Origin of the sequence: Glaciecola sp. 33A, from assembly GCF_002836745.1 — a bacterium.
Taxonomy (GTDB): Bacteria; Pseudomonadota; Gammaproteobacteria; order Enterobacterales; family Alteromonadaceae; genus Glaciecola.
Genome location: NZ_PJAR01000041.1, coordinates 1 through 115,343, shown reverse-complemented (window position 1 = coordinate 115,343; position 115,343 = coordinate 1). Strand labels below are relative to the sequence as shown.

At 41.4% G+C, this 115,343-nt stretch carries 112 protein-coding genes and 2 pseudogenes (1 of these 114 running past the window's edge); 39 read left to right on the top strand and 75 right to left on the bottom strand.

The annotated features are described in order from the left end of the window. On the top strand, positions 1-262 hold the 3' end of the coding sequence (locus tag CXF81_RS12130; RefSeq protein WP_101181611.1) for an ABC transporter permease. 512 nt of this gene lie to the left of the window's left edge; 262 of the gene's 774 nt are visible here — the last part of the coding sequence; the start codon falls outside the window, past its left edge; it ends in the stop codon at positions 260-262. A gap of 19 nt (positions 263-281) precedes the next feature. Here the strand turns inward: CXF81_RS12130 and CXF81_RS20345 are convergent, their stop codons facing one another. After that, positions 282-500: a hypothetical protein gene (locus tag CXF81_RS20345; protein WP_232771917.1), complete on the bottom strand. Its 219-nt coding sequence runs from the start codon at positions 498-500 to the stop codon at positions 282-284. Here CXF81_RS20345 and CXF81_RS12125 point away from each other — a divergent pair. Together CXF81_RS12125 and CXF81_RS12120 are read left to right on the top strand one after the other, a co-directional pair. After that, positions 394-1,536: an iron-containing alcohol dehydrogenase gene (locus CXF81_RS12125; RefSeq protein WP_232771916.1), complete on the top strand. Its 1,143-nt coding sequence runs from the start codon at positions 394-396 to the stop codon at positions 1,534-1,536. The genes CXF81_RS20345 and CXF81_RS12125 overlap by 107 nt on opposite strands. Beyond that, complete coding sequence (locus tag CXF81_RS12120; RefSeq protein WP_101181609.1) at positions 1,529-1,957, top strand: thioesterase family protein; 429 nt, start codon at positions 1,529-1,531, stop codon at positions 1,955-1,957. Before CXF81_RS12125 ends, CXF81_RS12120 begins: the two co-directional genes overlap by 8 nt. Here CXF81_RS12120 and tmpT read toward each other — a convergent pair. The 3 genes from tmpT to CXF81_RS12105 form a co-directional block, all read right to left on the bottom strand. Then, positions 1,937-2,581, bottom strand: coding sequence for a thiopurine S-methyltransferase (tmpT, locus tag CXF81_RS12115; RefSeq protein WP_101181608.1), 645 nt, complete (start codon positions 2,579-2,581; stop codon positions 1,937-1,939). The genes CXF81_RS12120 and tmpT overlap by 21 nt on opposite strands. A gap of 76 nt (positions 2,582-2,657) precedes the next feature. Further along, positions 2,658-3,263, bottom strand: coding sequence for an ACP phosphodiesterase (locus CXF81_RS12110; protein ID WP_101181607.1), 606 nt, complete (start codon positions 3,261-3,263; stop codon positions 2,658-2,660). Between the two features lie 59 nt (positions 3,264-3,322). Then, positions 3,323-3,613 carry a DUF1294 domain-containing protein gene (locus CXF81_RS12105; RefSeq protein ID WP_232771906.1) on the bottom strand — a complete coding sequence of 97 codons (291 nt, stop codon included), beginning with the start codon at positions 3,611-3,613 and terminating at the stop codon, positions 3,323-3,325. Positions 3,614-3,667: 54 nt separating this feature from the next. On the opposite strand from CXF81_RS12105, the gene CXF81_RS12100 reads away from it, so the two are divergent. Together CXF81_RS12100 and CXF81_RS12095 are read left to right on the top strand one after the other, a co-directional pair. After that, positions 3,668-4,504 carry a phytanoyl-CoA dioxygenase family protein gene (locus tag CXF81_RS12100; protein ID WP_101181605.1) on the top strand — a complete coding sequence of 279 codons (837 nt, stop codon included), beginning with the start codon at positions 3,668-3,670 and terminating at the stop codon, positions 4,502-4,504. A gap of 258 nt (positions 4,505-4,762) precedes the next feature. Next, positions 4,763-5,944 carry a benzoate/H(+) symporter BenE family transporter gene (locus tag CXF81_RS12095; RefSeq protein ID WP_101181734.1) on the top strand — a complete coding sequence of 394 codons (1,182 nt, stop codon included), beginning with the start codon at positions 4,763-4,765 and terminating at the stop codon, positions 5,942-5,944. An 83-nt stretch (positions 5,945-6,027) separates the two neighbouring features. Here CXF81_RS12095 and moaB read toward each other — a convergent pair whose 3' ends face one another. Beyond that, the gene (moaB, locus tag CXF81_RS12090) at positions 6,028-6,540 is read right to left on the bottom strand and encodes a molybdenum cofactor biosynthesis protein B (protein WP_101181604.1); all 513 of its coding nucleotides are present in this window, start codon (positions 6,538-6,540) and stop codon (positions 6,028-6,030) included. Between the two features lie 128 nt (positions 6,541-6,668). Here moaB and CXF81_RS12085 point away from each other — a divergent pair, with 128 nt between their 5' ends. Then, a complete protein-coding gene (locus tag CXF81_RS12085) occupies positions 6,669-7,262 on the top strand; it encodes a tRNA-uridine aminocarboxypropyltransferase (protein WP_101181603.1) in 594 nt (197 codons plus the stop codon). Between the two features lie 128 nt (positions 7,263-7,390). Here the strand turns inward: CXF81_RS12085 and CXF81_RS12080 are convergent, their stop codons facing one another. After that, the gene (locus CXF81_RS12080; protein ID WP_101181602.1) at positions 7,391-8,266 is read right to left on the bottom strand and encodes an EamA family transporter; all 876 of its coding nucleotides are present in this window, start codon (positions 8,264-8,266) and stop codon (positions 7,391-7,393) included. Positions 8,267-8,394: 128 nt separating this feature from the next. Here CXF81_RS12080 and CXF81_RS12075 point away from each other — a divergent pair, with 128 nt between their 5' ends. The 9 genes from CXF81_RS12075 (at position 8,395) to CXF81_RS12035 (ending at position 18,313) form a co-directional block, all read left to right on the top strand. Further along, a complete protein-coding gene (locus CXF81_RS12075) occupies positions 8,395-9,852 on the top strand; it encodes a PLP-dependent aminotransferase family protein (protein WP_101181601.1) in 1,458 nt (485 codons plus the stop codon). A gap of 367 nt (positions 9,853-10,219) precedes the next feature. After that, positions 10,220-11,173 (top strand): prolyl aminopeptidase, encoded by a 954-nt coding sequence (pip, locus tag CXF81_RS12070; protein WP_101181600.1) that lies wholly within the window; start codon positions 10,220-10,222, stop codon positions 11,171-11,173. Between the two features lie 109 nt (positions 11,174-11,282). Beyond that, positions 11,283-11,354, top strand: a complete 72-nt coding sequence (gene pqqA / locus CXF81_RS20705; protein ID WP_081585846.1) for a pyrroloquinoline quinone precursor peptide PqqA — start codon at positions 11,283-11,285, stop codon at positions 11,352-11,354. 71 nt (positions 11,355-11,425) lie between these two features. After that, on the top strand, positions 11,426-12,343 hold the full coding sequence (gene pqqB, locus CXF81_RS12060; protein WP_101181599.1) for a pyrroloquinoline quinone biosynthesis protein PqqB: 918 nt from the start codon (positions 11,426-11,428) through the stop codon (positions 12,341-12,343). Between the two features lie 165 nt (positions 12,344-12,508). Continuing rightward, entirely contained in the window at positions 12,509-13,264 is a 756-nt protein-coding gene (gene pqqC, locus CXF81_RS12055; protein WP_101181598.1) for a pyrroloquinoline-quinone synthase PqqC, read from the top strand. Next, positions 13,261-13,536, top strand: coding sequence for a pyrroloquinoline quinone biosynthesis peptide chaperone PqqD (gene pqqD, locus CXF81_RS12050; RefSeq protein WP_101181597.1), 276 nt, complete (start codon positions 13,261-13,263; stop codon positions 13,534-13,536). Before pqqC ends, pqqD begins: the two co-directional genes overlap by 4 nt. Further along, a complete protein-coding gene (pqqE, locus tag CXF81_RS12045) occupies positions 13,526-14,662 on the top strand; it encodes a pyrroloquinoline quinone biosynthesis protein PqqE (RefSeq protein WP_101181733.1) in 1,137 nt (378 codons plus the stop codon). Before pqqD ends, pqqE begins: the two co-directional genes overlap by 11 nt. After that, entirely contained in the window at positions 14,659-16,320 is a 1,662-nt protein-coding gene (locus tag CXF81_RS12040; protein ID WP_101181596.1) for an insulinase family protein, read from the top strand. The genes pqqE and CXF81_RS12040 overlap by 4 nt, the downstream gene beginning before the upstream one ends. Before the next feature lie 247 nt (positions 16,321-16,567). Beyond that, positions 16,568-18,313: an amidase gene (locus CXF81_RS12035; protein ID WP_101181595.1), complete on the top strand. Its 1,746-nt coding sequence runs from the start codon at positions 16,568-16,570 to the stop codon at positions 18,311-18,313. A 121-nt stretch (positions 18,314-18,434) separates the two neighbouring features. Here CXF81_RS12035 and CXF81_RS12030 read toward each other — a convergent pair whose 3' ends face one another. The 3 genes from CXF81_RS12030 to CXF81_RS12020 form a co-directional block, all read right to left on the bottom strand. Next, the gene (locus CXF81_RS12030) at positions 18,435-18,728 is read right to left on the bottom strand and encodes a high-potential iron-sulfur protein (RefSeq protein ID WP_006014034.1); all 294 of its coding nucleotides are present in this window, start codon (positions 18,726-18,728) and stop codon (positions 18,435-18,437) included. A 359-nt stretch (positions 18,729-19,087) separates the two neighbouring features. After that, positions 19,088-19,780: a flavin reductase family protein gene (locus tag CXF81_RS12025; RefSeq protein WP_101181732.1), complete on the bottom strand. Its 693-nt coding sequence runs from the start codon at positions 19,778-19,780 to the stop codon at positions 19,088-19,090. Position 19,781: 1 nt separating this feature from the next. Beyond that, entirely contained in the window at positions 19,782-19,973 is a 192-nt protein-coding gene (locus tag CXF81_RS12020; protein ID WP_101181594.1) for a CPXCG motif-containing cysteine-rich protein, read from the bottom strand. 419 nt (positions 19,974-20,392) lie between these two features. Between CXF81_RS12020 and CXF81_RS12015 the strand changes: the two genes are divergently transcribed. Beyond that, complete coding sequence (locus tag CXF81_RS12015; protein WP_101181593.1) at positions 20,393-22,570, top strand: exonuclease domain-containing protein; 2,178 nt, start codon at positions 20,393-20,395, stop codon at positions 22,568-22,570. 85 nt (positions 22,571-22,655) lie between these two features. Then, positions 22,656-22,937 (top strand): TIGR03643 family protein, encoded by a 282-nt coding sequence (locus tag CXF81_RS12010; protein ID WP_232771904.1) that lies wholly within the window; start codon positions 22,656-22,658, stop codon positions 22,935-22,937. A 7-nt stretch (positions 22,938-22,944) separates the two neighbouring features. Here CXF81_RS12010 and CXF81_RS12005 read toward each other — a convergent pair whose 3' ends face one another. The 17 genes from CXF81_RS12005 to CXF81_RS11920 all read right to left on the bottom strand — a co-directional run bounded on the left by CXF81_RS12005 (position 22,945) and on the right by CXF81_RS11920 (position 40,742). Next, positions 22,945-23,679 carry a DUF4919 domain-containing protein gene (locus CXF81_RS12005; RefSeq protein WP_101181592.1) on the bottom strand — a complete coding sequence of 245 codons (735 nt, stop codon included), beginning with the start codon at positions 23,677-23,679 and terminating at the stop codon, positions 22,945-22,947. A gap of 101 nt (positions 23,680-23,780) precedes the next feature. Continuing rightward, entirely contained in the window at positions 23,781-23,996 is a 216-nt protein-coding gene (locus CXF81_RS20340) for a VF530 family DNA-binding protein (protein ID WP_255409449.1), read from the bottom strand. A gap of 125 nt (positions 23,997-24,121) precedes the next feature. After that, positions 24,122-25,111, bottom strand: a complete 990-nt coding sequence (locus tag CXF81_RS19895; protein WP_157825553.1) for an AgmX/PglI C-terminal domain-containing protein — start codon at positions 25,109-25,111, stop codon at positions 24,122-24,124. Continuing rightward, positions 25,108-25,680 (bottom strand): biopolymer transporter ExbD, encoded by a 573-nt coding sequence (locus tag CXF81_RS11985; protein ID WP_198556389.1) that lies wholly within the window; start codon positions 25,678-25,680, stop codon positions 25,108-25,110. Before CXF81_RS11985 ends, CXF81_RS19895 begins: the two co-directional genes overlap by 4 nt. Then, positions 25,677-26,267 carry a biopolymer transporter ExbD gene (locus CXF81_RS11980; protein WP_101181588.1) on the bottom strand — a complete coding sequence of 197 codons (591 nt, stop codon included), beginning with the start codon at positions 26,265-26,267 and terminating at the stop codon, positions 25,677-25,679. The genes CXF81_RS11985 and CXF81_RS11980 overlap by 4 nt, the downstream gene beginning before the upstream one ends. Before the next feature lie 11 nt (positions 26,268-26,278). Beyond that, positions 26,279-26,935: a MotA/TolQ/ExbB proton channel family protein gene (locus CXF81_RS11975; RefSeq protein ID WP_101181587.1), complete on the bottom strand. Its 657-nt coding sequence runs from the start codon at positions 26,933-26,935 to the stop codon at positions 26,279-26,281. A gap of 161 nt (positions 26,936-27,096) precedes the next feature. Continuing rightward, on the bottom strand, positions 27,097-27,546 hold the full coding sequence (locus CXF81_RS11970) for a hypothetical protein (protein ID WP_232771903.1): 450 nt from the start codon (positions 27,544-27,546) through the stop codon (positions 27,097-27,099). Between the two features lie 4 nt (positions 27,547-27,550). Further along, entirely contained in the window at positions 27,551-28,435 is an 885-nt protein-coding gene (locus tag CXF81_RS11965) for a tetratricopeptide repeat protein (protein WP_101181585.1), read from the bottom strand. Continuing rightward, positions 28,422-31,727 carry a tol-pal system YbgF family protein gene (locus tag CXF81_RS11960; protein ID WP_101181584.1) on the bottom strand — a complete coding sequence of 1,102 codons (3,306 nt, stop codon included), beginning with the start codon at positions 31,725-31,727 and terminating at the stop codon, positions 28,422-28,424. Before CXF81_RS11960 ends, CXF81_RS11965 begins: the two co-directional genes overlap by 14 nt. Position 31,728: 1 nt before the next feature. Next, the gene (locus tag CXF81_RS11955) at positions 31,729-33,723 is read right to left on the bottom strand and encodes a hypothetical protein (protein ID WP_232771902.1); all 1,995 of its coding nucleotides are present in this window, start codon (positions 33,721-33,723) and stop codon (positions 31,729-31,731) included. A gap of 18 nt (positions 33,724-33,741) precedes the next feature. After that, on the bottom strand, positions 33,742-34,407 hold the full coding sequence (locus tag CXF81_RS11950; protein ID WP_101181582.1) for a hypothetical protein: 666 nt from the start codon (positions 34,405-34,407) through the stop codon (positions 33,742-33,744). 2 nt (positions 34,408-34,409) lie between these two features. Further along, on the bottom strand, positions 34,410-35,600 hold the full coding sequence (locus CXF81_RS11945) for a DUF3570 domain-containing protein (RefSeq protein ID WP_101181729.1): 1,191 nt from the start codon (positions 35,598-35,600) through the stop codon (positions 34,410-34,412). Further along, complete coding sequence (locus CXF81_RS11940; protein WP_101181730.1) at positions 35,587-35,871, bottom strand: DUF4266 domain-containing protein; 285 nt, start codon at positions 35,869-35,871, stop codon at positions 35,587-35,589. Before CXF81_RS11940 ends, CXF81_RS11945 begins: the two co-directional genes overlap by 14 nt. Positions 35,872-35,876: 5 nt before the next feature. Continuing rightward, positions 35,877-36,440, bottom strand: a complete 564-nt coding sequence (locus CXF81_RS11935; RefSeq protein WP_101181581.1) for a TlpA disulfide reductase family protein — start codon at positions 36,438-36,440, stop codon at positions 35,877-35,879. A 16-nt stretch (positions 36,441-36,456) separates the two neighbouring features. After that, a complete protein-coding gene (locus tag CXF81_RS11930) occupies positions 36,457-37,158 on the bottom strand; it encodes an outer membrane beta-barrel domain-containing protein (RefSeq protein WP_101181580.1) in 702 nt (233 codons plus the stop codon). A gap of 108 nt (positions 37,159-37,266) precedes the next feature. After that, positions 37,267-38,016: an SH3 domain-containing protein gene (locus CXF81_RS11925; RefSeq protein WP_101181579.1), complete on the bottom strand. Its 750-nt coding sequence runs from the start codon at positions 38,014-38,016 to the stop codon at positions 37,267-37,269. Then, positions 38,016-40,742 (bottom strand): PD40 domain-containing protein, encoded by a 2,727-nt coding sequence (locus CXF81_RS11920; protein ID WP_101181578.1) that lies wholly within the window; start codon positions 40,740-40,742, stop codon positions 38,016-38,018. Before CXF81_RS11920 ends, CXF81_RS11925 begins: the two co-directional genes overlap by 1 nt. Before the next feature lie 750 nt (positions 40,743-41,492). Here CXF81_RS11920 and CXF81_RS11915 point away from each other — a divergent pair. The 3 genes from CXF81_RS11915 to CXF81_RS11905 are packed head-to-tail and all read left to right on the top strand — an operon-like array spanning position 41,493 to position 47,043. After that, a complete protein-coding gene (locus CXF81_RS11915) occupies positions 41,493-42,812 on the top strand; it encodes a hypothetical protein (RefSeq protein WP_101181577.1) in 1,320 nt (439 codons plus the stop codon). Between the two features lie 3 nt (positions 42,813-42,815). Then, positions 42,816-45,353 (top strand): LamG domain-containing protein, encoded by a 2,538-nt coding sequence (locus CXF81_RS11910; RefSeq protein ID WP_101181576.1) that lies wholly within the window; start codon positions 42,816-42,818, stop codon positions 45,351-45,353. A gap of 22 nt (positions 45,354-45,375) precedes the next feature. Further along, complete coding sequence (locus CXF81_RS11905) at positions 45,376-47,043, top strand: general secretion pathway protein GspF (protein ID WP_232771901.1); 1,668 nt, start codon at positions 45,376-45,378, stop codon at positions 47,041-47,043. Positions 47,044-47,256: 213 nt separating this feature from the next. Here the strand turns inward: CXF81_RS11905 and CXF81_RS11900 are convergent, their stop codons facing one another. Beyond that, positions 47,257-47,811 (bottom strand): carboxymuconolactone decarboxylase family protein, encoded by a 555-nt coding sequence (locus CXF81_RS11900; RefSeq protein ID WP_101181575.1) that lies wholly within the window; start codon positions 47,809-47,811, stop codon positions 47,257-47,259. Between the two features lie 836 nt (positions 47,812-48,647). On the opposite strand from CXF81_RS11900, the gene CXF81_RS11895 reads away from it, so the two are divergent. The 3 genes and pseudogenes from CXF81_RS11895 to CXF81_RS11885 all read left to right on the top strand — a co-directional run bounded on the left by CXF81_RS11895 (position 48,648) and on the right by CXF81_RS11885 (position 52,161). Beyond that, complete coding sequence (locus tag CXF81_RS11895; protein ID WP_101181574.1) at positions 48,648-49,124, top strand: hypothetical protein; 477 nt, start codon at positions 48,648-48,650, stop codon at positions 49,122-49,124. After that, positions 49,111-49,395: pseudogene (locus CXF81_RS20335) on the top strand (transcriptional regulator). Before CXF81_RS11895 ends, CXF81_RS20335 begins: the two are co-directional and overlap by 14 nt. Positions 49,396-50,028: 633 nt before the next feature. Beyond that, positions 50,029-52,161 carry an ankyrin repeat domain-containing protein gene (locus tag CXF81_RS11885; RefSeq protein ID WP_101181573.1) on the top strand — a complete coding sequence of 711 codons (2,133 nt, stop codon included), beginning with the start codon at positions 50,029-50,031 and terminating at the stop codon, positions 52,159-52,161. Between the two features lie 760 nt (positions 52,162-52,921). Here CXF81_RS11885 and CXF81_RS11880 read toward each other — a convergent pair. The 35 genes from CXF81_RS11880 to rpmH form a co-directional block, all read right to left on the bottom strand. Beyond that, entirely contained in the window at positions 52,922-53,524 is a 603-nt protein-coding gene (locus CXF81_RS11880) for a TetR/AcrR family transcriptional regulator (RefSeq protein WP_101181572.1), read from the bottom strand. Between the two features lie 176 nt (positions 53,525-53,700). Next, complete coding sequence (locus tag CXF81_RS11875) at positions 53,701-54,675, bottom strand: FAD:protein FMN transferase (protein WP_101181571.1); 975 nt, start codon at positions 54,673-54,675, stop codon at positions 53,701-53,703. Positions 54,676-54,816: 141 nt separating this feature from the next. Beyond that, the gene (locus CXF81_RS11870) at positions 54,817-55,059 is read right to left on the bottom strand and encodes a hypothetical protein (protein WP_101181727.1); all 243 of its coding nucleotides are present in this window, start codon (positions 55,057-55,059) and stop codon (positions 54,817-54,819) included. Between the two features lie 105 nt (positions 55,060-55,164). Then, positions 55,165-55,371, bottom strand: a complete 207-nt coding sequence (locus tag CXF81_RS11865; protein ID WP_026843620.1) for a hypothetical protein — start codon at positions 55,369-55,371, stop codon at positions 55,165-55,167. Between the two features lie 188 nt (positions 55,372-55,559). After that, positions 55,560-55,880, bottom strand: a complete 321-nt coding sequence (locus CXF81_RS11860) for a hypothetical protein (RefSeq protein ID WP_101181570.1) — start codon at positions 55,878-55,880, stop codon at positions 55,560-55,562. A 159-nt stretch (positions 55,881-56,039) separates the two neighbouring features. Further along, positions 56,040-56,258: a TIGR02450 family Trp-rich protein gene (locus CXF81_RS11855; RefSeq protein WP_101181569.1), complete on the bottom strand. Its 219-nt coding sequence runs from the start codon at positions 56,256-56,258 to the stop codon at positions 56,040-56,042. 102 nt (positions 56,259-56,360) lie between these two features. Beyond that, positions 56,361-56,546, bottom strand: a complete 186-nt coding sequence (locus tag CXF81_RS11850; protein WP_101181568.1) for an antitermination protein NusB — start codon at positions 56,544-56,546, stop codon at positions 56,361-56,363. Positions 56,547-56,639: 93 nt separating this feature from the next. After that, positions 56,640-57,062, bottom strand: coding sequence for a Replicative DNA helicase (locus tag CXF81_RS11845; protein ID WP_101181567.1), 423 nt, complete (start codon positions 57,060-57,062; stop codon positions 56,640-56,642). A 289-nt stretch (positions 57,063-57,351) separates the two neighbouring features. Then, on the bottom strand, positions 57,352-57,747 hold the full coding sequence (locus CXF81_RS11840) for a hypothetical protein (protein ID WP_101181566.1): 396 nt from the start codon (positions 57,745-57,747) through the stop codon (positions 57,352-57,354). 119 nt (positions 57,748-57,866) lie between these two features. Continuing rightward, entirely contained in the window at positions 57,867-58,358 is a 492-nt protein-coding gene (locus CXF81_RS11835; RefSeq protein WP_101181565.1) for a shikimate kinase, read from the bottom strand. A 35-nt stretch (positions 58,359-58,393) separates the two neighbouring features. After that, on the bottom strand, positions 58,394-58,738 hold the full coding sequence (locus tag CXF81_RS11830) for a hypothetical protein (RefSeq protein WP_101181564.1): 345 nt from the start codon (positions 58,736-58,738) through the stop codon (positions 58,394-58,396). A 33-nt stretch (positions 58,739-58,771) separates the two neighbouring features. Beyond that, a complete protein-coding gene (locus CXF81_RS11825; protein WP_101181563.1) occupies positions 58,772-60,016 on the bottom strand; it encodes a DEAD/DEAH box helicase in 1,245 nt (414 codons plus the stop codon). Positions 60,017-60,300: 284 nt separating this feature from the next. Further along, complete coding sequence (locus tag CXF81_RS11820) at positions 60,301-60,732, bottom strand: hypothetical protein (RefSeq protein WP_101181562.1); 432 nt, start codon at positions 60,730-60,732, stop codon at positions 60,301-60,303. A gap of 1,280 nt (positions 60,733-62,012) precedes the next feature. Beyond that, positions 62,013-62,429, bottom strand: coding sequence for a F0F1 ATP synthase subunit epsilon (locus CXF81_RS11810; RefSeq protein ID WP_101181560.1), 417 nt, complete (start codon positions 62,427-62,429; stop codon positions 62,013-62,015). 52 nt (positions 62,430-62,481) lie between these two features. Next, on the bottom strand, positions 62,482-63,864 hold the full coding sequence (gene atpD / locus CXF81_RS11805; protein ID WP_101181559.1) for a F0F1 ATP synthase subunit beta: 1,383 nt from the start codon (positions 63,862-63,864) through the stop codon (positions 62,482-62,484). A 56-nt stretch (positions 63,865-63,920) separates the two neighbouring features. Continuing rightward, positions 63,921-64,781, bottom strand: coding sequence for a F0F1 ATP synthase subunit gamma (gene atpG, locus CXF81_RS11800; RefSeq protein ID WP_101181558.1), 861 nt, complete (start codon positions 64,779-64,781; stop codon positions 63,921-63,923). Positions 64,782-64,838: 57 nt separating this feature from the next. Further along, positions 64,839-66,380, bottom strand: a complete 1,542-nt coding sequence (gene atpA, locus CXF81_RS11795; protein WP_101181557.1) for a F0F1 ATP synthase subunit alpha — start codon at positions 66,378-66,380, stop codon at positions 64,839-64,841. Positions 66,381-66,393: 13 nt separating this feature from the next. Further along, positions 66,394-66,927 (bottom strand): F0F1 ATP synthase subunit delta, encoded by a 534-nt coding sequence (atpH, locus tag CXF81_RS11790; RefSeq protein WP_101181556.1) that lies wholly within the window; start codon positions 66,925-66,927, stop codon positions 66,394-66,396. Between the two features lie 11 nt (positions 66,928-66,938). After that, complete coding sequence (atpF, locus tag CXF81_RS11785) at positions 66,939-67,409, bottom strand: F0F1 ATP synthase subunit B (protein WP_101181555.1); 471 nt, start codon at positions 67,407-67,409, stop codon at positions 66,939-66,941. 43 nt (positions 67,410-67,452) lie between these two features. Continuing rightward, complete coding sequence (gene atpE, locus CXF81_RS11780; RefSeq protein ID WP_006013957.1) at positions 67,453-67,692, bottom strand: F0F1 ATP synthase subunit C; 240 nt, start codon at positions 67,690-67,692, stop codon at positions 67,453-67,455. A gap of 54 nt (positions 67,693-67,746) precedes the next feature. After that, positions 67,747-68,580 (bottom strand): F0F1 ATP synthase subunit A, encoded by an 834-nt coding sequence (gene atpB, locus CXF81_RS11775; RefSeq protein WP_101181554.1) that lies wholly within the window; start codon positions 68,578-68,580, stop codon positions 67,747-67,749. A gap of 56 nt (positions 68,581-68,636) precedes the next feature. Next, the gene (locus tag CXF81_RS11770; RefSeq protein WP_101181553.1) at positions 68,637-69,014 is read right to left on the bottom strand and encodes an ATP synthase subunit I; all 378 of its coding nucleotides are present in this window, start codon (positions 69,012-69,014) and stop codon (positions 68,637-68,639) included. 170 nt (positions 69,015-69,184) lie between these two features. After that, a complete protein-coding gene (locus CXF81_RS11765; RefSeq protein ID WP_101181552.1) occupies positions 69,185-70,096 on the bottom strand; it encodes a ParB/RepB/Spo0J family partition protein in 912 nt (303 codons plus the stop codon). Positions 70,097-70,207: 111 nt separating this feature from the next. Then, positions 70,208-70,975, bottom strand: coding sequence for a ParA family protein (locus CXF81_RS11760; protein ID WP_101181551.1), 768 nt, complete (start codon positions 70,973-70,975; stop codon positions 70,208-70,210). Between the two features lie 123 nt (positions 70,976-71,098). After that, entirely contained in the window at positions 71,099-71,758 is a 660-nt protein-coding gene (gene rsmG / locus CXF81_RS11755) for a 16S rRNA (guanine(527)-N(7))-methyltransferase RsmG (RefSeq protein ID WP_101181550.1), read from the bottom strand. After that, entirely contained in the window at positions 71,758-73,659 is a 1,902-nt protein-coding gene (mnmG, locus tag CXF81_RS11750) for a tRNA uridine-5-carboxymethylaminomethyl(34) synthesis enzyme MnmG (RefSeq protein WP_101181549.1), read from the bottom strand. Before mnmG ends, rsmG begins: the two co-directional genes overlap by 1 nt. Before the next feature lie 1,360 nt (positions 73,660-75,019). After that, positions 75,020-75,835, bottom strand: coding sequence for a DnaA ATPase domain-containing protein (locus tag CXF81_RS11745; RefSeq protein WP_101181548.1), 816 nt, complete (start codon positions 75,833-75,835; stop codon positions 75,020-75,022). Beyond that, entirely contained in the window at positions 75,832-76,482 is a 651-nt protein-coding gene (locus CXF81_RS11740; RefSeq protein WP_101181547.1) for a DnaT-like ssDNA-binding domain-containing protein, read from the bottom strand. Before CXF81_RS11740 ends, CXF81_RS11745 begins: the two co-directional genes overlap by 4 nt. Before the next feature lie 8 nt (positions 76,483-76,490). Continuing rightward, on the bottom strand, positions 76,491-76,931 hold the full coding sequence (locus tag CXF81_RS11735; protein WP_101181546.1) for a flavodoxin domain-containing protein: 441 nt from the start codon (positions 76,929-76,931) through the stop codon (positions 76,491-76,493). Positions 76,932-77,082: 151 nt separating this feature from the next. After that, entirely contained in the window at positions 77,083-78,450 is a 1,368-nt protein-coding gene (gene mnmE / locus CXF81_RS11730; RefSeq protein ID WP_101181545.1) for a tRNA uridine-5-carboxymethylaminomethyl(34) synthesis GTPase MnmE, read from the bottom strand. 45 nt (positions 78,451-78,495) lie between these two features. After that, positions 78,496-78,978 carry a YajQ family cyclic di-GMP-binding protein gene (locus CXF81_RS11725; protein ID WP_101181544.1) on the bottom strand — a complete coding sequence of 161 codons (483 nt, stop codon included), beginning with the start codon at positions 78,976-78,978 and terminating at the stop codon, positions 78,496-78,498. A gap of 170 nt (positions 78,979-79,148) precedes the next feature. Continuing rightward, the gene (gene yidC / locus CXF81_RS11720) at positions 79,149-80,867 is read right to left on the bottom strand and encodes a membrane protein insertase YidC (protein WP_101181543.1); all 1,719 of its coding nucleotides are present in this window, start codon (positions 80,865-80,867) and stop codon (positions 79,149-79,151) included. A gap of 12 nt (positions 80,868-80,879) precedes the next feature. Then, positions 80,880-81,152 carry a membrane protein insertion efficiency factor YidD gene (gene yidD, locus CXF81_RS11715; RefSeq protein WP_369828692.1) on the bottom strand — a complete coding sequence of 91 codons (273 nt, stop codon included), beginning with the start codon at positions 81,150-81,152 and terminating at the stop codon, positions 80,880-80,882. 56 nt (positions 81,153-81,208) lie between these two features. Continuing rightward, complete coding sequence (gene rnpA / locus CXF81_RS11710) at positions 81,209-81,541, bottom strand: ribonuclease P protein component (RefSeq protein WP_232771900.1); 333 nt, start codon at positions 81,539-81,541, stop codon at positions 81,209-81,211. Positions 81,542-81,596: 55 nt separating this feature from the next. After that, a complete protein-coding gene (gene rpmH / locus CXF81_RS11705; protein ID WP_006007908.1) occupies positions 81,597-81,731 on the bottom strand; it encodes a 50S ribosomal protein L34 in 135 nt (44 codons plus the stop codon). A gap of 549 nt (positions 81,732-82,280) precedes the next feature. On the opposite strand from rpmH, the pseudogene CXF81_RS20700 reads away from it, so the two are divergent. From CXF81_RS20700 to gyrB, 5 genes and pseudogenes are all read left to right on the top strand, one after another. Next, positions 82,281-82,343, top strand: a pseudogene (locus tag CXF81_RS20700) (hypothetical protein); the annotation flags it as partial. A gap of 351 nt (positions 82,344-82,694) precedes the next feature. Then, a complete protein-coding gene (dnaA, locus tag CXF81_RS20325) occupies positions 82,695-84,149 on the top strand; it encodes a chromosomal replication initiator protein DnaA (RefSeq protein WP_369828691.1) in 1,455 nt (484 codons plus the stop codon). A gap of 22 nt (positions 84,150-84,171) precedes the next feature. After that, positions 84,172-85,275, top strand: coding sequence for a DNA polymerase III subunit beta (gene dnaN, locus CXF81_RS11695; RefSeq protein WP_101181539.1), 1,104 nt, complete (start codon positions 84,172-84,174; stop codon positions 85,273-85,275). Positions 85,276-85,303: 28 nt separating this feature from the next. Beyond that, positions 85,304-86,404: a DNA replication/repair protein RecF gene (gene recF, locus CXF81_RS11690; protein ID WP_198556387.1), complete on the top strand. Its 1,101-nt coding sequence runs from the start codon at positions 85,304-85,306 to the stop codon at positions 86,402-86,404. Between the two features lie 3 nt (positions 86,405-86,407). Further along, the gene (gene gyrB / locus CXF81_RS11685) at positions 86,408-88,822 is read left to right on the top strand and encodes a DNA topoisomerase (ATP-hydrolyzing) subunit B (protein WP_101181537.1); all 2,415 of its coding nucleotides are present in this window, start codon (positions 86,408-86,410) and stop codon (positions 88,820-88,822) included. Positions 88,823-89,390: 568 nt separating this feature from the next. Here gyrB and CXF81_RS11680 read toward each other — a convergent pair. The 3 genes from CXF81_RS11680 to glyQ are packed head-to-tail and all read right to left on the bottom strand — an operon-like array spanning position 89,391 to position 92,884. Then, positions 89,391-89,843, bottom strand: a complete 453-nt coding sequence (locus CXF81_RS11680) for a hypothetical protein (protein WP_101181536.1) — start codon at positions 89,841-89,843, stop codon at positions 89,391-89,393. Positions 89,844-89,855: 12 nt separating this feature from the next. Beyond that, on the bottom strand, positions 89,856-91,937 hold the full coding sequence (gene glyS, locus CXF81_RS11675) for a glycine--tRNA ligase subunit beta (protein ID WP_101181535.1): 2,082 nt from the start codon (positions 91,935-91,937) through the stop codon (positions 89,856-89,858). Between the two features lie 2 nt (positions 91,938-91,939). Continuing rightward, positions 91,940-92,884 carry a glycine--tRNA ligase subunit alpha gene (gene glyQ, locus CXF81_RS11670; RefSeq protein WP_101181534.1) on the bottom strand — a complete coding sequence of 315 codons (945 nt, stop codon included), beginning with the start codon at positions 92,882-92,884 and terminating at the stop codon, positions 91,940-91,942. Positions 92,885-93,243: 359 nt separating this feature from the next. On the opposite strand from glyQ, the gene CXF81_RS11665 reads away from it, so the two are divergent. Next, entirely contained in the window at positions 93,244-93,897 is a 654-nt protein-coding gene (locus tag CXF81_RS11665; RefSeq protein ID WP_101181533.1) for a DNA-3-methyladenine glycosylase I, read from the top strand. Between the two features lie 6 nt (positions 93,898-93,903). Here the strand turns inward: CXF81_RS11665 and CXF81_RS11660 are convergent, their stop codons facing one another. The 3 genes from CXF81_RS11660 to CXF81_RS11650 form a co-directional block, all read right to left on the bottom strand. After that, on the bottom strand, positions 93,904-94,347 hold the full coding sequence (locus CXF81_RS11660) for a DUF2489 domain-containing protein (RefSeq protein WP_101181532.1): 444 nt from the start codon (positions 94,345-94,347) through the stop codon (positions 93,904-93,906). Positions 94,348-94,355: 8 nt separating this feature from the next. Beyond that, positions 94,356-94,847, bottom strand: coding sequence for a Der GTPase-activating protein YihI (gene yihI, locus CXF81_RS11655; protein ID WP_101181531.1), 492 nt, complete (start codon positions 94,845-94,847; stop codon positions 94,356-94,358). Between the two features lie 584 nt (positions 94,848-95,431). Then, the gene (locus CXF81_RS11650; RefSeq protein WP_101181530.1) at positions 95,432-96,055 is read right to left on the bottom strand and encodes a cytochrome c; all 624 of its coding nucleotides are present in this window, start codon (positions 96,053-96,055) and stop codon (positions 95,432-95,434) included. Between the two features lie 224 nt (positions 96,056-96,279). Here CXF81_RS11650 and yihA point away from each other — a divergent pair, with 224 nt between their 5' ends. Further along, on the top strand, positions 96,280-96,909 hold the full coding sequence (yihA, locus tag CXF81_RS11645) for a ribosome biogenesis GTP-binding protein YihA/YsxC (protein WP_101181529.1): 630 nt from the start codon (positions 96,280-96,282) through the stop codon (positions 96,907-96,909). Positions 96,910-97,149: 240 nt separating this feature from the next. On the opposite strand, the gene polA is transcribed toward yihA, so the two are convergent. Beyond that, entirely contained in the window at positions 97,150-99,948 is a 2,799-nt protein-coding gene (gene polA / locus CXF81_RS11640) for a DNA polymerase I (protein WP_101181528.1), read from the bottom strand. A 666-nt stretch (positions 99,949-100,614) separates the two neighbouring features. On the opposite strand from polA, the gene CXF81_RS11635 reads away from it, so the two are divergent. After that, complete coding sequence (locus CXF81_RS11635) at positions 100,615-102,066, top strand: TrkH family potassium uptake protein (RefSeq protein ID WP_101181527.1); 1,452 nt, start codon at positions 100,615-100,617, stop codon at positions 102,064-102,066. Between the two features lie 14 nt (positions 102,067-102,080). On the opposite strand, the gene trkA is transcribed toward CXF81_RS11635, so the two are convergent. From trkA to def, 4 genes are all read right to left on the bottom strand, one after another. Beyond that, positions 102,081-103,460 carry a Trk system potassium transporter TrkA gene (gene trkA, locus CXF81_RS11630; protein ID WP_101181526.1) on the bottom strand — a complete coding sequence of 460 codons (1,380 nt, stop codon included), beginning with the start codon at positions 103,458-103,460 and terminating at the stop codon, positions 102,081-102,083. A gap of 68 nt (positions 103,461-103,528) precedes the next feature. Beyond that, a complete protein-coding gene (gene rsmB / locus CXF81_RS11625; RefSeq protein WP_232771899.1) occupies positions 103,529-104,962 on the bottom strand; it encodes a 16S rRNA (cytosine(967)-C(5))-methyltransferase RsmB in 1,434 nt (477 codons plus the stop codon). Beyond that, positions 104,959-105,900 carry a methionyl-tRNA formyltransferase gene (gene fmt / locus CXF81_RS11620; protein ID WP_101181525.1) on the bottom strand — a complete coding sequence of 314 codons (942 nt, stop codon included), beginning with the start codon at positions 105,898-105,900 and terminating at the stop codon, positions 104,959-104,961. The genes rsmB and fmt overlap by 4 nt, the downstream gene beginning before the upstream one ends. Before the next feature lie 19 nt (positions 105,901-105,919). Next, on the bottom strand, positions 105,920-106,429 hold the full coding sequence (def, locus tag CXF81_RS11615) for a peptide deformylase (RefSeq protein ID WP_101181524.1): 510 nt from the start codon (positions 106,427-106,429) through the stop codon (positions 105,920-105,922). Positions 106,430-106,673: 244 nt separating this feature from the next. On the opposite strand from def, the gene CXF81_RS11610 reads away from it, so the two are divergent. The 8 genes from CXF81_RS11610 to aroE all read left to right on the top strand — a co-directional run bounded on the left by CXF81_RS11610 (position 106,674) and on the right by aroE (position 113,736). Further along, complete coding sequence (locus CXF81_RS11610; protein ID WP_232771898.1) at positions 106,674-107,747, top strand: LysM peptidoglycan-binding domain-containing protein; 1,074 nt, start codon at positions 106,674-106,676, stop codon at positions 107,745-107,747. Between the two features lie 92 nt (positions 107,748-107,839). Continuing rightward, positions 107,840-109,057: a DNA-processing protein DprA gene (gene dprA / locus CXF81_RS11605; RefSeq protein ID WP_101181522.1), complete on the top strand. Its 1,218-nt coding sequence runs from the start codon at positions 107,840-107,842 to the stop codon at positions 109,055-109,057. 2 nt (positions 109,058-109,059) lie between these two features. Further along, positions 109,060-109,536: a DUF494 family protein gene (locus tag CXF81_RS11600; protein ID WP_101181521.1), complete on the top strand. Its 477-nt coding sequence runs from the start codon at positions 109,060-109,062 to the stop codon at positions 109,534-109,536. A 51-nt stretch (positions 109,537-109,587) separates the two neighbouring features. Further along, a complete protein-coding gene (locus CXF81_RS11595; RefSeq protein ID WP_101181520.1) occupies positions 109,588-110,211 on the top strand; it encodes a type I DNA topoisomerase in 624 nt (207 codons plus the stop codon). A 42-nt stretch (positions 110,212-110,253) separates the two neighbouring features. Further along, positions 110,254-110,796, top strand: a complete 543-nt coding sequence (locus CXF81_RS11590) for a Sua5/YciO/YrdC/YwlC family protein (RefSeq protein WP_101181519.1) — start codon at positions 110,254-110,256, stop codon at positions 110,794-110,796. A gap of 35 nt (positions 110,797-110,831) precedes the next feature. Then, a complete protein-coding gene (hemF, locus tag CXF81_RS11585) occupies positions 110,832-111,746 on the top strand; it encodes an oxygen-dependent coproporphyrinogen oxidase (RefSeq protein ID WP_101181518.1) in 915 nt (304 codons plus the stop codon). A gap of 191 nt (positions 111,747-111,937) precedes the next feature. Further along, entirely contained in the window at positions 111,938-112,654 is a 717-nt protein-coding gene (locus tag CXF81_RS11580; protein WP_101181517.1) for an OmpW family protein, read from the top strand. A 239-nt stretch (positions 112,655-112,893) separates the two neighbouring features. After that, on the top strand, positions 112,894-113,736 hold the full coding sequence (gene aroE, locus CXF81_RS11575; RefSeq protein WP_232771897.1) for a shikimate dehydrogenase: 843 nt from the start codon (positions 112,894-112,896) through the stop codon (positions 113,734-113,736). A 1-nt stretch (position 113,737) separates the two neighbouring features. Here aroE and CXF81_RS11570 read toward each other — a convergent pair whose 3' ends face one another. Then, a complete protein-coding gene (locus CXF81_RS11570) occupies positions 113,738-114,268 on the bottom strand; it encodes a gamma carbonic anhydrase family protein (protein ID WP_101181516.1) in 531 nt (176 codons plus the stop codon). 112 nt (positions 114,269-114,380) lie between these two features. Continuing rightward, positions 114,381-114,998 (bottom strand): LysE family translocator, encoded by a 618-nt coding sequence (locus CXF81_RS11565; RefSeq protein ID WP_101181515.1) that lies wholly within the window; start codon positions 114,996-114,998, stop codon positions 114,381-114,383. Positions 114,999-115,343 lie beyond the last annotated feature (345 nt).

Sequence of the window (115,343 nt, the reverse complement as noted above, 5' to 3'; positions counted from 1 at the left end):
AGAAAACTTTGCTGGAGTAATGAACTTTGTCATATTCCCAATGTTTTTTCTCTCCAGTGCATTATATCCATTGTGGAAAATACAAGAGTCGAGTTTGTGGTTATATTGGATTTGTCAGTATAACCCCTTTACATACTGTGTTGAGATGATACGTTTTGCCTTATATGGGCAGACAAATATGAGTGCAAGTATCATTATTATCAGCTGCGTGATTGTCAGTGGGAGTCTTGCAGTTGCTAGCTTCAAACCAAGGAAGATATAAATGGCTATATCGTAATTAGTCAATAATTTTGTGCTAACTTAGTGACACCATCAGGTGATTGTGGAAATATAGTAACGTCGTGTTGATAAGGATAAGCAATGAAGTCGTTTATATTTTCTACTACCAAGTCCATCATCAGTGAAATAGGTGTTATCTCTAAAATTGCTGAACTATGCCATTCGTTAAATATCTTGCGGCCACTCATAGTAACCGACCAAGGCATCATTGATAATGGCATAATGGCACCTGTAATAAACGCATTTAATAATGCTCAAATGCAATATTGGTGTTTTGACAAAGTGGTTGCGGACCCACCAGAATCAGTGGTTCTCGAGGCTGTAGAATACGCAAAGCAATCCAAAATAGATGGTGTTATTGGCTTCGGTGGCGGCAGTTCATTGGATACTGCAAAACTAGTTGCCTTGTTGGCTAACTCAGATGAAAGCATCGCCGACATATATGGCGTGGACAATATTAAGACCAAACGATTACCCCTAATACTTATCCCAACAACCGCAGGAACGGGCTCAGAAGTAACACCAATTTCAATTGTAACCACAGGTGCAACAACCAAAACAGGGGTTGTGTCAGCCGAACTTTTACCTGACATAGCGTTATTAGATGCCAGCCTAACAGTCAGCCTGCCACCGCACACAACAGCTGCCACGGGTATGGATGCAATGGTGCATGCTATCGAAGCGTTTACCAGCGCGATCAAAAAAAATCCACTATCCGATATGTTAGCAAAAAGCGCACTTGATTTACTTTCTCAGAATATTCTTGAAGCCACGTTTAATGGCGAAAATCTAGAAGCTCGTCAGGCCATGCTGTTAGGTTCGTGTTTGGCTGGACAAGCATTTGCGAATGCACCTGTAGGCGCCGTGCACGCAATGGCATATCCGCTGGGCGGTCAATTCCATGTTGCGCATGGATTGAGTAACGCGTTAGTTTTACCTCATGTAATGACCTTTAATAAAAGCCATTGTGCTGACTTATATGCTGAACTCGCAGCCCATATTATGCCTGGCAAAGAGGTTGATAATAGTAGCCTACAAACTGCGGAACAGCTCATTCAGTTCTTACACGAATTAATAGCTAAACTGCAATTGCCCCAGTCATTGGCCGAAATAGGTATTCAAAAAAAACACATTAATTCACTGGCAAACGATGCGCTACAGCAGACACGCCTTCTCATTAACAATCCAAAAACCGTTTCGCTTGAAGACGCCAAACAAATTTACCTCAATGCACTTACCGGAAAACACAATGGCTAACCAACACCTAACGAATTTTGCCTACCACCTGCCTATTTCCACAAGGTGGATGGACAATGATATTTACGGCCACGTAAATAACGTACATTACTATTCCTATTTTGATACGGTTATCAATCAATTTTTAATCGAAAAGGCGGGTTTTAACCCACTGACTAGTAGTCAAATTGGTTTTATGGTGAGGTCGAGCTGTGAGTACTTAATCCCCGTGTCTTTTCCGCAAAAGCTCACCGGGGCTTTTAGAGTTGAACGCGTAGGCAGCAGTTCTGTAGATTACGCTGTTGGTCTATTTAACCAAGATAATGTTCTCTCTGCTATCGGCTATTTAACCCATGTTTTCGTTGACCGTCACAGCCACAAACCAACGCCAATAGCAGGAAAATTGCTGCAGGCTATAACCTCAGCCATGAGTGTTAAATAGCAAGTAAACGCCCTCATAAACCTCATCTTGTGACCGAAATCCACCCGCAATTCTACCTCTATACAATTGAGTTATGCTGTAATGATGTTGGTAAATCTGATGAATAGTCTGGCTCGTGACGCTAAATGGGGGGCCCGCAAACAATGCCTGATCGTAATCATAAGTAAGCAAAAACTGCTTATTGGTATTGCTGATCATGCGTAAATGTTCGCTGTATTTATGTCGAATGGGCTCCGGAAGCGCGACTAAGGCCCCCCTATCAAAAACGCCATCAATATCGCCGACGTCGCTTGCTGTTAAGGAAAAAAAGTCACCAACATAAACAATCAAATTATCGGCAGAGTAGCGTAATAATGGCCCGTGCGATTCAATTAAGGGGTCAACATCTAACTCTGCAAATAAGGCTTGCACTGCGCTTTCGTTTAGTTCAATCGCAACAACTGCATACCCTCTTAATAGAAACCAGCCTATGTCTTTTGTTTTTCCACACAGAGGCACAAATACGCGCGCTTTATCAGGTAGCTGCCAATGCTCAAAGTATTCTTTTAATAAAATGTTACCTTCTCTTTCGTGAAAGCCTATTTCATTTTTTTGCCAACGACGATGCCAAAAATCAAGTTCCATTTAGTGATGCCTTTTTATTTTCTATTTTTAAAAGTAGTTTTTAATATTGTTTTTAATAAGCCATTTGTGTGTTCAACTAAACACTTAATTGAATCTTCAGCGCCTCAACCTTAGCGTGACTAAATGCGATTAAATCAGGATAAAAACTCAGAAATCCAGTGTGTAATTCATGTTCATTTTGTTGAATAAACTGTGTCGCTTGGTGCGCAAATATGACTCTATTACTTAACCGTTTTTCAATATGCAAAAATGAACGTTCACAGCTTTCAACGTGCTGATAATCGGACAACCAACGATACCTTAATAAACCGTGGCGAACTTGTTCAAATCGGTCGCTGATATTATCCGAGTACTGTTCAATTTCAGCATAAAAATGCGCCAGTAATTTATCTAAATCACGATCGTTGAAACGAGCCCAATTGGCACACAACAAGTGGTCAAAATAGATATCAATGACCACCCCTGACATGCGCCGAATCGATTTTGGAAATAACCCCCTGAGTGCTTTCACTTGCGCATGACCATCAGTAAAGCCGTCAATTTTGCGATGCAGTCGAACACCCAACTGATGCTCATTATTCAAATGCGACAGATCGCTACCTTTGACAAAATCACCAAAAAAATTACCTAACATACTCGTATCTGTGATGTGAGCAAGATGAATATGCGCTAAATAATTCATACTTCAATGAGTCCCTAAAAGCCAAATGCAAAAAATAAACTGCAAATAAATCGTCTTAATTAAAACCGACCAATATTGTTCGGCATCAATATCAAGACCGTCTCACCACAGAGTGACAGTAGCCCGCCTAACACTGCTAAGTTGATAACCACAGTAAACCAAAATATCACTCTAAAGTCTTGTTTTGATGATTTATGTCGCAGCATTTGTTGCGCTAATAAAAATCCGGGCCAACTTCCAAGCAATTCTAACAGGCACAATGCTAACAAGTGCAATGTGCTCTCGGGCGTCCGCCAGACCTGGCGTTTTGGTTTAAATTTATCATGCGCGTAGCAAAAAAAGTCAATCACGTGATAATCTACAGAATATAAATGGTGACCATAACAACAATGAGAAAAGTAACGATGCTCAGCAATAAACAAAAAAAACGCTTTGAACAACAGGGCTATTTGGTCCTTGATGAGTTATTTAGCCAGCAACAAATAAACACGCTAAAAACCGCTGCAGGTAACATTGTCGATGACTTTGACCCACAATCGACACGTTCGGTTTTTTCTACCAAAACTGAGTCTAATACTAACCGCGACGATTATTTTCTTGATTCTGATGACAAAATACGCTGTTTTTTTGAACAAGATGCATTTTCACCCGATGGCAAATTACGCCAAACTAAAGCCCTTAGTATTAATAAAATCGGTCATGCTTTGCATGTTTTATCACCGCAGTTTGCCGCATTCAGTCAGGCCAAAATAATTGCTCAGATAGCTGAAGATCTTGGTGTCGTCTCACCAGAAATTCGCCAATCAATGTACATATTCAAACAACCTAAAATTGGTGGTGTTATTGGTTGGCATCAAGACGCCACCTACTTTTTTACGGCACCACAGTCGGTAGTGACTTTTTGGTTTGCGATCGAAGATGCAAATATTGAGAATGGGTGTTTGCAGGTCGACAAACAGGGGGCTGACTTTGTACTCAAAGAACAGTTTAAACGTTATGCGGATGATACAACCGAATTGATGGTTCTGAGAAACGTTGATTGGCCAACCCAAGATCGTGCATTACCACTGGAAGTAAAAGCCGGCTCATTAATTGTGTTTAATGGCGCATTACCGCATTTCAGTGAAGCGAATACTTCAAACAAATCACGTCATGCCTTCACATTGCACCTTACCTCGGCTCAAGCCAAATACGATGAGCATAATTGGCTGCGAGCTAAGCCGGTCAGAATACATTCATAGGGTAATCGCCCCGCAAAACCGACGAAGTCAAACCCAGTGCAGTTGGTTTGATTGTTGTCACCGGTATAAAATAGTGTTCTGTTAAACATGTTAAGCCCTTGAGCGATATCTGAACAAGAATGATAAGTCTCAATGAGCAGTCTCGATAATCAGTCTCAATAATCAGTCTCAATAATCAGTCTCAATAATAGCGCGAATAACGCAATGAGTGCTATCGTAAAGGTCATCATCCGTTCACCACAAGAACAAACCTCGTTTATGCTATCAAACATCAAAACCATCATTCGGGATTGGAGTGTATCAGCCACAGTATCTGGCTTTATAGCGGTGCTAATTGGCTTTGCTAGTGCCATGGCGATAGTACTTCAAGCCGGACAAGCGGCTGGTGCGTCACCTCAAATACTGGAATCTTGGATCTGGGCATTAGGTATTGGCATGGGCGTCGGATGCATTGGTTTATCGGCCTACTACAAACGCCCAATTATTATCGTTTGGTCAACCCCAGGGGCAGCCTTACTCGCCACGAGTTTAATGGGCGCAACGATAGAGCAAGCAACCGGTATTTTTATCTTCGTCGCTATTCTTTCAATTGTCGTGGGGGTAACCGGCGCATTTCAGAAGCTCACCTCCTACATTCCTTTGCCTATTGCGTCAGCTCTTTTAGCCGGCGTACTTTTTCAGTTTGGCTTACAGATTTTCACTTCGTTTGCCCTAAACCCGCTCCTCGTTGGTATTATGCTGGGGATTTATCTACTCACAAAACGAGTACTACCTCGTTACGCTATTGTTTGCGTATTTCTAGTTGGCATCATTATCACTACATTTCAGGGCCAGCTTGCTACTGAGAACCTAGCTTTCCAACTAACAACGCCTATTTGGGTAACCCCTGAGTTCGATATTAATTTGTTGATTGGTATCGGCATTCCGTTATTTATTGTCACCATGACATCTCAAAACTTACCAGGCATTGCTGTGCTCAAAACCAGTGGATATGAAAAACAATCTATTTCTCCTATCCTGACTGTCGTTGGGGGAATCAACCTAGTACTCGCTCCGTTTGGCGGCTTTACATTCAATTTGGCCGCGATTACCGCCGCGATTTGCACCAGTGACGAAGCTCATCCCGATAAAAACAAACGCTATATTGCTGGGATTGCGGCGGGCATATTCAATATTATTGCGGGTTTACTAGGCGCTGCTGTAGTCGCTCTTTTTGCTAGTTTTCCTATAACTTTCATTTCGGCCTTAGCAGGCATCGCATTACTGGGCACCATAGCCAATTCATTAAATACGGCTTTTGTCGAACCTGTATACCGAGAAGCAGCCCTCGTGACTTTTCTGGTGAGCGCTTCGGGTATCTCATTTTTTGAGATTGCGGCATCCTTTTGGGGTGTAGTATTCGGTCTTATTGTGTTCGCTTTTCGGCGCATTAGGCACTAAATTCAACGGTGATTAAGTAAGTTATAGTGGATAAGCAATATTGTATTACCTTTACAGTAGCGAGCTAAAAGCTACTGAGGCGGCTATTTAGTCCATTTTTCAGTTAAATGACCAACAAAGTTGCATGGCCGATACGTGCTATTAATTTGTTTTTCAATAATGTGATTCCATGCTGTTTTACAAGCACCGGTTGAACCAGGAACACAAAAAATCACGGTATTATTAGCCAGTCCAGCCAACGCTCGAGATTGGATAGTTGACACCCCAATTTCGTCTAAAGAAATAGATCTAAACACCTCACCAAAACCTTCAACATGCTTATCAAATAACACTGACATTGCTTCAGGTGTAGAATCGCGGCCCGAGAAGCCAGTACCCCCGGTCGTGACGATGGCGTGAATATTTTCATCCGCAATCCAAGCTGAGGTAACGGCACGTATTTTATAAACATCATCAATCACTATTTGTTTATCCGCAATACGATGACCAGCCTCAGTCATTGCCTTAACCAAGTAATGACCCGATGTGTCGGTTTCTTCGTTGCGGGTATCTGAAATCGTCAGTACTGCTATATTTAAATAGGTTTGTTCGCTCATTATTTAATTCTATATACTGTTACTTGGTCGATGAGTATACCCTAAATGCCAAACGCATTTTCTACAACGATTTTATACAAAAATAAACCCAAACGTTAAGTCAATGTAATTAAAAGGAAGCGTCTACTTTGTTAAAACGAGCAATGTGTAATAAATGCGAATACCCGCTTAGAACCTGTGTTTGCTCGGCAGTTAGTCAGATTAAAAATAAAATCGAGGTGATTATTCTTCAAGATAAAAATGAAGTGAATGATGCCAAGAACACCGCCCGTTTAGTGGCATTGTGTTTGACTGATATCAGCATTATAAAAAGCGACGATATCGCGAGATTGACTCAATTACAGAATTCCTGCTTATCCGATCCAAGGTCCTTTGCACTATTTTTCCCGTGCAATAACAGTCAGGCATTTGAACACCATTTTGCGAGCTTACAAAACAACAACCTTGGCACCAGCACCGCAGTTAAACATTTACTTTTCATTGATGGCACGTGGCGTAAAGCAAAACGCCTTTATTTACGTCACCAATGGCTACAAAGCCTACCCAGCTTTCACTTCAACGAACCGTTGGAACGAAGGTATCGTATCCGCAAAACCAGCATTAATAATGGTATTTCGACACTTGAAGCGGTTGCATACGTGGTCTCAAAAACGGACGACATGCCGAGTAAGCCATTGTACGACTTATTTGAAAAAATGCAGTCCTTCTGGCCTTCGAATTAATACAGTGCTCTTTTGAAGGTGCTTGCACATAGAGGTTACAAGGCACCAGCCTCTAACGCTATCTAGCAACTCAATTTAGCTGGTGACTACCTCAAACTTGTCAAGTCGGCTCCCCTCGCTTGATGGATTTATATTTTACACACCTCAGCTTTCCTAAATTGCCACTGACTGATGGCTAAACCACTCAATATTAGAGCAAAAGAAAGTAACTTCATTGGCGTAATATTTTCATTATAAAAAATAACACTGCCGATTAGACCAAAAATTGGGGTCAACAGTGTGAAGGGGGCCATAGTTGATAGCGGATATTTAACGGTAAGTCTATTCCAGATCCAATAACCGAGCAATGTAGTGGGATAAGCCTGAAATAAAATTGAAAAACAAATATCTGAATTGAGCTGTGTAGGAAAATCTATAAAGGGCTGAGCGCCTTTTGATATATAAGCAAATATGATTAATGGTAAAGGTGCAAACAGCATGCCCCATACGCTAAATGCGAATACATGTTGAGTTTTTGAACTTTTAACAATATATGCCAGCAAACTCCAACTACATGCAGCAATTAGGGCAAGGGGTAGCGCTTTCAAGGGAACAGAGCCATCATCAACTAAAAGGCTTGCCAGCAGGCCGCCAACAGCAAAAAAAGCGCCAATAATTTTATTGATAGTAATGTTTTCCCGTAGCAAAAAGTAGCCTAAAGCTAAACTGGACATAATACTCATGTTCATCAGTAGGCCCGCCATTCCAGCTGACACACCAAGAGTGATAGACCATACCATCATTCCCCAAACGCCCAATCCAAAAACGACGCCATAGGCTATTAGATACTTGAGTGCCTCAGGGGGTTTGCGAATAAAGAAAATGGCAGGAAAGACTGCAAATGTAAAACGCAGCGCAGTGAGCAATATAGGGTCCATTTGTTCCGCTCCCATTTTGATTGCAGAAAAATTGAAACCCCATAAACACATTAACGCGATACTGATTAAGATATCTTTTTTGGTCATTAAACACCCTTACATTTCGAAATATCCAATAATTAGATAGCATATTATGGCTTGATTCAAAAAAAATAACAGATACAATATATTATAATTAAAAGAGTACAAAAATTTGTATAAGCAAATTGTAACCCATGAAATATAAAGCCATTGCTAAACAATTTATTGCTGATATTCAAAGTCAAAAGTTACGACATGGTCAGCGCCTACCATCCTTGCGACAGCTGACAAAACAGTTAGGCGTTAGTATGACCACAGCTCTAAACAGTTACCGAAGTCTGGAACAAACTGGGTGGGTTGTGACCCACCCTAAATCAGGTTTCTTTGTTTCAACACCACTTAGCCACAGTGATATCCCGATACAACCGCAGTTTCGAAGTAGCGCAAAAAATATATCAACCATCAAGGAGTCAGGTGGCTACCAAAATGGTGTTTTGATATCTGGCCCATTTGGGATAAGTCAGCTATGCCCCGCTCATATACCGTTGTTGTCATTACAGAGGAGCATCAAACGCACAGTAAACCGGGGGGACATGTTGCTGCATAATTATCCTGATCCACAAGGTATTCATGAACTGCGTCTGGCCATAGTAGAGCATTTTATTGTTAGTGGATTTACCATGGCAGCTAGCGACATTTTTATCAGTATCGGCTGTATGGACGCAGTACGCACCGCATTATTGGTCACCACTAAACCCGGAGACGCAGTTGCAGTCAGTTCACCTTGTTTTAGTGGTTTACTCAAATTACTTTCCAGTATGTCCCGCAGAGTGGTTGAAATCCCTTGTAATGTTAGCGGACTAGATTTATCGCAGCTTGAACACAAATTCAAAAATAAGGAGGTTACAGCAGCATTATTCAGCTCCTCCTCTATGAACCCACATGGGATCAGTTTGTCAATCTGTCAAAAGCAGCGACTCGCCGCTCTGGCCAATAAATATCGGTTACCTATCATAGAAGACGATATTTATGGTGAGTTGGGATACGACACTACCTTTGCTCTCCCGGTAAAGCATTGGGATACAGATGGATATGTACTTTGGTGCTCTTCAGTATCCAAGACACTCGCGAATGGACTGCGAATAGGATGGTGTAATGCCGGTCGGTATCTTTCAGCTTGCGTTGACGTATCCGCTACCGAACGTTTAGGCCAAAATGGCCTCATGCAGTCTAGTTTGGCCGATTTTATAAATTCAGGTCAATATCGAAAGCACCTTCAATATATTCGCAAAGTACTGCTAAGCAATGCTTGTGCATATCGACATATACTATTGCAGAATCTACCCAAAGGTTCAGCTGTCAGTATACCCACCGGTGGCCTTGTCCTTTGGATCCAAGTGCCTGGACTGGATAAGATTAAACTGAAAGCGTTTACTGATAGCGCACGAATTGATATCACCCTTGGCGCACAATTTACGACACGAAACCTATATCAAGATTGCTTTAGACTCAACATTGCGTGGGAGCTTTCCCAGATGCACGATCCAAAACGCACAGTAGAGCAAACCTTACTCGAACTTATAACTGGTGTGCGTAATAGCGTCTTTGATGATCCCATCGGGGCCGTTTATACGAAAAATACTGAGCACTAAACGTACACTAATTTCAGCTATCCAGGTGTTAGAAAAATATCGTTCCTTATATTGGATTGCACCTTGCTAAGACCATGATGAATGTTACTTGTGAGCCGGAGCAATATTATAATTTATGTTATACACTTCTTTTAATGCATTAATAATCTCAATTATGCCATTGTATGTGAAGATAACGCGGCCACTTTTTAGTAAATGATGGTTCCATCAACAAGGGAGTAGTGATATTAAAAGTCTACACAAAACCAAAATTACAGCTCTTTAGACAGCACTTTAGACAACACCATAGATAGTACCCTCGTATCGTATTACTATGGCAATATTAGAAAACTGTTTTACCCATAAATTTATTAATAGGCGTATATTTTTGCATTCACTTTATCCCAAAATTGAGCCATTTGATCAACAGCACCTTAACCGAGGTTCTCTTCATCAAATATACATTGAGCAGTGCGGCAACAAAAACGGCATTCCTGTTGTCTTTTTGCATGGTGGACCGGGCGCCGGCTGCAATGAACAACATCGTTGTTACTTCGACCCCGCTATTTATCATATTATTTTGTTCGATCAACGGGGCTGCGGTCGTTCCAAACCACAGGGCGAATTAAACCAAAATAACACCGCGGCATTAGTAGAAGATGTTGATGCTATTCGTCAACATCTTGGGATTAGCCAATGGTTAATCTTTGGTGGCTCGTGGGGCGCAACTTTAGGCTTGATTTATGCGCAGAAATACCCTGAACGCGTCTTAGGCATGATCTTGCGGGGCGTTTTTCTAGGCCGCCCACAGGACATCGACTGGGCATATAGCAGCAGAGGCGCGGCTCAACTATTGCCGCAGGCTTGGCATAATTTAATCGAGAGTTTGCCCGTTGAACTGCAACAAAAACCACTGCAACACATTTACCAACAGTTGATAAATAGCGACGAAACGATAAGCAGGGATATGTTCTTTAGACTCCAGCAGTGGGAGTCAGCGATATTAAATATTCAGCCATACCAACCTCCCGGTGAAGGTTCTACCATAAATAAAAACCCAGCAATAATACAAATTCATTACTCAGTAAATAATTGTTTTATCGATCAAAATCCTATTTTGAAACAACTTGATAAAGTGCGGGATATTCCGATGCAAATTGTACACGGGCAGTATGATTTTGTTTGTCCAGTAGAACAAGCGTGGCTGCTGTCACACTATTGTCCAAAAGCTCAATTAAGCGTGATTAATACGGCAGGACATCTGGCTAGTGAGCCGTTAATTATTGATGCATTGATTGCAGCCACTATCGCTTTTTATGAACAGTTATCGGCTCAGCATTAAAAAATTCGTCCCATATATTAACGATACTCCGTCTAAAGTATGATTTCTTTCAATTTGTGCCTGAATTAAGGTAAGGTTTCGATTTAATTGTACTAAAAGAGGAATGATTATGTGGACTAAACCAAAATTTGAAGAGATGCGTTTAGGTTTTGAAGTTACAATGTATATCAGCAATAGATAATACATTTTTAAGAATAATGCGACCTTCGGTGACACTATATCGAGGGTCTTTTTATTTTATGCAGGGAAATTATGCAAATTTTAGTTTTAGGATCGGCCGCTGGTGGTGGATTTCCGCAGTGGAACTGTCACTGCTCAAATTGTAGGGGATTGCGAGCAGGAACCATTAAAGCGACACCTCGAACACAATCGTCTATTGCTGTCAGCCCAGACGGTGAAAACTGGGCGTTAATTAATGCCTCACCTGACATTCGTCAACAAATAAACCAATCTCCACAATTATGGCCTGCGCAAGGGGCACGTGGCACTAATATTCGTGGCGTAATTCTAAGCGATAGCCAAATTGACCACACCACCGGTTTGATAACACTACGCGAAGGCCTACCACTAGACGTCTACTGTTCTGACGTTGTGTACGAGGATTTAACCTCCGCGTATCCGCTGTTTACTATGCTTAAACATTGGCATGGTGGTCTCACATTTAAACCTATCGGGTATGAGCAAAAAGATGTATTTAATGTCGACGGTGTTGAAAATATCGAGTTCGTCCCAGTGACTATTGAGTCAAATGCGCCGCCTTACTCTAAGTACCGAGACAAAGTGGTTGCAGGTAACAACATTGGACTCAAGATTGTGGATACAACCAGCGGCAAATACCTTTTTTACTTGCCTGGTATAGTCGAGAGCACACCTGAAGTCGAGAAAATATTAGCCAATGCGAGCTGCGTATTAATTGACGGTACGCTGTGGCTTGACGATGAAATGATTGCTCAAGGCGTGGGCACTAAACTTGGATCTCAAATGGGACATATGCCGGTGAACGGTGATTTTGGCACTGTCGCATTACTCAATAAATTTGATATTGAACGCAAAATTTTAATCCATATCAACAACACAAATCCGATCCTCAACGAAGAATCGCCGCAACATCAATTTGTATTAGACAATGGTGTTGAAATAGCCGTTGATGGCATGGAAATAACAATATAATCGCGTTTGATTAGTCAACCGGGCGAATAATTCAGACGACAAGCTTCTTAATGAGGTGGTATTACAAAAACAGTCAGTTAATACTGCATCATCGTTGTCATCGCTAAAAATAAACAAGAATGTGTGTTGGGTACGTAACCTAAAATACTCAGAGGTACTTTACTTATGAAACAACCGTTGACCATAGCGCAATTTGAAGAACAGCTTCGCGGTAAAGGCGAGCTTTATCATATTTATCATCCATTCCATATTGCCATGCATAAGGGCGAGTGTACTCGCGAACAAATTCAAGGTTGGGTAGCAAACCGTTTTTACTACCAAGCCAGTATTCCTGTCAAAGATGCTGCCATTTTAGCCAATTGCCGCGATGTAGAAACCCGTCGTTTATGGATCCAACGAATAATAGATCACGATGGTGATGCAGAAGATAAAACCTTAGGCGGTATTGAAGCTTGGTTACAATTAGGTGAATCCGTAGGACTAGATAGACAAGACATACTCGACGAGAAATTCGTCTTACCCGGCGTGCGCTTTGCTGTTGATGCCTATGTGAATTTCGCTCGAAATGCCACGTGGCAGGAAGCCGCTTGTTCTTCACTTACAGAAATGTTTGCGCCAAAAATACATAAGAGCAGATTAGAAAGTTGGCCACAAAACTATCCTTGGATTGAGCCACATGGATTGCAATATTTTCAGATGCGATTGTCACAAGCAAGACGCGATGTTAGTCATGGCCTGAGAGTAACCCTAGAACACTTTGCAACACGCGATGAACAAGACCGCGCATTAAATATTCTACAATTTAAACTTGATATTTTATGGACCATGCTCGACGCTATGACCTTAGCCTATCAACAGGACCGCCCGCCTTATAAAGGCTTGATAGCTGAACCAATTTACCATAAGAGGATCCTCAAATGATAAATTCGTCTCTACAGCCTAAGATCAATCCCATGTTCCGACTGCAATGGGAGCAAGTACAGGAATGCTACGTATTATTATATCCTGAGGGAATGGTGAAGCTTAACGGCAGTGCGGGAGAAATAATGCAACTTATCGACGGTAACAACAAAGTTGTTGATATCATCAATACATTAAATGATAAATTTCCTGACGCGGGTGATTTAACTGAAGATATTTACGAATTTTTAAGCGCTGCAGGTGAAAAAAAATGGCTTTATTATGAACAATGAAACCCAAACTAACGTTGGGCCACCCCTTTGGTTGTTGGCTGAACTGACTTACGATTGTCCGTTGCATTGCCCTTACTGTTCCAACCCGACGGACCTTGGTGATACAAAAGATGAACTCAATACACAGCAATGGCTAGATGTATTTACCCAAGCCCGAGCCATGGGTGCAGTGCAACTCGGTTTTTCAGGTGGCGAGCCTCTATTGCGCAAAGACTTAGAGCAAATGGTTAAACACTCAAGAGAATTGGGTTTTTACACTAACTTGATCACATCTGGTATTGGTTTAACCGAAAAGCGTATTGCTAAGCTAAAAGTAGCTGGCTTGGATCATATCCAGATTAGCTTTCAAGGTGCTGATCCTGAAATGAACGATATTATTGCAGGACGCGGTAATGCCTTTGAGCAAAAATTCAAAATGGCGCAGTCGGTTAAAGAGCAGGGATATCCGATGGTGCTCAATTTTGTTATTTCAAAACAAAATATCAGCCAAGTTGAAGATATCATGCGCTTAAGTTGTTTGTTAAAGGCTGATTATGTCGAACTAGCGACGGCGCAATATTATGGTTGGGCATTTGCTAACCGAGATCATCTGTTACCTTCACAAAAACAGATGGTAGATGCCGAAAAAATCGTAAATGAATTTCGTGATAAACAAAATGGTAAAGGACCTAAGTTCTTTTTCATAACACCTGATTACTTTGAAGATCGTCCCAAAGCATGCATGAATGGCTGGGGCAGTACGTTTTTAACCATCGCACCGGATGGCAGTGCGCTACCGTGTCATAGTGCCAAAATGTTACCGCTGAAATTTCCTAATGTGAAAAACAAATCTATCAGCCATATTTGGCAGCAAGATTTTGCTTTTAATCGTTTTCGTGGTGATAGTTGGATGCCAGAGCCTTGTCAAAGTTGTGATGAGAAAGAAAAAGATTTTGGCGGCTGTCGTTGTCAAGCTTTCATGATGACAGGTAACATGGATGCAACCGATCCTGTGTGCAGTAAATCGCCTGATCATCATCTAGTTCAAGAAGCGATTGAACTAGCAAAAAATCCGAAAGAGCCGATTTTCGAAAGGGTAAATCAACGTACTTTTAAAGGCGAGGATATTGTTCGTATAAAATTATGACCTTTTACCGGCACGCTTGCGGTTTATTACAACATAATATAACCGCAGAAAAAGGCTTTGGCGCATTAATTGTGGTCGACACTCCCGCATTAGATGACAGTGGTGTTAGCCACGCGGTTGAACACTTAGTCTTTCGTCGCAGTGCGGCTTTTGCTCAACCTGAATCTCTATTTCAGTTGACCGCACTGACCGACTTGTCTATTAATGCCTCCACCCACAGCAATAAAACCTACTATCATTGCCACAGCCAGTCCCTGCAGACTTGTTTACTAGGACTAAACTATTTACTTAATGGTTTACTCGCGCCAGTCTTCGTTGCACAAGATTTACAGCACGAGATTTACCATGGCGATTGTTACGGCGTCATGCACCGAGAACTGAGTTTTCAGCAAGTCCATCAGCAACGTGTTATTGATCGCAGTGATACGTCGGAGAAACGCTGTTATCAATATGGCGGTGATATTGAGCTCATCTCGCAATTAAACCAACAAGATGTGACTCGGTATCATACAACATATTATCAAGCGCATAAGATACAATTAATTACCGGCAGTATTGAGTCCACGTTAGTTGCCTCAATACTCGAATCGATTAGTTACACGGACCAAGTCGGTGCACCTTACGTACCCAAATCATTACCGAAAAATAGTCATTATGAAGAGGATAAACAGTTATTACGTTGGTGGATTGATAGCCAGTTTTACATATATTTTTCAAGCAACTACGAAAAATTAAGAGTATTGATTAGGAGCTACGACAGCGAATTAGTATTGCCTCAACTTAATCTAAACAACAAGCAACAATTTGCGCTTGACGTTATTGCCCCCTTTGACTGCTGTGAAAAAGCATTGTCTGGTGCTTTAGATTCTTATATTTTAAAAAACACTGAAGAAATAGTCACTAAAGGAAAAGCACAACAGCATAAATTTTCACCTGAAATCATTCAACTATTCAATTACTATGCAGCACGCAATCCAGACTCCGCTATGAATTTATCCGCTAAATCTAAGCAGCACACAATACCCGCTGTTGGTCGCGGTAACGCTTATCTTCTGCAAAAACAACCCATGATCAAGCAATTCAAAAACACTAAAGCAGTATCGTTATTAGCGGTTAAAAATAAAGTGCTAAAGCAATTAACACCGCAGTTAAGTGAGGATAAATATCAGCAAAGCGAATATAAACATCGTCCCTTACCAACAGTATTTACACCTTTATTACTCGAGGCTAAAGAAAAACTAAACCAAAACCCTATAGCCAAGGTATTTTGTCAGGACCACTGTCTTATCCTCATTAGTATTAGTCAGGAAGAAATGGAGCTTGGCATACTCACTAGCTTTATTATGAACGCATACCCCACATTCCTTTCCTCTCGTACACAAGGACACTGCTACGCTATTGCCAGTCACTACATACCAGAATATCGACACCTTGTTTTTTATAGCGCCTTTGATGTAGCTCCTAGCCTCAAGTTAACAATAATAATAGAGGCGCTGCAGATGCTTAGTCAGGACCTACAATTCATCACCTCATGTTTACCCTTAGCCAAGCGTAAACTTGCAAATGCTGATATTAATGATATTTCAGTTCAGGAAATTGCCCAGTTTATTTCGAATACTATCGCTACTAATCATGTTGTTGTAGTTGAGGATAATTAGCGACAGCGTTATAGTTTGGTAGACCCTTGATTAACTTAACAACAATGCTTGCATTTTTTAGTACTTTTTTTATAATGTTTGTCAGCTAATCCATTGTGTTTGCTAGCTAAGTTATAGCGTACGTAGAGCTAATAATAATCTTTATTAAATAGATTGCATCATCAATTAAATGCACCAAGCCAAGTAAGAAAAACCTATCCAAGCAAAAATATAATCAACACTACAGACAGTTAAAAAAGGAATATGGATGAAACAGTCAGCTAGCATGCACAAACACGAGGGTAAGTTAGGGTCATACAAAATAGCCCTATTGCTGTGCCTAATAAGTTTAGCCGGTCTTCTTTTATTTCAAACACTCGGGTTCATTGCGGCTAAAAAACAAAATTCAAATGTACAAATGGCGACTGAAGTTAGCCCCAAACACACAGCGGTAGTTGCGAGTACTGTGCTGATGACACCGTCGATTTTGGACTTTAGTGCTACGCAGCAAGCAACGTTGATCAGTCAGGGTAAACTTAGCTCAACTGAACTCGTTTCAGCCTACTTGACTCGCATTGAAGCTATGGATAGAAAGGGTCCGAGTCTTCAGTCGATATTATCACTTAATCCGAATGCGTTAGGTGAGGCAAAACAAAAAGATGCTGAGGTTGCCCAAGGCAAAACACTGGGTCGTTTGCATGGGATCCCGATACTGGTTAAGGACAACATTGAAACCAGTGAGTTACCAACAACGGCCGGGGCTATTGCTTTGGCCGAAAACAACACCCAACGTGACGCACCTATCATTGCTAGATTAAAAGCCGAAGGCGCAATCATTTTAGGCAAAACCAACTTGTCACAATGGGCAAACTTTCGCTCGACCGAATCCATTAGTGGGTGGAGCGCCTTGGGTGGTCAAACTCGCAATCCACACAGCCTTGACCGCTCTCCTTGTGGCTCATCTGCGGGTTCAGGCGCAGCAATCGCGGCTCAGTTTGCGTCTCTAGCTATCGGTACAGAAACCAACGGCTCTATTATTTGCCCTGCTGCAATGAATGGCATTGTGGGCGTCAAGCCGACGGTCGGGTTATTATCACGTACTCATATTGTGCCTATTTCAGTAACGCAAGATACCGCAGGTCCCATGACACGTTTTGTTGAAGACGCTGCACTCATGCTGTCCATTATGGCAGGTACTGATCCTGCAGACCCTTATACAAGGCTTGCGGACAGCCGCAAGCGTGACTACACAAGTGACTTAGACAAGCCCTTAAAAGGCAAGCGTATCGGCGTTTTTACTGCGGTACAAGGTAACCATCCAGCAATCATTAGTGCATTCGAAGCATCGGCGAAAACCATGCAAGCTTTAGGTGCAGAGCTAGTGATTATAGATAACTTTGAGACGCCTGAAGAGTTTTGGGATAAGGCGCTCAATGTCTTGCTAAGCGAATTTAAGCATGAATTAAACCTCTACTTGGAACTAGCAGCGCCCGCAGTAAAAGCACGAACCTTAGCCGACTTAATTGAGTTCAATAAAACCAATAAGCGCGAAATGGTGTTATTCGACCAAAGCCTGTTTGCACAATCACAAGCAACCACTGGGTATGACGAAGACTATTTCAACACAGTCGCCTTTTTGCAAAACTCGACTAGAAAACAAGGGATTGATTTACTACTCACTAAATACAACGTCGATGCGATTATGATGCCCAGTCGGAATCCTGCATTCTTAATCGACCCCGTTTTTGGCGATAACTTTACTGGCGGCAGTGCAGGTGCAGGTTGGTTGGCTGCCATTGCGGGCTATCCGCACGTCAGCGTTCCCATGGGTGCAATGAAAGGATTGCCAATCAACCTTAGTTTTATGGGAAAGGCTTGGGACGAATCACTATTATTAAATTTAGCGTATCACTATGAAAAAGAAATCAATGCGATAATTAAACCTGGTTTTGCCAACGGCGCATATGACACATCTTATTTTGAAGAAGCAATGCGACCTTTGAAGAAAAATTAATAACTGCTTATTAACAAGTCTGTCAGACTAAAATAACAGTGAACTGGTTAAAAGCGCATAAAAAAAGCTGCTCATAAAGAGCAGCTTTGTTCAATTTAGCTTAAATTTTGCTTAGCGCAAACTATGCCGCTTTCTGCATCCAAGCTGAACACCAACCTTTAGCATTCACTAGTTTGCCTGGGAAAATTCCGCATGGACGCCATTCTTGGCCGTCTTCACCTTGTATGTACTGGCAATTTGAACAGTAGTGGCCCTCTACCGCCGACTCGTGGACATATTTTAACGCGACGGCAGTGGGGTCATCTAATTTAATTTGCTCTTGTGCATTAGCGCGCAATGCAACGCCGCCAAGAGTTAAACCAATAAGAGTAGAGCCTGATAATTTTAAAAAGTCACGACGATTAACATTGTTCATAGTGCGTATCCCAATTTGTAGACGAAAATAGAAATGATTCTCTTTTACACTACCCCTAAAATGCAAAAACTCGCCAAGTAGAGGCGAGTTTTTAGGGATAGCGAAGTTTTTTTACTTCACATTACACTTATACACAAAAAATGTAGAGTCATCCAGTTAAATTATATAAATATGCTATTTTTGATCTCTCGTTTAATCAGTTTATATGTCTACAACCACCATGTTAACTAATCGTCGTCAATACAGTTCTGTTCAACGGGCAACTTAACTAACAGCCAAAAAATTAGTGCTACAACACTAACGCAAATCCCGCAAACTAACAGTAACTGCTCTAAATTTGGTGTCATTATTGCGCTCCGCTATATCTTTTTATGCGGTATAGTAAAAGGCTTTTGATTTATTTTAGCGTATCCCAAGCGAGCAACTCGATGGGTTAAATGATAAGAGTCTAACGATGAGATTGCTACCGATTCAGCAGCTTCAATATCAACATAACCATCTTCGCTAACCCAATAAGGTTCTACAATGACTTCCACTATCTGACCAATAACCAATTCAGTTTGATTAATTGCTAACAACTGAATATCTTGCACCTGCATCCCAAGTTTGATGCGTGACTCCAATACATACGGTGCCTTTACCTGATCCGTTGTTTGCGGCGTTAGCCCTATTTCTTCGAACTCACTCACCTGCGGATCAAATCTCGCTGATGCCCAATGCGCCTTTTCAACAATAGAAGCGCATATATGGTTAATTGTGTATTCGCCCGTATCTTTAATATTTTGCAGGGTGTCGCGAGGTACCGTATGTGGACGCATTATCATTCCTAATAAAGGTGGATGCGCACCAATATGGAAAACAGAACTGACAATAGCCAAGTTATCAACGCCTCTGGTACCGTCTTTGCCGCTAGGAGAGCGCGTACCGATTAAGTTAGCACTTTTAAAACCGGACAATGAATTAATAAAGTTGGCCCTAACGCGTTGCTCCATATTATCAATGTCGCTTGCGTTAAAATACTTTGGTTCCACGTTAACCTGCTTTTTATTCATTTCAATCATCATCCCTTTTGGCAATAATCTCAATACCAAAGCCATTGTCGATGATACTCAGCTCGATGGGAGAACAGCAAATGTGACAATCAACGATTTGTTGTTGCCCAATATCGTTTGCTTCATCAATCTCCAACTCGTTATAAGTCATACAATACGGACATTCAAATTTTGCAGCGTTACTCAACGTCATTTTATTACCCTGTAAACGTATTTCTTTTAAACACGACACCCAAAAAACCGCGATTTTTGGACCGCACTCATACTCAGTAGATTAACTAATGCATCACTATTTTTATCATCACTGCGTCTAATCTAACATGATCTAATACGAATAGAATGCTAACTTGGACGTATTAAATGCTAGAAAATTTCCAGCCTGATCGGTTCACGCTATAAGCCTCCGAACCCGAGCGGTAGGCCCATGAAGTATTTCAACATTGGCTCATAAAAAACGCATGAGCCTCAACTCTATTCAAAACAAACTACCCGCACAGAACGTCAAATAGCTCGGCAAACAAAAAATCAAATAGCCTAGCAGTTTAATTACAACAAAATACTGTATATGCACACAGTTATTTAGTATGCTAATTCTTTTTTGGTAGCAAAAGTATGCAGCGTCCCTTACCCACTTACTATTATTTAAGTCATTTCCACGAATTTTTGAAGTTTGTGACGGGCCCATGTAACGCTCTATTAGACTGCAATGACAAACAATTCATTGACGATTTCATGGCTCTTTCGAAACCACGGCAATGCCTGCTCGTGCGTTTTATTAACCGTAAATCAATATTTGTAAAAGCCAAGTCTTATACTTACGAGGAAATCGAAGACATTCCTGATAATCTTGATTTTCTGTTCCAACAAGATTGGTTTATACCACTGCAATCGAAAAATATCGTGGCCTTTGCCAATCATTTGAGCAAACACGAAATTATTCAGGTCATTGATGAATTGAACGCGACACGCTTGATTGAAAATCCAGTCTTGGTGTATAAAAAATCTCAAGCTAAAGCGACATTAGTTGCCTGCATCTTAGATTCAGCCAAGGTGAATGATGTTCAAAAAACCACCGTTGCAGAGTCATATTGGCAAGAAAATTTTGAACAACATATCAGTTATTTTTTATATCTCTATTTTGGTAATTTTAGGTCTAAATTGAATCAATTTTCAATGCGTGACTTAGGGGTTATGCGCACTCGTAAGGAGCAGGCGCAAATACTTGCCAGATTCGCCGATATTGCCAGCGCAAAATCAGCTTTTGTAATGCACTTACGATTAAATGACATACGCAGCGAATTGCCTCTATTGACCCACACAAAGACCCTAAATCAACTTCAAACGTTGCCCAGCCCTATAGGCTCCAAAGCAGTTGAATTAGATGCCAAGGTACAATTTTTATTGGCTTGCGAGTTATTAAAGCAGGATGCAACTGACGCTATCCGAGTTCTCAAAACGATAAACACCGATATAGCGCAAGAAAAATGGGTGCGGGAAGCTTACAAACTGGGTCTAAAGGACGAAGTTGAAGCTGAACTAGAACGCATAATAGAAGCCCCATTATCTGAAGACTTGTTAGCCTTTGCTGAAGACTTTTTAGCGCGTAAATATCACAAAAAGCGCACCAGCATATTGACCGACATGCTCCGCGAAAATAGCCAAACTATTCTTCTTGATGAGATGCACAAAGGAGGTGTAGAAAGGGGTGTTGTGGCTTATTATGAACAACGAGAATGCAGCGCCTTTCGCACCGAAAATGAATTATGGCGCGGGTTATTTGGCTTGTATTTCTGGCATGAAATATACGAACTGCAAGGCTTAGGATTAACCAACGAGTTTGAACATATACCAGCATCGCTGAAAACAAATCAATTTTATGAATTTGCCTCAAAACAAATCGATGAACGCCTTAAAAGTACCGACACAAAGGCCAAGTTGATCCAACAACTGTCCTTATCCGCGGCAAAAAATTATGGTCAGGGTAATATTATATTTAAGTGGCGCAAAAACATATTGGAACGTGTTATTTTGCTTATTAACTACAGTAAATTGGACGCCGTATTGGCATTGTTAAAGGCCATGACTCAAGATTGGAAAAACTTGAGCGATGGGTTTCCGGATTTAATGCTGATAGATAATGAAAAGCTGCGTTTTGAAGAGGTTAAATCAGAGGGTGATCAACTACGTCGCAATCAACTTCTCAGCATCCAAAAACTTCAGAGCTTGGGCTTTGATGTGCGTATTACTAATGTAAATTGGACTGTCGACCCCATGCAGCCTTATGCAGTCATCGATATTGAGACGACAGGCGGCAAAGCACAACATCATCGGATCACCGAGGTGGGTATCGTTAAAATGATTGGCGGCGAAGTGGTGGCTCAGTGGCAGTCATTAATAAATCCTCAACGCCGTATTCCACATAATATTACGTCATTAACCGGTATAGACAACGACATGGTAGCTGAGGCTCCCTTGTTTGCGGAAGTGGCTGATGATATTGATGAATTCACGCAAGGGTGTGTATTTGTTGCGCATAATGTTAATTTCGATTACGGCTTTATTAAAGAAGAGTTTAATCGCTTGGAGCGCCACTTTCGACGACCAAAACTGTGCACTGTAAGAGAAATGCGAAAACACTACAAAGGTTTGCCTTCCTACTCTTTGGCAAATCTCACCAAACATTTCAGTATTGACATGCAGCGTCATCACCGCGCAATGTCAGATGCCATTGCTGCAGGTGAATTATTAAATATGGTAAACGAAAAGCGCCTTAAAGACAGACTAGCTTGAGTTTTTTATAGATTTAAGCACAATAACATTGCTTGTAATAGCAACTAATCCAAATCGCAAATATATAAGTAAACATGTTATGCAGATGAGTTTTAAACAAAAAATGAAGCAATTTAGCGACGATGAAACCTCGCGGATCATTGAAATGGCGTGGGAAGACCGCACTCCTTTTGAAGCAATCGAACGCTTGTTCGGCGTAACTGAGCCCCAAGTAATTGAAATTATGCGTCGCAATATCAAACGCAAAACCTTTAATAACTGGCGCGCCAGGGTGACTGGACGCAAAACAAAGCACCTTAAACTACGTAGTCCCGATGTCAGTCGTGGTTATTGCTCATCCCAATACAAAGCAGTGCGTAAACGCTAGGCGTTTGCTATCTGCGACTTTCTATACCATCAAAAATACCGCGTCTAAACTGCGCGGTAACATCAAAGTACCATGTGCTTTCTTGCTTAGTTTGAGGGTCTTCTACTTTAATCGCATTCATAGGCCTTTGTTCAAAATAGACAAGCGACTGCCCAGTTGCGACCATTCCATTAAGTTGCACAAAAGCATATAAATCATTGGTACTGGAAATATAAAAGGCCGTAGCCGGGGTTTTGCCATCTCCTGAGCGCCAAATGGCGTCAATAAATCCGTCAAGCATGACGTTGTGATATTCCCCGTTCTCTTGCTGACCCGATTCAAAGTGACAAACCATTGCACCATAATGACCCGTAACACTGGTGTAATTTTGTTCTAAAATGAGCTTGGTAGCGTGCAAACAAGCTTCCCAGTTTTGTTCTTCCATGCTTGCAAAAGCCACTAACTTTTGGGCTTGCTCAACGTTCCCATACGGGCTGTATTTTGTGGTTAGCGGATAAATCCTAAGGATGTCGTCAAAATCGCTTGCGTGGGCCTCATCACGCTCAAATTTAGCGACTAATGCATAATAGTCGGCGTCTGCTTTAGCGTAATCCAGAATGTGTCGTTTTGCTTTGCGCTGTTGTTGTTTTGCTAAGGCTGCTTGGTTATGCGTTTCCGGAGAGGAAGATTGAGTAGGTTCGTCAGTCGACCTGCAGCCTGAAACAACCAGTGTTAAGATGATTATGAGGAATATTTTTGTCATTGTTTAACAACTCTTTAGCATGCTTGCTCCCGATTAAAAATTAACAACGAACAGGATAAACGTCAACTAATTTGCAAAACCACACACCGTAGGTAAGTACGTTAGTAACTCTCTGGTCTATACTTTTTATAGAATGTTTTTATATACAATCGTTCGACTTTATCCCTTGCCCACGGTGTTCTGCGTAAGAATTTAAGACTACTTTTAATCGAGGGGTCGGATTTAAAACAGTTAATATTTATACGGTATGCTAGGCCTTCCCATCCGTACTGTTCCTCTAAGTTCTCCATAATTGTTTGCAGTTTAACGCCATGCAATGGGTTATTCGCCTGAGTATTGCCAGAGTCGCTATTGGTTTCAGGGGAAGCGGAAAAGGCTGGAGCTTCATCTGCTTCAACCTTTGATTTTTTATCGTTCATATTAACTCACAAGCTAGCGTTAATTAAAAAGGTAAGAAGTTGAACGCGTATTCTAACTCAGTTGCGGTGACATTTTGAGTCCCAAAGTTAATTAGTCTTATTCGGCTTATTAGTTTTTCAACTAACTCGGGAGCGCCAAGCTCACTATTCACCAATCTGACTGACAATAAAGAGCCATCAGGCTGTATAGTTAAACGTACTGTCAACTTGCCTTCAATAGAAGGGTCTTGACGCAACGCGCGCCGATATAATGAATAAACAGCACCTTTGTTAGCGTCTAGGATTTGTCTAATACTGTCTAGGTCGCGGCTACCAATAACGTCTTGAGTTTCTTCTAAACGTTGTTGAGTCGCTAAGGAAGCTTTGCCTATTTCAGCGCCAACAAATTCAGTATTTCTGCGTTCTTCAAGTTCACCTGCCGCACCCACATCTGAGCTCAAACTGCCCAGTTTAATACCGCCACTGGTTTTGTTGGTTTCTCGGCCCAGAATTTTGCGCTGAGAGGTATCTGTTTGTCCGCCACCTTGGGTTTGCTGAGTGTTGGCTAAATTAGCTAGGTTAGCCGTATCTCGCATGCTGGCGAGTTGGTCCTGCAAGGCGAGTACACCTTTACTTTTTGCCGATTCGCGCGCCTGCTTAGTCTTTTCTTCCAACGTTGGCTCTGTCGGTTTTGGCTTCGGCTCGGGCTTCGGCTCGGGCTTTGGTGCTGGCTTAGGCTTTTCCGGCTCAGGCTTTGGTTTTTCAGGTTCGGGCTCAGGTTTTGGTTCAGGCTCAATCACTTTAGGCGGCGCAGGTTCCTTAGCTTTAATTAATTTTGCCAATTGCGGCGGCAACTTATCACGCTCCGCTCTGGGTACCTCAGGTAACTCAGTAATTTGCACATAAAATGCAATCGCCAACGTCAGTGCCAGCAGCACAATTGTAATACCAGTGAATGTTGAATTTTCTTTATCACTGCTTTCCCAAGGCAGCAGTGAATGAAAGTACGCTGAAGACAAGTTTGAAGTACTCATGAGCCATCACCTTCAGCGCTAGCATCTGCTTGTGTATCAGCAGGTGCAATTTCACTACTCGCTTCCAGTTGATTTTCTACCGCCAGTGCAATGTTGGTATAACCCGATTCAGCACTGGTTTGCATGATTTTCTTCAATATCTGATATGGAACCGATTTGTCACCCATAATGGTAATTGAAAGACCCGCATCGCCTTCTGCGTCTTGATCCTCTGGATCTGCCGGTGCTCTGGTTGTGCGAGATGCGTGGTACAACAATTCTTCTTTCAGTGCCAATATTGTATAGTCTTGCTGTTCGTATAAGTCTGCTGTTTTCGCAATAGGCTTGCCTTGTAACAAAATATTGTTGGCATTGATCATCAACAATAAGGTTTCTTTGGCCGGTGTTTTTACTGTCGATTTTGGTAATTCAACCGAATCGTCACGTTGCAACACTTGCACATCTGATGCATTAAGCATCAAGAAAAAAACCAATATCGTGAATATATCCATCAATGACACTAAGCTAAGCTTAGTGGTGCGACGTTTATGATTGCGAGCCATGCGTTTAGCTCGGGCTGACATCTTCATTGCGCACCTCCCGCACTTTTTAACTCATACCTTGCTGGTGCTTCGGCAAGTGATACTTGTGGAAACAACTCAGCATCCACAACTGAGGTCACCAACACCTCTTTGTATGAGCGCGTTGCATCAATTAAGCTAATAATGGTTTGATAGTCTGTGCTATCGGGCAGCATTAAGATAATGTCTTTTTTATCCTCTCCTTGGTCTAATAACGTTTGCTTTACTAACTTTAAAGTATTCTGCAAGGCTTTAAAATCGTGCTGTAAGGTAGGTTCTGCGCCAGTGGCAACAAGCGCTTCGCCGCCTGCGCCCACAGCCGGTATTTTAGTAATGCTTTTTACCAAATAACCTTGTGGAAAAAAGATGTTTAATGAGTCATCAGAAACTAAAACCTCCAAGCGTTGATCCTCAACAGCTTCATCCGCTCCCAGTGCCTCAATGCCGGGAAGTATTAACTCCACAACTGTAATCCTTGAGAACACCATCATCATTAACAAAACAGGCACCAATACAATCATCAAATTCATGAAAGAGGTGATGTCTAATTCAGCGTCTTCTTTCTTGGCGTTACGCCCATGACGTCGTCCAATCATAAGAATACTTCCTAGGTATCTGACTGGCGGGTTTTAGGGCCCAGATTCTCTTTGGCAATAAGGGTGTTTAAACATTTCACACCTGCCATTTCCATGCTGTCTACGATTTCCGCTGTCTTGGTGTTTAACAACGAGTGCAACAGCAATAATGGAATGGCAGCGATTAGACCAAACGCAGTCGTATTCATCGCTACGGAAATACTTTGTGACAGCAAGCTCGCTTTCTCTGAAGGGTCAGCATTGGCGACGGCTGAGAATGCGGCTATCAAACCAATAATTGTACCTAATAGGCCAAGAAGCGTTGAAATATTAGCCAGCATTCCCAAATACTGGGTGCGTTTTTCAAGTCGAGGAATAGTTTCCATTAACCCCTCTTCCATCGCATATTCAATATCTTCACGACGTGGACTAATACCTAAACGAGTAATACCGGCACCAATAACACGAGCAATAGGCGCTGCACTATTTTGCGTAACTTGGATGATTTTATCGAAATTTTGGCTAGCCAATAAGGGCTCAATTTCACGAAACGCCTTTTTATTAGTGTGTTTTGCAAACCCCAAAAACCAATAACGTTCTAGCGCAATCGCTAAACCAATAGCCAACACAACTGAGATAGGGAACATAAAAGCTCCCCCTTCTTGGAAAAAGCGAACGATGGTGTCCATGATATCCTCTTTAATATAGTGATCATTTAATAGTCTAGCCTCAATAGTTCTTGATGAACACAGCAGTTGAGCGCTAAAATTTAGATTGTTAATAGTCTATTCGAATACGTTCTAATGTTATGTATTATGAACCATCAACGTGTTGTTGTATTTATACCCAATCAGTTGTTTTGTGCATCCACTGCAATAGAAGACTGACCATTTTGAATCCCTTCTAGAAGTTTTATCTCCCTTAAAAAACTGTTACGTTCCAACGATTTAAGCTCAGTTTTAATGGGTGCCCAACGTTGTTTATTGCGATCAATACGCTGATACAAAGGTAACTGCCAAGGTACAATTGATAATACTTTTGGCTGCTCTTTATTTCCCCTAATGGTCTCTTCCAGCCTCAAAATATCTGCGTTTGATGAAGTGTTACCAGCTGATACGACGGGTAGCGCTAACGGCTCTTGTTGTTGAGTTAATCTTTGGGCTTCAACGGACGCCGGATTTTGTGCTTTCTCCTGTGCAAATAGATGATGTTGCGCACAAACCAATAAGGTAATTACAATCATTTTGCTGAGCGACCGTGTAAGCACACCTTTTACTTTATGCAGAAGTGTTGAAACCATCCCGTTATCCATTTGTTTGCTCCCGCTGCAGGACTTTTATTTGACGTTGAATATCCACGATCCACAGGCTTGTTAGTTTCTGCTCTTCGAGCACTGATTTTGCTGGCGACACAATACGTTGAATTTGAAGATCAAGTAAGGCTTTATATATTTTATAGTCCGCTAATGCCGCAATTTTGTCGCCGACATAGAGATCATTTAAAATACCTCTATTGCGATAGCTATCAGCATTGCCGGGCCAAGCATCAATTGCCTGGTTGTAATGCGCTTTAGCTAAATCAAATTTGCCTACGTCACGATACATAACGCCAAGACGGTTATGCGCCTGATAGTTGCTTGCGACTAATTTTAGCGCTGCTTGGTAATCGCTTATTGCTTTCTCTTTTTCTTCTTTAGCAAGGAATATATCGCCGCGTAATACCCAAACAACTGTATTTGGTGATGCCTTAAAATCGGGATCATCAATCACGTGTTGCACCTCTACCAAGGCTTTAGCTGCCTCACCATTAGCTAACTGATTTATCGCGCTTTGCACCTTACGTAACTGACTAGAATTTAAATTCGCTTGATTTTGTTTGTCTAATTTGAACGCATTCACTGTGCCCATTAATGCACGCGCTTGTAATGCAAGCGCTTGCTCTTCTCGTTCCTCTGGGGTTAATTCAAGCGCGACTTGAACTGCATCAACAGCATTACCCTCAGCATCGACTATCAGACTAGCTTGATCTGATGTTCCAGTCTGACCAGATGCAGTTTCAGCACCGTGAGTCGACTCAGCGTCCGGGTTTGAAAAACCGGGCAGCGACGGCAAGCTGGTGCAACCCGATAAGCTCGTAGAAAAAGCGAATACCAAGGCCAAGAGTCGTAACTTTGCCTTATTTAAAATCATTAGCACTCAACTCCTGAATCTGTTCTGGTTTGCGGTAGCGCACAGGTAGTAAGTTTTCGAGCGTTTTTAAACTTTCTCTTACCCAATCATCATATAAACCACCGTATGCGCGTTTAGCGTTATTTTCATGCAAGGTAATGGACGTTTCTTCAAATGGAAATGCTTGCTCTTCTAATAGCAATTCATACTGACTTAGCTCCAACGCACTCAAACCCGTTGGACGACTCGATTGCATCAAATCTTTAGCCAACACGGAATATAGCTTAGCCAGCGAATAGTTGGCTTGTGTGGTGAACTCAGCGATACCATAAGCCATCACACCATCATAACGGGCAATCGCATTTTTAAACGCATTTTGCTTGCGTTGCAAACTTTTGTTTAACGGTAGCGTTAATTTAATTTTTTTGTAGGCAATATCTGCGTCGGTAGCAAATACTATGGACGCCATTGCGGCTAAATAACGTGAACGTGGCGATCGCTCAGAACCCGCTTTTTGGTCCGCTTCAATTAGTTTGTTTAGCCAAAAGCGGCGTTTTTTGTCATCCTTCGTTTCATTATAAAACTCGGTCATCTTAAAGCGCGCCTCGTTGGCATCAGCCAGAGGCGATGGATATCGATGCGCATAACTTCGGTAGGCACTCAATGATGCTTCCCGGTCGCCCGCTTTGAAATAGTAACCAGCAGCAATATACAACGCATCCCGACCCAATTGAGTGTCCGCTTGTGCTTTGTGCTGTGCCATCAATAATACAGCCGCAGGCTGCCATTGCTCAGACTCCTCATAAGCAACTAATAGCTTGCCCGGGATACTCAACACTAAGTCATTTTTTGGAAAACGAATTTGGAAATCAAGCAACAGTGGCAACGCTTGTGTAAAATTTTCTGAAGCCAGTAAGTAAGTAGCTGCATCATATTGCGCTGCAGCTCTAAACGTTGAATTGGGGGTTTCTTGCATAATGCGTTGAAGGAACGCCACACTGTCAATAACCGCACGTCGTTGGGTTTCACTTAACTGAGCAACGTTCCTGCCCTCAGGTAATGGCGCTGCCAACGTTTGCTTCACTTTTGCTGACGCTAGCAGCCGTTCTGACTGCTGAAAGAAAGTCGCAGCTAAACGATTAGTAAGCGCTTGCACACGTTCATCCTTTGCCGGCATTATACGTAATAATGTTTCATAACCGGCTTGTGCGACTTGATAATTTTCAAGCGCGAAATTACCATGCGCGACGACAAGGCGAGCTGAAATTAAACTTTCGCCGTTGACATCATGCGCTGCAATATGAGTGTCGCGCCAACCTGCTTTAGGCAAGTTTGCACTTGCATAAGCTAAACCATTTACTTTGTCAGCGGATAATAACCAATGGCTCCAGTTTATTGCATCTACGTATTTTTGCTGTTCGAACAAACGTTGCATCAACGCTTGTGCCACATTCACCGTGCGTGGGTCGGTTGCAAAGGAGTCAACAAACAAACGCTGACTGATCATCTTTCTAGCTTCCAGTTTTTGCGTAAAGTCAGCCTCACGTGAAACTGTATTTTCAGCTCGTTTCTCAAACAATAACAAAGCAGCATAAGCGGCTTCGCTCGCTAAAGGATTGGGTGAATCTTGATATGCATAAGTTTCAAAGCTTTCAATCGCTAAATTGAAGTTGTTTGCAGAACTTAATGCCTCACCAAGATAGAAGCGCATTTGTGGCACTTCATCATCGGGTGAAAAAGTACGAATAAATTGGTCATAATAACCGGCTGCATTTACAAATGCTTGTTGCTTAATCTTGATTAATTCGCTAATTGAGGCCGCTGTCCAAGACGTGCTTTGCACTTCTGATATTGCCAAACTCACGAATGATCCTTCTGCTGTTTCACCACTGCTCAATTGCGCATTTGATACCAGCATATTCTCAACAGTTTGTGCAATACTGTGCTCATTTTGTGCCAACTCTTTTACATAACGGCGCAAGTAAGCGCTAGTTTGGCGACCAATAATACTCTGTAATCCGGAATAGTGCTGCCCATCGACACCATACGCAGATACAAATCGTTGCTTACCTTCGAGTACCAATGTTGGGAATTTACCCAGTATATAGGCATCAATGTGCTTAACGTAAAACTCAACAGCACGCTCATGTAAAGGATAAGTATTAGCGAATACAAGAAGAGTGTCAGCACTGTCTTTAAAGCGGTTATCGTTCAAATGTTGCTGAGCTAGCTGTTCATAAATTAAGTTTTCGTAAGCACGCTGACCATTAACAACAAAGAAGCGGTTAATTGCTTCGCCATTGCCTTGGTACGAGAACAATAGCGCCATAATACGAAGCGTGTCTTGCACTAGTTTCTGCTGGCCTAGGGGTAATGTGTTGATATTGTTGTGAGTTTGGGTATAGCTGTTTTGCTCTAGGGTCTCATCTAGCATTTTAGAAAATGCCACCAATGCATTGGCATGGTCTTCTTGCTTGAAGTAGCTCCAACCCAACATGTAAGCGGAAATACCATAGAAGTTACTGGCAGCAATGTTCACTTTTTGTTCAGATAAGGAGAGTACTTGGCTATAATTTATAACTGCATTATCGTATTTTTGGCGATTAAAATAGTATTCACCAATACGAAAATACAATTCAATATGATAGTTAGTCACTGCGTTCTCTGCGCTTGGAAATGTGCTTAAAAAGCGTTGGGCGACACTCACTGACTCATCCGGCTTTCCATCTAAATCAAGTGCTCGAGAAAGTTGGTACATAGCGTCCATGTATTTTATTTCTGAACGCCTAGCTGCGGCTACTTTTGCTGGGTCATCAGACAGTAAATCGGCTTGCGCAACCGACTTAGCTTGCTGCTCTAAGACTTCTTTATAACTAGAAATTGCTTGCTTAAAGTAAGTTGCCGATTGTAATTGCCCGATGCCTTCAGTCTTATTATTACTCGCTGCGTTCGCTTTTGAATCCTCACCGCCCCGAGTTGCAGACTGGCTCGCTTGCAAGGCTTCTAATGGAATACCATCTTCTTGCGCTTTTTCGGCAAGTTGCATTTCAATATCAGCTAAACGAAAAGCGACTTGTTGGCGCTGTTTCTCATCTTTTAATAACGGTAACAACGCGGCATATTCATCGCGTGTTTCTTGTAGCGATAATCTTGGCGCTATAGAGGGCTCAATCTTTATCGGCTGCAGGTCTAATTCAGCTAATGTTGGGCGATTACTGATACCTTCACTGATAAGTGACCCTTCTTCATCAGAGCTAAACATACCGCAGCTTCCCAGCACCATGGAAAAAGAGAGAATAAGTATTTTTTTCATCTTATAGACCTCTTCCTGGTTTTGCTAAGTCTTGTAAACGAATAATCGCAAGCCGAGTTGCCACTTGTTGATCAGCTAACGCTTGCATTCTTAGGTTCATATTAGCTTGTAAAAACTCAGTTAAGCGTTGAGTAAGAGAATCGACTAAGGCTTCAGTCCGCGTATAGTCCGCAGCAGCACTCAAAGCCATCACATCAACACGCGAGCGCTGCTCATCAATACTACTGGTGTTGTTTTGTAACTGCTTAAGTTGCGTATATTGATTATTGGCATCTGCGTAGGCTACTTTTAGTTGATTAAGTTGTTTTTGGTGTTGCCAACGCGTTGCCGGATACGCTTCTGATAACTCCCATGCCAATACCCCTTTTAAACGAGCAACACGTTGTCCGTACTTTTGCGATAAATTAGATTCACGTTCAGTATTAATACGCCGTATTCTCTCTTCGCCTTTATCAAGACGCTCAATTGCTAATACTTGCTCATTTGTGGCCAATAACTTTGCGGAAATTTGGTCTGAATTAAGGATCGTTTCAACAGCCTCAATACGTAACTGAGTGCGATCAAGGATTTCTTGTGCATCAGTTAAAGACAAGGCCTCGCTTCTGCGCTCAAATGCGTGTTCACGTTCATCAAGTAAACGATACATGCCGTCAATTTGCGCTAAATTCCCATCGAGCGTGTTCAACAGTTGCTTGGCCTGACCCCGCACGCCGAGTAAATATGCGCTGTCGATATCGCCATTACCACTAAGTAATAAAATTTGCAGGTCACGATGCTCTAGTGGCCAATTACCATTCGCCACAGTATCGAAAAAAGCAGCTTGTTGCACTTGTTCACCAAAAGTACTTAACGAGGTCATTGCGGCGTCTAATTGACGAGAAGAATCGCGCAGTGCATGAAATGCTTCAGCCAATGCGCCTTGCTGCTCGTAGCCATACGCCAATCCATGACTGGCCTGCAGTGCATAGATCCCTTGGCTGTTATCACGTAAATATTGCCAAGCCGCCATTGCCAAAGGCCAACGGTTTTCTTGTGCTAATGTCCAGCCATAAGTCAACATCGCTTGTTCTGCGTGCAATGATTCACGGCCAATTAATTTAAGTGCGATCAGCGCATTGGCGTAGTCTTTTTGTTCAAGTAGGGTGACACCTAAACCATAGTTTAGGCGGTCAAATAATGCGTTACGTTCTTGAAAGGCCCGGTCTTCTTGAATCTCTGTCAAGCCGTTACCGAACCAATGAAACCATGACCACCAACTTGAGCTGTTGTTTTCCCCTTGTATCGAATTTTCAACCGGTGTGGCGTTCAACAGCAACTTCGCACTAATGAAGGCCTCATTCGCGGCGTCATAATCTTGCTTGTTATGTTGTATTACCGCTTGATTGGCAATTAGATAGGTTTGATAAATAGAATCGCTGTTTAATTTTCCTGCAAGTGTTTCCCAATCAGCGCCCATATTCATGCGTTCATGACTAACTTGGTAGACCAGTTCTTCCCAGTGATCTTGGCTTAGCTCGTCTTCTAAATCATGCTCGATAATCGCTGAATATGCACGTTCGCTTACGCCCATACGTTTTTGTGCAAAGCTCGACTTAGCTAACCAAAACCACGTGTTTGCTTGAATATAAGGATCGCCTGATTGCGCTAGTAAGCGATTAAAAATGCCTTCGGCTTGCTGTGTCATACCTAACTGCAAACTCACCGCACCTTTCATTAAATCAAGTCGATCTTGGTTGTCAGGCCCGTAGGGTGTTTGTGCCCTCAATTCGTTTAAGCGGGTTAATGCACCTTGCAATAAAGTTTGGTCGGGAGCGCCTTGAAAGTAGCTATAAACCACCTGACCAAAGGCAAGATCTTGGCGTTTTTGCGCTAAAATTTGAACAGCGCTGCGCGTATCTTCTGCAGGCGCTGCCGTCTCTGGCGTTGAAAAACAGCCATTAAGTAATAACGAAACGAGCGCAATACATGCAAATTTAGTAGCCTTAAATTGAGTCATAAACAAAAGCAAGTCGACCTAAAGTAATATGGCTGAAAAAGTAGGTTGTTGCTTTGATGTCGAATCCACAATTTTCAGTTCTATCGTGGCGGCTTCATCGTCTTTATCAAACTTCAATGTAACAGCGCGTTTATAAGGTCTATTTTCAGGTCCTATACCGATAAAGAACGCAGATATTTCTCTGTCTCCTTGATTTATATTGCCGACGAACAAACGCTGAACACCGCCTTTATACAAGGCATTCACTTGGCGTTGTGTATACAAATAATGAGTTGCTAATTTACCGTCAATCTTTAACTCAACCGCATCGAGCTTAAAGTATTCACCCACGTCTAGGGATAAATAAACGGCAATCTGGGTGCTTGATGGAAATAACAAGTCCTCTTCCAAAATAAACAAATCACGATTCAAATTCACTAATGCTTGTTTGAGCGTTTCCATTTCAGCCGCTAAATCGCTATCCGCAACCGCAGGTTGATTTGTAACTTCGGCTAGTACAGGCATTTGCGCATCACTTGAGTCTTCTTGCGCATTTGCATTATTGGCGCATAGTGCCACTGCAATTAACAACATAATCGCTGAGCACGCTTGCACTAATACATTCTTAATTAATGGCAAAGCAACAATGCGCGTGGTGCTTCGCAAATCATTTGCAGTATGGATTGATGCATGTCTAATTGTCATATCTAGTACCAAATTGAAGCAAATATGCGTAACACATTTGCCGAGAATCCAAACAATGGTTCTTCACCCACAGGTGTTTGCGCCGTGGCATCTCTGAAGTCATCGTAATCAAATTTCATGTAATCCCATTCAAAATGCACTGCACTCTTTTTAAAAGTAGCAGTTTGAGAGAATTGCCATTCGTAGGACACACTTATGCCTGCAGTTAAGCCTGTATAAGTGCTCATTTCTTTATCGCGAGCCATAAAGTTAAACTCATCGGGGCGACTAAATAAATCTTGGTAAAAATCCGCCTTATCCTGTTTGTAGTGACGTAAAAACACTTCAAAAATCCAATCATCTTCAATCGGGTGTATATAACCTAGCTTAACGTTTTGCGCTTTTATACCCCAAGTATCACTGTATATTCTAGCGTCACCGTAAATAGCAGCTCGATAAGGAAGATAATAGTTAGCATTTATCGAATAAGCAGTGCTTGATCGCGTGTTCGGATATTTTTCTGTCGCGAAACTAAAGCCACGATCAGTCGAAGAATCAAGGAAACGCACTGCACGGTATGGATTATTCAAATAACCTTCATCCGAGATATGCTCAACGTTAAAACCAACAATTAAACTTTTTGTAGCCACTTGGCTAAAACCTAAACCAAACTTTTGACGGTCGGCTTCTTCTTCGAAGCTTTCATCACCGCGACGACCAACAACATCCCATCCTTTCGAATAACTTAATGAAATAGTACTTAAGTCACCGAAAAAGTCTTGGCTAATTCCGACGTAAAAGGAATTGGCTTCAAAATCATTTTCACTACTGTTAGTGAAACTCGTGCTTAATAATGTTTTGTTATTTAGGTAATCCAAACCAACGGTTTTTTCCTTACGTACTTCTTCATATGGACTCGCCGTTGCGCGCACGTCAATTGACGCGCCTGAAACGGTATCAACATAATAGTTTGCTGACACCGAGACTTTGCCAGCAATGTTTTTGCGCAATAACACCGACGGTCCATCAATTGTCACGCCATCACCTTCGTAGAAATGATAAAGCACATCCGCGCGCTCAATAGGCAGCACAGCAGCCTTAATCGGCCCCATAAACAAAAAGCTTAAAATCAGGCCTAAAACGACTGACACAGGCTTAACCAAAGTCAGATTTTGAGCAATAGCCTGCGTAGTTTGTATTTTAGTTACAACCACAACCACCACCTGCGCCGCCATCGGCACCACGCGCACCTTCGCGAGATTCAAACACGTGCTTGGCATACGCCAAAGCCACCGGATTACGATTCATACTCATTATAGGGTCAGCTAAATTACTGCGCTCATAAGGCTTAACCCAAGGCTCTAGGTTAGCCAATGGGTTGATACTCTCATTGATACTTTCAAACGTACTTGCACAGCCGCTAGAGAGTATTGCGATGCAGGCTACAAGTAATAATCGGATAGACGCTTTATTCAGTAATCTCATGTGCACTATTCCCTCATTAGCAATTTAATCGCTTTTTCATATTTTTTTTCATCACCCTTACGGTAACCAGGATGCAACACACGTACGTTACCATCGCGGTCAACTATAACGGTAGTGGGCATTGCGCTGACATCATACAATTGGCTTACTTCACCAGATGTGTCAAACAGTACCGGAAAGCTCACTTCAATGTCTTGCAATAAAACGTTGGCTTTTTCAGCTTCGTCATCCACATTTATGGCCAGTATTTCAACACCTAAATCTTGGTATTCTTGATATAGCGCTTCAAACGCTGGCAATTCTTCACGGCATGGACCACACCAAGACGCCCAGAAATTAACCAGTACGATATTGCCACGTTGTTCGGATAGTTTAATATTGCCGCCATCACGACTCTTTAAAGTAAAGTCAGGAGACTCCTCACCGGATACCGGTTTTGCCATCGCGTTGATGCTACAAATCGCTAACGCGACTGCCACAGCCCCAGCCACTAGCAACTGATGCATGCGCATTGCTGATGTCGGTTTGGCGAATATTGAGGTTGCTAACGCTGTATTTATGTTTGTCATTATTTGATCCCGTCAATTAAAAGAAGAACGTTGTACTTAGCGTAATTGCTATATTGTGAACGTCCTTTTCTACGCCGATAATATCACTGGTAAATACATGATCACGTACGTCTACTTTTAATGCCCAAAAATCAGTAAACAGCAGTCGGTATCCGGCACCAGCACTTATCGTAAAGCGCTCGTCACCACCGAATTCGGTGCTGCCCGCGCCCAACGTAAAGTAAATGTCTGAGTTGAATACTAAATTATCTGTGAAGAAAGTTTCACCATTGATGTTGTAACCTATTGATAAGTTATAATACGTATAGTCACGTTCTTCTTCGGTTAAGAAGGGTGCACCTCCAGATAATTTTTCAAAACTGGTTTGCCCTGCAGTTGCTTGTGCGTAGCGGGCTTCAAGAAATAAGTTTTCATTAATATGATAGGCCAAAGAGACCCCAACAACCGCACTTGACTCAAAATCTTCAATCACAATAAATCCACCAAAAATACCTATTTCAAGGTCTTCGGTATCAATATCCGACTCATTAATTTCACGACGTTCAATATTTGGGTCAATTAATGCCGGAGGCTGATCGGTATTTGCTTGCATCGGACGCGCTGCGCTTTTTGCTGATGAGCTTTTTACTAATGAGCCTTGCGCAACTGCGTGTGCATTGAACAAACTAATACTGAATAAGACAACTGTGCTCACTACGACATTTTTATTAAATTTCATTCATTTCACCATGCTATGGGTTTCACGCTAACGCGATATCAACGGCTATCTATCAACGGCTATCGCCTATCTATTAGTTATTGATTGCGTTTATTGATGGCTTATTAGCTAAAAAAATACCGAAAAGCCTAATTTAAATTCTTCAATTTGTTCTTGGTCGTCGCGATCTGTTAGCGCAATAATATTTCGATATTCAAATTTTATAACCATATTGCGCGCAAAATAATAACGTAAACCTGCGCCTACTTCATAAAAATCACTCATGCGAACCTCATCGCCACTTTGCACTAAATTGGAACGAGGGCGCGTATTTATGCCACCGGCTCCAATTGTAAAGTAAGGACTTACTTTCCACTCAGGGAAAACATGGTGTTGTATTCTAATTGACCATAATTTATTTTCAGAGAAATCGCCAAGCGCTTGGGTATACGTTGCTTCGGCAACTAAGTTACCCGTAACGTTCCAGGCAGCAGCAACTGACATTGCAGTCACATTCTCTAATATGCCGCCAAAAGCACTGAATTCAAAAGTACGATTAGTGTAGTCTTCGAAGCTGCCTGTTGGCACATAGAGTAGCTCGCCACTGGGCTTAATAGTTTTACCAAGTTGAACAGCTGAGACCCAGCCTTCTTGGCCTGTATAAGTAATGGCCTTATACCAGCCGGTTTTCTTTTTCAATATGGTGATGGTTTCACCTTGCTCAGCAACGTGAAAAATAGGGTATTCGCTGGCAGGGCCGGTCCGAAAGTCGACATAGGGTTCGACAATACTTACAACTAAGTCGTCGGCTTTGGCTGCAATGCTAAAAAAAGCAGAAGCCATAATAACGATACATAAAAAGTGTGGGTTTAATTTCATTAATTTGTTGGTGCATCAAATGGGTTATTGTAGTTTTGGCCACCGACATCGAGCCATTCGCTTATCATTTTTAATTCAGCTGGACTCAACCAACCTTGGTGACTACCGCTTTCGAATGGAGCAAAAAATCCAGCGCTATTACTGGCACCATTTACACTCATAGCTCTACCCACGCCTACTTGCTGTGTTACCTGAATTGGATTGCCGTCTTCATCGAGAATAAGCTCACCTTCTTCATCGAGCTCAAATACTGGGTCACCATTGTTATCAAAAACAGGTATTAAACGCGGCAAAAGAGCACCGTCAATTAATTCCAACTCAACATCATTAAACATGAGTTCGCGGTAACTCGTCAATAATTCTGCATCGGCTGGCGACGGATTACCAGTTAATTCTAGTTGCTCAGCGGGGACTTGTAATTGGTTATCGGCATCAAAACGATTATGACAAGCCACACAGGTGTTATCTGTCACCACCAAACCATCGGCATCAACGATTTTACGGTCGAGTTCAAAGAGCGGTTGAATATGATCTGGAAAATTAATCACGGCGCGACAAATTGAGGTCCACGTTTGTGCGCAACTTTGCGTAATAGGCAGTGGCGTTAGCAAATCTGCATACCGGTATTCAATATTATCAGCAGGCGTTTGCACTGCCGGGTCTGTCCACATATCTGCAAACAAAATATCAGGCGTTAAGTCAGGTACACCGTTGATGCGTGTAAAGGTTTCGGCCATGGTTTCGCCTAGATCTGCAAAAAGTGCAGGGTTAGTATCAGGGAAGGGCACGCCGGTACTTGGTGCGCCATTGTTAATAGAAGGCGTTTCCGCATCGGTTCTACCGTGCGGGCGCTTGGTGATATCAGAATTATTACTACCATCATGGCAACCACTGCAGGTTTTAGTTTCACCAGGTACGACTTGAAGCCAATTTTGGTGGCGCGCAGAAATACGTTTACCTTGTGCATTGACAATACTAATCGCGAAAGGCACTTTAGCTGGCACCGCTACTTTAACCGATCCATCGGGTTGGATCGGTGTGTAGCCGAGCACTTCGCGCATTAATTGATTTCTTGAACGCCCAAATGCACTATTTTCAATGTCTAGGGTATTTTCATCGGGTATAGACACACTTTTAATAACTCTAAGGAAACGAGCGGGTCTCTGGTCAGGAGCGACTACGGTAGGATTTGCCATATTCACAATGCCCTGTGGACTCAGGTCTTCACCCGCAAAATCATATACGCTACGGATATGGATAATCCCCATATTGGCATCAAATAAGCCTATTTCGCTAGTATCGATGGTTGATGATGGATCCGCAGGAAATGGGCGCCTTTCAACCGCGACAACTTCCGAATAAGAAGCATCTTCTTGAGGCACAACTAAAGGTAACTGCGTGCCTTGAGCTGGGTCAAACATCCATAAACCATATAGCGGAGGTGCTTTTTCATAATTGGGGTCAAGTAGTGTTTCAGGAGAACAAGGCACTACCGAACGCACTTCATCCGCGCCGGCATCATCTGCCGGCGGAGCTAATAAACGGCATTGGCTCCAACTAAATAGTTGACGACCGCTGCCGTCAAACAAAGGATATAAAGCGGCAATATAACCACCAGGAGAAATATCTGCCTCTATATCAATGTTTTCAAACAATGCCTTTTCTTGCGCCGGACCAGTTAACGAATCTGCCGCAGCAATAGGCGTAAAGTTATCGATATAGTTGACCACATCAATAGTAACAAAATCAGTACCTAATTCTTCTTTTTCAAACGCAGTGAGTGCGACAAGAATACGACCATCGGGTGTCACGCGCGTTTGCGTAAAATTAATATCTGCGTTATTGCCATTAGAATCGACATGACTGTGGCGGCCATACAATATTTCTAAATCACTGCCGTCCGGATTCATTTGATAAAGATGCACGCCTTTGCTGCCACCAAATTGATCCCAACGACTAAAGATAATTTTGCCATTAGGCATTACCAATGGGTCTAAATCATGGCTTTGATTATACGAAATTTGTTCCAGGTTTTCACCATTAGCATCCATAATGTGCAATACCGAGGCATGCACATCTAGACTTTCCTCTAAACCAGCATATTGCGGCTTACCTTCATCCAACAGACGTGCTTGATTGCCACGTTGACGAGTAGAGCTAAATAATATACGACCGTCAGCTAAGTAAACCGGGCCGGTATCTTCGCCTGTTTGTGCAACAATATCAGAGGAAATAACTCTCCGTAACTGTTTGCTTTCGATAAGGTATTCCCAAATATTCCACGTCGGTTGTTCGTCATCATCGGCATTTTCATCTTCTGGAGCCCGCATACTAAAAATAAGACGTGAACCGTCATAAGAAGTTTCTAAATCTTTAATATCAATAGGTAGACGATTGCCTTCTTCATCTACTCGGTCTTCGAATACGTTTTCGGTAATATTAACTTCAATGGCAGTTGCATTGGCGCGCGCTTTTAAAATCAACGATGCACCAGGAATAAAAAGAGCAGGGGCCGTAATAGAGCGCTGCATGTCTGCACCTTCAACTCTTAAGTCACGTTTCACAACGGCAATGGGTACATCGACTACAACCGGATCAGGCTCTTGTTCTTGGTTGGTTATATCTTCACCGCCACAAGCGGCAATGACAAATACGCATGAGCAAATCAGTAGCTTTTTCAGTGATTTCTTTAACAAATAGTCAGTGTTTGGATTACCAGTCATCATATTATTCTGCTCATTATGAAGATAAATCTGCACCGCTACGATACTTACCTACCTTACCTATTTATACTGTCACTAAAGTGCAACGCCTCTATTTACCCAACGCGAAAGGTATATTTATTCGACGCTCTACCAGGCACACTTTGATATGAAAATGACAGCCTTACATCAAGCGGTCTGTACAACAATCTTGTTTTCTATATTTAAGGATTAATTTTTATACCGTGCCTTTAGGTATACTTTTAACCCCGCAATTGCGACAGTTAATAACCAAAATAGTAAATTGTTCGACGATTTATATTAAATTGATATAATAATTATTTTCCTTAGTAATAGGTTGTCGGCAATTATCAAAAGCGCATTAATGCCACGAATAATAAAATATTCTCCCTCCAGCCCATTAAAAATCACAAAGGCGATCTTCATCACGGATTCATTCAGACTAAGAAATTAAAAAGCATACTGCTTAAGTGTTGCATTTAGGTAACACTGATCTGTGTTTTAATTTGATGAAGTAACTAAGATAGGTCAATAAAGTTTATTTTAAAGGTTATAAAACAACACGTTAAAAAGTTAGGCACATTTATTGACTGCAGGCAAAACTAGGCTCTTTAATGCCGTTTGTTTTTTATACAACCATCGATTGTGTAATTAATCGGTATACGGGCAAACACTTATTGTTAACAGAGAATAACTAACGATACGTAAAAGGCGGGTATAACATAATTCACATTCAAAAAAGGAGTTGATTCGATGTATTTATTGGCAAAAGAATCAAATAACCCACTTAATCACCTTTCTGTTCATAAAGTAGCTTTTTATAAGGTAGCTTTTTATAAGGTAGCTTTTCATCAAGTAAATATGACTATAAAGCAATTGCTAAAGCTGATTTGCTTCGCTGTGCCGCTTATTCTAACCAGTGCGTTAGTATCTGCCGGGTCCTTAGAACAAGCTAAACGCATGCACGATCGTTTGGCTGGCGTTCCAGGCACCACAGCAGTAATTCAGACAATGTCAGACTTAATAGAAGCAGGCGATGCTCAAGGCGCAGCACAAATTGCGATGCAGTCACCCAGTTTTTATAACGTCACTATTAAGAATTGGGTTACACCGTGGACGAATGAAGAGTTTGACGTTTTCGCGCCGCTGAATGACTACACAGCGACCGTCATTGGTGTGGTTAGAGATGAAGTTGATTTTCGCCAAATCTTAAGCGGTGACATTTTATATGTAGCAAATGTCAACGCGGGCGCACCCGCATACAGTACAAATAATAATGCACATTATGCAACCCTAGAAGATGAAGGCGCAGACCTATCGAGCGTTTTAGTGGCAACCACACAGTCCTCGCTGACTGGCATTCCGGCACAAGCGACTGCTGGCGTAATGACAACGAGAGGCGCCGCCAAAGCATTCTTTAAAGATGGCACAAACCGCGCCATGTTCCGCTTTACACTCATGAACCATATGTGTGCTGACCTTGAAGCGTTTAAGGATACCAGCAGTCCGCCAGACAGAATTCGGCAAGATTTGAGTCGCAGCCCAGGTGGTGATAGCCGCATTTTTACAAACTCATGCTCAGGTTGTCATTCCGGTATGGACCCATTGGCTCAAGCCTTTGCTTATTATAACTATGACTACAACGTTGAAGCCGACCCTGATGGCGAAAATGGTCAAATTGTTTATAACGCTGAAGGGCAAGTCGATCCTGAAACGCAGCTAAGAGTACAAGCTAAATACTGGATAAACTCGAATAACTTCCCGTTCGGTTATGTCACCATGGATGATACATGGGACAACTATTGGCGCACCGGGCAAAACCAAACAATTGGTTGGTCCAACCAACTTTCTGGCACAGGTAGTGGCGCTAAATCAATGGGTGAAGAGCTTGCTAACAGTCAAACCTTTGCAAATTGTCAGGTAAAGAAAGTATTTAAGAACGTCTGTTTACGTTCACCTCAAGATCAGGCTGACCGCACAGCAATTGCTCAAATTCAATCTGAATTTATGGGTAACAACTACAATATTAAAAACGTGTTTGCCGCGACTGCAGACTACTGCAAGGGGGAATAAAACATGTTTAACTCAATTTCAAACTCTAATTTGCAAACGATGCTAAGCACAAGTTACCGCGGTGGTGCGTCGAGGTATTTCCAAGCGGTTCGTCACATTGGAGCTGCTAGTATTGCAATTTTGCTACTTGCAAGTTGCGGCGGAGGTAGTGATACCAGCGTAGAACTAACACCTTTGCCACCCCCAGTTCAGCAGCCTGCTTTGAATTATACAGGTCCTGCACCGGCAACTACCGATGTGCAAAACTTTAAGTTGGCTCTTTGGGATAACCTGGCAAAACCAGATCGTTGCGGTGCTTGTCATATTCAAGACCAGCAATCACCCCCTTTTGCTCGCTTCGATGATATAAACCTTGCTTATGCAGAGGTTAACGGTCTTATTAATACCTCGCGTATCGCTGACTCTGCGCTCGTTACTAAAGTGGCTGGCGGACACAACTGCTGGTTAAGCGACGCATCTGCTTGCGCTGATATTATTAGCACATGGATTGGCAATTGGGTAAGTACGGAACAGGTGGCAACAAGCATAGAACTCAATGCCCCAATGGTTAAAATTCCTGGTGCAAATAAGAATTTCCCAGCAGACTCAGGTTTGTTTGCATCAAATGTCTATCCTGTGTTACTTGCACATTGTGTTGACTGCCACCAATCAAGTGCTGCGATCCCTATATCGCCCTACTTAGCCTCATCCGATATTGCTGAAGCGTATGCCGCGGCAACCTCGAAGATGAACTTAGATTTACCAGAAGATTCAAGGATCGTGGCGCGACTACGAGATGAGTTTCATAACTGCTGGACAGACAATTGTCAGGCTGATAGTCAAGCCCTAGCAGTCGCTATTCAAGCCATGGCAGATGCTATTGACGTGACCGAACTAGACGCAAACCTAGTTAGCTCACATGCACTTACTTTATTTGATGGCACCCTTGCCACCGGCGGTGGTCGGTTTGAATCTAACCTTATTGCAAAGTGGGAGTTTAAAACTGCTTCGGGTAATATTGCCTACGATACCAGTGGCGTAGAGCCCGCACTCAACCTTACCCTAAGCGGCGCTTACGAATGGGTTGGCGGTAACGGTATTCAACTGACTGATGGTAAAGCACAAGGTTCCACTACCGACAGTAAAAAGGTCCATGATTTGATTGTCTCTACCGGCGAGTTTGCCATCGAAGCGTGGGTTGCTCCTGCAAACGTCACACAAGAAGGGCCTGCGCGTATTGTCAGCTATTCAGGTGGCCGCGACAGACGTAACTTCACTCTGGGTCAAACGCTCTACAACTACGACATGCTATTGCGCCATGGCAATACCGATACCAATGGCATGCCTGCGCTAAGTACGCGTGATGCCGATGAAGATTTGCAAGCCGCACTGCAACATGTCGTGGTTAATTATGATGGTGTTGGCGGTCGTCAAATTTATGTGAATGGCGAATCTACAGATGACCAAGACACGATTGAAGCGGCCGGTTTGAGTGACTGGGATGATAGTTTCGCATTCGTCCTTGGTAACGAAGTCTCGGGTGATGTGCCATGGGCAGGTACCATTAGAATGGCCGCTATGCACAATCGTGTACTGACCTCAGAACAAATAGTGAAAAACTTTGATGCCGGTGTAGGTGAGAAATTCTTCCTCTTATTCGGTGTCTCAGAAATCATTAATGTCCCGCAAAGCTACATTGTGTTTGAAGTGAGCCAGTTTGATTCATACAGCTACTTATTCACCGAACCGTCAATGATAAGCCTTGATGCAAATGCAAATCTGGATGGCATTACGTTAACCGGCGTTCGTATTGGCGTGAATGGACGAGAATCAAAAGGCGGCCAAGTATTCGCAACATTAAACCTAACCGTTGATGGTCTACAAGCGGCGAGTAATGATTTAGGACAGCAACTCTCTGCACAAGGCACTATTATTCCAGTGCAAAAAGGGCCTGTCCAAGACGAATTTTTCCTCACCTTTGAAGTATTGGGAGATGCGGTCTCTTTGCGTCCAACTGCCGACATACCAGTAGCAGCGCAACCCGTCGACTTAGCGCCACAATCTGATATTGGTATTCGAAACTTTGCTGAAGTAAATGCAAGCATGGCCGCACTTACCGGTGTGTCATCTTCACAAGTAGACGTCAACGCAACCTATCAACAGTTGCGCCAACAACTGCCCAGCATAACGGACATGCAAAGCTTTTTAGCCTCAAACCAAATGGCAATCACGCAAATGGCAATACGCTATTGTGATGTGATGGTTGAAAACAATAGCCTAAGAGCAAGCTACTTCCCACAATTCGACTTCACTATGTCAGCTAACAATAGTTTCGACGCCAATGACCGCGCAGCGTTAGTTAATCCGCTTATCGACCGTATGATCGGCAGCGGCCTGAGCAGTCAACCCGCTTCTGCAGATGTATCAGCTGAGCTAAACAACTTAATCGATCGCTTAACAACTTGTTCAAATAGCAATTCTTGTTCAGCACAAACTATACCCACAGTAGCAAAAGCAACTTGCGCAGCCGTTCTCGGCAGTGCTGCTGTTGTTATGCAATAGCAGATGCGAATAGGTGATTAAAATGAAAAAAACAACACGTACATTTTCTAAAAAATACTCCGTCGGTGCCAGCGCAAAGACAAACCGTGGTGGCATGGGTGGGGGGAACGGAACGGATCCAGATGCACCGCTGTTTCACCAAGACCACGCCAAACCAGTAACACGACGCGACTTCCTAGCTCAGGGCTTTACGGTTGGTATGGGCGCTGTTGTTGGCGGTTCGGTATTGAGTGTGTTGGCAGGTTCTGGCAACGCATATGCATCTTTATCACCTGATTTAGAGGCCTTAAAAGCAGGCTGCGGTATTGCTACTCAAGGAGCGGGAAAAATACCTTTTATCGTATTCGATTTAGCCGGTGGTGCCAATATTGCGGGCTCAAATGTATTAATTGGCGGCCGCGGTGGACAAATGGACTTTCTAAGCACACAAGGTTATAGCCGTCAGGGCTTACCTGGTGACATGGTGCCGAGTATTGCGAATCCGGAAGTCGGTTTATCCGATTTTATAAATAATGAATTAGGTTTGGCATTTCACGCTGACAGCGCATTTTTACGTGGTATTCAGGATAAACTAGCAGTAGGTAACCGTGCCAATGTAAACGGTGCCGTTATTCCCGCTCGATCAGAAAATGACACTGGTAACAATCCTCACAATCCAATGTATGGTATCAATCGTGCAGGTTCAGACGGCTCGTTACTAACCTTAATTGGCTCAAGAAATTCCGACAGTGGTGGTAGCTCTATGGCACCTGCTGCGTTGATTGACCCGGCAAAACGGCCAACTAAAGTTGACCGACCGTCCGACGTAACCGGCTTGGTTGATACCGGCGACCTCGTGGGCTTGTTAAGCCAAGAAGACGCCGTATCGGTAATGGAGTCGGTTCAACGTATTAGTGACATGAAGCTCGATCGCGTCGATACAAAAATTAGTGGCGACGACAACTTAAAAGAGCTCGTGCGTTGTGGTTACGTGAAAAGCGCAGATATTGCGGATAGGTTTGGCGACCCATCCTCACTCAACCCTGAACTTGATCCTAATATTGTGGGTGACGCCGGCATTTTCACCCAAGCAGAATTTGACGGTGACCGTGAGTTTCAAAAAACAGCGTCAGTAATGAAGTTGGTAATGAACGGCTTTGCAGGCGCGGGTACCATCGCCATGGGCGGCTATGATTATCACACCGGTAATCGAGCAACTGGAGAAGTAAGAGATTTGCGCGCTGGCAAATGCATGGGTGCAGTATTGGAATATGCAGCTCGCGTTGGTGTTCCTGTGATGATGTATGTTGTCAGCGATGGCTCAGTATTTAGTAACGGTATGATAGATGACTCTGAAGACGGTCGCGGTAAAGGTGTATGGACGGGCGATAACTCGTCCACAGCCGCTTCTTTTTTCATGGTCTACAATCCTAACGGCACCCCTCAATTAATTGGTGGTACACCAGAAGAACAAGCGGTTAGCCAACAAATTGGTTATATGCGTCGCGATGGTTCTGTTGAAACCTCAGCAACACCGGCAGCAAACAACGTAAACTTGCTAGTCGAAACAGTTATCTTAAACTACCTTGCTTTGCACGGTGAGCAGGGGCAAATGCGCACGTTGTTCCCACAAACAGGGCTGGGTAACGCAGCCTTAATGGATTCATTAACCGCATTTGAACCTATCGTAAATGGGGTGATTGCTACTTAGCACGTGGAATAAAAACTGGCTTTGGTTAAGTTGTGGAGTTTAATAATTTCGAAGGAATTGTCTCGCCATGGGTGACCGCCAGAAATGCTTAACGGCATTATAATACTGAATATATGGCGGCATCAATACAAGTAGAAACTTGGCTAAACTGAGCTTCTACTTGTCTTTATATCTAATTTACATGTCGTTTATATTAAGCTTAAATCGAGCCTTTTATTTAGCTTTGTGCCACACAAATTGCTCGAATGACTCGTCTACAGGTGTATTGCCAATATGGTTAATGTAATTACTCATCACCTTTTGCGATAATCCTAAAATGATGTCCAGTAGATGTTGTTCGCCATAACCCGCTGCGTAAAAGCTATCTAATTGTTCTTGGCTAATGTGGCCGCGGTTTCGCACAATGATCAGAGTTGTATCTAGTAGCGCTTGCAACTTTGTTGTTGGCATCGGCTGTTCATTGCGCAGCGCATCCGTTAATGCAGGATCTACTTTCATTGCATGCGCGATACCTGTGTGAGCAGGAACACAATAATGACATTCGTGTTCAACATTAATACCTTGCCAAACTACGGTTAACTCTTGGGCATTAAATGAGGAATTACAAAATAATTCATGTAGCTTCTGATATCCCTCGAGTACTTGTGGTGAGGTCGCTAAAATGCCGTGCAAATTAGGTATCATACCAAACGCTTTTTGAGAGCCTTGCAATAATGGTTTACTTGCTTCAGGAGCTGATTCAATTGTGTGAATAGTTAATGATGTCATTGGATTTCCTTTAAATGAAAAGTTACTTCAACTTACGTTTACATGTGACAGTTACGAAATTTACGGATGAATTGATACATCGAAAAGCTTCTACACTGCAACCACCATAAAAGGGGCAATCAATTTCCTAATTTCATTCATATGAAATCAGTTGACCCTTAGCGTATTGCAATAATTGGAGAGAAGTACCTTGTGTAAATCTGCGTCGCCGCTAATTTATACCAATCGGTATAGTTTAATTAAAGGCTATTGTACCGATTGGTATAGTAAAGTCAACGGGTGTAGAGATTTAGATGTGCGAGTGTATTAATGTGTGAAACTGAAACGTCTTGCAACCCGCGATTTATCGAACCTAGACTGTGTCAAAACTTCGTAAAGTTTGGAACTGAGAAAATCCAAAGCCCAATTATTATAATAATTCGATAAATTAATGTTTGGAACTCAGAGCTTATGGATAAGCGAACTAGCCGGAATGGAAGAAAGCGGACAGTAAGAGCTTTTTATTGAATTACTGCGCAGTGCCATTTGCCAACGTCGCAAGAATAATCTGATGGCGGTCTCAAATGGGCAGTTAGGAGACGTAGAAGTCTTCATTAGCTTTTAAAGCTTTGAGCTTGATTCGGTCATACTTTTGAATCAATTGCGACGGGAAGTTCCATCCAATTGCAGACATTCAGATGCTCCAACACTTCATCAGCAAAAAAATATTCCTATGTAAAGCTGTGAGCAGTCAAAACGAACATCACAGCACTATATAAAAATCCTCATTCAGTTCTTACTAATGCTCGCTCATTTTTTTGTTTCAACACTTCAGTTCCAACTATGAATTAAAGAGAATGAATAAAACGACAGTACAAGAAGCTAAATCAGCGTTGCACCTTATTGAGCAACAAAAAGCAAGGGCATCATCCATCGCTAGAATGCCATTATGGTTAAATATTACTCTCTGCACTCTTATGACATGGTTCGTGTACTTTGAATTGATTAATCGTAAGCTCATGCTATCAGAAGTGTTTCAACATTTTATAGCGATAAGTGTAATTGTATTACTGGTCATTTGGAGTCGTTATCTCAATAAAAAAGGATTAAAAGTTAAATGGTTCCCTAGTAAACCGATTTCATACTTTGCGCTTGCTGTCGGGTTATTGTTTGGCTTCTTCAGCGATAATATTGCAAACTATTCCTACGAGGCACTGGCACCTTGGGGAGTTTATGTGGTTCCAGTCGTTACCGGTATCGTTTTCGTCTACCTTGGTCATCGGTTTCCTTTATCACAAGCAGTAAGTAAGGAAGCAATGAATGAATTACGGTAGCTTCGACGAGCTGATTCACGCTCCCAACCGTTTGATGATCTGCGCAATTTTGGAGCTAGTAGATGAAATGGAGTTTGCCCTTTTAAAAGATAAGCTGGCTGTCAGTAAATCGGTATTATCAAAACAGTTGAAACTGCTTGCAGATGCTAATTATTTATAGATAAATAAAGCCACACAAAATGGTAGACAGCGCACTTGGTTATCGTTAACAGAAGAAGGGACTGAAGCTTACAAGGAACACGTAAAAGCACTAAAAAGCATTGTAGGGTAAAGCTTTTGCATCATAGATGCCAAACTCATGACCTGCATTCGAAAGTCAATTATTAGTTGTAACTGTTTCTTCTTCATATTTCTGTTATAGACTGCCCCGATAAGATTGGTTCCTGCAAAGAAACAGTCGCAAAACATCCCAAAAGGGGCCATTGAGCCAGTCGTAAGATAGGTATTTTTTGTCACACTTGCCAATATAGAATTCAAGGGCCAATACATGTGTTGGCAAAGCATCAAAGCACCTCCTCATAGCGACGTGGTAGGACTCGTTGTGCGTCATATTCAAGATTTCAATACCAAAGGACTACTAGCATTTGACACTAACGGGCGCACGTTTTACAAATATCACCACAAACTCCTTTTTGAATGAATCAAGCCATCATGAAAGACATCTGCCACAGGGGGTAGTCGATAGTTTTAATTCTTCTTGTACCCAACCAACGAGGTAAGTTCTCCTAGTAAAAGAGGAACGGGAGTCTATAGGACTCTTAAAACTTTAGCACTGAAATAGCGCTTTGAACGATAGTCCGAAGCGTTTTTTTATGCAACAATACGAATTGTAAGCAAAGGAGTGCGGGCTGTATTCGTCTGTTGCTAGTGACCCGCAAGATACAGGATAAAAGGAAGTTAAGAAATGAGTCTAAAACGATTGTCGATATTGATTGGTATCGCTGTTGTAGTTACCGTTGTATTTTTCGCTGTTAATACCAAAGATGCCGCCGTATTGGTCGACCCAGATCCAACTTTGAAAGTAAGTGAAGCGAGGTCAACCCTAAGCTCCGCACTTTTGCTTAATAACGATGCTATTTTAGATGATGAGTCATCAGCTAAAGTCCAAACAGCAGAATCCACTTCTACAAATCAACCAGCATTTTTTTTAGCCTCAAAACACTGTGAGGCGGAAGTAAAAAGACTTTTCAAAAAGCACCCAATGAATGGCGATTTTTTTTCAAGCTTACAGAGTCTGGCGAAACAGAAACTTTTGAACGCTGAGGGGGAGAAAAACGCATTTTATCATGCTGGAATGTCTAGGCTATATTACTTTCCTGAACCCAACTCCGCTGCTGATGCAATTAATCTCAGGTCACCCGACTTTAAGAAACCAGAGTTGCATTTAGAAAGGACTTTAAGAGATAAGGCAAACTACCCTGAAAGTGGCGACTTCCTGCAAGCAATCGATGAAAGAAACTACACTTTGGCTGAGAATTTATTAGCAGGCATTGTTGCGGGATCATCAGATGGCATTTTGAGTGATTCAACTTCTTCGTGGCCTTTATTGAAAAGAGCCATGTTCACTGCAATAAGCATGCAACCTGACGCTGAATCAAATAAAACGATGAAGGCCATTCTCGATGTATTTAAGTCTGCAGGTTACCCATTTCATTTTGCAGAATTAGTCGACTTAGATGAAACCTTTCTGAACAAACGACCAGATGTCTTAGAGCATCTATTGAAAAGTTTTAGCACTGAACTGAGTACTGTTTTTGATACTAATAAAGAGAAATCTACCAACTTAGTGCTGACTGCTTTGAATCGTTATGATTTTAATATGGCAACTTTTTGGATAAAACAAGGCGTAGATCCTTTCAGTAATCTCAAGGAGATACATATGCTACAAGGTGGTTATGGCATGCTAATTTTAAAAGATGTTTTCGCTAGTGATGAAACAATTAAGGTACTGCTCGACTCAGGCATTCTTACGACGAGTCCAAATCAACAATTTGAAAAAACGCTTAGTGAGCGATTTCCAAACCTTGATGCAGAAAATTATTACAAGCAACATCAACGAGTTTCAACATTGTCAAAAGCACAAGACCAGCATCTACAAAAGGTATTAGCGGAGCTAGTTCAAGAACTTGTTGCGCTGCACACTTCCGGTGAATTTACGTTGTTGGAGAATTGTGAGGATGAGTTGCTAGCGAGAGTGAAGGCGTTTCAAAAATACTTTAAAGATCGCAAACAAAATAACAGTCAAAAAGAAAAGTTTCAGCAACTCTATGCTCAAGCTTCCAAAATTTATAATGAATATAGCGATGAACTTATTGATGCCGATTTAGCGATTGAACAATTAAGCTTAATCGACGAGTACAAATCGAAACGAAAAATAGACCTGATAATCGGCCTGGAAAGATCAAAGAATATACCTTCGTTTATGCAACAATATACTCAAGCTGAAACGCCCGAAGAATTGCCGGATGCGTCCCTAATTCAAAAAATTGAAGAGGCAACTTTAAACAACGACTATGAAACGGCATTGGAGTTAAGTGATTTATTAGCCCCCTTCTACCAAAACCAAGTTAAGAACGGTTTACTGATTCATGCAATGAGCAGCGTAGCGTCAAGTGAGGTGTTCGAATTGTTTATGAACAATATGGAAGTGCCAGTACGACTTGTCATGTCAAAACTATTGAAAACCAATGACATGCAATTGCTCGAGAATATGGTCGAAGCTGGGTTTGATATTAACTCTGTTGACTATCTGAACCGCAGACTTTTGACTATTGCGATTAAAGAGAAGCATGAACAAGGGCTGCGGACTCTTATACGCATGGGCGTTGATATCGAACAGCCAGAAATAGGACTTGATGCATTGGATATTGCGCTCGCAGAAATCATTGAGGGATATCAAAATTACTTCTTTGTGCAACAACTTTTGAAAGCTAATAAGCGAATTGAAGACAGTCATAGGCAACTGCTTCAAGACCTCTTGATTATGTATCCTGAACCTACTCAGCGCGTGATAGATAAATATGGCATTGTTATGTAGTGATGTTTGTAGCAATCACAAACGCGCCTATTGGGCTAATCTTGCCGCTGAAAGGGACCTCGTTGACATTTTAGAATAAGGCGAAGCGCATTTCGATATGGCAGCTGCATTTGAATTTTATGAAGGTTTACTGAGTTTATTCTCTAAGATAATTGATAATCCTTCTCAATTTGCTTCAATTGATAAAGTCCGAAAAGGATACCGTTAACTTGCTTGTCAAAGAAAACGACTATAAACGTCAAACGGTTTAAAAGGACCCCAAAAAAACTATGACCGCTTTCTGCCTCATTCTTGCCCTACAATGAAGATTTTGAAACGTCCGCTTTCTTCAACAATACAAATAATATTAAAGCCGAAATGACCGGTTTTGGCACTAAACGCTCATTTGATATCTTCATGCTCGTACGTCGGCTATTGCCGTCGAGCTGACCGTCAGAGCTGCATGCTCGACGATCCGCAATAAGAGCAAAGCGGGAATGATCAAAAAGAATCTGACCGTCTCCTTAAGCAGCACTTTCTGTCAGCTGTTTAATCGTGCTTTATAGTTGTTAAGAATGATTTAGCTAACCAAACAAATCATAAAGCCAAAACCACTTGAAAGCGGTTTCATAATGTTAGTGTGAGTTTCAAACTTTCATGTCTAGTTTCAAACTTTAATATCCAGTTTCAAACTTTAATTAACTTGCACATTAGAGGTAAAAGTAAAGATGAATAGCACTAAAATAAGATTTATTTACGAGTGGAGACCGACGGATCAAGTTTAGTCGAGCCCTATTCCGGCAAGAATGGTATCTATAGAATATTCTAATTCTGATCTTAGCGCACCTGACCGGGCCATAGCAGCAGTGCCTTTCAACATTGTATAAAGACATAAACTATTGGATTGAGCATTCTGACTTAACCCTAACAAAATTGCTTCGGGGTCATTACTAAAAATGTCTGCATAACATTGCGTTGGTATTGCTTCCGCATCTTTTAGCAACAGTTCTGCTTGCATCGGTATTCCGCCGCCAATCAACTCTGCTTGACATAAAATTAAATAACAACCTTTAGCATCAGAAGTGCTGCATTGCATATCAACAATCGACATCATGTGTTTTTTAAAGCGGTCTTTTAGCGTGGCGCCTTCCTCGAATAGCAATGCCATATGAGGTTTCATTTTGGTTTCGAGGTAGCGCTCAGTTGCTTTGATAAACAGGTCTTCTTTATTGCCAAAAGCACGATACATACTTGGCTTATTGATATTCATCCTCTCAATAAGGTCACTCATTGAAGTACCGCTGTAGCCCTTCTGCCAAAAAACATTCATTGCAGCATTAAGAGCTAACTCATAATCAAACTCGCGTTTACGACCACTAGCCAACGTAAATACTCCTGACGTTATATCAACTTGTTTATTTTTTATTATTAATGTTGCTGATTTCTATGTTACCACTTGGTATAAAAAATTCAATTTTGAATTTATTTGTCTGCAATTGAATGCTCAATCGACTAGCAACATCGATAATCTAGCGAATAGACTCGTCGTTCGCTGACCTCTTATTGTTGCAGGCCATTCGAATAATGCATTTTACGTTGATTATCCATCACCACGGCATCGTAACCGTCAATTCGATTAATCATCCCCAGACCTTCGCGTAAACCCATAACAAAAACCGCGGTCGACAATGCATCGTTATAAGTGCTACTTGGACCAATAATTGATACCGACTGCACATCGTAAGTTGACTTACCTGTTTTGGGCGACAAAATATGATGGTAGCGCTTGCCATCTTCTTCAAAGTAACGCTCATAATCGCCTGAAGTCGACATGGCGGAGTCTTGCAATGGCATGACCACTGCTTGTTTTTTTTCGTCCCTAGGGTCTCGTATACCTACGATCCAGGGCTTACCGCGACGGTCACCAATTAAACGCGTATCGCCACCTGCAGTCACTAAGCCATGCATAATGCCCATGCGTTCTAACAATGAAATTGAGTTATCTACAGCATGACCCTTGGCAATGCCACCTAAGTCAATCTTGACTTTGTCATGCGTAAAGACAACGGACTTATTGGGTTTATTCAGTTTGATGTATTTATAGTTAATTGCGGCTAATAATGAAGCAATAGTTGCCTCGTTTGGACGTTGATTTTTTTTATAATTGTACAAGTAACCCACGCTCGCAAAGGTAATATCAAACGCGCCCTTTGTGAGCTCTGAAATATTGACTGATTTATCCAGCAGCTCAAACATTTCATCACTTATCACCACCGGCTGTTGGCCCGCCTTTGCGTTGATAAGGCTTAGTTCGCTGGTATCGATGTAGGGACTCATTAGTTGGTTAATACGCTCCATTTCTGCCATGACAGCTCTCAACGCGAGCTCACCCTGAACCGGCGTTTCAGCCCAAACCTCAACGTATATATTGGTCCCCATAATGCCTGCATTCTCAGAGTACCATTCGGCTTTGAGTTGAGCAGAAAAAGCCAATGTGAGAACAAGCAAAACACTGTTAATAACGCGTATATTCATGCAGATTTAACCTCAGTAAAAGTGTGTGCTTTTTGTCATTCTATCAGACAAAATTACGCTTTATTAACCCACCCCGTATAAATCAATAGCACATTAGCGTATTGCTGAATAATGATTAAAATTGGGTATTATAGTTGGCCCTTAAAATTGATAGAACAGGTTTGCTAAACCGAAGGTAACTACAACCAAAAGTGCACCGCTAATAAGATACTTGGATGCATAAGCGCCTTCCTTCCTGTGCTGCAAACAATAGGCAATGCTGATGGGGAAAAATAACAGCGACAGCACGCCGTACGCATATTGTTTGTTGCCAAATGCAGTCACTACAACAATGAGCGAACCGACAAAAAACACTGCCGCGCCGAGCCCTGCGATTATTATCATTATTACATTTACAGCTAATTCCACTTTATATTTACCCTTATTCGTAACCTGATTAACAACCTGATTAGTCATCTTTCTAATTGACTTAGTTTTTGGCTAAACAGGTTAGAAAAACTTCTTACCTGTGAGTGCGATATAAATGGCAAAGAAACCGACTACAGCATAAATAATTTCAAATGCATCAATGCCATCAAAATTGCCCTTAATTGCTTCTGAAATCAACATAAACGCAAGCAGTAATGATGGCATGGCGAGCACGCCTATAATAATGCGTACAGTCAATGACAGCTTACCTTTTTCAGTTATGTGCAATCTGCTCTCTCTTATTTATTACTTTGAATTAGGCATCGCTACCGCGATTTAGTTGTTGATTTTTTCTGCGTGTTGCTTGCTTCATTCTGTGGATTTGCCACCTGCCTCAGCATCGATAAAATCGACACAACTGGGCATTAGTTGTCGCAGTCCTTGTTTTGTACAGACGCTGAGAAATAACGATCTAGCTATTGTGGCGCTTTATTTGCCGTGAAGCCATATTCTTTACCTAAACCAAAAATAATCCTCTCAGGGCCGATAAAATTACCGTCAATCGCTTCATCCCAATTGCATTGTAGCGTGCTCGTGCCTTTTCTAAGTTTGCATGACCAAAGGCTAGTTCCAGATTCTAATTCGTTATACTCGCCACTTAACTCCCAACCACGTTCCACGTACTGGGAAATAATCTGATGGAATCGTTCTTCTGACACTTCCTGAATAATATTGAGCCCATAATATTGGTACTTAAATTCAGTTAACTTTTGTCCTAACAAAGCAAAAAGACTCATTATTCCCTCACTCGGTATTTTTTTGAATGTGCGACTAACCTAGGCTAATTTTTAGCTTAGCACGATGTTCACCACATCGGATAATATCAGAGTAGCGCGTGTCATCCAATATAGCAGGGGAAGCAGGGATCAACAAAAAGAACATCGGTTATTCAGTGACTATTTCCAGCCTTGCAACCACTGACTCTCATCTTTTAAGTCTAGCCAATTAATCATCATGGCCCGTTTTGACATGACAGCCTCTATGCAGCAGTCGACAACAACAATACCTTCCTCATCGAACTGCATCTTAGAAATGATAAAGTGTTTTTCTTTGTTAATCGGTGTTATTGCGGTCCACTTACTGTTAAGTAATTTTTTAGGGTTTATTTTATTCATTTTAACTCGATTAAATTCTGCCACCTTGAAGCACTGGCCGTTTAAACCGTCAAAGTTAGACTGTAGCTTAAACCTATACCGGCAACTCGATTACCAATCTAATTAAGAATTCCAACGAAGGTCAGATAACATGACTATAATAAAGGTTGCGAGTGGTCCCAAAATTATCGAAATTAAGAACCAATTAAGTCCTCCTCGTCCTTTACCTTGCGCTAGTCCTGCATTTATTAACGCTAACGTACCCCAGCCGACAAAAAATGAGCCATTGTTCAGAACTGCTTCAGACATTATTTAAACTCCTTTCAATATTAATTTTGATAATTAACAACCCGTACAATATGCTCGAAAGTGGGTACGTTAGCTGTACTTTTATAAGTTCAATTAGTTTGCCAATAGCTTTTCAAGTAGTTCATCTATTTCAACTTTAAGCCCTCTATCTTCTATTTTGTTGGCGCTGATTTTTGCGTCTTGGAGATTGTTGATAGCAGCGGCAGTCTGACCTAATTCAACTTGTAATGTTGCCATTGAAAATGCGATCGAAGACAGATGGTCTTTTGAATTAATTGCACTTGCTTTTTCTAAGGCTTTTGCATAGCCTGCAACTGCATCCTCTAACTCTTCAGTAAAGTCAGCCAGTGTTTCCCATTGCTCCGGGTGATCTTTGTCGGTGTTTTCGTTGTCAATGCAAACGGACTTTAAGTCCGCATAGAGCGAGTCAAATTGCTCTCGGTCCTCTTCATCAGCAGCGTCCATTAGCTTTTCAGCTAGGCGATAGACGGTCTTATATATTTTGGTATTAATCATTGCTACTTACCTTTTTGTACATTCATTATGTTCTCGGGTGACCAAAAGTCTGATTATTCTTGAAAACTTTCGGGTCAAGTATAAGCCGAGTTAACTCGCTTTTGATTTAACGGGAAGCCGCTGGAAATACATACCATGCATCATGAAAGTGTAATTACATTGCAGGCCGAAATCAACCTAGAAAAAGATAACTCTGTGCAAAATAGGGAAGTTTACGGTAGACACTTTTGGAGACAGCTGAAGACGCCCAGAAAGTTGTTCGAACGAAGGCAGTGGCTTGATGAATTCATTAGGGTTGATCAGTTGAATACAGCCTCAAAAACAGTAACATTGTTACTATTCCGTAGGTGAGTGCAAGCACATCCCAATAGCCATTTCCTATTAACAAGAGGCTTGGGACAACTGCAGCAAAAAATCCGCATATTTGAAATGCTCGCTTTCGATTTTTTAATAAAATTGCAATTGGGCTAATAACAATAAGGCTATACATCAAACCGACTGGAAATAAGAATATGCTGACGTTTAGGGCATCATTAAACACAGATTGTTGCCCATTCGTTGCTTGATTTTTCCATACAAAAAAGATGACGAATGCGATTATAAAAGTCGCTAAACCGCCAACTAAGTTCCCGAATGTAATGGCTTTAAAGAACTCAAAAGTTCGCTCCAGCTTCGTTTTATGCATACAGACTAAAACTCCGCACAATATGAAACGATAAATAAAGTAGTGTATCTATAGATAATATTTATGATTTTACTGCTCCAAAAAATAACTAATATAAATTGAAATAGCGCTCTGCATGTCTATTCCTTCGACCTTTCTTTATTATAAAGAATTTCCGTTTTTTCCCCTTGAAAGCCGTCGTAAAGGGCTCTATGCGCACTATATGAGAGGGTATCCTTTCTGTCCATATATCCAGCAATCCAATCGAGTAGCATTGCTAGATTATTATCTTGCGCTTCTTTCGACTCGTATTTATGCGGCTCCCAAGGTCTGCTTCTCGCGTTTTTCTGACATAACTCAATCGGCAAATTCAAAAAGATAGCTTCGGTTGCAAACGGTTTCACCATTTCAAGTAAATCGGCATAACAGCCTTCCACAACCCAATTATCATTTGCTGTCATGAAATTCTCAATTTGCTCATATGCCAGGTTTATCGGCTTACGTGCAGGCGGATCAGAAGGAAGCCAAGCCAAAACATCCAAATCAAGGTGAGCAAACCCGTCGTTAGGATGTTGTGCAGCTAATTTCGATTTTCCAGAACCGGAATTTCCAAAAATGATTATTTTTCTCATCAGATACCACTCCTACGATTGACTGGAAGCGTTTGTTATAAAGCATCTTGTGCCATTGTATAAGAGACCATTAGTTTGCAATCAATAAATTTAAGCATTCGATTAACTGAGCGCGGTACATCGATAATATTTGCCTCTTTTTTCGAAGCAATAGATATCAAAATATCACAATCACAAGCTTCAATACGCTGTCGAATAAAAAAGTCAAATATATCCTCTAAGTTATCGCTCTTTAAGGTTACACAGCCTAAATAACAGTCTTTCCTAGGGTGTTTTTTTTGTGAACCTCCGGAAACTTCGCGCTCCAAAGTAAATGCTTGAAGTTTATTTAAACTAAAGAAACGGAAGCTTGAATTGACGGTTTCGTTTACGTTTTCCACTGGATCCTCATTACCTTATAATTTGATGTTAGATTATTTGCCACCGCGGCCTCTGCGCGCCTGCGATTTGCCTCGACGTCGGGGCGCAGAGTCTGCCTCAAAATTACCATACTCATCATCTTCCGATGAAACTGCTGGCGTCTTCACTTTGGGCGCAAAGCCCGGAATTATCTCGCGCTCAAATTTACGACCAATGATACGTTCTATAGAGTTTAACTGTTTTAATTCATCCTCACTGAACAATGAAACAGCTAAACCGAAAGCGCCAGCACGGCCAGTACGGCCAATGCGGTGCACATAGTCTTCTGGTACGTAGGGAAGTTCGAAGTTAACCACGCAAGGGAGTTGATTCACATCAATGCCCCGAGAAGCTATATCAGTGGCAACCAATACCTTAACATTGCCGTTTCTAAAACCATCTAAAGCCAGTGTGCGAGCATGCTGGGTTCTGTTCGAATGTATTGAAGCGGCACTAATACGTGCTTTTTCCAACTGGACCACTAAACTGTCGGCACCAAGCTTAGTGCGAGTAAAGACCAAAACTTGATGCCACTTGTTCCTTTTAATCAGGTGGATCAGCACCTCACTCTTTCGTTCTTTGTCTACAGGATGTAATTGCTGCTTAATCTTATCGACAGCACTGGTAGCGGTATCCACTTCAATTAAAAGTGGATTATTTAACATTCCTTTAGCAAGCGACTTGATCTCTTTAGAAAACGTCGCTGAGAACATCAAGGTTTGGCGTTTGCTGGGCAGCAACATTTGGATATGACGTATATCGTCGATGAACCCCAAATCCAACATGCGATCAGCCTCATCTAAAACCAATATCTCAAGTCGATCAAAGTTAATCGCCTGTTGATTATAAAGATCAATCAAACGACCCGGCGTAGCAACCAGCACATCCAAACCACCTTGCAGTTGGGATATCTGCGGCTCAATCCTCACGCCACCAAACACTGCACCAGAGCGAATATTCATATACCGACTGTAGTTTTCGATACTAGCGGCAACCTGCGCGGCGAGTTCACGGGTCGGCGTAATGACCAACGCCCGCACAGATTGAGGCTGCGGACTAACGCCACCAGACAATAGCTGCACCATAGGCAGCGTAAAACTAGCCGTTTTACCCGTACCAGTATTTGCCACCGCCATCACATCACGTTGACTAAGCACCACTGGTATAGCCTCAATCTGTATCGGCGATGGGCTTGTGTAACCTTGTTCTGCAACGCTTTTCAAAAGCTCATTACACAAGCCTAAAGATCCAAATGGCATAGATAAACATTCCTTGGGTTGATTAATATTTTCTACATTTTTGTCGATAGTACGAATACAATAAAAGCGTTAATACTCACATCACCAAAAACAGCGGGACCATTAGTAATGCCAATACCCGTGCCAAATATTAGGCCAATGCCAAGATAGCTCTTAGGTGGTAGGTGGTAGTTTATTTTGTTTCTTACTCATACATATAAAACTTATGTTTAGCTATTAACAATTCAATATTATCACGATACATAATCGACATGTCATATTCGGCTTTAATTGCGTTATTAGGTTTAAGAAAAGGCGGCTCTAGCTTGATTAACGGCTCGTTTAGCAAAGTAATACGCAAAACCTAAAATTGCAATGTACCTTGGAAGTACAGTACCCAAGGTAAATACCCAATCTTGAAGTTGCCCCATGATGACGAATAAATAAATATGCTGAATACAAAAGGGAACAAATAATACTAAATACGGAAAATAGCTGTTTCGGGAATTAAAATATCGAACAGCCACTAAAAATACAAAGGAAGCGGCAATGAGTGGCAAACCAATGGTAATGAGATCTACCGTTGCAAATGCGACAGTCGGATATGCTTCTACTACAGGCGTCAAAATATTAGCTGGAATCGCTATAGCGGCGCCAATGCCTATTATGTAAATCGATAAGTACGCATATAAAACACCTAGAAAACTAGCTATTATAATGACTTTTAGTCTATTCATTAATCGATACTCTTGTAAAGCCCAACATTCTACATAACGGGCAGTTTATGGACGCAGTTTTGAACTGCGCGAAATATACGCCTAAACTTGTCGCGGCTAGCGAGTTGGTAGGGTTGTTATGTGTCATTGATCAGCAACCACTATCTCTTTAACTAACTGAGTATTTCGCATAACAGGCAAGTTAAGGATATGCTTATGAATCGCAGCGTAATGCAGCGTAGACTTGTCCGAGCGGCCGAAGTGATTGAGTTAATGTGGTCGTTAGCAACTATATTGTGTTGAGGATATTGAATTAACAAGCTATCACTCCTTGATATTAGTGTTGTTTTTCTAAACATTACCCAGTTTCACATGAAATAACAACTGATTTATCTTGGCAAAGAAGACCAAACAGCGCATGCGCGCGAACCCGAAAAAAATGGGTTTAAAGCAGATGTATTGACTCTTGAGAGAACGAGCAACTTACGTCAATTGAGAAAACCATAACTCAAAAAATAACTGTGTTACCCAATAAAACGCCCGTTAGACTACCAAGAAAATAAAGTAGCATTTTCAATATATCCATCAATAAAATGGAGACATGACAAGCAACAAAAACCTTTGGTGTCGAGTAAAGCATTGAAAATGGTAGGCGAGAACGTTTAGTTATGCAATCGGTGCCCAACACAAATAAAAAGACACTCAGCAGAAAATAAATTACCAATAATGGATTAGCAATCTTATCTACTATTAGCAGCGAGCTATCAGCAGATCTGGTCTCAAGATGAATGATTGCAAAGCCCAATACCAATCCACTTAGATAAGCCGCTATTTTGGCGGGTGAAAAAAATCGACTAAACAGGGTTAACGCTCCGCATAACGGGAAATTGCATGGGCGCAGTTCTTGAGCGCAGCGAATAAATTAATGCGTTTGTTATGTTGCTTAATGTTATTGCGGTTTTGATAAAACAATGTCTGTCTCGTTGCGTTGACCATGTTGGTAAAACAATACTCGTTTGGACCTAAAACAACAATAGGATGTGGTTGGTGAGCGTGAATGGTAGGCGTGAATGTCGTTGTTTACTAGCTATTGATGCTAATGGCCAGTGAACCAGATGTTTCACATGAAACCGAAGCCATAAGCAAAATACAGTATTGAATATCTATATTTGTACTTAAATCAATTTTTGTCGGATAATAAAGACGTGCTACGTTGAATGTTTCGGCAACAGTTCGGTCTAAAAAAAACCCAACACATCTTTATAGATGAAGCTGGGCTTATACGTCACTTTTATATTAACTTACTTACGCAGTTTTTGAATTAATCTTAATTGTGCAATGGCTTCGGAAAGCTCAATAGCCGCTTCAGCGTAGTCGAAGTCCGCACCGGCGCCTTTGGCGATGATTTCTTCTGCACGCTTTTTAGCGTCTTCAGCTGCTTTTTCGTCCAGATCTTCTGCACGAATAGCTGTATCCGCAAGAACCGTTACATGACCTGGTTGCACTTCTAATATGCCGCCAGCTACATAAATTAATTCTTCAGCACCAAATTGCTTTACAACTCTGACCATGCCAGGTTGTAAGCTAGTAATTAAAGGAGCGTGACCAGGATAAATACCTAGCTCACCCTCTATACCTGTGACCTGAACGGTTTGAACGAGTCCAGAGAAAATTTCTGTTTCTGCGCTAACTACGTCCAAATGTACTGTCATTGCCATGTGGTCTCCTTTAAGGCAGCTTTCACTGCACTGTAAGCATTAAGCTAGAAAATTATTTTTTCGCTTTTGCAATTGCTTCGTCAATGGTTCCAACCATATAGAAAGCTTGCTCTGGGAGGCTGTCGTGCTCGCCATCCAAGATCCCTTTAAAGCCTATAATGGTTTCTTTCAATGAAACATACTTACCAGGAGAACCAGTAAAGACCTCTGCTACGAAGAAAGGCTGTGACAAGAAACGCTGAATCTTACGAGCGCGCGATACGACTAGTCTGTCTTCTTCAGATAACTCATCCATACCTAGGATAGCAATGATGTCTTTAAGTTCTTTATATCGTTGAAGAACCGTCTGAACGCCACGAGCAACATCATAATGTTCTTGTCCAATAACTAAGGGGTCAAGTTGACGTGATGTAGAGTCAAGTGGGTCAACAGCAGGGTAAATACCTAACGAAGCAATATCACGTGACAACACAACCGTCGCATCTAAGTGAGCAAATGTAGTCGCCGGTGATGGATCCGTCAAATCATCTGCAGGTACATATACCGCTTGAATAGACGTTATCGATCCTGTCTTTGTTGAGGTTATACGTTCTTGTAAAACACCCATTTCTTCAGCTAAAGTAGGTTGGTAACCCACTGCTGACGGCATACGGCCAAGGAGTGCTGATACTTCAGTACCGGCTAGTGTGTAGCGATAGATGTTATCAACAAAGAACAGTACGTCTCGACCTTCGTCTCGAAACTTTTCAGCCATTGTCAAACCTGTCAAAGCAACGCGTAAGCGGTTCCCCGGAGGCTCGTTCATCTGACCGTAAACAAGTGACACTTTATCTAGTACATTTGATTCGTTCATTTCGTGATAGAAATCGTTACCTTCACGAGTACGCTCACCGACGCCAGCAAACACTGAGAAACCACTGTGTTCAATAGCGATGTTACGAATGAGCTCCATCATGTTGACGGTTTTACCAACACCAGCACCACCGAATAAACCGACTTTACCACCCTTGGCAAACGGGCAAATAAGATCTATTACTTTAATGCCCGTTTCTAATAGCTCAATGGAAATTGATTGCTCTTCGTAACTCGGTGCTTCGCGATGAATAGACATGCGCTCTTCTTCACCAATGGGGCCAGCTTCATCAATAGGGTTTCCAAGTACATCCATGATACGACCCAAAGTGGCTATACCTACAGGCACTTGGATCCCTTCACCGGTGTTCTCTACCGCTAAATTACGACGTAAACCGTCAGTACTACCCATCGCAATGGTGCGCACTACGCCACCACCCAATTGCTGCTGTACTTCGAGAATTAAGCCCACTAAGTCACCTTCGGTTACTTTTAGCGCGTCATATACTCTTGGAACTGAATCCTGTGGAAATTCAATATCCACGACAGCACCAATGATCTGGACGACCTTGCCTTGACTCATAATTTGTCCTCTTAATTCCTAAAAATTCTGCTTAACCTAAGTAGCCCACAATGCGCTTAAACAGCAGCGGCACCCGAAACGATTTCACTGATTTCTTGTGTAATCGCCGCTTGGCGAGCCTTGTTATATATTAATTGCAAATCATCAATAAGGTCACCGGCATTGTCTGTGGCTGCCTTCATCGCAACCATACGCGCAGCTTGTTCTGAGGCTACGTTTTCAACAACACCTTGGTAAACCACTGTTTCAATATATCTGCCAAGTAACGCCGTAAGTATCTCATCAGCATCAGGCTCATAAATATAGTCCCAGCTATGCGGACGCTGCGCCTCTTCATCTTTAGGAAGAGGTAACAACTCACTTATCATAGGCTCTTGGGTCATCGTATTTACAAAACGGTTATTTACCAAATAAACTTTATCTATTTTACCGCTCTCATATGCATCAAGAATAACTCTTACGGTACCGATAACTTCACTTAAACTAGGCTTATCACCTAATCCAGACTCCGCCGCCAATACATTGCCACCAAAGCGTGAAAAGAAAGTCACTGCTTTTGCACCTAACGCGGCAAAGTACAGGCCTTTACCTTCGTCTTGATACGCTTTGATCCGCTTCGAAACAGCTTTAAACTCATTGGTGTTTAGGCCACCACACAACCCTCTATCGGTTGATATTACAATGAAGCCAACATTCTTCACTTCTCGCTCTTCTAAGAACGGATGCTTAAAATCTAAGTTACCATTTGCAATATGTCCGATGACCGTTTTCATACTTTTGGAATAGGGACGCCCTGAAGCCATGCGTTCCTGTGCCTTTTTCATTTTTGAGGCGGCAACCATCTCCATCGCGCTGGTAATTTTTTGGGTGTTTTTAATGCTCCCAATTTTACCTTTAATCTCTTTTCCGCTTGCCATGAAACCTTCTCCAATTACGCTACGACAGTCCCCAATGCGTGCATTAGGGTTGTGTAATTACCAGCTTTGAGTTGATTTGAAATTATCAAATGCTTCTTTTAGCTGACTTTCAATATCGTCATTGTAATTACCACTTTGGTTAATAGTGTCCATCAGTTCCTTTTTCTCACTGTTCATAAATGAGTGCAGAGCTGATTCAAAATCAAGAACTTTAGGAAGTTCTATATCGCGCAAATAACCTTTTTCAGCAGCAAAAAGAGAGACAGCCATCTCAGCAACAGACAGCGGCGCATATTGATTTTGCTTCATTAGCTCCATCACACGTTGGCCGTGCTCCAATTGAGCTCTTGTTGCTTCATCAAGATCAGACGCAAACTGAGAAAATGCGGCAAGTTCACGGTATTGAGCCAATGCTAAGCGTATACCACCGCCAAGTTTTTTAATGATTTTAGTCTGCGCAGCACCACCGACACGAGATACTGATATACCAGCGTTCACAGCAGGACGGATACCGGCGTTAAACAAATCAGTCTCTAAGAAAATTTGACCATCGGTGATAGAAATAACGTTCGTCGGAACGAATGCTGATACGTCACCTGCCTGTGTCTCAATAATTGGTAGAGCGGTAAGTGAACCGGTCTTCCCTTTAACTTCACCTTTGGTGTACTTTTCAACGTAATTAGCGTTTACACGCGCAGCACGTTCTAACAAACGTGAATGCAAATAAAATACATCACCAGGATAAGCTTCGCGGCCAGGAGGTCGACGTAACAACAATGAAACCTGACGGTACGCAACTGCTTGCTTAGACAAATCATCATAAACAATCAAAGCGTCTTCGCCGCGATCTCTGAAATATTCACCCATTGTGCAACCAGAATAAGGCGCTAGGTATTGCAGAGCAGCTGATTCGGACGCTGAGGCAGCAACAATAATAGTATGACTCATAGCGCCATGCTCTTCGAGCTTGCGCACCACGTTAGCGATAGTAGATGATTTTTGACCAATAGCCACGTAAACGCATTTAACGCCTGTGCCTTTTTGGTTAATGATTGCATCAATGGCTAACGCCGTCTTACCAGTTTGGCGATCGCCAATGATAAGTTCACGCTGACCTTTACCGACTGGGATCATGGCGTCAACAGACTTATACCCAGTTTGCACAGGTTGATCGACTGATTGACGTTCGATTACACCTGGGGCAATTTTTTCGACCGGCTCAAAAGTAGTTGCGTTAATTGTGCCTTTACCATCAATTGGCTCACCAAGGGTATTAACAACTCGGCCTAACAGTTCTGGTCCAACGGGTACTTCAAGAATACGACCAGAGGACTTCACTTTGTCACCTTCTTGCAAGTCGATATAAGGACCCATTACAACGGCACCTACTGAATCTCGCTCAAGGTTCAATGCGATCGCATAGCGACCACCTGGCAATTCAATCATTTCACCTTGCATTACATCTGCAAGGCCATTTATACGAATAATACCGTCACTAACACCAACGATTGTACCTTCGTTTCTAGCTTCACTTACTACTTCAAACTGATCGATTCGTTTCTTAATCAGTTCTGCTATCTCTGTAGAATTAAGTTGCATACTTATATTCCCATTATGCTTGTAACGCGTCGTTAAGACGGTTCAATTGTGAATTTACGGAGCCGTCTATCACGGTATCGCCAGCTTTTATAATCATGCCGGCAATAAGGGTCGGATCCACGCTACAATTAAGCTGTACTTTACGGTCAAATCGCTTTTCTAAGGCAGCGCTCAATTTTGTTAATTGTGCATCACTCAATATGGCTGCAGATAAAACATCAACATTAATTTGTTTTTCGCTCTCTATTTTGAGCTCGTTATACAGTGTTGATATTTCAGGTAACAGCGTAAGGCGATTATTTTCCGCTAAAACTTTGATTAAGTTTTTACCATGTTCGTTGAGTTGCTCACCACAGACTTTTGTAAATACATCAGTAACCAACCCTGACGCTACTGCGCCAGACATGTAATGATGCATATTGTCATTCATCGATACCTCGGCAGCAAAAGCTAACATCGCTTGCCAGTCGTCTATGGCGGATTTCTCAACTGCGAAATTAAACGCAGCTATAGCATAAGGTCGAGCAACTGTTGTCAATTCAGACATGGCTCATTCTCCTAAAGCTCGGCGACAAGTTTTTCAACAATGTCACTGTGCGCTTGTGCATCAATTTCACGTGCTAAAATTTTCTGGGCGCCGGCAATAGCTAACACAGCGACTTGCTTACGCAAATCTTCTTTAACGCGATTCTTTTCAGCTTCAATTTCAGCATAACCTTGAGCGATGATATTTTCGCGCTCGGTATGCCCTCGCTGAGTCTCATCATCTATAATCTGAGACGCTCTTCTTTTCGCCTGATCGATAATCTTGCTGGCCTCATCTTTGGCTTCACGAAGTTTATCCGTCACGCTTGATTGAGCTAACTCTAGATCTCTCTCTGCGCGTTCAGACGCAGCAAGACCATCTGCTATTTTCTTTTGTCTTTCCTCAATCGCAGCAATGATTGGCGGCCATACATATTTCATGCAAAAGGCTACAAACACTGTGAATGCGATGAGCTGACCTATTAGAGTGGCGTTAAAGTTCACGTCCGCTCCTCCTATTGTTTATTCGTTAACCTAAAATAGATTGTTAGTAAACTCCGCCTAAAGTAGGAGCAACAACGAATAATATGTAAAGAGCTATACCAACACCGATCATAGATATAGCATCAATCAGACCAGCCAAAATAAACATTTTGACCTGTAGTTGAGGTGCAAGCTCAGGTTGGCGAGCAGACGACTCTAAGAATTTGCCCCCCATAATTCCGAAACCAAGTGCGGTGCCTAGTGCACCCATTCCGATGATTATAGCAACTGCGATGTAGATCATTGTTATCTCCGATTTAAGTTAAATGTAAAAATATAAAAATGTAAAAATATAAACCTAGTGTTCTTCGCATGCCAGGCTCAAATATACGATAGTTAACATCATAAAAATGAAGGCTTGTAAAGGTAACACTAAAATATGAAATACCGACCAGGCGAAGTGCAGTGGTAACTGCAGATAACCTATAGTCGCGATTAGTATAAATATCAGTTCACTGGCATAAAGATTACCAAACAAACGTAACGATAGTGATAATGGTCTAGCTAACAAAGTCACTGTTTCGATCACGAAATTAAAAGGAATAAATGCCCAGTGGTTGAGTGGCTGCATCGTTAGTTCTTTAGTGAAACCTTTTATCCCTTTGATCTTTAAAGAATAAAATATAATGAGTATGAATACTCCGATTGATAGCGCAAACGTCGTGTTGATATCAGTAGTGGGTACAATTTTCATATACACGTCTTTAGGATCCATACCAAAACCATATTGACCAATCATACCGGCAATCCATGGGAATAAATCAACAGGTAATAAGTCAGTCAGGTTCATTAGTAAAACCCAAACGAAAATTGTTAATGCTAAGGGCGCAATTAATTTACTGGAACCATGGAAGGAACTTTTCACGCTGTCATCAACAAACTCTACGACCATCTCGACAAAAGCTTGAGTCTTTGTTGGAACGCCCGTTGTTGCTTTCTTACCTACTCGCCAAAACAAAAATAGAAAAGAAATACCGATGAACGCGGACCAACCCATTGTATCTATATGCCAAACCCAAAAGCCGACGTCTTCACATGCTTTGTTGAAAACGATCCCTTCGTCGGTTGAACACATCCTAGCATTGGTCAAATGGTGATTAATGTAGTCTTGCGTTGTTTCGTAATAAGCCATTGCTTAACCTGCTTTGTATAATTTAAAAATATTTACATTAATTAAGTACGTTGTCATTAAGACTTTCGACTTAACCAGACCATGGCGAACCATTGACTTAACATTGCGACCACATAGGCACCGAATACAGGAAACGGCGCTGTATTTAGTAGAGAAAATGCGGTAGCAAAAAATACGGTTGTTAGAACCAATTTAATTTTTAAACCTTGGTTAAAACTTTGTGCGACAATTCTACTTTTTGTCGCACCAGCGTATCGGAATGTCCAATACGCGAAAAAACTATGCGGTATTATAAATGTAATAGAACCGATGATGACCGCTACGGTGTGGTCCGGTTTGACGCAAAAAACAATCACTATTAACACTAATGAAGTTATAAGTTGCGCAATAATTCCTCTCTTAGCTAATTGTCGTCCTTTATCAGCTAAATTCACAAGTACCGTTCCATCTTAAAATACATACCCATTCAAAGGCGCGAGAAGTATACTGATATAACAGAGGAATTCAACTATTTCGCAATTTATTCCCTGTTCTGGTGCAGATTCAGCGGCACAATAAATAACAGAAACTCACAAGCAAAAAAAACCGAACTATTCATCAGTTTTTACCGTTCTTTCACCGCCATTTTCTGTAAAATACCATCCAGTTGTTCTAAATCACCAAAGTTAATAACTAGCTTACCCTTGCCTTTACGGTTGTGCGCTATTTGTACATGAGTACCAAAATTTTCTGATAATGAGGTTTCTAAGCGTTTAACATCTGGGTCAACTATGGGTTCTTTACTGGACGGTTCAGATGTTGGATTGTCAATTTCTGATTGCGTTTTTTTCACCAGATTTTCAGTTTCTCTTACTGTTAATCCTTTATCAGCAACAAGTTTTGCGGTATTTGATTGCACATCGCCCTCAAGCGCTAACAATGCACGAGCATGACCCATATCAATATCGCCGTACTCAAGTAAACGCTTCACATCATCTCGTAAACTATTCAAACGCAGTAAGTTAGTCACTGTCGTACGTGATTTACCCACTGCGTCGGCAACCTGCTGATGGGTTAAGTTAAACTCAATCATTAGTCGGTCTAGCGCCTGCGCTTCTTCCATTGCATTAAGGTCTTCTCGTTGAATATTTTCAATTAATGCAATCGCCACAGCCGCGTCATCGGCAACGTCTTTTATTAAACACGGAATGACATCTAATTTAGCTAACTGTGCTGCACGCCATCTGCGCTCACCGGCAATAATTTCATAATTATTTGTATTAATTTGACGCACGACAATAGGCTGAATAATACCCTGTGAACGTATCGAAGCGGCAAGTTCTTCAAGTGCTTCGGATGACATGTCTTTTCTAGGCTGGTATTTACCAGGTTGCATAAACTCAATGGGAATATGTTTTAGTTCATTTTGTTCACCAGGATCATTTTCTGCTGCCTGTCTTTGTTTGTCGGCGTGACTGCGGCTGGTTGCAAGTAATGCATCTAAGCCCCTACCTAAGCCTTTATTTTTTGGTGACATCCTAACCTCTGATATTTCTTAATGAGCTATGTTTAGATTACTCACTATTTATTATTTTTTATAATAGACGATTTTTAATGAAAGTAAGCACTCACTTATAAAATATGATTGTTAAGTAACACGTCGACGTAATATCTCACCTGCTAGTGCTAAGTAAGCTTTAGCACCGGTTGATGATTTGTCATAATACATGGCAGGTGTTCCAAAACTTGGCGCTTCCGCTAACCTTACATTACGTGGAATAACGGTACGATACACTTGATCACCAAAATGACGTTTTAGTTGCTCAGATACATCATTCGCTAATCTATTGCGGGGGTCGTACATGGTTCTTAATACACCCTCAATTTTCAAATTTGGATTAACAACTGAAGCTAACTTTTGAATAGTGTCCATTAATGCCGTTAATCCTTCCAATGCATAGTATTCGCACTGCATGGGCACAAGCACTGAATCTGAAGCAGCCATTGCATTTACGGTAAGTTGATTTAACGACGGTGGACAATCTATAAAAATATAATCGTAATCATCCTGCACACTTTCAAGTGCTCTGCGCAAACGTAATTCACGCGCAAATACTTCCATTAATTTTATTTCGGCAGCAGTGACATCGGAATTACCTGCAATCAGATCGTATTTTCCTGCTGTATTTTTAATAATAACGTCTTTGGCGGGCACATCTTCAATGAGCAATTCGTAACATGTATTTTCAACGTCGTACTTATCAACGCCACTTCCCATAGTGGCATTACCCTGTGGATCAAGATCAATCAGCAACACTCGACGCTTGGTCGCTGCCATCGACGCAGCAACGTTAACCGCAGTCGTTGTTTTACCAACACCACCTTTTTGATTTGCGATAGAGATGACTTTCGCCACAATGTATTCCGTTTGTTATGAGTTGAAGACCACTGTGATTTCGTCACATTTCATGTTTTATTGTTGTTTTTTACGACTTTACATTATCAATCTATTTTGATCGCCGATAAGCAATACAACAAGCTACCTGGTTTTTTTCACTTTAATTAAATGCCGTTCGCCCTGAAAATTTGGTACGCCAAGGTTAATACAGTCTACCACTTTAAAGCCTGTAGGAATTTCGTCAAGTTCAAGTTGGTTAACTTGGCCTTTTAATGCTAAAAATGTTCCATTTTCATCGGTTAAATATTGGCACCAATGCAGCATATCCTTAAGTGATGCAAAGGCTCTGCTTAGCACACCATCAACCGGTTTTTCCAATTTAAGGTCTTCAACTCGAGTTTGAATAGCAGTCACATTGTTTATTTTTAGTTCATATAAGCTTTGTTTAATAAAGCGAATGCGCTTACCTAAACTATCAATCAGCAAAAAGGATTTGTCAGGATTCATTATTGCTAATGGAATACCTGGTAACCCGGCGCCAGTGCCAATATCAGCAAAATGATTACCTTGTAAATGGGGTGAAATAACAATCGAGTCAAAAATATGCTTGATAAGCATGTCATGGGGGTTTCTAACTGAGGTTAAATTATAAGCTTTATTCCACTTATCAATCAATAGAACAAACTCTATCAGTTGTTTCTTTTGCAGTGCTGAAACAGTAAAATCTAAATCTACCACCATCTCATCAAACGAAGATGACAATGTATCAAACGTGGCAGTGATATTGTTACTAGTACTCATTAGGCGGTTTTTTTCTCAGCTTTATACAACATACTGTGTTTCTTCAAATATACCACCAACAGCGAAATAGCAGCAGGGGTAATACCTGAAATACGCGACGCTTTTCCGATGGTTTCTGGTCGTGCGTCAGTTAGTTTAGCAACAACTTCATTTGATAAACCTGAAATTTGAGAAAAGTCAAAATCATTTGGTAACAGTGAGTTCTCATGACGTAACGATTTTGCAACTTCATCTTTCTGACGTTCAATGTAGCCTGCGTATTTTATCTGAATTTCAACTTGTTCAGCTGCTTTTGGATCGCTAATACTTGGACCTAAACTTTTAATACTGGTTAATTTAGCGTAGGTCATTTCAGGACGTCTTATTAACTCCTCCAAAGAATGCTCGCGGCTAATGGGTGTTTTTAACATACCATTAAGTTGCTCTAAAGATTCGTGTTTAGTATGTATCCATTGCGATTTCAGTCGTTGTTTTTCAAGCTCTACACTGTTCATTTTTTGCTGAAAGTACGCCCATTGTTCATCTCCAACAAGCCCAATTTGTCTGCCCTTTTCGGTCAAGCGAACGTCAGCATTATCTTCTCGAAGTAACAAACGATACTCAGCCCTACTGGTAAACATACGGTACGGTTCTTTGGTGCCCATTGTGGCTAGGTCATCAATTAAAACACCCATATAAGCTTCATCGCGACGCAACTCAAAACCGTCTTTTCCCTGGCACTGCAGTGCTGCATTCGCACCTGCTACTAAGCCTTGAGCTCCAGCTTCTTCATAGCCAGTAGTGCCGTTAATTTGACCCGCAAAAAATAATCCACCAATAAATTTAGTCTCAAGTGTTTGCCGTAAATCACGTGGGTCAAAGAAATCATATTCAATCGCATAACCAGGTCTTATAATATGTGCATTTTCAAATCCATTGATTGAACGGACTAACGCCATTTGGATATCAAAAGGTAAACTCGTCGATATTCCATTTGGATAAACTTCGACGCTGGTCAATCCTTCAGGTTCTACGAATATTTGATGTGATGTTTTGTCTGCAAAACGCACAATTTTATCTTCAATTGATGGGCAATAGCGTGGTCCTACACCTTCAATCACACCAGTGTACATGGGTGATCTGTCTAAGCCCGAACGAACAATATCGTGGGTTTTTTCATTGGTATGAGTAATGTAACAAGGAATTTGGCGAGGATGGTCCTCTACGCTACCCATAAATGAAAATACAGGAAGGGGTGTATCACCTGGCTGTGCCTGCATTTTTGAATAATCAAGTGTACGCGTATCTAGCCGAGCAGGGGTACCTGTTTTAAGTCTGCCAACTCTAAAAGGCAAGGCACGAAGTCTGGTTGCCAGGGCATTTGAAGGAGGATCGCCAGCTCTTCCACCTTTGTAATTTTCCATGCCAATGTGAATAGTACCACCGAGAAAAGTACCTACGGTGATCACCACCGTTTTTGCTCTAAATTTCAAACCCATTTGCGTAACAACGCCAACAACACAATCATTCTCTACAATCAGATCATCACATGATTGTTGAAACAAAGTTAAGTTAGGTTGATTTTCAAGTACTTGGCGAACTGCCATGCGATACAAGCTTCTATCAGCTTGTGCACGGGTTGCTCGCACTGCAGGTCCTTTGCTCGAATTTAATGTTCTAAATTGAATACCTGCTTTATCGGTTGCTTTGGCCATGACGCCACCAAGAGCATCAATTTCTTTTACTAAATGTCCTTTGCCAATACCACCTATAGCGGGATTACACGACATTTGTCCAAGCGTTTCAATACTGTGAGTAAGCAATAGGGTGTTTGCGCCCATGCGAGCTGCGGCTGTTGCGGCCTCAGTTCCAGCATGACCACCACCGACAACAATGACATCAAAATCTTGTTGGTAAAACATGTGTAATTGCCTCTATTTAATTCACGGTAAAACAAACAGCTCAGTTAGTCATATTCACGTCCAAATGAGTTTATCGATTTGTTGGCGTCATACTTGACACTAACAAAAATTATATAAAACAACCCTAAAAAAAGGGGTTTACATGGTATACGAGTTTAATGCTATTTGGAATCCTTATCATTCAAACATTAAGTCAGCGCTGGCTTAATTTTGGTGAATGGACTTAAGTGTGAATTAAAGTAGGGCATTAAAAAATAGTCCCAAATAATGCTCTGGTGTGTTGCGTTTTTAACGTTGATTTGAGGGTTTTTAATTTATTTACAAAAAAGGTGAAAATGAGTCTTTTTGTTTGCTTAGTAAAAACAAAGATCTTAGATATATAGTTTATTATTATTATTATTAGGCAAGTACTTTTCTGTTTATAAGTGTTTATTGTATATATATATCAATAACTTAAGGCACTTAAAACCTTGTGATCAAGCGGGTGTAAGTTGGGTATATGCTATGTATAACTAGCTCTTTTATCCACAGGCTGAATATTCATTAAAATTGTCCAGTGAATGATCATAACTTTCGTACAGCTTAGGATCGATCTTATGCACAATGCTGAAGAACAGGTGTAAATATTGTGGATAAATTGTATATGAATTTGTAAATAACGCACTGTATTAATATAAAGTGACCGACATCACTGCTTCTTATGGAATACATAGATTGCGTTATTACTAGTTGGGGTACTTATGCACAATAATTTTGGAGTTTACAAAATTGTTAGAAATTTTGCTTTTAAGTAACGTAACAAAAAAGCTAAAGCCGTTCCCTATAATTTATTTTTATTCTATTTGATAAGAGAACATAGTCTCTATATAACCACTTACAGATGCTAGTATTGACTTAATTTGTAATAAGTAAGTACGCTTTTTTTACCCAGAGAATACATAAAAAAGGTAATACTGGTTAACACAGCAGCGGTAAATGTTTTAATTCATCCGGTTTTTTGAGTTATTTGTCGCTAAAAACTTGAATACAGCCAGCAAGGTGACTGCGTGCCAGCATCAAAGTCAGTTATTTAGGCACAGATGATAAAGAAAGTGAGGCTAAAGACAACAGACCGTAGGGTTGGTTTATTGGTATATGTATTGCCTATAACGTTGTAGTTGTACATTGGCAATGTGACTAGAAGGTAAAATGGCTGTGTCTAATTAGTAGCCATAATAAAGCCAAGGCTAATCAGTGGTAATACAGGTAATCGAATAAAACTACCACCGTTAGTGACAGTATTTAATATACCAGCACCAAAGTAGACAAGGATGATGGTTAACCATCATACGTCGTCATGATGCCATTCGCTGACGTTGAGCTAGCGTATTTGATTAGGTTGGTATTGATTGCCACTGTTAGGCTCTGCATAGTCAGGAACGACTTGCTTACGCCTACTCGGACCTTGGAATCGCACTTTATAAGTATCATACTCTTTGATTGATTCAAAACAGTATCGACCCAAGGCAGTTTCAAGGTCTTTTAAATTATGGTTGGTAATAAGAATACAATTTTTATTATCAATAAGGCGTTGTCTCAATAAACTACCTAACCAGCTTTGTGTGGTTTTTTTAAGCATCGTTTCATTAACGCAAACTTCATCTAAGATGAGTAAATCAACTTCTTGTAGCTGTTTGTTTATTTGCCGGAATTTTTCTGGAGCACTGTCCGCAGATTGAAAATCGTAAGATGAAAATCTCATTTCTAATAGCGTTTGTAATTGACGATACATGACTGTTGTTTCATATTGATCGATTAACTGGTGAGCAATAGCGCCAGCAATATGTGATTTACCACGACCATAGTCACCGTAAAAAATCATCATATGAGCGCCACTGTTGCGCCAGCTCGCATCGGCATGAGCTGCTATAAACGATTTTGCTATATTAATGGCTTCAACAACATCTTGTGCATCTTCAATTAAATTATGAAAAGTCCACTTTGGATCTAGTTCTGATTTACCATGTATTTTTTGTACTCGTTGAAGTCGGGTCTCTTGTTGTAATTTTTGAACATCTTGATTGGCTAAACGATCGAATTCCTGACGACGTTCTTTATAGTTAAATTGCGCTTCAGGTTCAGGGTCCTTTCCCAAAGACCTGGCCAATTCATTAATCCTATCGTTTAGACTCTTCATGATTTCCCGCTGTATTTTTCAACTAGTTGTTTAACGTTGTCGTCTATTTCAATACCCGCTTGTGGTGTTATCCACTGATGGCCAACCTTTGTCTGTTCTTTATTAACCGGTAGCCGTTGACGGCGCTGCTTTATGTTTAACACGAATTTTTGTGTCCATTGATAATCTGTAAACTGTTTTTCAGGATAACCTAACCAATAAGCAATATATTCGCCCAACTCATCAGCAGAATACCCTTTATCTATGACGCCGACAAGCTGACAAAGTTGCTCAAATAAATCAGCATCTGGTCGCCAGCTCACATTCATCTTAACAAAACTTTGGTGTTTATCGGTACTGATATCGAAAAGGTCTCTACTAATACTTAACGGTAGATGGATTACCTGCTTATTCAAACTGCGTTTATAAGATTGATCGTGATTAATACTAATTAGTCCAACGTTGTCTAATTCTTTAAATAATGAATTAACTTGTCGACCTAAAGTTACCACTTCTTCTTTACCATTTAAAAAATGCATAATATCTTTATATGAAATTGTCACATTACCTTTGATGGCGTTACTTTTGGATATTAAATAGACACTGTAAAGCGCTCTAGCATGATTGCTCATGCTTAATTGGAGGGCGTCTAATTCTAAGCTATTCATGCTGATAACTAATTACCTATTACTTTATCTAATTGTTCAACAAACCATTCTACTGCAATATCCTCAGGAATAGGGTGGTGCAGTACATCTATATGTAGGGGGTCACTCAGTAAGGTTACTCCTTTTTCAACAAGTAAGGTTTCCATTGTCATTGCAGCGCCGCAATAAGTGTCGTAACTGCTATCGCCAAGTCCAATAATCATGGCATTGAAACCGTTTAAGTCTTTGTGTTGAAGTGCTTTGGCGTAAGCAACGATGTTGTCCGGTAAGTCGCCCGCACCATGCGTAGAGGTACATATTAATAAAATATTATCTTTATTTAACGCAGATACACAAGGTTCAAAGTGACATTCGCCTGTATGACCAGCATCGATGATGCTGACCAATATTGCCTCTGCAACATATTCCGAAGCGCCTAGTACAGAACCTACCATTATATCGAAGTGCATGTAATTACCTTAAATAATGAACGCTGTTGTAGTTTAATACTTGTAGTGGAAATCAGTAATATAAAATAATATATTCTTGAAACTAAGTTGCTAGCAAAAAGCGTAACCTAATATAACCACATATTGAGTTAGTTTACTTGTGTGACAAAGGCTATTTACCAATACAAAAAGATGAAAATATTTTACCTAATAAATCATCTGAACTAAATTCACCTGTGATTTCATTCAAGTACTGTTGTGCTATGCGTAGCTCTTCAGCAAGTAATTCCCCGGCCATATTATCTTCAAGTTGTGATTTACCCAGTTTAATATGCTCATCAGCTTGTTGTAATGCGATAATATGACGTTGTCGTGCTATGACTTGGTCTTCTCCTGCCTGCTCAAAGCCCATACATTGTTTTAAATGGTCTCGAAGCTCATTTATACCTTGTTGTTGCTTAGCAGAAATGCGTAATACCGGGCAAGCAGCACTTGATGATAGACCGATCTTTTCACCGCTTTCATCACACTTATTACGAATAACGGTGATGTTTGGATTAGCCGGTAGGCGAGCATAAAATTCTGGCCAGATAGCACTGGGTTGGTCCGCTTTTTCTTCGTTGCTATCTACCATAAAGAGAATACGGTCAGCTTTTTCAATTTCAGTCCAAGCTCGTTCTATACCAATTTTTTCGACTTCGTCGGTGCTTTCGCGCAGTCCAGCGGTGTCAATAATATGCAGTGGCATTCCATCAATATGAATATGTTCCTTTAATACATCACGAGTAGTGCCTGCAATATGGGTTACGATTGCAGACTCTTTGCCGGAAAGCGCATTGAGTAAACTTGACTTACCCGCATTGGGTCTACCGACAATGACCACAGACATGCCGTCGCGTATTAAGCTACCTTGTTTGGCTTGATGTTTAATGCTGTCGAGTTGCTTACAAATCTTAAGTAGATCACCTTGAATCTTGCCGTCTCCCAAAAAATCGATTTCTTCTTCGGGGAAGTCAATTGCTGCCTCAACATACATACGCAAATAAATAACTTGTTCAACCAAGGTATTAATTTGCTGAGAAAATTCACCTTGAAGTGAACGAAGCGCACTTTTAGCTGCTTGCTTTGAGGTCGCGTCAATAAGGTCGGCAATAGCTTCAGCTTGAGTTAAATCTAATTTATCGTTTAAGAAAGCTTGTTCACTAAATTCACCTGGTCGTGCTAAACGAATATCTGATATGGCAACACAAGCGTCGAGTAACAATTCCATTACAACTTGACCGCCATGGCCTTGTAGCTCTAACACATCTTCACCTGTAAAAGAGTGTGGAGCCTTAAAATATAAAGCGATGCCTTGATCAATGACATTATTATGTTGGTCTTTAAATGGTAAATAGCTGGCCTGGCGCAGTGGAGGGCATTGACCCAATATACGCAGCGCAACGTCCTGTGCTTTAGGACCAGACACTCGAACAATACCAACACCACCACGTCCAGGTGCGGTCGCTTGTGCAACAATGGTTTCTTTATTCAATGACATGTTTAATCAATAGCCTGTTTTCACTACTAACGGTTAACTAATTACTTAGTCCCGGAAGTTATTAAATTGCAATGGTTGACCTAAGTCTTCCTGTTTTAACAGTGTCATGACGTCTTGTAGATCGTCACGCTTTTTGCCGGTAACACGAAGTTGTTCGCCCTGAATAGCGGCTTGCACTTTTAGTTTTTTATCTTTAATTAGTTTAACTATCTTCTTTGCTAATGGTTGGTCAATACCTTGTTTAAATCCAATAGTTTGGCGATGAGTCCTACCGGTATGGCTGCTATCATTACGGTCCATAGACGATGTTTTGATGCCACGTTTTACTAACGCATTACGAAGTATATCCATCATTTGCTTAAGTTGAAAATCATCTTGAGCACTCATAATGACGGTTGAATCTTTGAATTCAAATGAAGCTTCAACGTTTCTGAAATCAAAGCGAGTGGTTAATTCGCGGCTTGCATTTTCAGTCGCATTCTTAACTTCTTCTTCGTTCAATTCAGAAACAATATCAAATGTAGGCATGGGTTTTCTCTCTAAAGTTATTTTGCGTAGCGCGTGTGTCAGTTATGTTAGTGGCATTAGTGTAGCTTGTAACCACTGCGGTGTTTAGTCATTCTGAAATGTCGTAGACAAAAAAACCCGCAATTTGCAGGCTTTTTTAAAAAGATAATGAAAACTGTATATCAGTTTTACTACTTTACGTCTGTTTGCCCCTTACTACTAATGCCTCTTTTTTCCATTGATGCATAGATAATTTTAGCCTGAACAAGAGTAATAACATTACTTATTAACCAGTACAAGACCAATCCAGCAGGGAAGAAGAAGAAGAAAATACTCATTGCAACAGGCATATATGTCATGATCTTTTGCTGTAACGGATCAGTGATGGTCATCGGCTGTAAACGTTGCAACAAGAACATGCTTGCGCCAGTTAAAATGGGTAATACGTAATATGGGTCGGCAACTGATAGGTCAGTTATCCAGAATATGAAGTCGGCATGGCGCAATTCCACACTTTCGAGCAATACCCAGTATAAGGCTAAAAATATAGGCATTTGTAGAAGTAGGGGGAAACAACCGCCCATAGGGTTTACTTTCTCTTTCTTATACATTTCCATCATGGCTTGAGACAGCTTTTGGCGATCATCTCCAAAACGTTCTTTTAACTGCGCCATTTTAGGTTGCAAGTTACGCATTTTAGCCATTGATTCGTATTGCTTTTTGGTTAACCAGTACATGGCGCCCTTAACAACAATAGTGACACAAATAATAGCTAAGCCCCAATTGATCACGATACTCTGTATCCACATTAGTAGTGAGAATAGAGGTTGCGAAATCATAAATAAGAATCCGTAATCTACGGTGAGGTCCAGTCCGGGAGCAATAGCGGCTAAAACGCTCTGAGTTTTAGGTCCCATATACAGTTGGCTGGAAATTGTATCTTCACCGTTAACTGCAATGGTTACTGGTTGTCCCGTATATCCGATAATCGCAAAATTATTATCAACAATTCTACTGGTAATAGTATTGCTTTGTTCTTGTGGTGGTACCCACGCAGTGACAAAATAGTGCTCAATCATACCGGTCCATCCGCCAATGGTAACAACATTTAGCTTATCGTCTTGAAAATCACCAAAAGCAAATTTGTCATATTTGTCGTCTTTTGTAGAGTAAGCACCACCGCGATAAATTGGCATAAACATGCTGCCACCAGGTTGATCTAAGGTGGTTTGTTTGAGCTGTGCGAATTGCGCCATTATGGCAGGAGCATTGGTATTGTTTTTAATGTCATACTTTACCTCAACAACGTGGTGATCGCGCTTGAACACAAATGTCTTAGTAACACTAAGTCCCTCTGCGTTTGACCAGGTTAATGGCACGCTTAAGGTATCACCTTCCAATAGAAAATCGGTCCTTGAGGTGCTATATAAAGGACGACCTTTTGGATTGGCATCGGGACCGGACTTACCAACTAAGCCACTTTGTGCAATATGCAATCGTTCGATATCGGGCTTGAGTAATTGATAGGAATCATTGCCGCCTTGAGTTATTGGATATTTAACTAAGTCAGCACGCACTACGTCACCACCGACTAAATCAATGGTTAAGTCGAGTGTGTCAGTCTTAACCGTAATGTAACGGTCGCGGTTAGTTTCCAAAGCGCTAATTGCTGGCACGATGGAATCACTCACCGGGATGTCGTTTGCGATGTTATTGCCAATGGTTGGCAACGACGAGGTCGTCGGTATTTCGCCATTGGCTGATGAAACGCTCGGTACGCCTTGATTCGCACTTGTTTGTTGAACAGGGGGTGTTATTGGCTGCGGGCCATAGGCGTCCCTATACTCAACCCATAACAGATAGCTGACTAACAATAAGCCAATAACTAAGAGACTTCTTTGGGATTCCATATTTTTCTCATTTTAAAGTTTATTTTTAGGTGTTGCTATTGACGTTGGTTCCGCTTTGTCAGTGCGTTCTGAATGCGCTTCGTCATTGTCATTAGTGCCAGGTACGTAATCGAACCCACCCGGATGCATTGGGTTACATTTCATTATTCTTTTTACAGATAGCCAAGTTCCCTTTACTAATCCGTGTTTTTCTAATGCTTGATGCGCGTAACAAGAACAGGTCGGATGAAAACGACAATTTTGCCCTAGCATAGGAGATATAAGAACTTGGTAAACTTTTATCAATAATCTAAATGGCAGTGTTAGTGCAGAAAGAGGCCTTGAGGCTTCTGGGTCTGGTTTTATTTTGCCGGTTGATTGCATCGAAGAGTCATCTTTAGCCATAATTTCTCTAATTGAATAACTAGTGCTTGGTTCTCCATTTGACCAATACCTTGTTTCGCTATAACGATAATATCAACATTTGGTAGCTGATGTCTTTGTAATCGGAAGCTTTCTCGAATAATTCTTTTTATTTTGTTTCGATCAGTCGCTTTTTTAACTTTTTTCTTAGGCACAGTAATTCCTAAACGAGGTGTTTGGAGCTCATTGCGTCGGGCTAAGATAGTGATATGATTAGAAACGGCGGGAATAGCTTGATCAAATACAAAGGAGAAGTTTTTGGGAGTCAACAAACGTGACTCCCTGGGAAATGAGTGATGTATCGGTTTAATATGTTTTACTCACACATTAAGCAGATAATTTCGCTCTTCCTTTTGCTCTTCGATTTGCAAGAATTTTGCGACCATTTTTAGTGGCCATGCGAGCACGAAAACCGTGTGAGCGTTTGCGCTTTAAGTTACTTGGTTGAAAAGTTCTTTTCATGACCTAATCTCTACTTGTTTCAATTTAGCGTTGAAGCATTAGTTTCAACTTTTATGAAACCTTGCTTGGAAATGGACGCAGAATGATAGAGATCATTAGAGACATTGTCAACGTTTATCAGTGTGTAAAGGGGGGCTTATTTAAATTGTGTATAAATATGAAGCATTGATGTTTTTTATCCACATTTTTTTTAATGGGCAAGTAATATATATGTTGGAATGGTGAAATTATTGCTAAATAGACAGTCGCTGATACAATTAATCGAACAAATACAGGAGGTTATCCCCAGGTAAAGTTGTTATATAACAGTAATTTAGCAATATAAGGTAGGCTAGAGGTTATTGAGCTAAAAGAATTCCCAATTATCTGTGGATAAATCGATGAAAATCCCCTATTCTTACTGCCCTTTTTTAAAAGGCTAGCTAAGAAAGTAGGCTTTCAGTAGTGAAGGTTTGTAGTTAGTTTGAGTCTGGAGATAGTCAGTTGAGTATAAGTTGGGAGCATTGCCTCGAGTTACTAAAGGAAGAACTTCCTTCTGAACAATTTAACATGTGGTTAAAGCCGCTTCGGTCTGAATTCAACGGTGAGTCTCTCCATCTATTTGCAACCAATCATTTTATTCTCGATTGGGTTAGGGACAAATATCATGGCATGATCACTGAAAGCCTTCGAACATTATATGGTCAGGATGCGCCGAATTTAATAATAACAGTACGCAGTATTGCGCAACAAAGTGCGATGGCAACTCGGCAAGAAAATTCGGTCAATCCAAATTCTACCGGTTCACACAACCGTTCGGGCGAGCAAGTAGTATCTGGTGATAGTAATCGAGCATACAATAACAATCAAAGGAATGCGCCCGACAATCGACGGGATGAGGCACATGGCGGTAGCAATGAAAATAATAATAGCCGAACACATTCCGCTCACAATAATGCTGCTGTAGATAACATTCAAGACGATATGGATAATCGTCATTTGCGAAATAACCATTCAAATAATGGGCATTCTCAAGGCAGTGATGTTTATAAAGAGGGAACTAATTTTGACCGCAGGAAAGTTAGTGTCGGAAAGAACAACGTCGGTTCACATGATATTTCAGCGCAATATAACCAATCTGAACACAATGGTAATGCATTAGGGGCGACAGAAAATAGCAATCAGAATCCTTTTTTGAATAAACAAAAAGAGGTGCCTCAATCTTCAAATGCGAGCGCAGGAGTAGATATTAATTTAGGCAATCACGGTCAGAGTAAGCAGGGATATTCACAGGCAAATAAAGTGGGTGAATATTCACAGGCAAATAGATTTAGTCAATATTCAGTACAAAATAGCAAAGTAGGAATGAATCAAAAGGCGGACCGTGGTAATGCAACGGCGGGTTCCGCGAATGTACATAAGAGTAATGTGAACCCTGAATATACTTTTGAAAATTTTGTAGAAGGTAAATCTAATCAGTACGCACGCGCGGCAGCAATTCAAGTAGCCAATAATCCAGGTAAGTCATACAACCCGCTGTTCCTATACGGTGGCACTGGCTTAGGTAAAACACATTTAACTCACGCTGTTGGCAATGGCATATTAGCTAATAAGCCAGATGCTAAAATCGTGTATATGCATTCTGAGCGGTTTGTTCAAGACATGGTGAAGGCCTTACAAAATAACGCGATCGAAGAATTTAAACGGTTTTATCGATCAGTAGACGCATTACTAATAGATGACATTCAATTCTTTGCAAATAAAGACCGGTCGCAAGAAGAGTTTTTTCATACTTTTAATGCATTGTTAGAGGGTAATCAACAAATCATACTGACGTCAGACCGTTATCCAAAAGAAATTGATGGCGTAGAGGACAGGCTTAAGTCCCGGTTTGGCTGGGGTTTAACCGTGATTATTGAACCACCAGAATTGGAAACACGCGTAGCAATTTTGATGCGTAAGGCTCACGAGTGTAATGTTCGTTTGCCAAATGAAGTGGCCTTTTTTATGGCTAAACGATTACGGTCTAATGTTCGAGAATTAGAAGGAGCACTAAATCGTGTGGTAGCTAACGCAAATTTCTCGGGCAGACCTATTACAATAGATTTTGTTCGCGATGCATTGCGGGATTTACTTGCCTTACAGGACAAGTTAGTTACTATTGAGAACATACAAAAAACGGTGGCGGATTATTATAAAATCAAGGTCGCTGATATATTGTCGAAAAGACGAAGTAGAAGTGTTGCTCGTCCTAGACAAGTTGCCATGGCATTGGCTAAGGAGCTAACGAACCATAGCTTACCGGAAATTGGAAATGCCTTTGGTGGCAGGGATCATACTACGGTGATACATGCTGTAAGAAAAGTTGTGCAACTTCGTAATGAAAGTCATGATATAAAAGAAGACTATAAAAATTTAATAAGAACGCTTTCTTCATAATAATTTTAACGAGAAGACATAAATGAAATTTACCATTAGCCGTGAAGGTTTATTACAGCCTCTTCAACTTGTTTCTGGCGCAGTTGAACGACGTCATACATTACCCATATTATCCAACGTTTTAATTAAGGTTAGTGAGGGGACACTGTGGTTAACAGGTACCGATTTAGAAGTCGAACTTATTTCAAGCGTGAAGCTTTCTGGTAGTTTTACCGATGGTGAGATCACGGTACCGGCTAAAAAGTTAGTTGATATTATTCGTGGTATCAATGGTGAAAGCAACATCATTTTTGAAGTTGAAGAAAGTAAGGCAATCATAAAGTCTGGTAGAGGTAAGTATACCTTATCGACACTGTCTGCTAGTGATTATCCTAACCTTGACGATTGGGAAGGTGAAGTAGAGTTTGAAGTGAAACAATCAGATTTGAAAGGATTGATCGAGAAAACGCATTTTTCAATGGCCCAGCAAGATGTTCGCTATTATCTAAATGGTATGAGTTTGGAAACAGAGGAACACGTCATTCGTACGGTGGCCACCGATGGCCATCGGCTAGCTTTGGCAACGCTCGATTATGACGTTGCGACTTTACCGGCACGTCAAGTAATTATTCCTAGAAAAGGTGTGTTGGAAATCATTCGTTTAATTGATTACAACGATACGTTGATTAAAGTACAAATTGGTAGCAATCACATTCGAATATTTTCAACAGATTTTATTTTTACAAGTAAGTTAGTTGATGGTCGTTTTCCTGATTACAGAAGAGTGCTTCCAAAAGGGTCTGACAAAGCGGTTTGGTCGTCAAGAGAGTTATTGAAAGCGGCTTTTTCGAGAGCAATGATTCTGTCAAATGAGAAATTCAAAGGTGTTCGTTTAAATTTGGCAAGTGGCGAATTAAAGATAACGGCGAACAACCCTGAGCAGGAACAAGCAGAAGAAGTAGTTGATGTAAACTATGAGGGCGAGGATTTAGAGATCGGTTTCAATGTTGCTTATCTAATTGATGTATTAAACGTGTTGAATTCGGAAAACGTTATTTTTAATTTATCAGATGCTAACGCGAGTGCTTTGATCCATGCGGAAGGTGACGAGTCAGCATTGTATGTCATCATGCCGATGCGGCTATAATTACCGTCAAGGGCGACTCATAGCCTTTATGCATTTATCTTTAGTGCAGCTCGCTCAGTTTAGAAATTTTGAGCAGGTTGCGTTCTCCCCCGGTAAGTCTCTTAATATCATTCATGGTGCCAACGGTGCTGGGAAGTCTTCAATCTTGGAAGCAATTCATCTATTGGGGTTTGGTCGTTCGTTCAGAACAAATAGGCAAAACTCCGTCGTTCAACACAATACTGATACGGCAACGGTGTTTAGCCGTTTAGTCGACGAAGAGGGTATTGAACAACGAATTGGGTGCACAAGACATAAGTCCGACGGATTTGAATTTAGCATTAACGGAGAGCGAACCAAAAAGCTATCAGATGTTGTTCGTAAAATTCCCATGCAAATTTTTACTCCACAAAGCAGCGATCTCATCATTGGGCAACCGATGCTGAGAAGACGTTTTGTAGATTGGGCGTTGTTTCACGTGAAACATAAATACGCGGATTTAATGTCTGCGTATACAAAAACGCTAAGCCAACGAAACGCGCTATTGAGAAATTATGTAAATACGGGAAGAGCGATAGACAGCCAACAGTTCGATTATTGGAGTGATTCACTGTGCAGGTATGGCAAATTAATTTCGGACGCTAGAAAGAGCTATTTGGAGTCAATAAATGCTGAAGTTGTTGCACTTTATAGTCAATTTATACCTGAGTTCAAGATAGAACTAAGGTATAATACCGGTTGGGATAAAGGCATGGCACTAGAGGAATCTCTTAAGCTCAAGCAGTCACGTGATTTGCAATATGGATATACAACGGTTGGGCCACACAAAGGCGACATCAAATTTACGGTAAATGGGTTAAGCGCGTCCGAGAACTTGTCGCGTGGTCAACTCAGAATATTAGTATCTATATTGCAAATTGCACAAATGAAAATGTTTTCTGCTTTGAGTGACAAATCAACGATCTATTTAGTTGACGATATTGCTGCGGAGTTAGATTTGAAAACAAGGGAGCATTTTTTGGATTTGATTCTTGAAACAAACACACAGGTGTTTGTAACAGCGATTGAGACCTCACAATTTGAATTCACAAATAAATATAATGATAAAAAAGTGTTTCACGTGGAACATAACCAAGTGAACGAGGAGTAAAAAATGTCAGAACAGAATTACGATTCTTCCAGTATTAAGGTTCTAAAGGGATTAGACGCCGTACGTAAACGTCCAGGTATGTATATTGGTGATACTGATGACGGAACTGGTTTACACCACATGGTTTTCGAAGTTGTTGATAACTCAATTGATGAAGCGTTGGCTGGGCATTGTAAAGATATCGTAATTAAAATTCATTCTGACAACTCTGTCTCAGTAAGCGATGATGGTCGCGGTATACCAACAGAAATTCACGAAGAAGAAGGAGTTTCTGCAGCTGAAGTTATTATGACTGTATTACACGCTGGCGGAAAGTTCGATGATAACTCTTATAAGGTATCAGGTGGATTGCATGGCGTAGGCGTATCGGTGGTCAATGCGCTTTCAAAAAAGCTGACTTTGAGTATTCGCCGTAGAGGCGAAATTTTTGAACAAGAATATAATATGGGAGTGCCTTGTGCTCCTTTAACTGCTACTGGTAAAACGGATAAATCCGGCACCACTATTCGTTTTTGGCCAAGTGAAGAAACATTTACTAATATTGAATTTCATTACGATATATTAGCAAAACGAATTCGCGAACTTTCTTTTTTAAACTCAGGTGTTTCTATAATTCTTGAAGATGAAAGAGATGGCCGTAGAGATCACTTCCAGTACGCTGGAGGTATTAAGGCGTTCGTTGAATATCTAAATACAAATAAAACAGTAGTTCATCAAAAAGCGTTCTATTTTGATCTTCACCGCGAAGACGGTATTTCAGTAGAAGTTGCTATGCAGTGGAACGATGGTTTCCAAGAGAACGTTTTTTGCTTTACTAATAATATTCCTCAAAGAGATGGCGGCACCCACTTAGCTGGCTTCCGTGGGGCGTTAACAAGAACATTAAATACCTTTATGGAAAAAGAGGGTATGAATAAAAAACACAAAACCAGTGCTAGTGGTGATGATGCTCGTGAAGGTCTCACGGCTGTTATTTCAGTAAAAGTTCCTGATCCTAAGTTTTCTTCACAAACTAAAGATAAGTTAGTTTCATCTGAAGTAAAAACTGCGGTTGAAAGCGCTATGGGAGAGAAGCTTGGTGATTACTTAATTGAAAATCCAAGTGAAGCACGGATCATTGTTGGGAAAATCATTGATGCAGCAAGGGCTCGCGAAGCTGCACGTAAAGCTCGAGATATGACCCGTCGTAAGGGCGCTTTGGATCTTGCGGGCTTGCCAGGAAAGCTAGCTGATTGTCAGGAAAAAGATCCTGCGTTATCCGAATTATATATAGTGGAGGGAGACTCTGCTGGTGGTTCTGCCAAGCAAGGTCGTAACCGTAAAAATCAAGCCATATTGCCATTGAAAGGAAAAATACTTAACGTCGAAAAAGCACGTTTTGACAAAATGTTGTCTTCTCAAGAAGTCGCTACGTTAATTACTGCTCTTGGTTGTGGTATTGGACGCGATGAATATAATCCTGAGAAATTGCGCTATCACAGTATTATCATAATGACCGATGCTGATGTCGATGGTTCGCACATCCGAACCCTTTTGTTAACGTTCTTCTTCCGTCAAATGCCTGAACTTATTGAACGTGGTTATATTTATATTGCACAACCACCGTTGTATAAAATCAAGAAAGGAAAGCAAGAACAGTATTTAAAAGATGACGAAGCATACAATAACATGATTACATCAATAGCCGTTGATGGCTCTAGTCTGTATTTCAGTCCAGATGCACCGCCGATTAAAGAAGTCAGTTTAGAGAACATGGTAAAGCTTTTTCAATCTACGCAAACTATGATAAGTAGAATGCAACGTAGAATGCCAAGTTCTATCTTGAAGCAACTGGTTTATTTAGAAGTAATGACGACAGAAAGCTTAGGTGACAAAGAAAAATTAAGTCGCATAGGACAGTCCTTAGTAGACCAACTTGGAACATCTGAAGATGATGGCCAAAGCTTTTCCTTCAACATTAATGCCACGGAAAATGGTTTGAATGAACTCGAAATCGTAATGAAGATGCATGGCATTGACTACAACTACTCGTTTACGCAAAGTTTCATTGAGGGTTCTGAATATAAGAAAATCAGAGCACTAAACGAGACTATTAACGGCTTAATGGAAGCAGGTTCTTACATTCAGCGCGGTGAAAAGACACACGCGGTATCTACTTTTGAAGAAGCATTGTTATGGTTAATCAAAGAAGCTGAGCGTGGTCAATATAAGCAGCGTTATAAAGGGCTAGGCGAAATGAACCCTGAGCAACTTTGGGAAACCACCATGGACCCTTCGCAGCGTCGTATGTTACAAGTGAAAATTGAAGATGCGATTTCGGCTGATCAGTTATTTACAACGTTAATGGGTGACCACGTGGAACCACGCCGAGACTTCATTCAGACCAATGCCTTGAATGTGGAGAACTTAGACGTATAGGAATAGTAAAATTAGAAAGGTGCTCCCATAAGTGAGCACCTTTTTTTATGTCAAAAAGAGGATAAACAAGAAACGGGCTGATAAGATACACCACCCTAATTGACAGGGCCAAAACTTAACTAAATCGCGTAAAATGCAACTCTCCAAACTCCCTTAGAATTAGTATGCGACTAACTCTATGTTTATTAATAGCTTACATTTTTTACAGTCAATCTCATTTTGGGCATGTAACGCCGCAAAGCCGGAGATGTTATAGGGAGCATTTTAAAGTGATAAATACTCAACGATTTACCTCAAAAAATACACTTAAAAATAGTCATAAAAGAAGTCTTGGACTTAATAAACTGTATTTAATCAATTGGTTAGCGCGCGGATGAAAGTGAAATACTACTCTGTTTTTAAATGCTCAATCGTAATGATGGTGATCATTAATGACGTTAACAACACTCTTCCCACGTCTTAGCCACTTCACACTACGGATAACAATTAGGGAAATTAACGCATCACCAATTGAGGCGAACTCGAACTCGCATTGTAAAATGACACTTGTAAAGCAGCAGTACCTGGCTTAATTATTTGCTTTAGTGATGGTAAGTTCGGGCTCGTTGTTATTTGATATATCAAATTCAAATGTAAATAAGCCAGTGTCTGCTGGAACAAATTGGATATTTTGACTGGTCTGTTCGCAAACTAATTCAACCGCGTCATATAATTCAACTCTACGCGGCGAATATTCAAAACCACAATTAAACTCGGGCGTCCAACTTGCATTAGCTACTTTAAAATCATAAGGCTGACCATCAGCAATCAATTCAATTGTAATAGTATAGAACTCGGGACTGATTCTGGTGAGCTTAAATTGATCGCTCGCTTCCCACCAGTTAAAAACACCACGCAAATACATATCTTGGTAGTTTTTATCTGCTTCAAAGCTGATCAAGTTTCTAGCGGACTGAGTTGAACAAGCACTCAGCACAACTAAACTAAATGCTACCACTAATAACTTAGTAAATTTATGCATAGCCACTTGTCCTTAAACTGCTAATACGGAAACGTCTGCTACGGATAAGAACAGTTGTCTGGCCTTGCTAACGAGGGCAACGCGATTTGATCTTACCAACTCGTCATCGGCCATAATCATGACCTCATCAAAAAAATTATTCAGTGGGATTTTCAACACGCTCAATGACGCTAAAACCTGGTCATACGACAAGTTCTCAATCAGTCGAGTAACATCACTCTGCGCGCTTTCCAAAGCGGTAAACAATGCTATCTCTGCGTCTTCGCTAAATAAGGCTGGGTCAATTGATGGTAACGCATCGATATCGACATCATTTTTGTTTAAAATATTGGCTACTCGTTTGTTTGCAGCCACTAGATCAATCGCGCTATCCATTTGCTTAAATGCCGTAACCGCCTTAATGCGCGCATCGAAATCGATTGCAGTTGTGGGCTGCTGTGTCATAACAGCACTAACGACATCTCCCGTAATGTCTTGGTCTTGATAGAAAGGTTTGAATCGGTCTAATAAGAATCTATGCACTTGAGTTGCTGCTTGTGCATTCGACAATTTATCAGCATAAATGTCAACAACGCTCTCGACCATATTTCTCAAGTTCAGTGGTAAGCTATTTTCAACTAGAATACGCAGTATACCAATTGCACAACGACGCAAAGCAAATGGGTCTTTGTCGCCTTTTGGCAGTTTACCGATACCAAAGATGCCAACCAACGTGTCGAGTTTCTCCGCTAATGCTAATATATACCCTGCTGTCGATGTTGGTAATTTATCGCCTGCAAAACGCGGCAGATACTGCTCTTCAATGGCTAATGCAACGGCTGCATGTTCGCCATCATGTAACGCATAATGATGGCCCATAATCCCTTGAACACTTGGAAACTCCATTACCATGTCGCTCAACAAATCCGCCTTGGCCAAGGCCGCAGCCCGAGTGACATGGGTCGCGTCTAGACCTAACTCTTTGGCAATACTTTGGCTTATTGCCACCAAACGAGTGGTTTTTTCTGCAACCGTGCCCAGTTCTTTTTGAAACAGAACCGACGCTAACTTAGTTGCTTTAGAGGCTAATGTCGTTTTTTTATCAGTTTCAAAGAAGAATTTAGCGTCGGACAGGCGAGGGCGAATGACTTTTTGATTCCCTTCAATCACTTGAATAGGGTCTTTACTTTCAATATTTGATACAAACAAAAACTGTGATGAAAGTTGGCCGTCTGCGTCCAATAACGGCACATACTTTTGATCGTCTTTCATAGTATAAATAAGTGCTTCTTTGGGAACATCGAGAAAATCAGCCTCAAACTTAGCGGACAAAACCACTGGCCATTCTACCAGAGACGAAATTTCCTCTAATAAAGCTCGATCATAATCAGGCATCAGTCCCAGTTCTTTTGCCTTAGCTTTAAGACCTGCCTCGATGGTATCTGTCCGCTGAGCGTAATCGGCAACCACATACTGAGATGTCAACGCGCTTGCATAATGGTCCGCATGCTCCAATGTGAATCGACGCTGACCATGAAAACGGTGACCCGATACTTGGTTTGCAGAGTTTAATCCAAATAATGAAACAGGCAGCACTTTGTTACCAAACAACACACATATAGTATGCACGGGGCGTATAAACTCGGCGGATGATGATCCCCAACGCATTGGCTTTGGGATCGGTAACCTGTTAACGGCTGTTTGCAAAATAACCTGCAATACTTCCTCTAAAGCCTTACCTTTGACCTCTGCAACATAAAATAGCCATTCGCCTTTATCAGTTTTAAGCCTTGATGCCTGAGCAACGTCAATGCCATTTCCTTTTGCCCAACCTTGCGCCGCTCTAGTTGGGTTTCCGTTGTCGTCAAAGGCAGAAATTACGGCAGGTCCGCGCTTTTCAACATGACTATCAGGCTGAGTTCCAGCGCAATTTTTAACAACTACGGCTAAGCGTCGAGGTGTCGCATACGATGCAATTGAATCAAATTCGAATCCACACTTACTGAGTTCATCGTGAATGTTTTGCTTAAAGCTGTCAGCCAGCTTCTTGAGAGACTTTGGCGGTAATTCTTCGGTACCTAGCTCAATTAATAAATTTTCTTTAATGAGAGTCATTGCTAGGCCTCCTTGTGATGTATATTAGCGTTGGTATGGTCACCCTGAGTATTTTTACAAAGCGGGAATCCAAGCGCTTCGCGTGTAGCATAATACATCTCAGCACATGCTTTTGATAAGGTACGAACACGTAAAATGTAGCGCTGCCTTTCTGTCACAGAAATAGCATGGCGGGCATCCAATAAGTTAAAAGCATGAGATGCTTTCATTACTTGCTCATATGCGGGTAATGGCAGATGTGCTTCAATTAATTTATTGCTGGCTTTTTCACATTCATCGAAGGTTCTAAAAAGAAAATCAACATCAGCATATTCAAAATTATACGCGGACTGTTCTTTTTCGTTCTGCAAAAATACATCTCCGTACGTGACTCTGCCCATAGGCCCGTCAGTCCAAACTAAATCATAAATGCTATCAACGCCTTGAATATACATAGCCAAACGTTCAAGACCATAGGTAATTTCGCCGGTAACCGGTTTACACTCAAGTCCGCCTACTTGTTGAAAATAGGTAAATTGCGTAACTTCCATACCGTTTAACCACACTTCCCAACCCAAACCCCATGCGCCTAAGGTCGGTGACTCCCAGTTGTCTTCAACGAAACGGATATCGTGCACCAGAAGGTCAAAGCCCAGCATTTCAAGCGAGCCTAAGTAGAGTTCTTGAATATTGTCAGGGGAGGGTTTTAACATTACCTGAAATTGATAATACTGTTGCAAGCGGTTCGGGTTTTCACCATAGCGGCCATCGGTAGGTCGACGACAAGGCTGAACATAAGCGCTGTTTATTGGCTCTGGACCAAGAGAACGAAGGAAGGTCATTGGATGGAATGTACCTGCGCCTACCTCCATATCAAGAGGTTGAATAATAACGCATCCTTGAGATGCCCAATAGTCTTGCAATGCAAGGATAAGACCTTGAAAGGTCTTGCTGTCATATTTCTGCATAAGTGCTAAATTCTTCTATGCCCAGTGTGTGAAATTCAAATATACGTTTGTGTAAATCATTTTAGGCAGCACTCATCATTTAGATGACAAATACAAACTGATGAACAACGGGGTCGCCAACGCCTAAAAATATAACTTAACTAACGCAAGAAATAAGCCGTAGAGTATACCGCCTAGTGGACTCAATTGGTAACCCTGCACCTCAGATATTCAATGTGTGCGCGTAAAAAAATGTTTTTTAACAAAATTGCTGTCTTGTGCAGCCTAACTTACTGGTTTTACGCTCGATAATTCTATGTTCGACAAGTTCTGTGCTAATGACTACCTATATTATCGGTAATAGAAAAAGGAAGTAAGAAATGAGTAATATTTTGACTACTGACAACCTGCAGGAAACGACGAGCTGTGCCTGGGAAACCTCCGACCCTCAATATGTTGCTTATCATAATAAACAATGGGGAAGACCTATTTTGGACAGCGGTGAGCTATTTGCAAAACTGTGTTTGGATGGTCAACAGGCTGGATTGAGTTGGTTAACCATATTACGAAAGCAGTCCAACTACGAACGAGCCTTCCACCAGTTTAACCCACAACAAATTATTAAAATGAACGAATGTGATGTCGCTAATCTACTGCAGAATAAAGGCATAGTGCGTAACAAGTTAAAAATAAAGTCGATAATTACCAATGCGCAAGCTTATATAGATATCGAAATGACAATGCCTTTTAATGCTTATTTATGGCAGTTTACCGATTTTCGAGTCATTAAAAATAATTGCAAAACAAAGACTGATGTTGCTACGACATCGATAGAATCTGAACTAATGGCCAAAACACTAAAACAAGCAGGTTTCAGCTTTGTGGGTAGCACCATTTGTTATGCATTTATGCAAGCGGTTGGAATGGTGAATGATCATTTAGTGGCTTGTCCCTGCTACGCAGAAATAGGCGCGGAACAAGCCAACGTCGAGGGCAAGTTATTGTTGTTGCAGCGCAGTGCAACTATGGCCTGATTGGTATTAGCAACTAAAACTTCTTAACCTAACAATTTCTTCCTGAATTCCACTTTCAGCTTCACTTTCAAACTGCTCTCGCTGTTTGTCTTGTTGACGTCTTTCTTGTTTACTCAAAGCACCGCGCTCTTCATGACTTGGGTAATCTTTAACTGTGTCAAATAAGGCGTGCAGCTTAGGAAACGATAGTGAGTAATCAGGAATGTTTTCTATAGGCAGCGCTTTTAGCAAACTGCATATTCTAATTGCTCCTTCCGAATAATTACACTGCTGCTGCTGCATAGCAAACGCAATCGTTTGGATGCTTTGCACCATCGAATCAACGCGTTTGTCTATCGCGCTTTGTTGGCGTGCTTTTTGTTGCTTTAGTAAAAAAAGCAATCTACCGGTATATATAATGAGACCGATAACCAATATCGCCCCCAAACCACTAAGTATTATTTGTGTCATTTCTCTGCTTAATCTTTGAAGTCGTCTATACTAATTGCGTCTAACCCAGCAAGAGGATCACCTTCGTCTTCATTTTCTTCTGCAGTGTCAATTCCTAGCATTTCACAAAGTACTAAGTGACGAGCCAAATTTGTGTTTACATAGTCTTGCTCTAACTTAGCTAAGCCCTTTTTTTCTCGCTTATCCAATAGCTTTTGTAATTTTTCATCAGCCTCAATAGCTTCCAATTCGTGCTTTGGCGTCCTATATGTAATCTTTTTCTCAACAGTCTGACTGCTAATTTTCTTGTGGCGTAATAAATCTACCGGAATTTTACTACCAAAGCGAGGGTCCTTTCTCTGGTTTTGTCTTGCGCTTTCAGCAGCTTCTATAACACTATTTCTAGTACCTGCTTTGTTTCCAGTTTTCTTTCGTGTGCGATCTGACGGTGTGCGTACAATCGGAATAGTGGATTTCGGCGTACCTATTTGCCCGCCTTTTCTAGTTTTCTTGCTAGCCATTTTTGCCTCTTCCTTGCGATGCCGTTACTCTCTTACAATAGCGTTTTAAAGCGTTTTTATCGAGACCGCATAGCGATTATGTTTCATTCATTGATGACATTATACATGAGCCGGGGGGGGTATTGATAAGGGTAATTGATAATTCTTTTTTTGTGCAAGGAATTTATTTAGAAATGCTCGGTCTATATATGTAGATTGTTGATTAGATGACATAATTTATTTGTGAAGGAGAGTTTTATCTATTGGCTCATTGCAAGCAGTAGTACCCTGGAAAGAAAAAAGGTGATAGCCAAAGCTACCACCTTAATTTAATCAGTGTCTAATGACACCTCTCCCGTATAGCACATCATGTGCTTTGTTGTTCATAATGTTACTTTTCTCTTTTTATTATTATTGACGAAATAGTAACGAACTTTGTTCTAGGTCTTCCTGACGCTTTATTATTATATTATTTCAGTAACAAAAATTATCCGTTGGTAGTAATAACTACCGCTAGAATCAGGTTACCCCTGAAAGCTGAGTTGATAATACCCTATTAAATAAAATTTACAACTTATTTACAAATAAAAATTAATTTATGTAAATTAGTACAATCCGCTCAAATACTTAGATAAAACATCAATATCGTCATCGGTCAATTTTGCAGCAATATCTGCCATCATACCGTTGTGACTGTTTGCCCTTGTGCCATTTCTAAACATTTTCAACTGTGAACTGGTGTACTCGGCGTGTTGCCCACTTATTACCGGGAATCCTGCTAGACCCATACCTTTTCCGTTTGGTCCATGGCAAGAAATACAAGATGTAATCCCCCTCTCAGCATTACCGCCTCTATATAAAGCTTGGCCTGCTTCTATAATATCTTCAGGTGCTTCGCCTGCTTTTTGGTCTTGGCTTGAAAAATATGCGGCCAAATCAGCAATATCTTGGTCAGATAATCCAGCTGACATGCCATTCATTACAGCATTGTTACGACCTTCTTTGCCGCCAGTGCGTGATGCTAGTCTAAATTCAGTTAATTGCTTAACCAAATAACCTTCATGCTGACCTGCAATCTTCGGGTTCATAGGAATTAAACTATTACCATCACCACCATGACAAGCTGAACATGTTAGTGATTTTGCTTTTCCTGCCTCTGCGTCGCCTTTCGCAAAAGCGACGGAAGTCGTACTTAAAATTAAACAAACAAGCAAACCTAGTTTTTTCATACATAATCTCTTTATACTGGTGATTAGCAAAGCATCTTTCTCAAATCTCATTGAAGAACGTGGTATTGTACACAAATATTGGCCGAAAAAAACTCTTCCACACGCTTTGTGTGGATAAAATAAATGATTGGTAACCATTTCCGCAAATTTTTGGTTACAATACACTCAGTATCGGCTTAACTTGAAAAAATCCAGTTCAACATTCTTTCTTTAAAAGTGAAAACATGTCTTATTTTACCAAAGCAACTTTTCTAACCAGCGCACCCAGTATCGATCATCTAACTAATTCTGATGGAATGGAAGTTGCCTTTGCTGGCCGCTCTAATGCAGGAAAATCGAGTGCACTTAACCGATTAACCAGACAAAAAGGTCTGGCTAGAACGAGTAAAACGCCTGGCAGAACGCAATTAATTAATATGTTCGAGCTTGATGACGAACGGCGTTTGGTTGATTTGCCTGGTTACGGTTATGCGAAAGTGCCACTGGAAATGAAATTAAAGTGGCAAAAATCGTTAGGAGAGTATTTACAACAGCGTAAGTGCCTAAAAGGTCTAGTGGTGCTGATGGATATTCGTCATCCGCTAAAAGACCTCGATCAGAACTTAATTCATTGGGCTGTTGAGGTAAACTTGCCCGTGCTGATTTTGTTGACCAAAGCCGATAAATTGAAGTCCGGCAAGCGTAAAGCACAAACGTTAATGGTTCGCGAAGCGGCCATGGCATTTTGTGGTGATGTAACGGTGCATTCTTTCTCATCACTTAATGGTCTTGGAGTGCCTGAGTTAGAACAAATTTTGTTTAAATGGTTAGGGCTTGAAAAACAGATAAAAGACGACGTCGACATGTCCTTATAAAAAGCCGACATAATAATGTAGTAGCGCAAAAAAAAGCCCCATCGAAACGATGGGGCAAACTGTTTGGGAAGAACAACACATTCACAATATAAGACGGGTCATTTCCCAAATAGTTCAGATTATTTTGAAAAAACCCAGAATGTATTGTTATTTTATCTTTTGTGTAACGTGATTTAGACCTCAATATGCAGTTAATTTAGCCATTTATGTCTTGTAAACACGCTCGTCAGCCATTGAATATTAATGGGCTTCATCCCAGTTATTGCCAATACCAACATCCACAATCAATGGCACATCAAGCTGTACTGCGTTTTCCATTAACGCTTTAATTTTCGCCACATATTCGTCAACATAGTCCTCCTTAATTTCGAAAACCAGTTCATCGTGCACTTGCATGATCATTAAAATCGCTTGATCATTAATATCGTTAATCCATGCATCAACATCGATCATTGCTTTCTTAATAATATCAGCAGCAGTGCCTTGCATCGGGGCATTAATGGCGGCACGCTCAGCGCCTTTCCTGCGCATTGCGTTACTTGCTTTAATGTCGGGTAGGTATAATCGACGACCAAATACAGTGCTGACATATCCGGCTTGTTTTGCGCCTTCTCTGGTTGATTCCATGTAGCTTAATACGCCAGGGTAGCGTTCAAAATATAAATCCATATACTGCTGGGCGTCATATCGCCCAATATTGAGTTGCTTAGATAATCCGAAAGCTGACATACCATAAATCAAGCCAAAGTTAATTGCTTTGGCGCTGCGTCGCTCATTTACTGACACATCTTCCAGCGCCACATCAAACACTTCTGCAGCGGTAGCGCTATGAATATCTTTACCGGATGAAAACGCGCTTACCAATCCTTTATCTTTACTCAAATGGGCCATAATTCGCAATTCAATTTGACTGTAATCGGCCGCGACCACTTTATAACCAGGACGCGCAATAAAAGCTTGACGAACTAGTCTGCCTTCTGATGTTCTGATCGGAATGTTTTGTAAATTAGGATCAGTAGAGGACAACCTGCCGGTTGCCGTGACTGCTTGATGATAAGAAGTATGCACACGGCCCGTTCTATGATGGATCATCTTAGGCAGTTTGTCTGTGTAGGTATTTTTAAGTTTGGTTAAGCCCCGGTACTGCATAATCTTCTTAGGAAGTTCATATTCAAGCGCGAGTTCCTGCAGCACTTCTTCTGACGTAGATGGCGCACCTTTTGGGGTTTTCTTTACCACCGGCAAACTCATTTTTTCGAACAAAATATGTTGTAACTGTTTAGTAGAACCTAAATTAAACGATTCCCCCGCTAACTCATGAACTTCTTTTTCAAGCTCCATAATACGCGCGGCTAGGGTCTGGCTTTGTTGGCCTAACAGTTGGCTGTCAATAAGCACGCCGTTTTGTTCCATTTTTGCTAACACGGATGACAGTGGCACTTCAATGTCATTTAACACAGTTAGCAATTCGCCTTTATCCTTGAGCAACAACTGCAGTGCTTCGTGTAGCCGCAATGTTACATCTGCATCTTCGGCTGCATAGGGGGCAGCTTCTTCTAATGCAATTTGGTTAAAGGTAATTTGTTTTGCACCTTTACCGGCAATATCTTCAAAATGAATCGTATTGTGACCTAGATATTTGAGCGACAGGCTGTCCATATTATGCCGAGTTGCAACGCTGTTTAGCACATATGACGCGAGCATCGTGTCGGATAAAATCCCTTGAAGTTTAATCCCGTAATTGGCGAGCACATTTTTGTCATATTTTATGTGCTGCCCAATTTTCTTAGTCGACGGGTCTTCTAAAATGGGTTTTAGTTGAGCCAGCACGTCATCACGCTCCAGCTGTTCTGGTGCACTTGGATAATCATGTGCAACTGGTATGTAGCATGCTTCGTTTTCGCCAGTAGCAAACGACAATCCAACTAACTCAGCCTGCATGTAGTCTACACTGGTGGTTTCTGTATCTAGGGCGTAGTAAGTTGCGGCCTTAATTTTAGTAATCCACCCATCAAGTTGTTGCTGGGTTAGCACTATTTCATACTTAGATTTATCGATTTCTTGTAAAGAAGCATGTTCATTCTGTGCGTTGTCATCTGCAGGTGCCTCACCGTCCGTGGATAGTGGCCTACTCACTGGACTGGCATTGTCTTCAACACCATCACTGACTTCCACTAGCCAGCGTTTAAATTCATACTCAGCAAAAAGTATGCGTAGTTCAGGTTTATCCATTTCACCCATGTTCAACGTCGTTGGCTGATAGTCCAATTGTAAACCACACTCTATTGTGGCCAATTGGTAAGACAGCATGGCTTGTTCTTCATACTGAGCTATTTTAGCGCCCATTGTTTTAGCGCCACGAAATTCCAAGGCTGCAATCTTGTCTAGGTTTGCGTAAATATCTCTTACCCCACCAATACCGTTAAGCATGGCGACTGCGCTTTTGTCGCCAACACCGGGAATACCCGGAATGTTGTCTACCTTGTCGCCTTTCATTGCAAGGTAATCAATAATCAGTTCTGCTGGCACACCAAACTTTTCTACAACACCATCTATATCCATTGTTGTATTTGTCATGGTGTTGATGAGCGTGACATGCTTGTCAACAAGTTGCGCCATGTCTTTGTCGCCGGTGCTAATAACGCAATCGATACCTTGCGCAGAAGCTTGACGAGCCAGAGTGCCAATAACGTCGTCGGCTTCGACACCATCTTCAACGATAATAGGGAAGCCCATCGCTTTAATAATGTTGTGCAACGGTTTAATTTGCGAACGCAACTCGTCAGGCATCGGTGGACGGTTTGCTTTATATTCTTTATAGATGTCGTCTCGAAATGTCTTGCCTTTGGCGTCAAAAATAACGGCAACATGACTGGGTTCATAAGTAGCCATCAAGCTACGCAGCATATTTACTACACCATAAATGGCGCCCGTATCTTGACCTTTCGAATTAGTGAGTGGTGGTAACCCGTGAAAGGCTCTAAATAAATAAGATGAACCGTCGACTAGGACTAACGGGCTTGTTGATTGTTTTTCCATCATTTGCTCATGTAAATGCTTTATGGAGTGAAGAATGCCATATTTATTGACGTGTAGCCACCAAATGCTTTTTTAAAGCCTGTGGATAAGTCTGTGGCTAAAATGTGGTGAACAGCGTTGCGTCTACGTTTTAATTTTAAAAAAAACGCATTCCGAATGGGGTATTACTACAATAATGACTGAGGAAAACTGAATCCTTTTATTTTTTATTATTCTTTGGTTCTTGCTTTTGCTCGTTACTTTTGCTTATGGACAACTCGGAGATTCGAAGAAAGTATGGATGAAGCAACAGCTAAAATTTAGCATAAATTGGCGTATTTCCAAGTTTTATTTTCAACTATTTTATTTGTTCAATGGGAACAACAAGTTAGTAAAAAAACGGTTTTTAGGTTATTCAAATTTGAATTATTGTGATCCACGCTTAGCAATTATTCAGATTTTAGAGAAATAAATTGGATCTCAGTCCGATTCAATTTAACATCGGTTACGCAGTGCGCTGATTGCGCGCATATATAGTGATTTAAGCAGCTAATACTCTTTTCCATTGGTGCAGCTATAAACACAACATTATAAGACACTAAACTGCCTTGAAATGACTTATCCTAATCAAGTTGTCCAAGTGTGGCCTTGTAATAAGCTAGTAATAACAATAAAGGCATAGTGTAAATGCAATACCGCGCCATCATTCGTATTTTAGGACTGCTTGTTACTCTTTTCAGCGTAACGATGATCCCACCTGCGTTTATTTCTCTTATCTATGGAGACGGCAGCGGCTTAGCTTTTGTACTTGCCTTTGTGCTTTCTATTCTCACTGGTATTGCTATCTGGTATCCAAACCGCCGGTCTCGAGCAGATCTAAGAGCAAAAGAAGGTTTTTTAATTGTGGTTTTGTTTTGGACTGTACTGGCGTCATTTGGTGCATTACCATTCGCTTTATTAGAACAACCTCAAATGACAATTACGGACGCAATGTTCGAAGCATTTTCAGGACTAACCACCACAGGTGCAACAGTAATAGAAGGCATTGAATATTTGCCTAAAGCGGTACAATTTTATCGACAGCAGCTGCAATGGTTAGGCGGTATGGGTATTATTGTATTGGCAGTTGCGATTTTGCCAATTCTAGGCGTTGGTGGCATGCAGTTATATCGTGCAGAAACACCTGGTCCGGTAAAAGATTCAAAAATGACACCGCGTATTGCCGACACTGCAAAGCATTTATGGTACATTTACTTGTCGCTTACCATTGCTTGTTCTGGGGCTTACTGGTTGGCAGGAATGAGCGCGTTCGATGCTGTTTGCCATGCGTTCTCAACCATAGCAATAGGCGGGTTTTCAACCTACGACGAAAGCTTAGGTTATTTCAATAGCGCAGCGGTTAATGTTGTATGTGTTATTTTCCTTTGGATAGCTGCGCTCAATTTTTCGCTTCATTATGCCGCTGTTTCAGGTCGAAATATTCGAAATTACTTCAAAGATCCTGAGTGCAAAGCCTTCTTCACTATTCAGCTGAGTTTAGTGACATTATGTTTTTTAGCGTTAGTTTATCATTCGGTCTATGAAACGGCTGAAATGGCGCTTGATCAAGCGCTGCTGCAGGCTGTCTCAATTAGTACGACAGCCGGTTTCACTACTACCGACTTTTCTGCTTGGCCAGCATTTCTTCCTATTGTCTTGATATTCTCGAGCTTCATTGGCGGTTGCGCAGGTTCCACGGGCGGTGGCCTGAAAGTTATTCGTGTCTTCTTATTGTTTTTACAAGGAAAACGCGAGGTTGACCGACTTATACACCCGAAAGCAGTGTATGCGGTTAAATTAGGTGACAGAGCGATGCCAGAGCGAGTGGTTGAAGCTGTGTGGGGTTTCTTTTCTGCTTATGCCGTTGTCTTTGTGGTCATCATGGTGGGGTTAATTGCCACCGGAATGGATGACATTACCGCATTTACTGCAACAGCCGCAACGCTCAATAACTTAGGTCCTGGACTAGGTGCAGTAACGGATACCTATGCCGATGTAACTGACTCAGGAAAGTGGCTATTGGTGGTTGCTATGTTATTCGGGCGACTAGAAATATTCTCGCTGTTGGTGTTATTCTCTCCAACATTCTGGCGCAGTTAACTCACTTGCGCTTTTTAACCAAAGAAAAGTGCACTCGGTTGGAACAGTTTTTCTACATCCCAAATAAACTTTTTGTCGACTAAAAACAGAATAACATGATCATTTGCTTCGATAACGGTGTCACTATGCGCAATGATGACCTCATCTTTGCGCACAATCGCACCAATGGTTGTGCCTGGAGGAAGCTTAATATTCTGAATTTGTTTACCAACAACCTTAGACGTACTTTCATCACCATGTGCAATTGCTTCAATTGCTTCAGCTGCCCCGCGTCGTAGCGAATACACGTTTACAATATCACCGCGACGAATGTGGGTTAGTAGTGCTGAAATAGTGGCTTGTTGAGGTGAAAATGCAATATCAATTTCGCCGCCTTGAACCAAGTCAACATAGGCGCTGCGCTGTATTAGTACCATCGCTTTTGCTGCGCCCATGCGCTTCGCAAGCATGGCGGACATAATGTTAGCCTCATCGTCATTGGTGACGGCAATAAAAGCGTCAACCTGCTCTACGTTTTCTTCGCTCAATAAGCTAGCGTCAGAGGCGTCACCATGAAACACAATTGTTTTGTTTAGCATCGTGGAGAGTTCTTTGGCTCGATCTGCATTGAATTCAATTAGTTTAACGTTATGTTTGTTTTCAAGTCGCTTAGCTAAGCCAGCGCCAATGAGTCCGCCGCCCGCTATCATAATGCGTTTGTAGCTAGATTCTAACTTTTGAAGTTCGCTCATTACCGCGCGAATATGCTTGGTGTCTGCGATGAAAAACACCTCATCGTCGGCCTCAATAACCGTTGAGCCCAATGGACGAATAGGTTTACCGCGACGATAAATCGCTGCCACTCGTGTATCCACATTCGGCATGTGTTCTTTTAGTGCCGAAAGTGCATGCCCAACGAGTAAGCCACCGTAATATGCCTTCACGGCAACTAAGCTAGCTTTGCCTTCAGCAAATTCAACCACCTGCAAAGCCCCGGGGTAGTCAATAAGTCGTTTTATCGCTTGAGTAACTAGTTGCTCCGGTGCAATCAGGTGGTCGATTGGAATGTCTTGGTTTTTGAATAGCTGTTCTTGATAAATTATGTATTGTTCTGAGCGAATTCTGGCGATTTTGGTTGGGGTTTTAAATAGACTAAACGCCACTTGGCAAGCCATCATGTTACTTTCATCGCTGTTAGTTACTGCAATCAACATGTCTGCATCTGCAGCACCGGCTTTTTTGAGCACATCTGGATGTGATCCCATGCCACACACGACTTGCAAATCGAGTCTATCTTGCAGGTTTCGCAATGTGTCCATATTTCGATCGATAACGGTAATTTCGTTCTTTTCGCTAACCAAATTTTCAGCTAGTGTGCCACCAACTTGACCTGCGCCGATGATGATGATTTTCATTGCGTTACTTCCTAACCCTGAGTGACTTGAACATATCGACCTTAAGTTCCCATGATCCCGCGTTTAATTCAGCAAGACTTTAGCAGCCTTGCATAGTAGAAACCATCCATTTGTGCTTGACCGGGCAATATTTGCAGACCCGGGCATTGGGCAGTATCGTGTTCATGTATTGGCAACAACGTTGCATCTGATTGTATTGTTAAAAACTCAGTAATTTGACACTCGTTTTCTTGTTTTAATATGGAACACGTGCCGTATAGTAGAACACCACCGGGTTTTAGCCGCTGCCAAATTTGCGCCAAAATACGTTTTTGCAAGGCCACTGTATTGTCAATATCCGAGGCTTTTCTTAACCAACGAATATCGGGGTGGCGACGAATAACGCCGGTGGCAGAACAGGGGGCATCGAGTAAAATACGATCATAATGTTTGTCTTTCAAAACACGGGATATGACTTCCTCACTTGCAGCATCGACCACATACAGGTTGAGTTTGTCGCCAAATTTAACATCATGGCCCAAGCGCAGCATATTTTCTTCAATACGTTCAAGGCGTTGTCCGTCGTTATCAATGGCATCTAAACTGCCGAGCTGAGGTTGGCTCTCTAATATGTGAGCCGTCTTTCCACCTGGTGCAGCACAACAATCCAATACATCGTCACCCGGTTGCACATCTAGCAATTGAGCGGCAAGTTGCGCAGCAAGATCTTGAACTGAGAATAAACCTTCTGCAAAGCCAGGCAGGGTCGTAACATCGGTACGCTTGCTAAGTCGGATCGCACTCTGTGTTTTTACAGTTAAGAAACGAAGTGGTATCGCTTCCGTTTCTACCTCTTCAAACTCAATACCTTGTGCATCTAGCTGAGCGCTATAATTTAAGCGACTCGCTTTTAAGGTATTAACGCGCAGCCAGAGTGGTGGACGAGCATTAATTTGCTCTGCAATCTCTCGCACTTGTTGTGGATAATGCTGCAGTAATTGTTTATGTAGCCATTTAGGTAGGCCAACTTGAATATGCGGAACATCAATTTCTTGCTCGGCCAAGGCCTCGCGCTGAAAGCTACGTAAATTTGCATTCACCAGGCCTTTCAAACGATGCTGTCCTATTGCAGCGCAAGCTTCAACCGTTTCAGATACAGCAGCGTGCTCTGAAGTGCGAGTAAAAACCAATTGATAAAAACCTAACATGATTAAATGCTCAACTATCTTTTGTTCGCCTTTTAATGGTTTACTCAGTAACTGACGCAGCCAATATTGTAATTTTGGCAATTCACGTAAACAACCAAATACCATTTCTTGTAACCATGCGTTGTCTTTACCTTCGTGGCGATCAAACACTTTGGGCATCACTTCTCTGGATGACTTGCCATGTTCTAATATTTGGAATAGCACCCAAGCCGCATCAGCGCGCAAATGTGGGCGGTGGCTTAAATGATAAGCGCTTGTACCTTTACTCTTATAGCCTGATTTCGACGTGCTTTTGTTGTTGTGCGATGACTTCATAATAAACGCTGACCAACAACAAATAGATCCGGTTTACCATTGATGATGTCAGCAACCGTTTGCGCTTTTTTACCCGGTATTTGAATAATTGACAATAGTAAGTTGTGTTCACCCGTAGCAACCTCGATACCGTTTTTGTCGACATTCGCAATGGTTCCCTCGGTCAATTCGCCAAAAGACTCAACAACTTCAACTTGCCATACCTTGATTGATTCTTCATTGTGGATAAACCAAACAAAAGGCCATGGATTAAATGCACGCACATTTCTAGCCAATTGTTGAGCATCCAGTGTCCAGTCAATACGCGCTTCTTCTTTTGATAATTTGTGGGCGTACGTTGCTTCATCGTTATTTTGCACAGTAGGCGTTAGGTTATCCAGATTCTCAAGCGTTTCTAGTAATATTTGAGGGCCTAGTTCCGCTAAATCGTCATACAAACTAGCACTTGTAGCCGCGCCGATAATAGCCATACTTTTTTCAAGTAATACAGCGCCAGTATCTAAGCCTTCATCCATTTGCATAACACTGATGCCGGTAAATTTATCGCCTGCCCATATGGCCCTCTGAATTGGTGCAGCGCCACGCCATTTGGGTAATAATGAACCATGTACATTTAAACAACCCAGTTTTGGCGCATCAAGCACCGGTTTGGGTAGTATAAGACCGTAGGCAACAACAATCATAATATCGGCGTTCAGGCTAGCAAGTGCTTGCTGAGCCTCTTCATTTTTTAGTGACGCAGGCTGATAAATAGGTGTCCCGTGATCGAGTGCCAGCAACTTTACCGCGCTGGGCATGAGTTTTTTGCCTCTGCCTGCATGGCGATCCGGCTGCGTATAGACGGCGATAATATTATGTTCACTAGCGTATAGTGCGGCTAAGTGTTTAGCTGCAAATTCAGGTGTGCCAGCAAAGATAATACGTAATGAATTAGCCAATATATTAATGTCCTTAATGCTAGTCTTTCGCCGCTAGTTTAGCTTCTTTTTCAAGTTTCTTTTTGATACGGTTTCGTTTCAAGGGCGATAAATAATCAACCAGCAGTTTGCCTTTTAAATGATCAAGTTCGTGCTGAATACAAATGGCGAGCAAGCCTTCAGCTTCGAGCTCAAAGGGTTCGCCATCTCGATCTAATGCTTTTACCGTGACTCTTGCAGCTCTATCTATCTCTGCGTAGTTGTTGGGAACCGATAAACAACCTTCTTCACTAATCGTAGAACCTTCCGCTTTTGTGATTTCTGGGTTGATAAAAACACGCGGTTCATTTTGTTCTTCAGAAACATCCATCACTACAACACGTATATGCACGTCAATTTGTGACGCCGCCAAACCGATACCTTTTTCGTCTTTCATGGTATCGAACATGTCGTCCACAAGAGTCCGAATTTCGTCGTTAACTTCCTCTACAGACGTTGCTACAGTGCGCAGTCTCTCGTCTGGAAAGGTTAATACAGTTCTTACTGCCATTGCTAAAACCACTCATCTAGTCAGTATTAAAAAATATACTATTCATGCAGAATAGTTATGTAAACCTTACACATAATGTCTATTCTAACGCATAAGCCACAGTCTGTGGACAAGATATGGGGTTAATTTTTTGAAAAATAAACCGATAACTAATTAAATGGACATAAATTATAACTGTCTGTGACAATTCTAGCCTGAAGTACAGGCGACTCACGAGTACACGAAGAGTAGTATAAGAATGACTATGATCAAAAAATTATCGATGCTATGCCTTATTGTTGTTGGGGTATTTATTATCAGTGTCAAATCAGCGCTAGCAGATATTATAAATATAAAAACCGACGCCCCACAAACTTATGTCGTTAAGAAGGGCGATACATTGTGGGATATATCTAACTTATTTTTAGACCAGCCTTGGTTATGGCCAGAACTGTGGCGCAATAATACGCAAATTGAAAATCCGCATTTAATCTATCCGGGTAATGTTTTACGTTTGCGTTATGTTGACGGTCAACCGGTAATGGAAATTGTCCGAGACAAAACGTCGATTTTATTAACGCCTGAGTCAGTGACTAATACAAAGCCATCAGCTATTGGGGTGTTGCCTTGGAAAGTGCTTGGTCCCTATTTTAAGAATGACAGTATCATTGGTCCCGAAGAATACGATGCGTTGCCAAGACTATTAGGTGACAGCGAAGGGTCGACTACATTTGTTAAGAAAGACTTCGTGTTGAGTCATAAGCCGCTAAATGCAGATACCCATTATACGATCATCCGCAAAGGTAAACTGTTAAAAGATGATGAAGGCAAGGTCATTGGTTATCAGGTGAAGAATGTTGGTGAAGTACAGCTAATGAACTCTAGTTCCGGTAAGCAGCAAATTGTTAGAGTCGTTAAAAGCAATCGTGAAGCTCGCCCTGGTGATAAGCTAAGGCCGGTTGAAAGTGCCGATAATCATGATTTAGTGTTGCAAGCCTCAACGACTCAAATGGGTCGTATTATTGCAAACATTGAAGACCGTTCACTCATAGGCAAACGCGATGTTGTGGTTATTTCATTAGGTGCAGCAGAAGTTGAGCCTGGAACAGTAATGGGTATTTACGCGCGAGGTCCTGCAATTTTGGACAATGAAAATCCATCATATGAAGTAAGTCAAAGTCCAGTTAAAACGTTGTTCAGTGCGAGCGAACGAGTAGAACAGCCCGCCTTTAAAATTGGTGAGTTGATTATATTCAAAACTTTCGATAATGCCAGTTATGCTTGGATAACACGAGCTGATAAACACATGAAGGGTGGGGAGTATTTAGGGCAACCTTAGTCAACTCTCCCAGCATATGAAACAGTCGGAACAGGTAGCTTAGGCTACTTGTTTTGTTTTACCCACTAGATTAATAACCAAGGACGGTTTACATGATCATTTTAGAACAAGACATACGCTATTGGTTGGCGTTAACTACGCTGCCAAACATCGGTATTAAAACCCTTTTAAAAACAGCGAGTATATGCAGTGTTACTTTGTCTGAGTTGGCACAAGTAGACACGTCGAGATTGCAATCGATCGGCTGGCATACTGAGCAAATAGCTTGTTTAGTTGCGCCGCATCCGTTCACTCAAAAATGTATTGATTGGTTGTCAGGTGATAATAATCGAACCATTATTTCTTATCAGTGCAAAGAATATCCTGATCAACTCAAGCAAATAGCGCAAGCTCCGTTGTTACTTTTTGCAGCTGGTAATTATGAGCTGCTGTCAAAACCACAATTAGCCGTGGTTGGCAGTCGTGCCCCAACATACAATAGCTTGGCAAATACCAATACACTCGTTACAGAGGTGCTAACTCAGTCTGATTTAGTTATTACCAGTGGCTTAGCCCTCGGTATTGATGCGCAAAGCCACACTGCAGCATTAAATTTTAGTCAATGTTTACATAACACTGCAATGTTAAGCGGCAGAACCATCGCTGTACTTGGCAATGGTATTGATGTTATCTATCCCAAAAGACACGCAACACTAAGCGCACAAATTCGCCAAAACGGATTGTTAGTAAGTGAGTTTCCGCCTAGCGTGATGCCGTCACCAAAACTCTTCCCACGGCGAAATCGTATTATTAGTGGGCTCAGTTTAGGCACGCTGGTAACTGAAGCCAGAATTAAAAGCGGGTCATTAATAACGGCAAAATACGCGATTGAACAAGGACGAGAAGTCTTTGCCATGCCAAGTAACATAAACAATAAGCAAGCCGAAGGTTGTCATTGGTTAATTAAGCAAGGGGCAAAGCTATGCGAATGTGCTCAAGATATCTTCGATGAACTGCCGATGACATCCCTAAAAACTACACAAAAACAGCAGGCTGAAAAAAAACCAAAACAAAACTTGGCAACCATCAGATTGTTAGATAGTGTAGAGCCTATATCTCATAAAGATGGCGCAAATAACCATACGCAGCAGGATGAAACGAAAAATTCGTCTTTATTACTGCAAGCCGTCGACTTTGATGTTACTTCAATAGACGTTATAGCTAAGCGTACCGGCCAGTCGATATCGGCATTATTTGTGCAGTTGTTGGAATATGAGTTACGCGGGTTTATAACCTCTACGTCTGAAGGTTACCTTAAATTGAGGGACTAAATATGTTTGACATCCTCATGTACTTATTCGAAAACGTAGTACACAATGAGAGCGAGTTTAGAGTCGACCACGATGAATTAACCGACGAGTTAATTCGAGCGGGTTTTCATCACGACGAAATATTTAAAGCCCTGGCTTGGGTTGAAAAGTTAGCAGCACTACAAGAAACGGACGCCACACCTTATTTATCAAGAGTGACGATACCAAACAGCACAAGAGTATATACAACTGAAGAGCAAATGCGCCTCGATGTGCAATGTCGAGGCTTCTTAATTTTCCTAGAGCAAGTCAAAGTTCTTGATGTTAGTACAAGAGAAATGGTCATCGACCGCACAATGGAAATTGAGTCTGCCGAGTTTTGCTTAGAAGATTTGAAGTGGGTAATACTTATGGTGCTATTTAATGTGCCTGGTAAAGAGTGGGCTTACGAGCAAATGGAGGACCTTTTGTTTGAAGTTCAAGAAGGCCATCTGCATTAGTAAGGGTAAAAACAACGGCAAAATTAGCAGTAAAAGTAGCGCAAAAAAATAATGGCAAAAATTGATCATTCATTATTCTCCGCCAATCAACACGCCCTTGATGAAGCTTATGGCAAGTGCCCTGATTGCGAAGGGCAACTTGTTCTAAAACACGCAAATAAATCGTCTTTCCTAGCTTGTCAAAACTATCCTACATGCAAGCATACACAGCAATTACTTAAAAATGATGTCACTATCCTCAAAGTCATGGACGGGACTATTTGTCCTGAGTGTGCTGAGACCTTAGCAGTCAAAAAAGGTCGATATGGCATGTTTATCGGCTGTACAGGTTTTCCTGATTGCCACTTTATCGCAACTAGAGACATGGTAACTAAAGATGGTGTGGTAAAAAGTAACAACGATAATATAAATAAGCATAGTCATGCAAAATCGAACACGGCTTTAGTTTGCCCGAAATGCCAGCATGGCATACTAGTAAAACGTCAAAATAAATTTGGTAAATATTTTTACGCTTGCGATGACTACCCAAAATGCAAATATATGCTAAATTCCGTACCTGTCGATACCGCTTGTGAAAGTTGTGGTTGGAAAGTGATGGTGCTGGTGGATAAAAACGATTCTGAAAAAGGGTTAATGTGCCCACAAGTGAACTGTCAGCAAAAACAAACACTGTAATAATTGGTATTAAATTATGTTTCTAATTTTTGGGGTTATCTGATGCAATCATTTGAGCATGCTTTTCATCATCATCAGTGTTTTGCTTATCCGACTGAAGCTGTTTTTGGTCTTGGTTGCGACCCACTCTCTGAAACTGCCATGATGGAAATTCTGCGTTTAAAGTCTCGTCCTGTTGAAAAAGGCGTTATTTTAATCGCTGCAACATTTGAGCAGTTGAGACCGTTTGTACACATTGATAGGTTGCCCGTTGAGCATCAACAAAAAGCCTTCGATTCATGGCCCGGTCCGTTTACTTGGTTACTGCCTAAAAGTGATCTCACGCCCGCCTGGGTAAGTGGCGACTCAGACCTCGTTGCTGTGCGAGTAAGTAATCATCCATTGGTGCAAAAAATGTGTCAATTAGTTGGTAGTCCGATGATATCAACAAGTGCAAACCCGGCAAGCATGGAACCCGCACGCTCTAGCGATGAAGTACGCTCCTATTTTGGTACTAATTTGCTCATTATTGAAGGTAGTTTAGGTGAACAACAAACGCCTAGTACTATTATTAATGGACTCAACCTCGAAACCTTGCGAGCATAGAGGATTATAATTAACCCAAGAATGATTTTGTCCTTATGGTAACTCAGCAACAAATTGATGAAGTTAAAGCGTTTTTACTCAAGCTCCAAGATGAGATTTGTCAAACCTTAGAACTGGCGGATGGTAAAGGCTCATTTCACCAAGATGAATGGGTGCGAGAAGAAGGTGGTGGAGGTCGCTCCAGAGTCTTAACCAATGGCGGTGCTATTGAGCAGGGAGGGGTTAATTTTTCCCACGTGTTTGGCGATAAAATGCCTGCATCAGCTACTGCATCGCGGCCTGAGTTAGCGGGGCGTCGTTTCCAAGCAATGGGCGTTTCACTGGTCATTCATCCGCATAATCCTTATGCACCCACTGCCCATGCAAACGTCCGGTTCTTTGTTGCTGAAAAAGACGGCGTTGAGCCCATTTGGTGGTTTGGTGGCGGTTTTGATTTAACGCCTTCATATGCGTTTAAAGAAGATTGTTTGCATTGGCACAAAGTGGCAAAAGCAATTTGTGATCCCTATGGTGATGATGTTTATGCGACTTACAAAAAGTGGTGTGATGACTACTTCTATTTAAAACATCGTAACGAAACCAGAGGTGTCGGTGGTTTATTTTTTGATGATCTTAATAAACAAGGATTTGATACTAGCTTTGCTTTCACGCAAGGCGTCGGCAACGGCTTTCTGGATGCGTATGTGCCTATTCTTGAAAATCGAAAAAACACCTCGTTCACACAAAAACAACGCGATTTTCAGCTTTACCGTCGTGGCCGCTATGTTGAATTTAACTTAGTTTACGACCGCGGTACTCTGTTTGGTTTGCAAACCGGCGGTAGAACCGAATCTATTCTTATGTCGATGCCACCTTTAGCTCGTTGGGAATATAATTATCAGCCATCAACCGATTCCCCAGAAGGCAAAATTCAAGCTTTTCTGACCGCAAGAGACTACTTGAACGAATAAGCACTGACGTAGACCCACTATTTGCACCTACTTATGTTGACCTGGATCAAGTGAAAGACTGCCATACCGCTGTTTTTTCATAAACTTAATCCAGATCAACCTTTTTAATTTTTCTCGGATTAAACTAGTCGTCACTAAGGCGCTTGCCTAAATAGTTTCTTCAACTTTTGACAACTCAAACGAGAATACACATGAAAAATACAGTCACAAAAACGCTAGTAACAGCTCCACTTCTTCAAGGTGTCGCACTATCGGGCATCGTCTTCGCTAGTTTGGTCTTCGCTGGTAACGCAATGGCTTACGAAAAAGGTGATTTGCTTGTCCGTGCTGGTTTTACCAATGTATCTCCTAATGATGATGCTTCAAATATTTTCGCTGGTGGTGCTGATTTAGGGGTAAGTTTAACTGTTGGTAGTGACACTCAATTGGGTTTGAATATCGCCTATTTCGTTACTGACAATATTAACATTGAAGTATTAGCGGCAACGCCTTTTACACATGATGTTAATTTTAGTGTATCTGACGCACTAGGCACGGGTAACAGACTAGGTGAAGTTACTCATTTGCCACCGTCAGTAACCGCTAACTATTACTTTATGGATGCCTCTTCTGCTTTCCAGCCTTATGTAGGAGCAGGTCTTAACTATACTATTTTCTTTGACGAAGAATTTACCGGCGCAAATAAACAGGCAGGTTTAACCGACTTGGAATTGGATAATTCTTTCGGCTTAACCGCTCAGGCGGGTGCAGACTATAAAATTAATGAAAAATGGCACATTAATGCGTCAGTTCGCTGGATTGATATTGATACGGAAGCCAACTTTAAAGTAGGTAGTGCCAGTGGTAAGGTAAATGATATTGAAATAGACCCAACTGTTATGACGGTTTCTTTAGGTTATACTTTTTAATAGCAGCGGTGACTAACTGGCATATGAGTCAATAATTTAGCTGGCATAGCGAAACCATTTATTGATCCACAGTGGCAGTAAACGTGCAAAGCCTTAATGAATTCATTGAGGCTTTTTTGTGCCATTAAAGTTAGCTAAAAATGTGTATATTGATGACGTAAATAAACAGTGAGTTAGGGTTTATTGAAATCAGCTTTCATGTATCCTTTGATCATTATTACTTGAAAGTTAAGAAACCTGTGACAGACAATTTTACGTCGATAAAAAAGCTGGCGGTATTTGGTAGTCCAATTGCGCACAGCAAATCGCCAGACATTCATCAGATGTTTGCTGATCAATTCAATATGACAATAAGTTATGCACGCATTCTGGGTAAACCATCTACTTTTATTGAGCAGTTAAGCGCCTTCTTTGATGATCCTGACGCCATCGGCGCTAATATTACAATGCCGTTTAAAGAAGATGCAGCGAACTGGGCGACGGAAAGGTCAACCGGGGTGGCTCAAGCAAATGCGGCCAATACCATTATTAGGCAAGCACAGGGTTTTCGAGCAGAAACGACCGATGGCCGAGGTCTAGTCTCAGATTTGCTGCGTAATGACATCTCATTACAAGGCAAGCAGGTATTATTGATTGGCGCTGGTGGTGCGGCGCGAGGCGCGATTGAAGCGTTATTAGCAGCAAAGCCGGCGCACATATACATTACAAATCGAAGTGAAGTAAATGCAAAGCGCTTAGTCAGTATTGCGGATGACAACAGAGTGAGTGCGGTTAGCGGAAATGACTGCGAACAGTTAAGTATTGATGTCATTATCAATGCGACATCACTTAGCTTAAGTGACAAAGTACCTGCTATATCTGATGCAATCTTCAATAACAAACCAGCAGTTTACGACATGGTCTATCGGAACACAGATACTTGCTTTATTAAAAAGGCAAAATCATTTGGCTGCACCAAAGTTAGCGATGGTCTAGGGATGCTAGTGGGCCAAGCCGCAGAGAGTTTCTATTTATGGTTTGGTATGCGACCAGATGTTGAGCCGGTGCTGCAGTATCTGCGACAACAACTAGTTAATGCGTAAATTATTGCCCGAGATATTCGCGACTTAATTCAACGTAGTTAACCGCGCTTTGTTTAAGAAATGCCATTTCACTGTCTTTTAATGGACGTTTTTTTAGTGCAGGGTTACCAACATATAAATACCCGCTTTCTAGTATTTTATTAGGAGCAACTAATGAACCTGCTCCTATAAATACATCGTCTTGCACTATGGCACCGTCCATGATGATTGCCCCCATGCCAACGAGAATACGATTGCCTAGTTCGCAACCATGCAGCATGCATTTATGTCCAACAGTGACATCATCTCCAATGATCAGCGGAAACCCCGTGGGATTTTGTTTGGTCCTGCGTGTCACATGCAGTACTGAACCGTCTTGCACATTAGTACGTTGTCCAATTCGGATAACATTGACGTCACCTCTTGCAGCAACTAGTGGCCAAATACTGCTTTGTTCTCCTAATACGATGTCGCCAACTAGAACTGCGCTGTCGTCTATATAAACCGAATTATCGAAAGTTGGGGTGATATTACGATAGCTACGAATTGTCATGGTGAGCCTTTTTTGTCAGTCTGATGCCTTATATACTAAGGCATTTATTATTAATAAGTGAGCCTATTTACATAGACGTATTCATATACCTCATTTGGCTTGTGATAAATACTTATGACAAAGCAAGCCATATTCCAACGCCTGCTAATAGACTACCGGCGATCCTATTTAGCCACACCACATTGTTACCGCGACTCAACAATCGTTTTAATCCTTTACCACCATTTGCGTATATAAGCATGCAAATCAATTCACTCAGCATAATAATGCCCAGTAGAACTGAAAACTGCAGTGCAATGGGTTTTTCAACAGCAATAAAAGGCGGCAATATAGAAACCATAAACGCCCAGCCTTTAGGATTCGCCACAGCCGTAATATAACCTTGGGACACTAGGTTAATGGATGACAATTGGCTATTGATGATTGCGTACTGTGACACATCAACATCGGCTAGCCACATCTTTACGCCAAGGAAAACCAAATAAGCTCCTCCAATCCATTTGAACCAAATGAATAACAATGGATAGTTGAGCATTAGACTAGCAACACCAACCACCGCCAATATCGCCACAGTTGCCACACCGACGACTTCACCTAGCATCATCCACATCGTTCTAGTTACGCCGACGCTCATACCGAGAGTCATCGCAAGTGTCATGCACATACCCGGAGTAATAGAAATAAAAAACCAGGTCGGGATAAAAACGGCAAGAACGGTAATGTCAGGCATAAGTAATCATTTATAGGTATTTGAATGTTTTATTGTACCTCTATTATCAATCAATAAAGGCAGCCTTACATTAATTTACCTCACAATAGCCAAAGTAAATTAGGCAATATAACCATTAATTTTGATTGAAAGGTGCTTTTTTAAGCCTTTCGTACTAATTATCAGCAAACGATCACAAAAATGACATTTATTTGTAAAACGGGGTTGAACAAGTGGTTTTAATCTGTAGAATGCGCGCTCTGGTCAAGGGAAGCAGCCAAGCAGTCGTTTGGTAACTTACTTGAACAGGAAGTTTTAGCAGGATTTGAATTGGTTTTATCGGCGGTTTCGGTTAAAAACAAATTC

Bases quoted from the DNA above. Each gene is read 5' to 3' on its own strand.
- CXF81_RS20345 (WP_232771917.1), bottom strand. From the start codon at position 500: ATGCCATTATCAATGATGCCTTGGTCGGTTACTATGAGTGGCCGCAAG.
- CXF81_RS12120 (WP_101181609.1), top strand. From the start codon at position 1,529: ATGGCTAACCAACACCTAACGAATTTTGCCTACCACCTGCCTATTTCC.
- tmpT (WP_101181608.1), bottom strand. From the start codon at position 2,581: ATGGAACTTGATTTTTGGCATCGTCGTTGGCAAAAAAATGAAATAGGC.
- CXF81_RS12110 (WP_101181607.1), bottom strand. From the start codon at position 3,263: ATGAATTATTTAGCGCATATTCATCTTGCTCACATCACAGATACGAGT.
- CXF81_RS12100 (WP_101181605.1), top strand. From the start codon at position 3,668: ATGCTCAGCAATAAACAAAAAAAACGCTTTGAACAACAGGGCTATTTG.
- CXF81_RS12095 (WP_101181734.1), top strand. From the start codon at position 4,763: ATGCTATCAAACATCAAAACCATCATTCGGGATTGGAGTGTATCAGCC.
- moaB (WP_101181604.1), bottom strand. From the start codon at position 6,540: ATGAGCGAACAAACCTATTTAAATATAGCAGTACTGACGATTTCAGAT.
- CXF81_RS12080 (WP_101181602.1), bottom strand. From the start codon at position 8,266: ATGACCAAAAAAGATATCTTAATCAGTATCGCGTTAATGTGTTTATGG.
- CXF81_RS12075 (WP_101181601.1), top strand. From the start codon at position 8,395: ATGAAATATAAAGCCATTGCTAAACAATTTATTGCTGATATTCAAAGT.
- pqqB (WP_101181599.1), top strand. From the start codon at position 11,426: ATGCAAATTTTAGTTTTAGGATCGGCCGCTGGTGGTGGATTTCCGCAG.
- pqqC (WP_101181598.1), top strand. From the start codon at position 12,509: ATGAAACAACCGTTGACCATAGCGCAATTTGAAGAACAGCTTCGCGGT.
- pqqD (WP_101181597.1), top strand. From the start codon at position 13,261: ATGATAAATTCGTCTCTACAGCCTAAGATCAATCCCATGTTCCGACTG.
- pqqE (WP_101181733.1), top strand. From the start codon at position 13,526: ATGAACAATGAAACCCAAACTAACGTTGGGCCACCCCTTTGGTTGTTG.
- CXF81_RS12040 (WP_101181596.1), top strand. From the start codon at position 14,659: ATGACCTTTTACCGGCACGCTTGCGGTTTATTACAACATAATATAACC.
- CXF81_RS12035 (WP_101181595.1), top strand. From the start codon at position 16,568: ATGAAACAGTCAGCTAGCATGCACAAACACGAGGGTAAGTTAGGGTCA.
- CXF81_RS12030 (WP_006014034.1), bottom strand. From the start codon at position 18,728: ATGAACAATGTTAATCGTCGTGACTTTTTAAAATTATCAGGCTCTACT.
- CXF81_RS12025 (WP_101181732.1), bottom strand. From the start codon at position 19,780: ATGAATAAAAAGCAGGTTAACGTGGAACCAAAGTATTTTAACGCAAGC.
- CXF81_RS12020 (WP_101181594.1), bottom strand. From the start codon at position 19,973: ATGACGTTGAGTAACGCTGCAAAATTTGAATGTCCGTATTGTATGACT.
- CXF81_RS12015 (WP_101181593.1), top strand. From the start codon at position 20,393: ATGCAGCGTCCCTTACCCACTTACTATTATTTAAGTCATTTCCACGAA.
- CXF81_RS12010 (WP_232771904.1), top strand. From the start codon at position 22,656: ATGAGTTTTAAACAAAAAATGAAGCAATTTAGCGACGATGAAACCTCG.
- CXF81_RS12005 (WP_101181592.1), bottom strand. From the start codon at position 23,679: ATGACAAAAATATTCCTCATAATCATCTTAACACTGGTTGTTTCAGGC.
- CXF81_RS19895 (WP_157825553.1), bottom strand. From the start codon at position 25,111: ATGAGTACTTCAAACTTGTCTTCAGCGTACTTTCATTCACTGCTGCCT.
- CXF81_RS11985 (WP_198556389.1), bottom strand. From the start codon at position 25,680: ATGAAGATGTCAGCCCGAGCTAAACGCATGGCTCGCAATCATAAACGT.
- CXF81_RS11980 (WP_101181588.1), bottom strand. From the start codon at position 26,267: ATGATTGGACGACGTCATGGGCGTAACGCCAAGAAAGAAGACGCTGAA.
- CXF81_RS11975 (WP_101181587.1), bottom strand. From the start codon at position 26,935: ATGGACACCATCGTTCGCTTTTTCCAAGAAGGGGGAGCTTTTATGTTC.
- CXF81_RS11970 (WP_232771903.1), bottom strand. From the start codon at position 27,546: ATGGTTTCAACACTTCTGCATAAAGTAAAAGGTGTGCTTACACGGTCG.
- CXF81_RS11965 (WP_101181585.1), bottom strand. From the start codon at position 28,435: ATGATTTTAAATAAGGCAAAGTTACGACTCTTGGCCTTGGTATTCGCT.
- CXF81_RS11960 (WP_101181584.1), bottom strand. From the start codon at position 31,727: ATGAAAAAAATACTTATTCTCTCTTTTTCCATGGTGCTGGGAAGCTGC.
- CXF81_RS11955 (WP_232771902.1), bottom strand. From the start codon at position 33,723: ATGACTCAATTTAAGGCTACTAAATTTGCATGTATTGCGCTCGTTTCG.
- CXF81_RS11950 (WP_101181582.1), bottom strand. From the start codon at position 34,407: ATGACAATTAGACATGCATCAATCCATACTGCAAATGATTTGCGAAGC.
- CXF81_RS11940 (WP_101181730.1), bottom strand. From the start codon at position 35,871: ATGAGATTACTGAATAAAGCGTCTATCCGATTATTACTTGTAGCCTGC.
- CXF81_RS11935 (WP_101181581.1), bottom strand. From the start codon at position 36,440: ATGACAAACATAAATACAGCGTTAGCAACCTCAATATTCGCCAAACCG.
- CXF81_RS11930 (WP_101181580.1), bottom strand. From the start codon at position 37,158: ATGAAATTTAATAAAAATGTCGTAGTGAGCACAGTTGTCTTATTCAGT.
- CXF81_RS11925 (WP_101181579.1), bottom strand. From the start codon at position 38,016: ATGAAATTAAACCCACACTTTTTATGTATCGTTATTATGGCTTCTGCT.
- CXF81_RS11920 (WP_101181578.1), bottom strand. From the start codon at position 40,742: ATGATGACTGGTAATCCAAACACTGACTATTTGTTAAAGAAATCACTG.
- CXF81_RS11915 (WP_101181577.1), top strand. From the start codon at position 41,493: ATGTATTTATTGGCAAAAGAATCAAATAACCCACTTAATCACCTTTCT.
- CXF81_RS11910 (WP_101181576.1), top strand. From the start codon at position 42,816: ATGTTTAACTCAATTTCAAACTCTAATTTGCAAACGATGCTAAGCACA.
- CXF81_RS11905 (WP_232771901.1), top strand. From the start codon at position 45,376: ATGAAAAAAACAACACGTACATTTTCTAAAAAATACTCCGTCGGTGCC.
- CXF81_RS11900 (WP_101181575.1), bottom strand. From the start codon at position 47,811: ATGACATCATTAACTATTCACACAATTGAATCAGCTCCTGAAGCAAGT.
- CXF81_RS11895 (WP_101181574.1), top strand. From the start codon at position 48,648: ATGAATAAAACGACAGTACAAGAAGCTAAATCAGCGTTGCACCTTATT.
- CXF81_RS11885 (WP_101181573.1), top strand. From the start codon at position 50,029: ATGAGTCTAAAACGATTGTCGATATTGATTGGTATCGCTGTTGTAGTT.
- CXF81_RS11875 (WP_101181571.1), bottom strand. From the start codon at position 54,675: ATGAATATACGCGTTATTAACAGTGTTTTGCTTGTTCTCACATTGGCT.
- CXF81_RS11870 (WP_101181727.1), bottom strand. From the start codon at position 55,059: ATGATAATAATCGCAGGGCTCGGCGCGGCAGTGTTTTTTGTCGGTTCG.
- CXF81_RS11860 (WP_101181570.1), bottom strand. From the start codon at position 55,880: ATGAGTCTTTTTGCTTTGTTAGGACAAAAGTTAACTGAATTTAAGTAC.
- CXF81_RS11855 (WP_101181569.1), bottom strand. From the start codon at position 56,258: ATGAATAAAATAAACCCTAAAAAATTACTTAACAGTAAGTGGACCGCA.
- CXF81_RS11850 (WP_101181568.1), bottom strand. From the start codon at position 56,546: ATGTCTGAAGCAGTTCTGAACAATGGCTCATTTTTTGTCGGCTGGGGT.
- CXF81_RS11845 (WP_101181567.1), bottom strand. From the start codon at position 57,062: ATGATTAATACCAAAATATATAAGACCGTCTATCGCCTAGCTGAAAAG.
- CXF81_RS11840 (WP_101181566.1), bottom strand. From the start codon at position 57,747: ATGCATAAAACGAAGCTGGAGCGAACTTTTGAGTTCTTTAAAGCCATT.
- CXF81_RS11835 (WP_101181565.1), bottom strand. From the start codon at position 58,358: ATGAGAAAAATAATCATTTTTGGAAATTCCGGTTCTGGAAAATCGAAA.
- CXF81_RS11825 (WP_101181563.1), bottom strand. From the start codon at position 60,016: ATGCCATTTGGATCTTTAGGCTTGTGTAATGAGCTTTTGAAAAGCGTT.
- CXF81_RS11820 (WP_101181562.1), bottom strand. From the start codon at position 60,732: ATGAATAGACTAAAAGTCATTATAATAGCTAGTTTTCTAGGTGTTTTA.
- CXF81_RS11810 (WP_101181560.1), bottom strand. From the start codon at position 62,429: ATGGCAATGACAGTACATTTGGACGTAGTTAGCGCAGAAACAGAAATT.
- atpD (WP_101181559.1), bottom strand. From the start codon at position 63,864: ATGAGTCAAGGCAAGGTCGTCCAGATCATTGGTGCTGTCGTGGATATT.
- atpG (WP_101181558.1), bottom strand. From the start codon at position 64,781: ATGGCAAGCGGAAAAGAGATTAAAGGTAAAATTGGGAGCATTAAAAAC.
- atpA (WP_101181557.1), bottom strand. From the start codon at position 66,380: ATGCAACTTAATTCTACAGAGATAGCAGAACTGATTAAGAAACGAATC.
- atpH (WP_101181556.1), bottom strand. From the start codon at position 66,927: ATGTCTGAATTGACAACAGTTGCTCGACCTTATGCTATAGCTGCGTTT.
- atpE (WP_006013957.1), bottom strand. From the start codon at position 67,692: ATGATCTACATCGCAGTTGCTATAATCATCGGAATGGGTGCACTAGGC.
- atpB (WP_101181554.1), bottom strand. From the start codon at position 68,580: ATGGCTTATTACGAAACAACGCAAGACTACATTAATCACCATTTGACC.
- CXF81_RS11765 (WP_101181552.1), bottom strand. From the start codon at position 70,096: ATGTCACCAAAAAATAAAGGCTTAGGTAGGGGCTTAGATGCATTACTT.
- rsmG (WP_101181550.1), bottom strand. From the start codon at position 71,758: ATGAGTACTAGTAACAATATCACTGCCACGTTTGATACATTGTCATCT.
- mnmG (WP_101181549.1), bottom strand. From the start codon at position 73,659: ATGTTTTACCAACAAGATTTTGATGTCATTGTTGTCGGTGGTGGTCAT.
- CXF81_RS11745 (WP_101181548.1), bottom strand. From the start codon at position 75,835: ATGAAGAGTCTAAACGATAGGATTAATGAATTGGCCAGGTCTTTGGGA.
- CXF81_RS11740 (WP_101181547.1), bottom strand. From the start codon at position 76,482: ATGAATAGCTTAGAATTAGACGCCCTCCAATTAAGCATGAGCAATCAT.
- CXF81_RS11735 (WP_101181546.1), bottom strand. From the start codon at position 76,931: ATGCACTTCGATATAATGGTAGGTTCTGTACTAGGCGCTTCGGAATAT.
- mnmE (WP_101181545.1), bottom strand. From the start codon at position 78,450: ATGTCATTGAATAAAGAAACCATTGTTGCACAAGCGACCGCACCTGGA.
- CXF81_RS11725 (WP_101181544.1), bottom strand. From the start codon at position 78,978: ATGCCTACATTTGATATTGTTTCTGAATTGAACGAAGAAGAAGTTAAG.
- yidC (WP_101181543.1), bottom strand. From the start codon at position 80,867: ATGGAATCCCAAAGAAGTCTCTTAGTTATTGGCTTATTGTTAGTCAGC.
- rpmH (WP_006007908.1), bottom strand. From the start codon at position 81,731: ATGAAAAGAACTTTTCAACCAAGTAACTTAAAGCGCAAACGCTCACAC.
- dnaA (WP_369828691.1), top strand. From the start codon at position 82,695: ATGGATAATCGTCATTTGCGAAATAACCATTCAAATAATGGGCATTCT.
- dnaN (WP_101181539.1), top strand. From the start codon at position 84,172: ATGAAATTTACCATTAGCCGTGAAGGTTTATTACAGCCTCTTCAACTT.
- recF (WP_198556387.1), top strand. From the start codon at position 85,304: ATGCATTTATCTTTAGTGCAGCTCGCTCAGTTTAGAAATTTTGAGCAG.
- gyrB (WP_101181537.1), top strand. From the start codon at position 86,408: ATGTCAGAACAGAATTACGATTCTTCCAGTATTAAGGTTCTAAAGGGA.
- CXF81_RS11680 (WP_101181536.1), bottom strand. From the start codon at position 89,843: ATGCATAAATTTACTAAGTTATTAGTGGTAGCATTTAGTTTAGTTGTG.
- glyS (WP_101181535.1), bottom strand. From the start codon at position 91,937: ATGACTCTCATTAAAGAAAATTTATTAATTGAGCTAGGTACCGAAGAA.
- glyQ (WP_101181534.1), bottom strand. From the start codon at position 92,884: ATGCAGAAATATGACAGCAAGACCTTTCAAGGTCTTATCCTTGCATTG.
- CXF81_RS11665 (WP_101181533.1), top strand. From the start codon at position 93,244: ATGAGTAATATTTTGACTACTGACAACCTGCAGGAAACGACGAGCTGT.
- CXF81_RS11660 (WP_101181532.1), bottom strand. From the start codon at position 94,347: ATGACACAAATAATACTTAGTGGTTTGGGGGCGATATTGGTTATCGGT.
- yihI (WP_101181531.1), bottom strand. From the start codon at position 94,847: ATGGCTAGCAAGAAAACTAGAAAAGGCGGGCAAATAGGTACGCCGAAA.
- CXF81_RS11650 (WP_101181530.1), bottom strand. From the start codon at position 96,055: ATGAAAAAACTAGGTTTGCTTGTTTGTTTAATTTTAAGTACGACTTCC.
- yihA (WP_101181529.1), top strand. From the start codon at position 96,280: ATGTCTTATTTTACCAAAGCAACTTTTCTAACCAGCGCACCCAGTATC.
- polA (WP_101181528.1), bottom strand. From the start codon at position 99,948: ATGGAAAAACAATCAACAAGCCCGTTAGTCCTAGTCGACGGTTCATCT.
- CXF81_RS11635 (WP_101181527.1), top strand. From the start codon at position 100,615: ATGCAATACCGCGCCATCATTCGTATTTTAGGACTGCTTGTTACTCTT.
- trkA (WP_101181526.1), bottom strand. From the start codon at position 103,460: ATGAAAATCATCATCATCGGCGCAGGTCAAGTTGGTGGCACACTAGCT.
- rsmB (WP_232771899.1), bottom strand. From the start codon at position 104,962: ATGAAGTCATCGCACAACAACAAAAGCACGTCGAAATCAGGCTATAAG.
- def (WP_101181524.1), bottom strand. From the start codon at position 106,429: ATGGCAGTAAGAACTGTATTAACCTTTCCAGACGAGAGACTGCGCACT.
- CXF81_RS11610 (WP_232771898.1), top strand. From the start codon at position 106,674: ATGATCAAAAAATTATCGATGCTATGCCTTATTGTTGTTGGGGTATTT.
- dprA (WP_101181522.1), top strand. From the start codon at position 107,840: ATGATCATTTTAGAACAAGACATACGCTATTGGTTGGCGTTAACTACG.
- CXF81_RS11600 (WP_101181521.1), top strand. From the start codon at position 109,060: ATGTTTGACATCCTCATGTACTTATTCGAAAACGTAGTACACAATGAG.
- CXF81_RS11595 (WP_101181520.1), top strand. From the start codon at position 109,588: ATGGCAAAAATTGATCATTCATTATTCTCCGCCAATCAACACGCCCTT.
- CXF81_RS11590 (WP_101181519.1), top strand. From the start codon at position 110,254: ATGCAATCATTTGAGCATGCTTTTCATCATCATCAGTGTTTTGCTTAT.
- hemF (WP_101181518.1), top strand. From the start codon at position 110,832: ATGGTAACTCAGCAACAAATTGATGAAGTTAAAGCGTTTTTACTCAAG.
- CXF81_RS11580 (WP_101181517.1), top strand. From the start codon at position 111,938: ATGAAAAATACAGTCACAAAAACGCTAGTAACAGCTCCACTTCTTCAA.
- CXF81_RS11570 (WP_101181516.1), bottom strand. From the start codon at position 114,268: ATGACAATTCGTAGCTATCGTAATATCACCCCAACTTTCGATAATTCG.
- CXF81_RS11565 (WP_101181515.1), bottom strand. From the start codon at position 114,998: ATGCCTGACATTACCGTTCTTGCCGTTTTTATCCCGACCTGGTTTTTT.